The sequence below is a fragment of the Curtobacterium citri genome, assembly GCF_030362955.1.
GTDB classification, from domain to species: domain Bacteria; phylum Actinomycetota; class Actinomycetes; order Actinomycetales; family Microbacteriaceae; genus Curtobacterium; species Curtobacterium citri.
The window spans coordinates 1-115,343 of record NZ_JAUCML010000007.1; the positions used below are offsets into that span (position 1 = coordinate 1).

Genomic DNA, 115,343 nt, shown 5'->3' on the forward strand with positions numbered 1-115,343 from the left:
GGCGCGCTGTGGCTGGACCTGCAGCTCTTCGTCCCGCGTCTGCTCGACTTCTGACGCGACCACACCGGACGGACCGCCGGACGGGAGGCGCGGTGCCAGCGGGCACCGCGCCTCCCGTCCGTCGTGTGGTGGCGTTCCGCGGTCAGCCGCGGAAGAAGTCCTGGTACGAGGGATCGCCGACGATCGGCGAGTGGCCCGGCTGGGCGAGGCGTTCCTCGACCATGGCCTGGAGGGTCCGGCGGGGTGAGCCCTCGGCGTCGCCACTCCATCGGGTTGGCCCGGAGCTGCATCAGGGTGCTCTGCGTTCGCATGTCGCAATGCTCGCACCCACTGCCTAGTTTGCCTAACTACATGTCCCCTTGACGCACACCGCTCGACGGTCCGCGCACCGGACACGACGAGAGCGGGCGGCCCGCGAAGGACCACCCGCTCCCGTGGTGGTGCTACTTGGTGATCGTCCCCGTCTGCGCGGAGGTGATCGAGGTGCTCTCGTACCCCGACTTCTTCGCGGTCACGACGACGGACAGCTTGTGGCCGATGTCCGACTTGGACGTCTTGTAGGTCGCGGCCGTGGAGCCGACCTTCTTCCCGTCACGGAGCCACTGGTACGAGAACGTGATGCCGTCCGTGTTCCAGGTGCCCACGTGCGACCGCAGGTTCGTGCCGACCTTCGTCGAGCCCGTGACCGTGACGTTGCCCGACACCAGCGCGAGCTTCGGGGTCACCGAGGTCGTGCTGAGCACGTCCGCCTGGTCGCCCGGGGCGTTGTGCAGGTGCAGGAGGAGGACCTTCGCGGCCGTCGAGGTCGCCGAGGAGCGGATGACCTTGATCGCCGTGTCCGGGTAGGTCAGGGCCGAGGCCCCGTTCTGCGTGAAGGACACCGCGGGCTGGAAGGCGTTGAACGTCGCCGTCTTCGTGTCGTCCACCACCGAGGAGGCGGCGGTCGGCAGCGTCGGCGAGTAGGCCGACTCGGTCACGACCGCGTAGTCGAAGACGCCCGAGGTCGACTTCGCCGTGTACCCGAGGGCACCGAGCGAGACCGGGAGCACCTTGACGGTGGAGTCGAAGGTGTTCGTGTCGACACCGGCGGCGGCGCCACCGAGGAGCTGCGTGTCGACGAGCTGCTTCTTCGGGTCCGTCTGGTTCAGGTCGATCGTGCGGACGAGGGTCACGTCGGCCGTCGTCGACTTGACGTCGTACGTCAGGAAGTCGGGCTCGCCGTCACGGTTCGTGTCGATGAGCACCTCGACGTTGTTCGAGACGCCGGGGTTCGCGTCCGGGCCGTCCGTCTGGACACCGAAGGACACGAGGCCCTTCGACTTGTCCTTGAGGCCGAGCGCCGTGGAGTTCGCCCCGAAGGCACGGATGTCCGCGGCCGCCAGGGTCTGCTTCGCGGTGCCGTCCGGGAACGACTCCTTCGGGTCGGTGCCGCCGAGCTGGAACGGTGCGACGAGCGCCTGGTACGCGGTCGAGCCGGTCCCCTGCGAGACGCCGGTGCCCTCGGGCGTGATCGTTGCGGTGCGGGCGCTGCCACCGAAGACGACGTCGTCGGCGTGCAGCGTGCTGACCGGCTCCGGTGCGGCGTAGACGCCGAGTCGGAGCGGCGAGACACCCTCGGTGGCCGGGGTGAACGTGACCAGACCGGTGGCGGCCGGCACGAACTCACGCTGCGTGCCGCCCTCGACCGCGGCCTGCGTCGGGTCGATGACCTTCCGGAGGAGCGTCGGGTCGGCGATCGTCATGGTGACGGTGACCGTGGCGGTCCCGCCGGCCGTGACGGTCACGGTGTCCGAGCTGAGGCCGAACACGACACCCGGCTGCGCGATCCGCGACTCGTACGCCACCTTGTAGGTCTGCGTCTGCGCCGTGGTGTTGCGCACCAGGAGCGTGCGCTTCTCGGTCGTCGGGGCGCTGACCTCCACGACACCGAACGAGGCGGTGACGAGCTGGTCGTTCTCCTGGCTGCGGACGGTGGTGCCGTCCTGCACGGCCTGCAGGGCGTCGACACGGCCGGTGCCCTGTCGGAGCTGCGTCGCCAGCTGGTCGCTGCCGGCCTGCTGCTTCACGTCGTGCGTGGCCGTGTTCATGAGCAGGGCCTTGATCTCCGGCGCGCTCCAACCCGGGTGGGTCTCGAACGCCAGGGCGGCGATGCCCGCGGTGTGCGGGGTGGCCATCGACGTTCCGCTGAGCGAGAGGCGACCGTTGCCGGTGCCGTTGTAGGCGGAGATGACGTTGACGCCCGGTGCGGCGATGTCCGGCTTGACGACGTCGCCGTACGCACCGTGGTCACCGCGGCTGGTGAACGGCGCCAGGGTGTTCGTGGTCTCGGCGTCCGTCGCGAGCTCGACGCCCTTCAGCTCGTTCGCGAAGCGCACGTGCAGGGTCCCGGCGGTGGCAGCGGCCTGGAGGCCCGTCACGCTGTCCCGGGTCAGCTCGGCACCCGGGATGGCCGCGTTCCCGGCGATGCCCGAGTCGAAGGTGTTGACCGTGCCCGCGAGGAGCACGCCGATGCCGCCGGCTGCCTGGACGTTGTTGAACCGGACACCGGAGCCGCACTCGAGCGCGCCGTCCGTCCACTTCAGCCAGGCCACCTTGCCCTTGAGCGCGGCGGCCTCGTCGCCGGTGAACGGCGTGCAGCCGTCCACGTCGACCGTCGGCACGAACACGTCGCCCTCGACCGGGAGCGTGCCCTGGAAGTTCTGCGAGTACTGCGCGCGCCAGTTCTTCGCGACGTCCGCCGGGGCGGTCGCCTCGACGGCGTCGAACAGGCTCTGACCGGTCGACGCGGCGGCGACGGTGAGGGCGCCCTCCGCGTTGCCCGGCGAGCCACCGACGTCGGTGAAGTCGTCGGCGTTGCCCGCTGCGATCACCGGGAGCACCCCGCGTGCCGTGAGCGCGTCGATCTTGGCGTTGTCGGGGTCGTCGGCCGCGCCGTAGTCGGAGCCGAGCGACAGGTTGATGACGTTGATGCTCCTGCCCTCGGTCAGGGACTGCCCGACCCAGTCGAGCGCGGCGCCGGTCAGGTCGGTCGAGCCGCCGCCGTCACCGAACACCTTGAGGGCGTAGAGCCCGGCCTGCGGGGCGCTGCCCGGGCCGACCCACATGTCCTGGACCTGCTGCGGGGTGAGCTTCGTGTAGTCGCCGCGGAAGGTGCTCTTGTCGGCGTTCAGGCCGAACCCGGCGGCGGTGCCGGCCACGTGCGTGCCGTGGTCACCGCCCTTGCCGTCGATCGGGTTCGCGTCCGGCTCGGGGACGGGCTGGTAGGCGTCCGGGTCGCTCGGGTCCGCGTTGTACGTGGGACCGGCGAAGTCGTAGCCGCCGAGGAACTTCGACGGGTCGTACGAGCCCGCGGTGGGCGTCCCGGTGCTGGCGAGGGCGTCCTGGTAGGCGGACGTGGTGCCCGGGCCGCCGAAGTCGGCCTGCGTGTAGTCGAGGCCGGTGTCGATGACGGCGACGTTGATGCCCTTGCCGGTGTGCCCGGTCTGGGTCCAGGCGTCGTAGGCCTTGGTGTAGAGGTCGCTCGCGGCGTTCTTCGGCGCGACGCCGTCGGCACCCGCCTTCGCCAGGCTGGGGTCGACGCCGGAGGGGGCCGCATCGGCCGAGGCGTTCCGCTGCGGCTCGACGACCTTCTTCGGTCGGAGCGGCACGATGCTCTCGACGTCCGAGCGCTTCGCGATCTCGGCGAACGCCGCGGCGTCGGCGACGACCGCGACGCCGGGGACGGTGTACTCGGTCGCGTAGAGCTCGGCGGCCTTGCCGTCGACGCCCTTGACGGCGTTCAGGACCTTCGCGTTGGTCGAGCGGATCGTCGCGATCCGGCTCTTCGCGGCGGACGAGGGCGCCTTGGAGCGGTTGAGGTTCCCGCCCTTCGCCTGCGCGTCCACCTCGAGCGCACCGGCACCGGTCGTCCGGACGAAGGCGCTGACCTTCTTGTCCGGCGAGGCCTTCCGCAACGATGCGGAGAGCTTCGAGTCGGCCGAGGCCGAGGTGCTGGCGGGTGCTGCGGAGGCGGTGCCGCCGACGGCGAGTCCGCCGCAGGCGAGGGCCGCGACGGCGACGATCGAGGTCAGCACGCGCTGGGCGCGGTACCGACGTGGTGGGTTGTTGGGCGGTGTTGCACGGGTCACGCAGCACACTCCTGGCTCGGTCAGTCTTCCGGTGAAGTTCTGATGAAGCTATGTGGTCCTTCTCAGGGCACGTAGTCGGCACTTCTGCGGACAGACAGCCTCGCCGTCCGATCTTGCACAGCGGTGTGCAAGTTATTACGATGGTGGCGTGAGCAACTCTGCACCCCCCGTTCGAGCGCCACGACGGGACGCCACCGCCAACCGCGCCGCGCTCGTCGAGGCCGCGAAGACCCTCCTGCAGCGCGACCAGGACGCCTCGCTCGAGGCGATCGCCGCCGCCGCGGGGCTGTCGCGGCGTGCGGTCTACGGACATTTCCCCTCCCGCGACGACCTCGTGCGCGAGGTCGTGACCGCCGGAGCGCAGCGGATCCTCGGCGCGATGCCGAGCACCGCGGACCTCGTCGACCTGCCGCCGGCCTCGCGGCTCGCCGTCATCGCGGTGACGCTGTGGTCGGAGGTCACCCACGTCCGCTCCATGGCGCGCATCGCGGTGCACGAGCCGTTCGTCGCCACCGTCGCCGCCGTGTTCGAACCCCTGCGCGCCCAGGTGCGCGAGGCGTGCGCGCTCGGGATCGCCGACGGGTCGATGCGCGACGACGTCGACGCAGCGACGCTCGGGCGACTCGTCGAGGGGGCCTGCCTGGCCGTGCTCGACGAGGCGACCCGCTCCGGCACGCCCGACGACGCCGGCCACCGCATGGTCGTCGTGTCCGCACTCGGCATGGCCGGCGTGGACTGGCGGACGGCACTGCTCGCCGAGCCCACCGTCACCACCACCGACACTGCTCCCGCGGCGCACCGCACCGGACCGGAGGACCGCGCATGACCCTCGAACTCGACCACGTCGGCATCGGCGAGGAGCCCGGCGCCGCGCTGCCCGTCGTCTCCGCCGTCGCCGCACCGGGACACCCTGGTGTCCTCGCCGTGGAGACCGAACAGGCACCGGTGCTCGCGTCGCTCATCGCCGGCGGCCGGATGCGGCCCGACACCGGACGGGTGCTGCTCGACGGGCACGAGGACGCCGCGGCGGTCCGCGCGTCCGTCGCGCTCGTGGACACCCCGGGCGTCGCCGAGCCGTTCCCGGTGACGACCGTGCGACGGATCGTGCGCGAGGAGCTCGCGTTCGCCTCGCGCCGGCCCTCCCGTGCCCACGTCGACACCGTGCTCGACGAGCTCGGTCTCCGACAGTGGGCCGACACGGCCGTGCAGCGGGTCCCGACCGACGTGCGGGTCCGACTGCTCGTGGAGCTCGCGCTGCTGCGGGACGGGGTCACGGGCGTCGTGCTCACCTCGCCCGAGCGGCACGGGGGCGCCGTGGGCGACTGGTTCGCGGTGGTGCGCGAGGTCGCCCGCCGCGGGGTCACCGTCGTCCTCGTGACATCGAAGGCCGCCGCCGAGACCGTCGAGCAGCTGCTCGACACCATCCAGACCGCGGGTCCCGAGGACGTGACCTTCCCCACTGGCTCGGCCGCCACACCGCTCCGCAAGCTCCGCGGTGCGTCGGAACCGGCCAGCGTGGGCCCAACCGACGGCGGCGACCCGCGCCTCCCGTCCGCCCCCGCATCATCCGCAACCGTCCCGACGGAGGCACCCGCATGACCGTCCCCTCGCTCGTCCGCGCCGAACTGGCGCGCCTCACCGCGACGCCGCTCGCCCGGCTGGCGTTCATCGCCCTCATGATCGTGCCGCTGCTCTACGGCGGCGCGTACCTCTGGGCGAACCGCGACCCGTACGCCAAGCTCGACCAGGTGCCCGCGGCGATCGTCGACCAGGACGCCGGCGCGACGCTCGACGGCGACCGGGTCGACTACGGCAAGGACGTCGCGAAGGAGGCGATCGACGGCGGCGACTTCGCGTGGAAGGAGACGACCGCGGCCGACGCGCGCTCCGGCGTCCGGAACGGCACCTACGACTTCGTCGTGACCATCCCGCACGACTTCTCCGAGTCGCTCGTCTCGGCGCAGTCGGACGACCCGAAGCGCGCCGAACTCGTCATGACGACCGCGGACACCAACTCGTACCTGGCGTCGACGATCGCCGAGCAGGCGGGCAAGACCATGCGGACCGCGGTCGCCGAGCGGGTCGGCAAGCAGGCCGCGTCGACGCTGCTCCTCGGGCTCGCCGACGTGCGGGACAGCCTCGGCGACGCCGTCGACGGGGCCGGACAGCTGGCGTCGGGGGCGACCTCGGCAGCGGACGGTGCGGCATCGCTCGCCGACGGCACCGCGAAGCTGTCCGCCGGGGCGTCGGAGCTCGCATCGGGTACGGCGTCGCTGCCGTCGCAGACCGCGCAGCTCGACAGCGGCGCGCAGCAGGTGGCGTCCGGGGCGTCGACCCTGGCATCCGGGCTGCAGACGGCACAGCAGCAGACGGCGGCGCTGCCGGAGCAGACGGCGCAGCTGGCCGACGGTGCATCGCGAGTGGCTGCGGGCAACGCCACGATCGCGGGCATCGTCGACTCGGCGAACCAGCAGGCATCGGCCGTGCAGCCGATCGACGCCGCCGCCCTGCTCGCGCAGATCAAGGCGAACCTGCCCGAGGGCGTCACCCTGACGCAGGAACAGCAGGACGCCATCACGGCCGAGGTCGGCAAGGCCAACGCGCTCGGTGCGCAGACGAAGGCCACGCTGGGCGACGCGCAGACGAAGGTCGACGAACTCGCCACCGGGTCGAAGCAGGTCTCCGACGGTGCAGCGCAGCTCGCGGCAGCAGCGCCGACGCTGTCGAACGGCATCGCGTCGGCGTCCACCGGGGCGTCGAAGCTGGCCTCGGGCTCGTCGCAGGTCGCGGCCGGCACGTCGAAGCTCGCCGCGGCAGCGCCCACGCTGTCCTCGGGCGCCGCGTCCCTCGCGGACGGGTCGGCATCGGCGGCGTCGGGGGCGGCCCGGCTGTCGACCGGGCTCGACGAGGTCGAGGACGGGTCGAAGCAGCTCGCGACGAAGCTCGACCAGGGCCGCACGAAGATCCCGGCGTCCACCGCGTCGCAGCGGAACGACCAGGCGTCCGTCATCTCCGATCCGGTGAAGGTCGGCGACGACAACATCGCCGCGGCCTCGAACTACGGAGCGGGCCTCGCGCCGTTCTTCATCTCGCTGGCGGCCTGGATCGGCATGTACGCGCTGTTCCTCATCCTCAAGCCGATCTCGAAGCGCGCGATCACCGCGGTGCGGAAGCCGCTCCGCGTGGTGCTCGGCGGGTGGCTGACGCCCGCGCTGCTCGGGGTCGTGCAGATGGCGGCGCTGTTCCTGATCGTGCGGTTCGCGCTCGACCTCGACGTCGTGCACGCCGGCTCGACGGTGGCGGTGATGGTGCTCGCGTCGGCGACCTTCGCGGCGATCATCATGGCGCTCAACGTGCTGCTCGGGTCGGTCGGGCAGTTCCTCGGCCTGGTGCTCATGCTCGTGCAGCTCGTCACCGCCGGCGGGACGTTCCCGTGGCAGACGCTGCCGGGACCGTTGGCGGCACTGCACTTCGCGCTCCCGATGACGTACTCGGTCGACGCCCTGCGGCAGACGATGTACGGCGGGTCGTTCGCGGCGGTGTGGTCGGACGCCGGGGTGCTCGCGTGCTGGCTGCTCGGCGCGCTGCTCGTGTCGTACGTCGTCACGTCGCGGCAGACCCGCTCGCGGACGCTGCGCGACCTGCGGCCGAGCCTGATCGGGTAGGGCTTGGCGGCCGGGCCGGCTGCGACGCACAACGGAAGGCACGTCGCGCCACGAGAACACGTGGCGCGACGTGCCTTCGGTTGTTCGCGAGCACGCTGCACCGTCGAACCGCCGCCGGACCGAACCGCCGCCGCGCGCCTCGCACGCGCCACCGCCGACGCGACCGCCAGGCGCGCCGACTACGATCGACGTACGCCACGACAGGTCGAGGGAGATCATGGGGAACGGCACGCCCGCCACCGCCGACGGCAAGCCCGCGACCATCTACGACGTCGCCGCCCGCGCCGGGGTGTCGAAGTCCCTCGTCTCCCTCGTGCTCCAGCGGTCGCCCAAGGTCAGCGAGCAGCGCCGCGAGGCCGTCCTCCGCGCCATCCAGGAGCTCGACTACCGCCCCTCGACCGCGGCCGTCTCCCTGGCGGGCACCCGCAGCCGCACGATCGGCGTCGTGCTCGACGACTTCCGCAACCAGTGGTTCGTCGACCTGCTGACCGGCCTCCGCGAGGCGCTGCAGGACCAGGGCCACCGCCTCGTCGTCGCCGACCGGTTCCTCAACACCGGCCTCGACGCCTCCCCCGTCGAGGGCTTCCTGTCCATGCGCGTCGAGGGCATCGTCATCGCCGGCGAGCCCGACACCGACCTCGCGATCCCGGCGAGCATGCCCGTCGTCGTCGCGGGCGGGCGCGCCGTGCTCCCCCGCGCCGACACCGTCGCCAACGACGACCGTGCCGGTGGTCGGATGGCGGCCGAGCACCTGCTCGCGCTCGGGCACACCCGCATCGGCTTCGTGGGCGGACGATCGGCGGCGTCCGCGGAACGGCTCGCCGGCCTGGAGGCACGGGTCGCCTCCGCCCCGTCGCCCGCCTCGCTCGTCACCCACGTCATGCCCGTGGAGCCCACCGAGGAGGCCGGTGCCGAGGCCGTCGGGCACCTGCTCGACGCCCACCCCGACGTGACGGCGGTGTTCGCCGCGAACGACGTCATGGCGCTCGGCGCGATGTCCGGCCTCGCCGCACGGGGGCTGCGCATCCCCGAGGACGTCTCGGTGATGGGCTACGACGACACCCCGCTCGCCGCGTCGTCGTACGTGGGGCTGACGAGCATCGACGACCGCAGTGTCGACATCGGCCGCGGCGCCGGCGAGCGGCTGCTCGCCCGCATCGCCGATCCCTCGGCCCCGGCCCACGAGACCCTGGTCGAACCGCGGCTCGTGACCCGACGGACGACCGCCCCGCGCTGACCCGCGCCCGCGCCCCGTGGCGCACGCGAGGCTCGCGCTGGCGGACACTTTCGCGGCTGCGGCCCCGCGAATGTGTCCGCGGAGCCGAGGCTCGCGCCCGCACCACCGCCCCGGCGGGCTCAGTCGGCGGGCAGCTCCGCGTGCTGCACGACCCACGCGTGCATGACGATCGCCGCGGCGGCCGACGCGTTGATGCTCCGCGTCGACCCGAACTGCGTGATCTCGAGGTGCGCGTCCGCGCCGGCGACGGCCTCTTCGGTGAGCCCGGGGCCCTCCTGTCCGAACAGGAACACGCACCGCTCCGGGATCGCCGCGGTCTCGATCCGCTCGGCACCCGGGGTGTTGTCGATCGCGACGACCGGCCGGTCGTCCTCCCGCATGGCCGCGAGGAACGCGGCGACGTCGGGGTGGTACCGGACGTGCTGGTAGCGGTCGGTGACCATCGCCCCGCGCTTGTTCCACCGCCGCCGACCGATCACGTGCACCGTCCCGGCGAGGAAGGCGTTGGCGCTCCGCACGATCGACCCGATGTTGAGGTCGTGCTGCCAGTTCTCGATCGCGACGTCGAACGCGTGCCGGCGGGTGTCGAGCTCGGCGACGATCGCGTCCATCGACCAGTACCGGAACCGGTCGACGACGTTCCGGGTGTCCCCGGCCGCGAGGAGCTCGGGGTCCAGCCGCGGGTCGTCCGGCCACGGCTCGGGGTGCGGTCCGACGCCGTTCGTGGTGGCCTCGTGCGTCGGCGGCAGTGTCGGGACCGCGCCCGGTCCCGACGGCTCGGCCACGGGGTCGGACGGGAGGCGCTCGGTCACGTGACCAGCGTAGGGCGCGTGCCCCGCGCCTCCCGTCCGGAGCACGTGGCACTCAGCCGAAGGGCAGCGGCCTGGTCGGGTCGGTGTGCGCGAGCACGACGACGGCGGCGGTGACCGCGACGGCGAGCAGCACGGCGACGACCCACCGCCGTCGGAGCAGCACGGGCACGATCGCGAGCACGCCGAGGAACACGACGGCGCCGAGGCCCGCGGCGACCGTGACCTGCGCGGCCTCGTGCGCCCGGCCGCCGGCGAACGCCTCGACCATCGTCACGAGGACGCCGACCGCGAGCCCGACCCCAGCGAGGCACCCGACCAGCGCGAGCGCGGGGTCGAACGCCGACGCGATGCGCTCGGCGCGACGACGGCTCCGCTCCCGTGCCGAGGGCAGGAGCGCGACGAGCTCGGCGGGGACGGTGCGCAGCGCGAGGTGACTACGCAGTGCGCCTTCGCCGTCACTCCGTCGGGCGATGCGGGCGAGGAGCACGCGTTCGCGGTCGGTCAGGACCTCCGGGACCGACGCGCCCCACCGCGCAGCCTGGTCCGGGTGGCCCGCCGCGCGGTAGGTCTCGACGAGCGCGAGCCGGTACGCGGGCTCGTCCGGGTCGCGGACGGCGTGCGTGCGGAGCGAGTCCCACGCAGCGCGACGGTCGCCGCGGGCGGAGGCCGCACGGGCGTCCGCGACGACCTGCTCCGGACTGCGACCCACGGGACGATCATGGCAGCAGTCCGTCGGGGCGCGAGGCCGTCAACCAGTCGCGGTGCCCGCCCCGGCCACCCGGGCCGCGAGTCCGTCGACGATGATGTCGAGGCCGATCGCGAACCGCTCGTCGTAGGAGTGCTCGCCGAGGACATCGGCGACGACCCGGTGCCGCTCCGGTCGCGCCGCGTCGGAGTCCCCGCGGCCGACCTGCACGCCGGCGTGCCCGACGACGAAGTCGTAGACGACGAAGAACGCGTACATGGCCTCGCGTTCGGGCAGGCCCGCCCGGTGCAGCGCGCCGACGACCTTCGCCACGACGGCGTCCGACTCGGTGGACGTCAGCGGACCCCGCCGGCTGTGCGACTCGAGCACCAGGGGGTGGGTGCGCATGAGGTCACGGAAGGTGCAGGCGAAGACCCGGACGACCGAGCGCCAGTCGTCCGGCCAGACGAAGGTGGCGGTGAACTCGTCGACGGTGCGCCGCACGAGTTCGGCGTGCAGGTCGTCGAGACCACCGATGGTCCGGTGCACGGTCATCGGGGCGACGCCGAGCCGCGCACCCAGGGCACGGAAGGACAGGCGGTCGAGGCCGTCCTCGTTCGCGATGGTCGTCGCCGCGTCGATGACCTGCTGGCGGTCGAGCACCCGCGGCCGTCCGCGACGGCGGGGTGCGGCGGACGGGGTGCCAGGGTCGACGAGCACGGGGGGCCTCCTTGATCCGGTACGTGTCCCGAAAACCGTAGCCGAAACCCGAGCGCCGTTCGGTGTCCGGTCGGCCAGGCCGCCTTGGTCACCCGGCCAGCGGCGTCCCGAGACCCCCCGGTACGCTGTGGCCATGGCGACCCGCGACGACGTCGAGTGCTGGCTGACCGACATGGACGGCGTGCTCGTCCACGAGAACCAGGCGCTGCCGGGCGCCCCCGAGCTCATCCAGCAGTGGCTCGACGAGGGCACCGAGTTCCTCGTCCTGACGAACAACTCGATCTTCACGCCGCGTGACCTCAGCGCCCGGCTCCGCGGCTCGGGGCTGCACGTGCCCGAGGAGCGGATCTGGACGTCGGCGCTTGCGACGGCGGACTTCTGCCGCTCGCAGATGCCCGGCGGCTCGGCGTTCGTGATCGGCGAGGCGGGCATGACGACGGCGCTGCACGAGGCCGGGTTCATCATGACCGAGACCGCACCCGACTACGTCGTCGTCGGCGAGACGCGGAACTACTCGTTCGAGGCGATCACGAAGGCCGTCCGGCTGATCCGCGACGGTGCCCGGTTCATCGTGACGAACCCCGACGCGACGGGCCCGAGCGCCGAGGGCGTGCTGCCCGCGACCGGTGCGATCGCCGCGATGATCGAGAAGGCCACGGGCAAGCAGCCGTACGTCGTCGGCAAGCCGAACCCGATGATGTTCCGGTCGGCGATGAACCGCATCGGTGCGCACTCCGAGAACACGGGCATGATCGGCGACCGCATGGACACCGACGTGCAGGCCGGGATCGAGGCGGGGCTCCACACCGTGCTCGTGCTGACCGGCATCAGCGACCAGGCCGAGATCGACCGCTACCCGTTCCGCCCGAGCGAGGTCATCCAGGGCGTGCACGAGCTCGTCCGCCCCGAGCCGATCGAGGTCGAGCTCTAGCGGACCCCCCGCGGAGACGCCGGACGGGAGGCGCGTGGCGGCCTGGCCACGCGCCTCCCGTCCGGCGGGGTGTCCCGTCAGGACGTCGCGACGATCAGCCGCTGACGACGGGCAGGTGCACGCCGGCCGGCACGGTGCCGGTGCTGCCGGCCCCGGTGCTGGTGCCGGACCCGCCGGTCCCGGTGCTGCCGGTCCCGGTGCCTCCCGTGGCGGGCGCGGCCGTCACGGTGATCGCGAGCGGCGACACGAGCACCGAGGCGCCCGACGCGTCGACCAGGTCGAGCGTGTGCGCGCCCGCGGTGGTGCCCGCGGGCACCGTGACCGAGCCGGTCGCGGTGCCGTCGGCCCCGACGGTCAGCGTGCCGACCACGACCGGGTCGGAGCGCAGCACGACCTGCAGGGTCGAACCGGCGGGCAGACCGGTGCCGGCGAGGGCGATCGGCTTCCCCGCCTCGACGGAGGTGCCCTCGGGGGCGGTCAGCACACCCGAGACGACGCGGGCGTCACCACCGGTGGACACCACGGTGGCGGTGCCGTCCGCGGCGACCGCGACGGTCGCGCTCGTGGCGGCGGCCAGGTCGAGACGCTCCCACGAGCCGTTCGCGGTACCGGACTGGTCGAGGGGGTACCCCGACGCGATCTCGGTCTGCGCGAGCACCGCGGTGCGCTGCGCGTCGGTCAGGGTCGGGAAGGTCGAGAGCAGCAGGTTCGACGCGCCGGTCGGGACCGACGGCGCCAGGCCGGCGGTGCCGGTCTTCGCGAAGCCGTAGGTCATGCGCTCGCGGTAGACCTTCGCGGCCGAGGCGCGGTCGGTGACGACCTGGGTCGTGCCGCCGGGCATCGCCTGGCCGCCGTACGGGTCGTCCGTGTAGGGCTTCTCCGCCGCGATGCAGTCGGCGAGGGTGCCACCGCACTTCGCCTCGAGGTACCCCGTCAGCTCGGCGCGGGCCGGCTCGAGGACCTCGGTGCGGTACTGGGTGTCGGACCACCGGGCAGCCAGGGCCGCCTCGCCGTCGATGCGGCCGCCCATGATGTCGAGCGGGTAGTGCACGCCGAGGACGATCCGGTCGTTGCCGGCCTCGGAGGCACGCGCGAGGATCTCCGGCGCGAGCTCCGGCACGAGCGTGGCGAGGGTGATGCCCGCCTGGTACGCCGTCGTCGTGTGGCCCGAGGGGTACGAGCCGCCGGTGCAGATGCCCTTCTGGCCGTAGCCGGCGTCGAGCACGACGTCGTTCGGCGAGAACTGGTGCGTGGTGTCGGTCACCGCGGGCACGCGCGTGATCGTGAGGTTGCCCTTCGCGTCCGCCCAGGCCTTGCCGGTGCGGTTCGCGGCGAGCGACGACGCGTTCACGGTCGCCGGGTTGCAGCTGGCCGTGTCGTCACCGGCGGGCAGCGTCGCCGCGGTGTCGGTCGGCAGGTACGGCCGCGGGTAGCTGTAGTGGGCCTTCGCGTCGCCGGTGCCGACGTAGGCGCCGCTCGTGCCGTTCGACGAGTTGATGAGCGCGTTGACGAGCGGCAGGTCGCCGTCGTTGCGTCCCTGCACGAACAGCTTGCTGAGCGCATCACCGAGGCCCTCGGAGACCGTGAAGGACTGGTCGTAGGCGGTGTTCGTCGCGTTGTCGTACTCGGCGTCCTGCAGGGCCGTGAACTGCTGCGCCTTCGTCGCGTGCTGGTTGATCCACGACGTGAGCCGGTCGTTCGTCGCCAGGGTCGCCGGGTCGTTCACGGTGCCGTGCAGGTCGTTCTTCCCGGTCGACGTCCAGTACTGGTCGTAGCCGTTCAGCAGCGACACGAGGTCGGGCTTGGTGGAGTCGCTCGGGTACGTCGCGGCCTGTGCGGCGAGCGGCGACCCGACGACGAGTGCGGTCGCGACGGCGGCGACGGTCACTCCGCGGAGGGCGGATCTGCGCATGTGTGGTGGTCGCCCGGCGGGCGACGCCCCTTCCTGTAGTTCCGGTCTGGAAACAGGCTGAACCTAGGGAGGGGTGGTTGCCGGACGGCGAACAGTCCCCCACGCGGGGGTGAACCGGGGCGCAGGCTGTGGGCATTCGCAGCGCCGCCGTCGCCTGAGCGATCAGACGGCGGACGGGAGGCGCGGCTCGCCCGCCGACACCGCGACCGCCCCCATGGGCGGTACCGTCCGCCACCGGCGTCGCAGGCGACGGGGCCGGTCGTCCCGCCAGGCGACCACGCCGCCGGCGACGACCCCGAGCGCCAGCACCGCGAAGGCGAACAGCCCGATGACACCGGCGGGCACCAGGCGCGCCAGGTCCTGCGTCTGCACGGTGCCCGAGACCGCGATGGACCCGAAGTCCCAGAACGCGTGGAGCAGCACCGGCGCGAGCAGGTTCCCGGTGAGGCGTCGGGCGAGGTACAGCGTCGAGCCGAACGAGGCCGCGAAGACCACCTGCACGACCGTGACGCCGACACCCGCCCCGGCCAGGACGTTGAGGAAGTGCAGGAGCCCGAACAGCACGCACGAGGCGATCCACACCCCGAACTCGGGCAGCCGGCGACGGAGCCCGACGACGAGGACCCCGCGGGTCAGCAGCTCCTCGAACACCCCGACGAACAGCACCCCGACGGTGAGCAGCAGGAAGTAGCGGACCGGCTGCGCGCCCCAGTCGACGAGCGGCAACCGCGCGACGCAGACGACGGCGATCAGGACCGGCGCGGTCAGCGTCCACCGCAGCGCCGTGCGGCCGCGGTCGACGGTCGCGATCGGCCACCAGCCCAGCGCGGTCACGTAGGCGCAGAGCACGAGGACCGCGATCCCCTCCGGCAGCACGAGCGCCCGGACGACGCTGTCGACGGTCTGCCCGAGCGCGCCGTAGTCGTCGCTCGGCCGGGAGCGCCAGGCGCTGACGGCGGCGAAGGCGACGAGCGGGGCGAGGCCGAGCAGGAGCGACGGCGGCACCGGCCAGCGGCGACGCCGGACGGGGGCTGTCGTGGTCACGTGCCGTTTGTACCATTGACGCATGCGCCTGCCCTCCCTGTCCGTCATGGCGGAGGACTACGTGAAGCTCGTCTGGAAGTCGACCGAGCGCGGCGGGCAGGGGCTCGCGACGCGGGACATCGCCGCAGCCCTCGGCGTCTCGGCGTCCACGGTGTCGGGCAACCTCCGGAAGCTCGACCGCGACGGCCTCATCGAGCACACCCCGTACTACGGCGTGGTGCTCACCCCGCTCGGGCAGCAGGTCGCCGTGGCGATGGTCCGGCGGCACCGGCTCATCGAGACGTTCCTGGTGCAGCGCCTCGGGTACTCGTGGGACGAGGTGCACACCGAGGCCGAGGCACTCGAGCACACCGTGTCGGAGACGTTCCTCGACCGGGTCGACGCCGACCTCGGCCACCCGACGCACGACCCCCACGGCGATCCGATCCCGGCCGCCGACGGCACCGTGCCCGCGTCACCGGGGACCCTGCTCGCGGCGATCGAGCCCGGCGCCTGCGGGGTCGTCGACCGGGTGTCCGACGACGACCCGGCGCTCCTGCGCTACTTCGACGAGCTCGGGGTCGGGCTGGGGACGCACCTGCGCGTCGAGCGGGTCCGCGACTACGCCGGGGTGGTCGCCGTCGCCCGGCGGGACCCGGCCGGCGAGGAGTCCCTCGTCGACCTGCCCGCCGCCGCGGCCGCCGCAATCTGGCTCGCCCCCGACGACGACTGACCCGGGTCCGGAGACGCTCCACGCCGCGCGCCCGCCGGCAGCACCGCACCCGCCGCTGCGCTCGTCCTCACCCACTCGCCGAGGTCCCACGACTTGCCGCGCGCGTTGCGTCCGGGTTCCACATCGTGCCCGTGGTGACGCCGAGGATGCAGAATTGTGCGACCTCGGCGCAGTCCAACCGCGCGCGCCGAGTCCCGCCGACGACCGCCGTCAGACGGCCTGCCGGCGGAACGGCGCCCGGAGCGTCGGCACGATGTCCCGGCGGTGGACCCAGGCCACGACGACGGCGACGACGAGGTGCACGATGCTGAGCACCCACCGCCCGCTCGTGTCGGTCACGACGAACTGCACGGCGAACAGCGCCACGAGCGCGATCGCCGACCACCGGTGGAACCGCAGCGCGATGATGATCGCCACGCCGAGCACGGTCTGCGACGCGGTGAGCACGAACTCCTCGACCTGCCGCCCGTCGAGCGGCAGGCCGCCCGTGGTCCCGCCGCCGAGCACGTGCGCGATCGGCAGCGAGCCGACGAGCAGCGACCACTGGTTGACCTTCGACGCGATGAGCGTCCCGATCGCGGCCCCACCCATCCCCCGCAGCGCGAACAGCGCGGCGACGATGAACTCGGGGGCCTCGGTCGCGAGCGGCGCGAGCCACTGCACGAGGAAGTAGCTGTCGATGCCGAGCGCGCTGCCGGACTCGACGAGCGCGTCGGCGAACGGCTCCGCCGACGACAGGATGACCGCGGCCGCCACGACGAAGAGCGCGACGATCGTCCAGCGGCGCGCACGCTGCGGCATCGAGGCGATGTTCCCCGCCATGCCGACCATCTCCTCGTCGTCACCGTCGTCGTCCGACACCTTGGACGCACGCCACAGGTACGCCACGAAGGCGGCGAGCAGCACGAACCCGAACCAGAGCGGGATCGAGCCCATCAGCGGGATGAGGAACGCGACGACCGCGAGCAGGGCGAGGAAGCCGATGTCCAGCCGCGAGGACTGCTCGAGCTGCAGCACCTTCGTCGCCGACGCCGGCAGGGAACCGGCTCGGACGTACCGACGGGCGACGAGCAGCGAGATGATCACGACGAGCGGCCAGCCGAACCCGAGCAGCAACCGGTTCGAGCCGGTCATGTTGGCGGCGGCGAACTGCTCGTACGCCGGGTCGGAGCCGGACCGGAACGCGTAGTACAGGTCGACCGCGTACTCGGGCAGCACCGCGATGAGCGCGAGGATCGCGATGGCGAGCGCACCGGAGATGTCCTTCTGCGCGGCCTCGGCCGCCCAGGCGAGCAGGAACGAGGCGGCGACGACCGCGCCGCCGAACACGAGCAGGTCGACGAGCGGGTCCGGCGCGAAGCCGCCGATGCGGAAGACCACGGCGGGCAGCGCGAGCACGATGCAGATGGCGATGCGGCCCCAGGCGCTGCGGCCCATGCGGGGCGGCGGCGCCGTCACGGCGGTGGGGGTGGATGCGGTGTCGATCACGGGATGGTCCCTTGGTCGGGCCGCACCGATCGCGCAGGGGTGGGGAGCGCTTCGGCACGGCAGGACGGCCGAAGGTCTCGCTCGCCCGGCGGGTGGGACCGCACGGGTGGTGCACCGGGCCGATCGTCGTGATGGCCAGTGTGTCGATGCACGCGCTGGGAGCTACTCCCCTTCGGCACCCACCCTGCCGTGCCGCGATCCGCGCACGCAAGCCGATCCGGCCTGTTCGGCGGCCCGAATCCGGGTCTTCCGCGGCCCGCCCCGGAACCGTCCGCGCGTGGTCGGCGTGACCCACCGACGGACGGGAGGCCCGTGGCGGCGTCGCCACGGGCCTCCCGTCCGTCGGGTGGTCACCCGGAGGCGCGCTTCCCGCGTCCCAGCGCCATCTCGCGTCGTGCGCGTTCCAGCGCGAGCGCCGATCCGGCGTCCGGGTCGGCGAGGAGCCGCTCGGTCTCGGCGACGTGCTCGCGGACGGCCTCGCCGCGACGGTCCGACGCGTCGGTCAGGACCGGGGCGACCACGTCCTCGCCGAGGGTGACGAGTGCGCGGCTCAGCGCCAGCCGGGTCTCGCGGTCCCCCTGCCCGAGCTCGCGGGCCAACCGTCGGGCGAGGGCGGGACGCTCCTCGTCGGGTGCGAGCAGCACCGCGGCGCGCCAGGCGGTCCGGCGGACGCCCGGGTCGTCGTCACCGAGCCGGTCCGCGACCTCCGGGTACACGGAGCCGTCGCGGATCTTCGACAGCGTGTGGAGGGCCTGCGACCGCGCCTGCGCCTCCGGTCGCCCGAGCTCGCCGACCAGGCGCGGGACGACGACCTCGGCGGGCAGGCGGACGAGGGACCACGTCAGTGCCTCGCGCACCTGCAGGTCCGGCTCGACCGCGCACCGTTCGACGAGCACGTCGAGGTCGGACGGGTCCGCCTCGGTGCCGGCGGCCATCACGGCACGGAGTCGGGCGGACGAGCGGGGGTCGGTGAGGGCGTCGGCGAGGGCGGTCATCCGTCCATCGAAACCCCTCAGCCTGCACGGCACCCGCAGGCATAGCGTGGACGGGATCCGTACCGCAGTGAAAGGAATCGCCATGCCCCGCATCGGAACCAGCGACCTGCACGTGTTCCCCCTCGCCCTCGGCGGCAACGTCTTCGGCTGGACCGCCGACGAGCAGACCTCGCACCGGGTGCTCGACGCGTACGCCGGTGCCGGCGGCGACTTCGTCGACACCGCCGACGTGTACTCCGCCTGGGCCCCCGGCAACGAGGGCGGCGAGTCCGAGCGCGTCATCGGCTCGTGGCTCCGGGCGTCGGGCAAGCGCGACGACGTCGTGGTCGCGACGAAGGTCTCGCAGCACCCGCAGTACAGCGGCCTGTCCGCCGCGAACGTCGCCGCGGCGGCCCGCGCGAGCCTGGAGCGTCTCGGCACCGACCGGATCGACCTGTACTACGCGCACTTCGACGACCAGGACACCCCGCTCGAGGAGACCGTGCGCGCGTTCGACCAGCTCGTGCAGGAGGGCCTCGTCCGCTACACGGCGATCTCGAACTACTCCCGCGCCCGGGCCGAGGAGTGGATCCGCATCGCGAAGGAGGCCGGCCTGGCGCTGCCCGTCGCGATCCAGCCGCACTACAACCTCGTCACCCGCGAGCCGTACGAGTCGGACATCGCCCCGCTCGCCGCTTCCGAGGGGCTCGGGGTCGTGCCGTACTTCGCCCTGGCCGCCGGGTTCCTCACCGGCAAGTACCGCACGAAGGAGGACTTCGCCGGCAAGGACCGCGAGGGACAGGTGTCGGGGTACTTCTCGGACGAGGGGCTCGCGGTCGTCGACGCCCTCTCCCGCATCGCCGAGGCGCACGAGGCCGAGATCGCCTCGGTCGCCCTCGCCTGGCTGCAGGCGCAGCCGGACGTCGTGGCACCGATCGCCAGCGCCCGGAACACCGAGCAGCTCCCGGCGCTCCTGGCGTCGGCCGACCTCGAGCTCAGCGCCGAGGAGCTCCGGACGCTCGACGAGGCATCCGCCGCGGTCCCCGCCGCGTCCTGACCCGCGCGGGCCTCGCGCGGGTCAGGCTCGCGCGGGGCTCGGAGGGAGGGAGCCCGGTCAGGTGCCGGTCAGGTGCCGGTCGGGGCGAGGGAGCCGGTCAGGGGCTGCCCCGACGAGCGGGTGGCGAAGCACGAGATGAAGGTGTTGCCGCGGTCCCACGTGCTCTGGTCCGGCGCGTACGAGCCCTGCACCTGCACGTCGCCGAACCCGGCAGCGGCGGCGGTGTCGATCGCCTGCGAGCTCTGGCACAGCTGGGAGGCCTGGGCGGCGAGCGCCTCCGGGCCGGGCCACTGCCCCGCCTCCACCTGCACCCGGGCCGTCAGCTGGGCGGCGTGCGCGGCCGAGCAGTCGACGACCGTGAAGGTCTGCGCCCACGCGTCCGTGAAGGGCGACAGGCACTCCCCGCCGGCCAGCTCGGTCCACGCGTGCTCGCCGGGCGTCGCCGGGGTCGTCGCGAACTGCAGTGTCTGCGACGGCGCCGACGGTGCCGCGGCCTCCTGCGTCGGAGACGGGGTCGTCGACTCGGCGGGAGCGGACGCGGCCGAGGTCGCGGTCGCGGTCGGTGCGGCAGCGCGCTCCTCGCTGATCGAGCTGCCGAGGATCCACTTCGTCAGGCCGAAGACGGCGACGAGCAGCACGACGATGAGCACGACCGCCGCGACGACGAGCAGCTGCTTGCCGCGCCTGCCCTCGTTCCGCAGACGGCCGAAGCCCTCGTTGATGAAGTTGTCGCGGTCCGGGCCGGGAGTCGAGCCGCTGGAGGCGCCGTCCGGGTCCGCAACGCGGGCGACGGCCGGGTCACGGTGCTGGTCGGCACCGACGGCGGGCATCATGCGCGTCCCGGAGTCGTGCGGGTCGTAGCCGGTCTCGCCGAGCTGCCCGACGGCCTCGGTGCCGAACAGGTCCTTGATCGCGCTCGTGTCGCTCGTCTCGCGCCCGTCCCACTCGGACTGGTCGAGGTCCTCCGGCGCCGCGGCCGGCAGTCGCTCGGCGGCCGGTCCCTCGGCGGTGGCGCCCGCGGCAGCAGTGGGCTCGACGGACGGCGGTGCGGCGGTCGGCGGCACGGCGGCGGTGGCAGGCTCGGCCCACCACGGGGTCGCCGCTGCCGAGACGGGGGCGGGGGTCGCCTGGTCGGTCACCGAGGACGACGGCGACTCGGACGTCCGGGTCGCAGCGACAGCTGTGTCAGCAGCGTCGGCGGTCTCCCCGGGAACGACGTCGTCCTCCGGATCCGCCTCCGCGGACAGCGACCACGACCCGGCCCCGCCGGCCGCAGCCCCGGCGGCCGCAGCCCCGAGGGCCGTCGTGTCGAAGCGATCGGTGGTGAGCGCCGTGGGGACCTCGCCGGCCTCGTCGTCCCGGACCGCCCAGTCGAACGGCCGATCCGTCCCGCCCGCCGCGGCGGGGTCGTCCTCGCCCTGCAGTCGCAGCAGCTCGGTGAAGCTCGGCGGCTCGTTCGTCGGCGCGGCGGGCGTCGGCGGCAGCACGTTCCCGACGCCGATCGGCTGCGCCACCGGTCCGGTCGGGGTGGGGGTCGGCGCCGCCGGCCCCGGTCCGGTTGCCCGGCCGAGCCAGTCGACGTCCGTGCGTCCCTGCCCGAACGGGTCGAGGCGGCGGCGTTCCTCGTCGACCGCGCGGTTCTCCGCGGCGCGCTGGTCGCGGCTGTGCATCGCGGTCGGCAGCGAGATCGACGACGGGTGCGACGCCGTGGTCGACGGCGGCACGGGGGCGGCGGGCGGGATGCGCTCGCCGAGGGTCTCGCGCTCGTGCTCGGCCGCGGCCTGCGGGTTGAGCGAGGCCTCGCGGAGCTCGTCGCTCATCGGGATAGCCTGGGTGGCACCGGCGTCCTCGGGGTCGGACGCACCCGGGGCGGCCGGCGCAACCCCGACCCCGACCGCAGCCTCGTCGCCAGCCGCAGGCGCAGCGGCGGCCTCGTCGGCCACCGGCTCGAACGGCTCCGGCAGCGGTGCACCCGTCTCGCGGGCGGCCCGCTCCGCCTCGCGCCGCTCGCGGCGCGAGGGCCACTCGTCGGCACCGCGCGGCGCACCGAAGATGTCGGCTGCGCTGCGCAGTCCGCGGAACGGAGCGTCCGGGGCGGACGTGCCACGGGCCTCCCGGCCGTCGTCGGACCCGTCTGCCGGTCCGGCGCCGTCCTCGGGCCCGCGCGCGTCCTCCGGACGCTCCCCGGTCACGCGCTCAGCCCCAGGTCGGCCAGTCCGATCGCTGCGAAGTAGGGGTAGCCGGCCGCCTCGATGCGCTCCTTCGCGCCCGTGTCGCGGTCAACGACGACGGCGACGGCCGCGATGACCGCCCCCTCGCGCTCGAGCGCCTCGGCGGCCTTGAGCGGCGAGCCGCCGGTGGTGGAGGTGTCCTCGAGCACGACGACGCGCTTGCCGCGGACGTCCGGGCCCTCGACCTGCCGACCGCGACCGTGGTCCTTCGGCTCCTTGCGCACGACGAAGGCGTCGTAGGACAGCCCGCGCGCGGCGGCCTGGTGCAGCACGGCGCTCGCGATCGGGTCCGCGCCCATGGTGAGCCCGCCGACGGCGTCGACGTCGGGCACCTGCTGGAGCAGGTCCGTCATGACCTGGCCGATGAGCGGTGCGACGCGGTGGTCGAGGCTCACCTTGCGGAGGTCGATGTAGTACGACGCCTGCTTGCCACTGGTCAGCGTGAAGTCGCCGTGGAACACCGCATCGTCGGAGATGTGCTGGATCAGCTGGTCGCGCGTGTCGGTCACAGCGCACAAGGGTAGTCGGTCGGCCTCGGATCGCACCCGAGGGCCCCGCAGCGCCACCCGCAGGCAGCGCTCCGGCACGCTCGGTACGCTCCGGGCATGCCACCAGTCGTGCCCGGAGCGACCGGCCACGACACCGCCGTGGTCCCGTCGGACGGCCGGCCCGCGCACCGTGCGTGGCCCGCGATCGGACGGGAGGCACTGGGCGCCGCCGTCGCGCTGGCCCTGTCCGTCATCGCCCTCGGACACGTCATGGCCACCGACCGGGTCGCCCTGCTCTGGTACGACGGCGACTCGGTGCTGCTGCCGCTCGTCGAACGCTCGATCCGGCTCGGGCAGCCGTTCGAGTGGGCGATGTCCCCGGCACTGTTCTTCTTCCCGGAACTGCCGGTCTACCTGCTCTGCTCCCTGGTGACGGGGACGCCCCAGCAGGCCCTGGCACTCAACGGCGTCCTCGTGCTGCTCGCCGTCTACGCCCTGGTCCGCGCCGCCGCGAACGAGCTCATGCCGGCCGCCCGACGGTCCGCCCGGATCACGGTGTCCGCCCTCGCGCTCGGGTTCGTGACGGCGCTCGTGCTCACGGAGTACACCGCGACCGCGACCTCGCTCGAGCTCGGGTCGCTGCTGCTCACCACGACCTACTACTACGGCGCCCTGCTCGCGATGCTCGGCACGGCCGTGCTCGTGCTGCGGACGGTGCGGACCGGTCGCGCGACGGTGACCGTCCTCGTCGTCCTCGGACTCGTCGCGGCCTGCACGACGGCGTCGAACCCGCTGTACGTCCCGTGGTCGGCGGCCCCGGTGGTCGTGACCCTCGCGCTGCTCTCCCTCGCCCGTCGGGTGCCGTGGCGGCCGGCGGCGTGGACCTCCGGCGTGCTCGTCGCCGGCGCCGTCGTCGGCTACCTGCTCCGGATCCCGCTCGCCCCGTTCGTCTCGCTGGACCCGTCGACGTACGTGCACCCGGACCAGGCGGGACGGACGCTGGCGTTCTTCGCGGCGCTCACCGACGACCGGGCGGGGTCGGCCCGGGGCGACGCCGAACTGCTGCTGCTCTTCGCGGGCCTGGTGCTCGCGGTGGGCGGGACGGTCTGGGCCTGGCGGGTCCGGACCGCGCGGACCGTCCTCGTGGCGACCGTGCTGCCGCTCGTGACGGTCGTGGCGGTGTCGGTCGGCGTGGTCGTCGCCGGGTCGCAGACGCCGCGCTACCTCGAGCCGATCGTGACCGCGCCGCTGCTCGCGCTCGTCGCGGTCGCCGAGCTCGTCCGCTCGGCCGTGCGCCGGACCCGGGTGCACCGACCCCGACGGGGCGTGCGGCTCGTCGTGGCGGTCGCGGCCGCCGTCGTCCTGGTCGCCGGGGTCGCGGTCGCCCCGGGCACCGTCGCGGCCGTCGCGAGCGCCCGGTACGCGCCCGCCGCGTGCCTGGACCGCTGGGCCGACGGACGGCACGTCACCGGGGTCGGGCAGTTCTGGACCGTCCGCCCCCTCGCCGCCTACGCCGAGAGCGACGTCGACCTGCTGCAGGTGCGGGACACCTTCGAGACGTACCCGTGGCTCGTCGACCTCGGTGCCTACCGGGACGCGACGCCGACCTTCGTCGTGATCGGCGCGAACGACCTCTGGACCACCGCGGTGGAGGACTCCCTCGGCGCCCCGGCGTCGATCACCCACTGCACGGGCTTCGACGTCTACGACTACGCCGGGACCGCCGGCGCCGCCGTCCTGCAGCGCGACGTGGTGGGCAGCGCCGACCGGATCCGGCGCGAGCGCGGCTTCTGAACCGGACGGGAGTTCTCCACAGTCGGCGCGGCGGCGTGTCGGACCGCCTGTACGGATGTATAGGCTCGTGCCCGTGACTCGTCCCACAAGCCACAGCGCCCCGCGTCCGACCGTCCGTCTCCGTCTGCTCGCCACCGGGCTCGCCCTGACCGGTCTGCTCGCGACGGTGCTCGTCGACGCCCCGAGCGCGAGCGCCGCGAAGTACCCCTCGTGGGACGACGTCATGGCCGCTCGCGGTCAGGAGTCGGCGAAGCAGGAGCAGATCACCGAGATCCGGGGCATCATCTCCGGACTCGAGGACGAGGTCGCAGCGGCCGAGGCCGAGGCGAAGCGCCTCGGCGACGAGTTCTTCGCCGCCCAGGGCAAGGCACAGGACGCCGCCGCGAAGGAGCAGCGCCTCCGCTCCGACGCCGACGAGCACGCCGAGGTCGCCGAGCGCAGTGCCGCCCAGGCCGGGCAGTTCGCCGCGCAGATGGCACGGCACGGCGGCGCGGACGTCACCGCGTCCGTGCTGGCCGAGGGCGAGGACGCCCGTGACCTGCTGTACGACCTCGGCGCCCTCAGCAAGCTCTCCGAGCAGGCCGAGCGCGTGGAGACGGCGGCGACGGCCGACGCGGCGGTGGCCCGCTCCCTGACGGCGCAGGCGGACCGGGCGAGCGTGGCGCTCAAGGACCTCGCCGCCGAGGCCCAGGAGAAGATGCAGGCGTCCCAGGCGGCTGCCGACCAGGTGCAGGACGCCTACGCCGAGCAGCAGGCCAACAAGGCGCGGCTCGACGCCCAGCTCGCGACGCTGACCTCGGGTCGGGTCCGGACCGAGGCCGAGTTCGCCAAGGGCGAGGCCGAGCGCAAGGCGGCGGAGGAGAAGCAGCGGCGCGAGGCCGAGGCGGCCCGCCAGCGTGAGCTCGAGCGGCAGCGCCAGGCGGCTGCCGCGGCCAACTCCGGTGGTGGCGGTGGCGGCGGCGGTGGCGGCGGCACGAGCGCCCCGGTCGGTGGCACAGGCGGTGGTGGCGGCGGTGGCGTCGGATCCGGTTCGGGTACCGGCTGGGTCCGTCCCGGCGGCGGCTACGTCATCAGCCCGTACGGCTACCGCATCCACCCCATCACCGGCGTCGGGACGATGCACGACGGCCTCGACCTCACGAGCGGCTGCTCGACGGCGATCGTCGCCGCCTCGGCCGGCACGGTCGAGTACGCGGGCTGGTACGGCGGCTACGGCAACTACGTGCGGATCAACCACGGCGGCGGTGTCGCGACGGCGTACGGGCACATCGTCAACGGCGGCTTCCGGGTGACGCCGGGGCAGCGCGTGTCGGCGGGGCAGCTGATCGCACTGGTCGGCTCGACCGGCAACTCGACCGGCTGCCACCTGCACTACGAGGTGCACATCAACGGCGCGACCACCGACCCGGCGCCATTCATGGCGGTGCGCGGCGTCCGCTTCTAGCCCGGCGGCGCGCGGGACGACGGCGGCTCGGGGTCGCTCCGCGATCACGACACTCCGCGCGTCGATCGACACGTGCGGTGTCGCACGACGCCACGGGCCACGGCGCCGACCCCCGTGCCAGCCGCCACCGGTAGGTTCGATCCCATGCGCGTGGCGACCTGGAACGTGAACTCCGTCCGCACCCGAGTGGGCCGGATCGTCGACTGGCTGGTGCGCGAGGACGTCGACGTCCTCGGCATGCAGGAGATCAAGTGCAAGCCGGAGCAGTTCCCGGTGGACGCCTTCGAGGCCGCCGGCTACCAGGTCGAGGCCCACGGGCTGAACCAGTGGAACGGCGTCGCGTTCGCCAGCCGGCTGCCGATGGAGGACGTCACCCGCGACTTCCCCGGCCAGCCGGGCTTCCTCAAGGGCCACGAGGGCCGGGACCTGCCGGTCGAGGCCCGCGCGATGGGCGTCACCGTCGACGGCGTCCGGCTGTGGAGCCTCTACGTGCCGAACGGCCGCGAGCTCGGCGACCCGCACTACACGTACAAGCTCGACTGGCTGGCCGAGCTGGCCGACCGTACGACGGAGTGGCTCGACGCGGAGCCGGAGACGCCGCTCGCGCTCATGGGCGACTGGAACGTCGCGCCGCTCGACCGCGACGTGTGGGACGTCCGGGCGTTCGAGGGTTCGACGCACGTCAGCGAGCCCGAGCGTGCGGCCTTCCGCGAGTTCGAGGCCCGCGGGCTGCAGGACGTCGTCCGTCCGATCGTCCCCGAGGGCTACACGTACTGGGACTACAAGCAGCTCCGCTTCCCCCGCAACGAGGGCATGCGGATCGACTTCGTCCTCGGGTCCCAGGCCTTCGCCGACGTCACCGTGGCGGCGACGATCCACCGCGACGAGCGGAAGGGCGACGCGCCGAGCGACCACGTGCCGGTGTCGGTCGACCTCGACCTCGAGACCTCGCTCGACGACGACCGCCCCATGATCTTCTGACCCGGCGGCCGGTCACACGGCCGCCGGTCGCACGACCGCCGCGAACGGGCACGACATGCCGTGCGTCGATCGCCGAGCGGGCTCGATCCGTCGCGCGGGGTTGTCGAACGTTGCAGATCTGGCCCGCTCGGTCAGCCCACCAGCCAGCCCGCCCGGCCCCGGCCAGCCCTGGGCCACGCGCCGCTACGGGTGCAGCAGCGCCGCGACGAGCACCAGCACGGGCACCGACCCCACGGTCGTGATGAGGACCACGTCCCGCGCCACCGGCACCGCCGCCCGGTACCGCTGCGCGTAGTTGAAGACGTTCTGTGCCGCCGGCAGCGCCCCGAGCGTCGTGAGCACGAGGACGTCCTCGTCGTCGAGCCCGAAGACGAACCGGGCGAACACGTACGCCACCGCGGGCATCAGGATCAGCTTGAGCCCCGAGGCGACGAGCACATCCGGCCGGGTCGAACGGTCCCGCAGCGGTGCGGCGCCGTGCAGGCTCATGCCGAAGGACAGCAGCACGAGGGGCACCGCCGCTGCGCCGACGAGCGCGAACGGCTCGAGCACCGGGGTCGGGATCTCGAGGCGGAGCGCCGAGCAGACGAGCCCCACGAGCGAGGCGATGATGATCGGGTTGCGGAACGGTCCGACCACACGCGCCCGCCACCCACCACCGTTCGCCGTCGCCGCATCGAGCACGGTGAGCGCGAGCGGTGCCAGCACGACGAGCTGCAGCAGGATCACCGGCACGACGGCCGTCGCCTGGCCGAGCACGTAGACGGCGACCGGCAGACCGATGTTGTTCGCGTTCACGTAGCCGGACGCCAGGGCACCGACCGTCGTCGTGGCCAGGGACCGGCGCAGCACCAGGCGGAAGACCAGCACCGCGACGACCGCCACGGTCACGGCGCTGACGAGCGAGACCCAGAGCATCGGTGACAGCAGCGTCTCGATGTGCGCCGTCGCGATGGTGTGGAACAGCAGGCACGGCATGAGGACGAAGAACGCCAGGCGGCTCATCACGAACTGCGCGTGCGGGCCGAGCAGGCCGGTGCGCCCGACGACGTACCCGGCGGCGATGATCGCGCCGATGATCGCGAACCCGGTCAACACGCCACCCATCGGGTCCATCCTCGCACCCCGGCCGCGGACCCGAGGCCGTTTCATGTGAACGCACTCAGCCCCGAAATGCGTTCGCATCGAACACCGTTGCACGCACCATGACCTCGATGCCTGCCACGCTCAGCCGTTCGACCGATTCCAGCCAGCCGCTCGTGCCGCTGCTCGAGGAGCGCTGGAGCCCGCGTTCCTACGACGAGTCCGCGACGATCTCGGACGCGCAGTTCGACGCCGTCCTCGAGGCCGCACGCTGGGCCGCGTCCGCCATGAACCACCAGCCGCGCCGATTCATCGCCGGCCGCCGTGGCACCGAGACCTTCGCCAAGATCAACGAACACCTGCTCGGCTTCAACGCCGCGTGGGCATTCCGCGCCAGCGCGCTGGTCGTCGGGATCCTCGAGACCGCGACCGAAAACGGCGACGAGCGCCCCTTCGCGCAGTACGACCTCGGTCAGTCGCTGACGGCGCTCACCGTGCAGGCGCACGCCGAGGGCCTCCACGTGCACCAGATGGCCGGCATCGACGCCCAGGGCCTCCGCGCCGCGTTCGACCTGCCCGAGCGGTTCGTGCCCTACACCGTGACCGCGATCGGCACCGTGGCGGACCCGTCGCAGCTCGACGAGAAGGCCGCCGAGCGCGAGGTCGCCCCGCGCACCCGCCTCCCCCTCGACGAGGTCGTGCTCGTCAAGGAGTAGTCCCCCGCAGCGAGGAGTCTCCCGCAGCAGCACGACGGCCGGGTCCCGACGGGGCCCGGCCGCCTCTGCACGGGCGTCTGGCAGGATCGACCCATGACCACGCCCCGCCTCGTCGCCTTCGACCTCGACGACACGCTCGCGCCGTCGAAGTCCCCGCTCGACCCGCGCATGCTCGAGACCTTCGCCGCCCTGCTCGCCACCGTGCCGGTCGCGGTGATCTCGGGCGGCAACTTCCAGCAGTTCGAGCAGCAGCTCGTCCACCCGCTGCGCGACCGCGACGGACTCCCGCTCGACGACCTGCACCTGCTGCCGACCTGCGGCACCGCGTACTACCGCTGGTCCGGGTCGGACTGGGCGCTGCAGTACGCCGAGGACCTCACCGACGACGAGAAGACCCGCGCGCTCGCCGCCGTGGAGACGCAGGCGAAGGCCGCCGGCTACTGGGAGTCCGAGACCTGGGGCCCGATCCTCGAGGACCGTGGCTCGCAGGTGACCTTCTCCGCGCTCGGGCAGTCCGCCCCCGTCGACGTCAAGAAGCGCTGGGACCCGACCGGCGAGAAGAAGGACCACCTGCGCCGGCTCGTGCAGGCGGAGCTCCCCGACCTCGAGGTGCGCTCGGGCGGCTCGACCAGCGTCGACATCACCCGGAAGGGCATCGACAAGGCGTACGGCATGCGCCGCCTCGCCGAGCTCACGGGCATCGACCTCGACGACATGCTGTTCGTCGGCGACCGCCTCGATCCCGAGGGCAACGACTACCCGGTGAAGGCCCTCGGCGTGCCCTGCCACGCGGTGGAGGGCTGGGAGGACACCGACGCGTTCCTGACGGAGCTCATCCCCACCCTGCGCTGACGCACACCTGACGGACGGGAGGCGCGTGGCGGGCTCGACACGCGCCTCCCGTCCGTCGCGTGGTGCATCGCGTCGTCCGTCAGGGGATGCTGCGGACCGCCTCGACGAACGACCGGATGCGTGCGACGTCCTTGACCCCGCGCTCGGACTCCACCCCGCTCGACACGTCGACCCCGTCGGGGTCGAGCGCCTGCACCGCGGCGACGACGTTGGCGGGCGTCAGCCCACCCGCGAGGATCCATGCCTCGTCGATCCTGCCCGCGATCGTCGCCGGGTCGACGAGCTGTCCGCTCCCCGGCACGGCGGCGTCGAGCAGGAGCAGGTCGTGGTCGAAGGCCGCCCGCTGCTCCGGGGTCTCGCGGAGGTAGTCGTCGGTCGAGACGGCACGGATGGTGAAGAACCCGGCGTCCCGCGCGCGGGCGAAGTCGCTCGCGGACTCTCGGCCGTGCAGCTGGAGGGTGGTGAGCCCGACCTCGGACGCGATGCCGACCACCTCGTCGATCTGCTGGTCCCGGAACACCCCGACGGCGTCGATCCCCTCGGGGATGCGCTCGACGAGCTCCTTCGCGAGGTCCGCGGTCACGGTGCGGGGGCTGCCGGCGGCGAAGACGAAGCCGACCGCGTCCGCGCCGGCGTCCACGGCGGCGTCCACGGTCTCGGGCGTCGACAGGCCGCAGATCTTGATCCAGCGCTGATCGCTCATGCGTCCATCCTGCCAGGGCCGGCGGCCGCTCGGACCCGGTCCGCGCACGGCGGGACCGACGTCAGTGCAGGGTGCCCGCGACGTACGCGGCGGCGCAGGCAGCCAGCACACCGAAGGTCGCGAAGGACCCCACCAGGACGTTCCGTCGACGCCAGCGGCGGACCGCGCTGAACGTGCCCCGCTTGGCGTGCCGGTGCGCGGCGCGGTGCATCTTCGTGTCCCGCTTGTGCTTGATGCGCTCGGGACCGAGCGGCACCGGACCGGTGACCTGCGTCGACCCGCCGCGGAGCGCGCTCGCGACCGCCACCGCCGTCGGCCGCTTGGCCGGGTCGCGGTGCGTCATCTTGGCGAGCAGGTCCTTCCAGTCCGGACCGACCTCCTCGGGGACGTGCGGGTCGTTGCGGAGCCGCGCGAGCGCCGCCTCGATCAGGGTGCCGGAGTACTCCTGCTTGCCGGTCAGCGACTCGAGCAGCACCAGGCCGAGCGAGTACACGTCGGTGGCGAAGCCGATCGGTTCGCCGGCGACCTGCTCGGGGCTGAGGTAGGCGGCGGTGCCGATGATCGTGCCGTCGTTGGTCAGGCGCGAGCCGTCGACGAAGTGGGCGACGCCGAAGTCCGTCAGCTTGACCGACCGGGCGAACCCGGAGGCACCCTCGTCGTTGATGAGGATGTTCGCCGGCTTGACGTCCCGGTGGACGATGCCACGGGAGTGCACGTAGGCCAGGGCGTCGGCTAGCTGGGCGCCGAGGTCGGCCACCTCGTAGTTGTGCAGGGCTCCACCGGCGAGACGACGCAGCAGCGTGGTGTCGGCGATGAGCTCCATCACGATGAAGCGGTGCGGGCCGTCCTCGAACTCGTGGGTGCCCGCGTCGTAGAGCGGCACGAGGCCGGGGTGCGAGAGCATGCTCAGCAACCGGATCTCGCGCTCCTGGCGGACGCGGTCGGCCGTCGTCATCGAGTCCGGCGTCGCGAAGAGCTTCACGGCGACGGCGCGGTAGGTGTGCTCGTCCCGGGCCTCGTACACGGACCCCATCCCACCGGTTCCGATGAGCTTGACGAGGCGGTACCGGGCCGCGAGGACCGTGTCCGCTCGTGCGCCGTCGACCAGGGTCATGGGGTACATCGTTCCGTCCGGAGCCATCGGGACCGCGGCAGGCGCCTGCGTGGTGACTCACGGGCAACGGTACGCGTCCCACCTCGATCCCGCAGGGGCGTTACGACATCGTGATGGGGGACAGATCGCCGGAGATCCGCGGATGCGTGCGGGTAGCGTCCGGTCTCCGCGATCTCGAGGACTACGCAAGGAGGACATCATGGCGCTGTCGAAGGGCGACGAGGTGCACTGGAACACCTCGCAGGGCAAGACGACCGGGACCGTCGTCGAGAAGAAGACGAAGGACTTCACGTTCGACGGGCAGCACTTCAAGCCCACCGACGACGACCCGTACTGGATCGTCGAGTCGGAGAAGTCCGGCAACAAGGCCGCCCACAAGGAGTCGGCCCTCACGAAGAAGTGACCGTCAGTCGTTCGCGGGTGTCGCACGTCGGCGCCCGCGAGCGGCCTCGGTCGGTGCCTCGCTCCGCCGCTGCGCACGGTCGGCTCGTGCGCGGCGGACCCGGCGGACGACGAACGTCACGACGACCACGGCGATCGCGACGTACAGCACCCGGTCGATCCACTCCGTGTACTGCTCGACCTTGTCGTACTGCGTGCCGAACGCCGCTCCCAGCAGGATGAGCGCGCTGTTCCAGATGCCGCTCGCGATGATCGTGAAGAGCGAGAACGTCGCCAGGTGCATCCGGTCCGCGCCGGCCGGCAGCGAGATGAGGCTCCGGACGATCGGCACGAACCGGCCGAAGAACACCGCGCTCTTCCCGTGCCGGTGGAACCAGTCCGCGGCCTTCCGGAAGTCGTCCTCGTCGACGAGCGGCAGCCGGCCGAGCCAGCGCACGGTCCGCTCGAAGCCGATCGCCGCCCCGAGCCAGTAGAGCACGAGCGCCCCGAGGTACGACCCGAGCGTGGCGAGCAGCAGCACGAGGACGAGGTTCATCCGCCCGGCGCCGGCGAGGAAGCCCGCGAGCGGCAGGATCACCTCGGACGGGATCGGCGGGAACACGGTCTCGACGAAGAGCATGAGTGCGACGCCCCACTCCCCCAGGGCGTCGATGAGCTGGAGCACCAGGCCGGACAGCCCGCCGAGGTCCTCCGTCCCCTCCGTCCGGGACCCCGCCGTGATCGTGGCGGGCAGGGTCGGCGGCAGCGTCAGGGCGGTCGTCATGCCGCCAGTGTCCCTGAGTGTCCTGACAGACCGCGGTGCGTGCGCCCGACCGTCTCCAGGTGCCGACGTCGCCTCGAGACGCCGGTGTCGACCCGAGACGCCTCCGACGTGCCCGGCCGTGGGTCGCCGAGGTTCCGAGACTCGCCGTTCCAGGGCCGTCGAGGTTGCACGGGTGGGTGTGCAGGCGCTCGAGGTTCCGACATTGCGGAACCTCGACGACCAGTCACGGGCGCTGCGCGCGCACACGACGGACGGGAGGCCCGTGGCGGATCCGCCACGGGCCTCCCGTCCGTCAGGTGGTGACGACCGCTACACGGCGGCCGGTGCGCGCTGGCCGACCGTCTCGCCGGCCACGGCGGCCTGCTCGGCCGACGCCGCCTCGGCGGCGGGCGCCCGACGCACCCACTTCTTCAGCCCGACCAGGACGAGCGCGGAGACGACCGTGCCGGCCAGGATCGCGACGATGAACATCGCGATGTCCCCGATCGCGAAGAACACGAAGATGCCACCGTGCGGAGCGCGCGACGTGACGCCGGCACCCATCGAGATCGCACCCGTGACCGCGGCACCGATCATCGAGGCGGGGATGACGCGCAGCGGGTCGGCCGCCGCGAACGGGATCGCCCCCTCGGAGATGAAGGACGCGCCGAGCAGCCAGGCGGCCTTGCCGTTCTCGCGCTCCGGCTTCGTGAAGCCGTTGCGGTACAGCACGGTCGAGGCGAGCGCCAGGGCCAGCGGCGGGACCATGCCCGCGGCCATCACGGCCGCCATGATCTCGAACGGCACCACGTTCGTGGCGGTGCCCGCACCGAGGCCGGCGACGGCGAACGCGTAGGCGACCTTGTTGACCGGGCCACCGAGGTCGAAGGCCATCATCAGGCCGAGGATGATGCCGAGCAGGATCGCCGAGGCACCGGAGAGCGAGTTGAGGAACCCGGTCAGCTGGGTCATCAGCCACGCGATCGGGCCGCCGAGCACGAGGAGCATGAGGCCCGAGGCGATGATCGACGCGAACAGCGGGATGATCACGACCGGCATGAGGCCACGGAGCCAGCGCCAGGTGGGGATGCGTCCGATCCAGTAGGCGGCGGCACCGGCGATGAGACCGCCGACGAGCCCGCCGAGGAAGCCGGCGTTCATGAAGACGGCGATCGACCCGGCGACGAAGCCCGGCGCGATGCCCGGCCGGTCGGCGATCGCGTAGGCGATGTACCCGGCGAGGGCGGCGACGAGGAACCCGAGGGACACCCCACCGATCTGGAACGCGGCGGCGCCGAGGTAGTAGCCGAGGCCCTCCGGCGGCAGGTTGAGCAACGTGTAGTTCGTCAGCGTGTAGACGGCGTTGTTCTGCCCGGAGTCGCCGTGCGGCAGCGCGATCGCGTAGCCGGAGAGCAGGAAGCCGAGCGCGATGAGCAGCCCGCCGCCCGCGACGAACGGGATCATGTAGCTCACACCGGTGAGCAGCCAGCGCTTGAGCGCCTGGCCGAAGTGCTCGTCGGTCTTGGTGGACTCCGACGTGCTCGCGGCGCCGCCCTGCACGCGTGCGGCGTGCGGGTCGTCGGCCGCGCGGATGGCCTCGGCGATCATCGCGTCGGGCTCGTCGACACCGCGCTTGACCGGTCCGGAGACGAGCGGCTTGCCGGCGAAGCGCCCGCGGTCGCGGACGTCCACGTCGACCGCGAAGACGACGGCGTCGGCACGGGCGATGATCGCCGGGTCGAGGGGCTCGACCTGCGAGGACCCCTGCGTCTCGACGTGCATCTCGGCACCGGCGCGCTCGGCCGCGGCGACGAGGGCGTCGGCGGCCATGTAGGTGTGCGCGATGCCGGTCGGGCACGCGGTGACGCCGACGATGACCTTGCGCGCGCCGGTGGCGCCGCCGGTCGCACCGCCGGCTGCGGCTGCCTGCGCGGGCTGCGTCGTGGTCGGACGGGCGGCACTGCTCGCGTTCCCGACGCCGGCTGCGGCGACCTCGCCACCCACCTCGCGCTGGACGAGGTCGACGACCTCCTGCGGGGTGGACGCGGCACGCAGCGCGGCGGTGAAGTCCTCGCGGATGAGCGCTCGGGCCAGGGTCGACAGGACCGTGAGGTGGTCCTTGTCGGCCCCCTCGGGCACGGCGATCATGAAGACGACGTCGGCGTCGCCGTCCGGGGCGCCGAACGGCACCTTCCGGGCGAGGCGCGAGAACGCCAGCGTCGGGCTCGACACCGAGGCCGACCGGGCGTGCGGGATCGCGATGCCGCCGGGCACGCCGGTGCCCACGCTCGCCTCGCGCTTGAGGGCGTCCTCGGCCAGGGTGGCGCCGTCGGCCGCGCGGCCGGTCGCGGCGACGCGGTCGGCGAGCACGCGGATGACGTCGGACGACGTCCCGCCGAGGTCCTCGTCGAGGCCGACGAGCTCGGCGCTGATGAGGCGCTGCGTCGTGTCTGCGGACATGGGGTTGCTCCTTTGCAAGGGCGCCGTGGCGCGGGCAGTACGGGTGGTGGGGTGGCGCAGGGGTGGGTGTCCGGTCAGGCGATCGGTGCCGGGACCTGCGTCGTGTGCAGGGTCCGGACGGTCACGCCGCCGGGGTCGGTGTGGTCGAGTGCGGGGACGTCGCTGCCGGGGAGGGCCGCGGCGGCAGCTCCCGTGGCGACGGCCTGGGCGAGGCGGTCGGCGGCGGACGCCCCGGCGACCTCGGCCAGCAGGTAGCCGGCGAGGGAGGAGTCCCCCGCGCCGACCGTCGAACGGGCGACGATCCGGGGTGCGGCGGCGGCGAAGGCGCCCTCGTCCGACACCAGGACGGCGCCGGCGCTGCCGAGCGTCAGCAGCACCGTGTCGACGTGCTTGTCGCGAAGCCGGTGCGCCGCGGCGACGGCGGCCTCGAGGTCCCGCTCGTAGACCTCCGGGTCACCACCGACGACCTCGGCGAGCTCCTCGGCGTTCGGCTTCACCAGGTCGATCCGCTCGCCGGACTGCAGCAGCGCGGTGAACGGGACGCCCGACGAGTCGACCGCGATCCGGACGTCGTCGCCGTGCCGCCGGCGGACCGCGCGGACGAGCACGGCGAGGGCGTCGTCGGGCAGACCGGGCGGGAGCGAACCGGCGAGGACGACCCAGCGGGCGGCCGGTCCGGTCGGCGTCGGGCCCGCGGCGTCGGCCACGAGCGCGGCGAGGTCGTCGAGCCGTCCGGCCAGCGAGGGGCCGGGCTCGTTGAGCTTCGTCGTCGTGCCGGTCGGCTCGGTGACGGTCACGTTCGACCGCAGCGGCGCACCGATCGGCAGCGCGAGGGTGGGGATGCCCCGGGTCGCCAGGCCGAGCAGGACGGGGTCGAGCTCGTCGCCCGGCAGGACGGCGAGGGTGTCGCCCCCGCTCGCGACGACCACGCGGGACACGTTGACGCCCTTGCCGCCGGGCTCGGCCGTCGTGCGCACGGCACGCTGGACGGCGCCGCGCTGCAGCTCGCCGCCGAGCTCGATCGTGCGGTCGAGGGACGGGTTGGGCGTCACGGTGACGATGCGGGTGCTGTGCTGGACGGTGCCGTTCTCGGGCCTCATGCGACCACGACCTCCACATCGGCGTCGGCGAGCGCGACGGCGAGGTCCGCCGGGGGCTCCTGGTCGGTGACGAGCGTGTCGATCTCGTCGAGGCGTGCGAAGCGCATGAGCGCCTCCACCCCGTGCTTCGCGGCGTCGGCGAGCACGACGCTCCGGCGCGCGGCGAGGACGTACGCGCCCTTCACGCCGGCCTCGTACTCGTCGGGCGTGCTCAGCCCGAAGCCCGCGGACAGGCCGTTCGTGCCGACGAAGGCGACGTCGGGACGCAGACCGGCGATCTGCTCGACGGTCGCGGTGCCGACGGCGGCGCTCGTCACCCCGCGGACCCGGCCGCCGAGCAGGTGGAGTTCGACGTGGGCGCTGTGCTGCAGGACCGCGGCGATCGGCACCGAGTTGGTGACGACGGTCAGGGTCGCCCCGGGCGTCGCGGGCTCCCACCGTGCGAGCTCGGCGGCGACGGCGGCGCAGGTCGTGCCCGCGTCGAGGGCGATCGAGCCGGTGAAGGTCGACGGCACGAGCCGCATCGCGGCGCGCGCGATCGCGGTCTTCGCGGTGCCGTGCTGTCCCTCGCGCTCGGCGACGCTGAGCTCGACGACGCTCGACCGACCGACGGGGACCGCCCCGCCGTGCACCCGGCGCAGGACACCGGCGGTCTCGAGGGCGTCGAGGTCGCGCCGGACGGTCTCGGTGGTCACGTCGAAGTGCTCGGCGAGGTCGGCGACCGACACCCGCCCGGCCGACTGCAGCGCGGCGGCGATGGCGTCCTGCCGCTCCGTTGCGTACATGCCCGAACTCCTTCGTTCCCGTTGGTTTCAGGAACTGTACGCCCAGAAGCAACACGAACGCAACTGTTCCGCAGGTGAACCAACACGAACGCAACGAACGCCCGATCCGCAGCAGCGGATCGGGCGTCCGGGGTCCGGCGGGTCAGGCGTACGGCGGGTCAGGCGTCGAACGGCACGCGGTCGCTCGACCCGACACCGGCGCGCTGGCGGTACGACAGGTGGCCGCCGAGGTAGCCGCCGACGCCGACGACGGTCAGCCCGACGAAGCCGAGCGCCTTGCCCGCGGCGGTGTTGCCCTTCCGGCGCTGCCACCACGACAGCCCGAAGAACGTGATGCCGACCCAGTTCACGGCCTGGTGCACCCACCCGGTCCGACGCTGCTCGAGGGAGAGTTCCGCCCAGTCGACGTAGCCGGCGATCGAGGCGCTGCCGGCCGAGGCGATCCCGACCCCGGTCAGCGTCTGCGCGGCCCGCGCGTTGCCCTTCCCGCCGATCGTGTCGAGGACGGCCGCCGAGATCCAGGCGCCCAGCGGCACCTGCACCATCAGCGGGTGCAGGGGGTGACCGAACGGCACGCCGTGCAGCAGCTGCCGCAGGGCCTTCGGCTTCGCGACGGCACGGACGACGCGCGTGTCGAGGTCGACGGCCTTGTCGAGCACGCTCGCGTGCTCGATGGAGTCGGTCAGGCGGCGGATGATCGGCAGCTCAGGCATGCCCTGGACGCTAGGCCGGGAGGCCCGGTGCCGGTTCCAGGAACCGGCACCGGGCCTCCAGACCGGTGCGCTGCGCGGATCACGCGTCGCCGCTCAGACGGCCGCCAGTGCCGACGTGGGTGGGATGCGCGCAGCGCGCGCAGCGGGGTAGAGCCCGGAGACGCCGCCGATCACCACGGTCGCCGCGAGGCCACCACCGACCGCCCAGAGCGGGATCGCCACCGGCCAGCCCTGACCGACCGCGAAGGTGATGGTCACCGCGAGCCCGATGACGACGCCGGCCACGCCCCCGAGGAACGACAGCAAGAGCGACTCCACCAGGAACTGGTCGCGGATGTTCCGTCGACGGGCACCGAGCGCGCGACGGACGCCGACCTCGGCCCGGCGTTCGAGGACGGTGATCACCATCGTGTTCGCCACGCCGATGCCCCCGACCAGCAGGGCGACCCCGCCGATGCCGACGAGGAGGCCCGTGAAGGAGTCGTCCGTCGCGTTCTTCGCCGCGAGGGCGTCGGACGGACGGGTCACGCCGACCTCCTGCGGCCGATCGGGCCGGACCGCGTTCGCGAGGACGTCGCGCGCCGCCGCCACGCGCTCCGGGTCCACGCGGGTGTAGACCGCCGTCGGGTGCCCGTCGAAGCCGAGGGACGCCGCGAACCCCCGCGGGACGAAGACCTGGTTGTCCAGGTCCTCCGCGAGCTGCATCGGCGCGAGGATCCCGACGACCTGCACCCGCTGCCCGCCGATCCACACCGCGGTGTCCGGGCGGAGCCGGTCGATCCCGAGGTTCTCGGCCGCCGCCGCACCGAGCACGGCCTGCGCGGGAGCGTCCGGTGACGGGTCGACCCAGCGGCCGGCCGCGAGCGACCCGCCGAGCACCGCGGGGACGTCGCCCCACGTCGTCATCACGCCGACGCCCTTCGTCTCCGCGGCCGGCACGAAGGGGCTGCGGTAGACCCGGCCGTCCTTCGCCTCGCCGACGCCCGCGGCGGCCTGCACGTCGGGCTGGCGGAGGACGGACTCGACGGCGGTCGTGGGCAGGGGCGCGACCTCCCCGAACCCCTGCGCCTTCGTCACGGTCAGGACGTTCGTCCCGAGCGCGTCGAGCACCCGGTCGAGCGCCGCCTTGCTCGACGACGAGATCCCGACGACGGCGATCATCGCGGCGATGCCGATCGCGATGCCGAGCGCCGACAGCACGACCCGGCCCGGCCGCGTCCGGAGGCCGAAGACCCCGAGCCGGAGGAGGTCACCCGGACCGACCGTCCGTGTCCGCGGCCCCGCTGGGCGCACCGTGTGCGCGCTCGTCGTGCGCGGGCTCGTCGAGTGCGCGCTCACCGGGCGACCCCGGCGATCGCGTCGGCGAGCGCCCCGGCGTCCGACGTGCTGGAGTCCTCCTCGACGGCGCCGTCCCGCATGCGCACCTGCCGCGGCAGCGAGGCCGCCAGGGCGAGGTCGTGCGTGATGACGAGCACCGTCGTCCCGCCGTCGTTCAGCTCGCGGAGCAGTGCCAGGATCCGCTGCCCGCTCGCGCTGTCCAGCGCTCCGGTGGGTTCGTCGGCCAGCAGGATCGTGGGGTCGCCGACGATGGCGCGGGCGATCGCGACGCGCTGTTTCTCGCCGCCGGACAGCTCGGTCGGGCGGTGACCGACACGGTGGCCGAGACCGACCCGTCCGAGGGCGTCCTCCGCGCGCTCCAGGCGGGTGCGCCGCGGGACCCCGGCGTAGAGGAGCCCGTCGGCGACGTTCTCCGCCGCCGTCGCGCCCGCCTGCAGGTGGAAGTGCTGGAAGACGAACCCGATGTGCTCGGCGCGGAGCCGCGAGAGGTCGTCGTCGCGCATCGACCCGACGTCGTGCCCGGCGATCCGCACGGTGCCGGACGTCGGTCGGTCGAGCGTGCCCACCGTGTTGAGCATCGTGGACTTGCCCGACCCGGAGGGGCCGACGACCGCCACGAGCTCCCCCGCGGTGACGTCCAGCGAGACGCCGCGGAGTGCCTGGACGTCGCCGTAGGTCTTCACGACGTCACGGAGGTGGACCACCGTCGCCGCCGCGGTCGGCCCGGCGGTGGGCCCGGCGGCTGTTCCCTCGGCGAGGGACGCGACGCTCACGAGGGCACCACGACCTCGTCGCCCTCGTGCACGGCACCGGTGACCGCCGCGCGTCCGTCGGCGACGAGTCCGACCTCGACGCGGACGCGCTTCGTGGTGCCGTCACGTCGGACGACCTCGACGCTGTACTCGCCGCCGCGGCCGCCGGCGGCGAGCGCCTGCACCGGCACGGACAGCACGTCCGTCGCGGTCTGACCGGGCGCCTCGACCTGCACGGACGCCGCAGCCGGCAGCTGTCGGTCGCCGGCGTCGAACGCGATCGTGGTGACCACGGTCTTCCCATCGCCGTCCGCCTCGCTCGTCTCGGCGTCGACCACCTCGCCGTCGACCGGGGCACCGCCACCGTTGATCCGGACGCGCACCTTCGCCCCGACGGGCAGGCGCTCCGCGTCGGTCTGCGACACCGAGGCGTTCACGACCCGCTTGGTGCTGGTCACCTCGAGGACGTCGCCGGCGGCCGGCTGCCCGAGCTTCGCGACCACCGAGTCGACCCGCACGGCCCCGTCGACGAACACGACGTCGTTCGCCGTGATCGTCCCCGTGCGCTCCAGGCCCCGGTCCCGCTGCCACCGCTTCACGGCGGCGAGCGTGCGCTTCCCGAAGACCTCGTCGACGGAGACGTCGTACCCGAGCGCAGCGAGGTCCTCGTTGAGCTGCCGGACGTCGGCACCCTTGTCGCCGTACTCGAGCGTCCGCCAGAGCGGCGTCGTGCCGTACATCGCGCGGACGGGCCGCTCGTCGACCGCGTAGAGCGGCTGGTCCTGCTCGACGACCTGCCCGGGTTCCGGCAACCAGGTCACGGTGCCGGATGCTGCGCCGGGCACACCGGTCGGGGCGCCGTACCCGAGGGTGCCGGCGAACACCTTCGAGTCGGTGAGGTCGCCCTTCGTGACGGGGGCCGTGGCGTGGTGCGTCCGGCCCTGGGCGGCGGTCGACTCCTGCGGCGCACCGCCGACGACCGCCCACGTGCCGAGGCCAGCGGCCAGCACGGCGACCAGGCATGCCGAGAGGACGGCCGTGCGCTTCGTCGTGGTGCTGTTCACTGCGTCACCACGCTCGCGCCGGCCCCTTCGTAGCACTTCCGGAGCACCTCCCCGAACTCCGGGTCACCCGCGGGCGGGGAGTACGCGTCGGCGTCGCGGGAATCGTCCGGGTAGTCGGCGTACCCCGCCTTCCGCATGCACTTCCCGACCTTCGTCTGGATCGCCAGGAACTCCGGATCGTTCTGGGCCTCCTCGGCCTGACGCGCGGTCTCGGGATCGTGCTCCTTCGTGCACTTCTCCAACACCTCCTGCCGATCGGAGATGTCCCCGTCGGTCGGGAAGCGCTGGTAGTCGTCGTCGGTCACGTCGTAGCCCGCGTCGCGCATGCAGGACGCGACGGCGTGAGCGACGCTCGACCGGGCAGGTCCGGACGACGAGGATGCAGGGCCCGGTCCGGCTGCGGAACAGCCGGCGAGGACGCCGGCGAGGACGAGGATCGCGGCGGCGATCCCGGTGCGGGTGGCGATGGTGGTCATGGTGGTGTCTCCGATGCTCGTCGTGCTGGTGGTCAGGTGCCGGTGGTCAGGTGCCGACGATCACCGGCCCAGCTGCTGGGTGTCCGGGGCGTGCTTGCTCAGGCAGGACGAGAGGGTGTCCTGGAACTCCGGCTCCTGTGCGCGCGGGTAGTCGCTGTAGTTGATGAGGCCCGGTTCCTGCTCCGGCGCATCCGGGTACTGCTCACGGACGCAGGAGTCGACCGCGGCGTACTGGCGCTTCCACTTGTCCTTCTGCGCCGAGTCGGCACCCGTGACGCCGAGGTCCGATGCGCACTTGCCGGACGCCTCGGTGAAGCGCTGCGCGTCCACGCCGGCCGGCGAGGTCACCGCCCCGCTCCGGACCTGGTCGTCCGACGGGTCCTCGACCTGGAAGCCGGCGGTACGCATGCAGTCGCCCCACTTCGCGCCGACCGATGCCGCAGCGTTTCCGGTGGACGGCGAGGTCGGCGTCGAGGAGCAGGCGGCGAGGGCGGTCGGCCCGACGAGCGCGAGGGCGAGGACGGCGGCGGCGCGGACCAGTCGGGGGGTTCGTGTGGTGTCGTTCATGTGCTCCAGCACATCGCACACGGTGTTTCGCCAGCGTGTGGCGGAGGGTTACACCGACGAAACAGCGGGCGGGCGGACGAGCACGGCGACACGCAGCCCGCCACCGGGACGCGGTTCGATGCGGACGTCCCAGCCGTGCGCATCGGCGATCGCGACGACGATCGACAGCCCCAGACCGCTGTGCCGCTTCGATCCGGCGTGCCCACCGCGGTGGAACGGCTCGGTCAGCGTCGCGACGTCTGCCGGCGGGACGAGCGGCCCGGTGTTCTCCACGGTGACACCGCACGGCCCGGTCCGGACCAGCACCGCGCCGCCGTCGTGGTTGTACTCGACGGCGTTGTCGACGAGGTTGGCGACGAGCTGCCGCGCCAGGAGCGCCTCGCCGGTCAGCCCGACCGGAGCGGAGGCGCTCTCGGTGTGGATCGTCACCCCGACTCCCTCGGCCTGGGGTCGGGCCTGGGCGACGACGTCGCGGACGATCGTGTCGAGGTCCATCGGCGCGCCGCGGTCCTCGAGCCCGCGCTCGGCCTCGGCGAGCACGAGCAGCGACTCGACGAGGTGCTCGGTCCTCCGGTTCTGCTCCAGCAGCTCGCTCCGGACCGACGCGACCTCCCCCGGCGAGGCGTCGTCGGGCAGGCCGATCTGCAGGGAGGCCCGCTGGACCGCGAGCGGGGTCCGGAGCTCGTGCGCCGCCTGCGCCACGAACCGCCGCTGGCTCGCGAACGCCGCCTCGAGCCGGTCGAGCAGGGCGTCGATCGTCGCCGAGAGCCGTCGGAGCTCGTCGTCGGGTCCGTCCAGGGCGACCCGCTCGTGCAGCGTCGACGCCGAGATGCGGTTCGTGGTGGCCGTGATGCGGTCGATCGGGCGCAGCACCCTGCGGCTGAGGACCCAGCCGAGCACGCCGGCGAGCACGCCGGCCGCGACGATGCCGACGGCGGACCACTGCCACTGCTGGGCGGCGACCACGCGGACGAACGCGGCACTGCCGCTCACGCCGGTGGACACGCGGGCGGTCGCGTCCGGGTCGGGCGCGATGGACGCGACGTGCGACCACGTCGAGGTCGGACCGGACGCGTCGGCGGTGACGCTCAGCGACCGCTGCGACGCGAGGTTCACGAACACCAGGACACCCGCGGTGAGCACCATCGACGACACCGCGAACCCGACGGCCGTCCGGGTGCCGATGCTCCAGAGCCGCGTCACAACGCGTACCCGCACCCGGGCACGGTCCGGATCGGGTCCGGTGTCCCGAGCTTCTTGCGGAGCTTCGACACCGTCACCCGGACGGCCGCGGTGAACGGGTCGATGTTCATGTCCCAGACCTTCTCGAGCAGTTCCTCGGACGACACGATCCGGCCGTCCGCGCGGAGCAGCACCTCGAGCACCCCGAGCTCCTTGGAGGTCAGGTCGAGCGGGCGGCCGTCCCGCGTCGCCACCCGCCGGTTCGAGTCGAGGACGAGACCGTCCCGCTCCAGCACCGGCGCCACCGGCGGCACGCTCCGCCGCCCCAGGGCACGCACCCGGGCGACGAGCTCCGGGTACTCGAACGGCTTCGCGAGGTAGTCGTCCGCGCCGAGCTCGAGCCCGTGCACGCGGTCCGCGAGCGCGGTCGCGGCGGTGAGCATGAGGATGCGGGTGAGCGAGCCGCGGGCGGCGAGCCGACGGGCGACCTCGTCCCCGTGCAGCCCCGGCAGGTCGCGGTCGAGCACCACCACGTCGTAGTCGTTCACCGCGAGGAGTTCGTCCGCCTCGTCGCCCCGGTAGGCGACGTCGACGGCCATGTCCTGGCGGCAGAGCCCCTTCGCGACGAGGTCGGCCAGGGAGGTCTCATCGTCCACCACGAGTACACGCACGCGTGACATTTCACATGCATTGCTTAGGAGTCGGCTGAGTCGAGGTGCACCGTCCCCCGCCGTTCGTCGACCCGCACGACGTACTCGGTCGCACCCGCGGACCGGGCGATGAACAGGGGGACGGTGTCGACGGTCTGTGGTTCCATGCGCCCACCGTCCCGCCTGCGCTGTTTCGCCGCCGTAACGCTCCCGGCGTCGACCTACTCCTCGACGATCTCCGCCAGCTCGAACGGCTCCACCGTCAGTGCGTCGCCACCCGCGGCGACTTCGACCCGGACGGTGTCGCCGTCGCGCACGTCGCCCGACAGGATCGCCCGCGCCAGCCGGTCGTCGATCTGCCGCTGCATCAGGCGGCGGAGCGGGCGGGCCCCGTACACCGGGTCGTACCCGCGCTCCGCCAGCCACCCGCGGGCGGAGGGCGTGACGGCGAGCTCGAGTCGTCGGTCGGTGAGGCGTCGCGCCAGCCGGTCGACGTCCAGCGAGACGATCTGACCGAGGTCCTCGGTGGTGAGCGCCTGGAACACGACGATGTCGTCGAGCCGGTTCACGAACTCGGGTCGGAACGCCTGCTGCACGAGCTCCCGCACGGCCTCCTCGCGCTGGACCTCGGTCAGCGTCAGGTCGGTCATGAACTGCGAGCCGAGGTTCGACGTCAGGATCACGATCGTGTTCCGGAAGTCGACCGTCCGACCCTGCCCGTCCGTGAGCCGGCCGTCGTCGAGCACCTGGAGCAGGACGTCGAAGACCTCGGGGTGCGCCTTCTCGACCTCGTCGAGCAGCACCACGGAGTACGGGCGCCGACGGACGGTCTCGGTGAGCTGCCCGCCGGCCTCGTACCCGACGTACCCGGGCGGGGCACCGATGAGCCGCGCGACCGAGTGCTTCTCGCCGTACTCGCTCATGTCGATGCGGACGAGGGCCTTCTCGTCGTCGAACAGGAACTCGGCCAGCGCCTTGGCCAGCTCGGTCTTGCCGACGCCGGTCGGGCCGAGGAACAGGAACGAGCCCGTCGGACGGTCCGGGTCCGAGATCCCGGCGCGGGTGCGACGGACCGCCTCGGACACGGTCGACACCGCAGCGCGCTGCCCGATGATCCGGCGGCCGAGCTCGGTCTCCAGGTGCAGGAGCTTCTCGGTCTCGCCCTGCAGCAGGCGGCCCATCGGGATGCCCGTCCACTGGGCGATCACGGCGGCGATGTCCTCGTCCGCGACGCTGTCGTTCACCATGCGGTCCGCACTCTCGGCCTGCTCGGCGGCGGCCAGCTCGGCCTCGATGCGGGGCTTCTCGCCGTACTCGAGCCGCGAGACGGTCTCGTAGTCGGCCTCGCGCTGGGCACGCTGGCTGCGCATGTTGAGCTCGTCGAGCTGCTGCTTGAGCTCACCGATGCGGTTGAGGCTCGCGCGCTCGGCCTGCCAGCGCTGCTCGAGCTCGTCGAGCCGCGCCTGCCGGCTGTCGAGCTCGGCGCGCAGGGTCGCGAGCCGCGCCTTCGACGCGTCGTCTCGCTCCTGCTTCAGCGCGAACTCCTCGACCCGCAGGCGGTCGACGCTGCGCTTGAGCTCGTCGATCTCGACCGGGCTCGAGTCGATCTCCATGCGGAGCCGGCTCGCCGCCTCGTCGATGAGGTCGATCGCCTTGTCCGGCAGCTGTCGACCGGAGATGTACCGGTTCGAGAGGCTCGCGGCCGCCACCAGCGCGGAGTCGTTGATCGTCACCTTGTGGTGCGCCTCGTACCGCTCCTTGAGTCCGCGGAGGATCGCCACGGTGTCCTCGACGCTCGGCTCCCCCACGAACACCTGCTGGAAGCGCCGCTCGAGGGCGGCGTCCTTCTCGATGTACTCGCGGTACTCGTCGAGGGTCGTCGCGCCGATCAGCCGCAGCTCGCCGCGTGCGAGCATCGGCTTGAGCATGTTCGATGCCGCGACGGAGCCCTCGCCGCCGCCGGCACCCATGAGTGTGTGCAGCTCGTCGATGAAGGTGATGACCTGGCCGTCGGAGTCGTCGATCTCCTTGAGGACGGCCTTGAGCCGCTCCTCGAACTCGCCGCGGTACTTCGCCCCGGCGATGAGCGCGGACATGTCGAGCGACACGAGTCGCTTGTCCTTCAACGAGTCGGCGACGTCGCCGGCGACGATGCGCTGCGCCAGGCCCTCGACCACGGCGGTCTTGCCGACACCCGGCTCGCCGATGAGGACCGGGTTGTTCTTGGTCCGGCGCGTCAGCACCTGGGAGACGCGGCGGATCTCTGCGTCACGGCCGATCACCGGGTCGAGCTTGCCGCTCCGCGCGATCGCGGTCAGGTCGACGCCGTACTGCTCGAGGGCGGTCTTCTGCCGTTCCTGCGAGTCGGGGGCGCCCTGGAGGTTCGCCATGCGGTCCGTCCTTTCCGTGCGGTGGTGGTGTACTTGAGTCTACTGCACTCAACTTACGAGCGCAGCGGTGCATTCCGGATCCCGACCGCGCTGACGACGGCCCCGGCTGCCAGCAGCAGCGCCATCACGACCATCGCGCGGTGCAGTCCGTCGACGCTCACCCCGCCGCCCAGGACGACGCCTGCCAGGGCCACCGTCACCAGCCCGGCGATGCGGGCGACCGCGTTGTTCACGGCGGATCCGGCACCGGCCTCCGCCTGCGGCACCGATCCGAGCACGGCACTCGTCAGCGGCGTCACCATGGTCGCGATCCCCGCGCCGATCAGCACCAGCCCGGGCAGCACCGACCACCAGTAGCCCGCCGGGTCGTCGCCGGCGAGCAGCATGAGCAGCGCGCCGACCGCGGCCACGGCCGGCCCGGCAGCCATGAACCACCGCGGACCGTACCGGCCGGAGAACGAACCGACCGTGGTGGACAGCGCCAGGAGCATCAGCGTGGGCGGCAACGTCGCGAGTCCGGCCACCCAGGCGGGGAAGCCCCACACCTCCTGCAGGAACAGGGTCACGACGAAGAACACCATCCCGAGCGCCCCGTAGATCGAGAGCGTCGCCAGGTTGCCGACCGTGAAGTTGCGTGCCCGGAAGAGCTCGAGCGGCACCAGGGGCGAACCGGCGGTGCGGGTCACGCGGAGCTCCCACGGCACGAACGCCACGAGGGACGCGGCGCCGAGCACGAGCGCGGCGACCACCACCGGGGCGCCCCACCCGAGGCGCTCCTGCTCGATCAGGCCGAGGACGACACCGCCGACCCCGACCACAGCGAGCACCGCGCCGACGACGTCCACCCGCGGACGGTCACCGGTGACCACGTCGCCGGAGATCCGCCGGACCAGGGGGATCGTCACCGCGATCGGCACGGCCGTCACGACGAAGATCCAGCGCCAGCCGATGCCGTCGACGATCAGCCCGCCGACGACCGGCCCGAGGATGGACGCCGCACTCGACCAGGCCGTCCACGACCCGATCGCCTTCGCCTGCGCCGCACCCCGGAACGCCGCGACGATGAGCGCCAGGGCACTCGGGGTCACCAGCGCTCCACCGACGCCCTGGAACGCCCGGGCGACGACCAGGACCTCGCCGGTCGGTGCGATCGCGCACACCACCGAGGCGACGCCGAAGACGACCAGGCCCCACCGGATGATCCGGACGCGGCCGAACAGGTCGGAGAGGGAGCCGGCGACCAGGATCAACGAGCCGAGCGTGACCAGGTAGGCGTCCACGGTCCACTGCTGCACGACGAGACCACCGCCGAGCTCCCGGCGGATCGCCGGCAGGGCGACGTTGACGACGCTCGAGTCGAGCCCGACGACGAACGACGCCAGGATCGCGACCACGAGGACCACTCGGCGGTCGTCGCGGAGCGGAGCCGTTGCGGCCGGAGCGGTCATGCGCCCATCATCCTCGCCGGCGACACCCGGCGACCGGTTGCACCGACGAAACAGCGCGCTCGCGAGCATCGTCGACATGCAACATGTCCTCGCCCCCACCCGTCCACGTCTCGCCGGCCTCGACGCCGCTCGCGGGCTCGCCGTCCTCGGCATGTTCGCCGCCCACGTCGGGGCAGCGGACCGGCTCTTCGACTGGACGGATCCGTCGAGCTGGCCCGACCTCGTGAACGGCCGGTCCTCGGTCCTGTTCGCCCTGTGCGCCGGCGTCTCGCTCGTCCTGCTCACCACCGGACCGCGTGCCGATCCCGAGACCACCGGACGCGCGACGACCGGCCGTCCCGGAGGCGGTCTCCTGCGCGACCGTCGGCACGTGCTGGCTCGCGCCGCGGTGCTCCTGGCGATCGGCGCGCTCCTCACGCTCGTCCCAGGGGGCGTCCTCGTCATCCTGCCGACCTACGCGGTCCTGTTCGTGGCCGCGCTGCCCTTCCTCCGACTCCGGCTCCGCTGGGTCGTCCTCGCGACCGCGCTCTCCCTGGGCGTGGGACCCGTGCTCGCACTCGTCGGTCAGGCCGTCGTCGAGATGAGCGGGAGCGGCATCGCCGACCTGCTGTTCGTCGGCTACCCGGCGGTGTCCTGGTTCGGCGTCGTGCTCGCCGGGGTGCTCGTCGCACGACTCGGCCTCGACCGCGCACCGCTGCTCCGCCGGATGCTGGTCGTCGGCACCGCGATGGCCGTCGTGGGGTACGGCGGCGGTGCCCTCCTCGGATCTGCGCTCGGCGTCGTCGGCCCGGTCGGGATGCTGGTCCCTGCGACGTCGGGCGGCGGGGCGGGCCCCGTGTCGAAGATCGTGCCGAGCGGCGGCCCCGACGTGGTGCAGCTCCGACCGGAGTTCCCGCCGTTCCCGCAGATCCAGTGGGAGCGGCTCCTGGACGTCACGCCGCACTCGGGGTCGTCGTTCGAGCTCGTCGGAGCGCTCGGGATCGCGCTGGCCGTCCTCGCCGCTCTCTGCCTCGTCGCCGTCCGGCTCGCGTCGGTCCTCCTGCCGCTGCGCGCGGTCGGTCGCCTCGCCCTGACGCTCTACTGCGGGCACGTCCTGGCGATCGGTGCCTGGTTCGCCGCGGGCAACCCGGACCCGGTGCCCGCGCTGCACGGGTGGTTCCCGTTCACCGTGCTCGCCGTCGTGGCGGTCGTCACCGCGCTGCTCGTGGACCGGTCGGGTCGACGGGGGCCGCTCGAGGCCCTGACCCGCCGCGCGTCCCGAGCGCTCGACGATCCCCGGCCGGCGACCGCCTGACCGCGCAGCACCGACCCTGCGGGGACGGATCCCCGGCGAACGCCGAAGCCCCCGCGACCGAGATGGTCGCGGGGGCTGCCGACAGGACGGGGCTGGGTGTCCTAGTTCTTGGGCTCGGCGCTCGAGTGCGCGTTGGGCTGCACCGAGGGACCGGGGTTGACGACGGGCTGCGCGGTCGGCTGCGCCGTGGGCTGGGCAGCCGGGTCCGTCACGACGGTGTTCACCGTGCCGTCGTCGTTCTTCTTGTCGTCGCCCATCTCCTTCTTGAAGATGTTGATCGACTGGCCGAGGCCCTTGGCGAGCGCCGGGAGCTTGGTCGCACCGAAGAGCAGGATGACGATCCCGAGGATGATCAGCAGGTGGAGCCCTGTGAGGCCTGCGAACATGATGACTCCTTGTCCTGGTTCTGGCGTCACTCGCCCGATCGTCGTCGATCAGGCCAGCGGAAGAGCGTGTCCCGACATGGTAACTCCCCCATCGCACCGAAGCCCAGGCCGCCGCAGGAACGGACACCGTTCACACAGGCAGCACCCCCGGAGGCCGTTGCTCTCCGGGGGTGCGCCGTTCCGGCCGCGGGTCAAGGCACGGCCGGGGGCGGTGGGGCGGCTAGTAGGCGCCGCGGGACCGCAGGACGGACGGGACCGTCCTGGCGAGGATGACGAGGTCGTGGAGGAACGACCAGTTCTCGACGTAGTGCAGGTCGAGCCGGACCCCTTCGGCCCAGTCGAGGTCCGAGCGGCCGCTGACCTGCCACAACCCGGTCATGCCGGGGGTCACGAGCAACCGCCGATCGGCGAAGTCCTCGTAGACGGCGACCTCGCTCGGCAGCGCGGGACGGGGACCGACGAGGCTCATCGACCCGGTGAGGACGTTCCACAGCTGCGGGAGCTCGTCGAGCGACGTCCGACGGAGGAACGCGCCCACCCGGGTCACCCTGGGGTCGCGCTGCAGCTTGAAGAGGGGCCCCGAGCCCTCGTTCTCGGCGGCGAGCTCGGCGACCCGCGCCTCGGCGTCGACGCACATCGTCCGGAACTTGAGGATCGAGAACTCGTGCGCGCCACGACCGACCCGGCACTGCCGGAAGAAGACCGGTCCGCCGTCGTCGAGTCGGATGACCAGGGCGATGACCGCCAGCAGCGGGGCGAGCACGACCAGACCGGCGGCGGCGCCGACCACGTCGAGCAGCCGCTTGCCCCGGCGGCAGCGGTAGTCGGGGGTCTCGACGTGCATGAGCGGCAACCCGTCGACCGGTCGCTCGTGCACCCGCCCCGCAGCGATGTCGGCGAGCGGCGAGGAGACGACGAGCTCGACGCCCCGCTCCTCGAGCTGCCACCCGAGTCGGCGCAGCCGTTCGTGGCCGCCGCGCACGGCACCGGCCACCACCACGGCCGCCACGCCCGTGTCCGACGCAACGTCGAGCACGTCGTCGATGCCGCCGATGACCTCGGCCTCGGCCGTGCCGAGGTCGACCCCGGTGCCCACCTCGGCGCAGTCGGACACGACCGCAGCGACGCGGTACCCGGCAGCCGGCGTGGCAGCGATGCGCCGCCCGACGTACCGGACGTCGTCGAGGTCGCCGACGAGCAGGACGTCGAGCAGCTGCTGCCCCAGGGCGCGGCGGTGGGCGAGGACCGTCCTGACGCCCTTCCGCCCGAGGGCGAGCAGGACGAGACCGAGTGGGAGCGCGATGGCGACGTAGCCCCGGGCGATGTCGAGTCGTGCGGCGTACGCGACCACGGCGACCGTCGCGCCGGCGACGAGACTCGCGGTGACGAGCCGGCGGTACTCCTCGCTGCCGATCCCGGCGATGCGCGGGTCGCGCGTCCGGAAGCCCGAGAGCAGGAGCATCCAGAGCAGCATGATCGCCGGAGCCGTCACGACCTCGGTCCAGCCGGGACCGGCGGCGAGGCCGGAGACCTCCCACGGGAACCGGAGGGCGTGAGCGACCCCGAACGCGACGACGAGCATCCCGAGGTCGAGCATGCCGACGGAGAAGGAGAACCCGGACGTGGCCCCGGCGGGAGCGGCCCGTCGCGGCGTGGTCGACGACGGCTGACGCACTGCGAGCGACATCGAGCACCTCCGGACGGTGACCGGCAGGCGGGTTCCGTGCCGGGCCCGGAAGCACCGGACCCGGCCAGTATATCAGTACGGTGTGCGATCTTCCAGCGTGTGGAGGACGTCCGCGAGCGACCACAGCACCGGCCCCTCGACCAGGCGCGCGGTCTCGGCGTCGGACAGCCCACGGACCCGGAAGCCCACACGCTCCCCCGGCAGCAGCGTCATGAACCCGCGGTCGACCGTGCCGGTCGGCGCCACGCGGTCGGGCTGCACGAGCAGGTCCCGCACGAGCGACTCCGCCTCGACGACCAGGTCGTGCCCGTCGCCGTCGGCAGCGGGTGTCACCGTCGTGCGGTACCGCGCCGGCTCCCAGTGCACGTCCTGGTCCGGCGCCGCGGTCCAGACCGCACGGCGCCAGTCCATGTCCGCCACCACGAGCTCGCGGGTCGGGTCGTCGACGACGCCGACGGACTCCGGCAGCGGGACGACGGCGACGCCGGCCTCGGACAGCCGGACGGGCAGCGTCGCCTCGGCGAGGATCGTGCCCGAGACGTGCATGCGACGGACCCGGACCACGCTGTCGCGCCCGGCACGCGCGGAGCGGACGGCGACCTCGACGGGCGAACCGCCGAAGGACCCCGGCGAGACCCCGAGCGACAGGGTGTCCACCAGACCGCCGGGCTCGCCGGTCCCGTCCGCGGCACCGGCGGGGGTGGTCCCGGCCGCCCCGTCGGCGGGAGCCGACCTACCGTCGCGGTCCGTGCCTCCCGACCGGTCGTCGGACGGAGTCGGTGCCGCACCGTCGTCGGTGGCCGCACCGTCGGCAGTGGACGGACGCGCGACGGGACGGATCGCCAGCAGGACGTCGTCGTACAGCCGACGCAGCTCGTGCGCGAGCGGCTTGAGCCGCCCCGCGGAGTCGACCGCAGACCACGAGGCCACCGGCCACAGGTCGTTGAGCTGCCAGACGACCACGCCGGTGTTGCGCGGCCAGTGCGTCCGCCAGTGCTCGACGGCCGTCGCGATCGCGCGCGTCTGCTGGAGCTGCGTCAGGTAGTGCCAGCGGTCGAACTCCCCCGGGTCGACGGTACCGAACCTCGGCGCGATGCCGCGCGCGAGCTTGCCCATCCCGTCGTCGGCCTTCTGGTGGTGCACGACGCCGGGTGAGTCGACGCGCAGCGGCTCGTCCGTCACGGCCTCGCGCAGGGTGCGCCACGCGGGCGGCGCCTGCCAGCCGAACTCCGAGACGAAGCGCGGCACCGAGTCGCGGTAGTGGTCGTCGGAGAGGCGGTTCCAGACGTCCCACGAGTGGTGCGTCTCGTGGTCGACGTCGTTCGCGGGCAGGCTCTCGGAACCCGACCAGGGCGACGCGACCGTGTAGAAGCGCGACGGGTCGACGGCGTCGACGATCGTCGGGAGCAGGTCGAGGTAGTAGTCGAGTCCCCAGCCGCGGTCGCCGAGCTCGTCGGCCCAGCCGTCGGCGTCGTGCAGCCAGATGTTCTCGTTGTTGCCGTTCCAGACGACGAGCGAGGGGTGGCCGGCCAGGCGTGCGACGTTGTCGCGGGCCTCGGCGACGACCTCGCTGCGGATCGGCTCGATCTCGGGGTAGGCCGCGCACGCGAAGGCGAAGTCCTGCCAGACGAGCAGGCCGGCCTCGTCGCACACGTCGTAGAAGTCGTCGGACTCGTAGACGCCACCGCCCCAGACGCGGACGAGGTTCGCGCCGATGTCCGCGGCGACCCGGAGCCGGTCGGCCACGCGCTGCCGGTCGACGCGGGACACGATGACGTCGTCCGGGATCCAGTTCACCCCGCGCACGTCGATCACGGTGCCGTTCACCACGACGGTGAAGGGCTTGCCGACGGCGTCGTCGGCGGTGTCGATGCGGGCCGAGCGGAAGCCCGTCCTCGCCGTCCGACGGTCGAGGACCTCGCCGTCGACGGTCTGCAGCTCGACGGTCACGTCGTAGCGGGGCTGCTCCCCGTAGCCGCGGGGCCACCAGCGCCGCACCTCGGGCACGCGCACCGTGACGACCGTCTCGTCGTCCTTCGGCGTCAGCTGTGCCCGCGAACGCTGCCGGGTCGTCCCGCCGTCGGCCGTGGGGCCGGCGACCGTGACGACGAGCACGAGGTCGTCGTCCTCGCCGTCCTGGTCGAGGTCGTTCATCCCGGAGCGCTCGACTCGGACGTGGGCGTCGAGGACGCCCTCGCCGGCCTCGACGTCGACCAGCGGCTTCACCTCGGCGAGGCGGGCCGTCGACCAGCGCTCGATCGCGACGGGACGCCACGGTCCGCTCGTCACCGCGGTGAGTCCCCAGTCCCAGCCGAAGTTCGACGCCTGCTTGCGGACGTAGGGGAACGGCTCGTCGTACGGCCCGGGCATCGACCCGGCACGGGCGGCGACCCGGCCGGCCTCGCGGTACGGCGACTCGAAGAGCAGCTCGAGCTCGCGGTCGCCCGCGGCACCCGGCACGTCGTTGAGGTCGAACCGGTACCGCCGGTGCATGTTCCGGGTGGTGCCGACGACCACGCCGTCGAGGCTCAGCTCCGCGACGGTGTCCAGCCCCTCGCAGACGAGGTCGACGCGCTCGTGGCCCCGCGGTGCGACGTCCACGCTCCGCCGGTAGACCCAGTCGGCCCGTCCGACCCACTTCGCGCCGTCCTCGTTGCGGTCGAAGGTCGGGTCCGCGACGAGACCCTCGCGTTCGAGGTCGGTGTGCACCTGCCCCGGCACCGTGGCGGGGATCGTGCGACCCGCGATCCCGGCCGGCGCTCCGGCCGGCACCTGGTCGCCGGCGATCGCCACGGTCCAGTCGTCGCGGAGTTCCTCGCGCTCGAGGGTCATGCGGGTCCTTTGCTGGGCGGACGGGGTGGGGCGGACGTGACCCGGACCGGCTGGTCGCCGACCCGGACCGGGACGCTGGCCGGCGGTCGTGCCCGTGGTCGCGGCAGCGGCCGGGAGGCGCGGCACCGGTCGCCCAGGCGTCGTCGCGTCCGCGCGCGCGGACGACTGCTCGCCGCGCGCGGGGGTGCTCGGCGATGCTAGTACGGCGACCTTGCCGACACCTACGCCGCCGCCCGGGCCCGCGCGACGCGCACCGTCGGTGCGTGGCAGGGTGGTGCCGTGATCACCGTCGAACTCGCCCGGTCGCTCCGCGACGCCGGACTCCGCTGGCACCCGGCAACCGGCGACCGCTTCGTCATCGACAAGCCCGGGGTCGACGACGACGTCTACACCGTCTCCGAGATGACGGTGGAGCGGCACGACTACCCGAGCGGCACCGTGCTCGGCTTCAACGGGACGACCGAGTGGGCGCTCGACTCGGTCGAGGCGTCCGAGTCGCTGTGGCTGCCGCGCGAGGACCAGCTGCGCGACCTGCTCGGCCCGGCGTTCGTGTCGCTGACCGCCGGGTTCGCGGTGACGGCGACGATCGGCGGGACGGCGCGGGAGTTCCGGAGCGGCGACGCGGCCGAGGCCTACGCCGCCGCGCTGCTGGAGTACGTCACCGACGCCCTGGCTTGACGGGTGCGCCCCGCCCGGCCGGGTGGCCGGACGGGGCGGAACCCGTCGTGTCCGTCAGTCGTCGGCCGGCCCGTCCCGGTCGACGTCCGGACGGCGGCGCTGTGCCCGGGCGAGGAGCAGGACACCGCCGAGCAGGAGGGCGGCGCCCGCGGGGAGCGCGGCGCGGAGGACCTCGGTCCCCGTGAACGCGAGCGCACCGGGCCGGGCCTCGACCGGCACCTCGTTCGGGACGACCTGGGACACGACCCGGACCGGCCGCGCCTCGACCGAGGCCGGGCTGTCGTCGTCCGGCTCGGCTCCGGCAGCCGCCGCGGCGAGCGGTGTCGCCCCGTGTCCCTCGGTCTGCCCGGTCGTCGCCGGCCCCCGGACCTGTTCGGTCGCGCCGTCGGCACGGGTGACCCGACCCTCGGCCTGCGATCGGAACAGCACGTGACCGGCGCGCACGTCGGCATCGGTCACCGTGTGGAAGCGCCCCTCGCAGGTCGTCTCCGCACCCGGGACCAGGGTCGCCGCCGCACAGGACACCGGTTGTCCGTCGCCGGTGCGGATGCCGTGGACCTCGAGGTTGCCGGTGTTCTGCAGCGTGCCGCGGACCGCGACGACGTCTCCGACGTGGAACGCCTCGTGCGCGCCGGCCGCACGGACCGTGCCCGATCCGGTGCGGACCACCGGGGACATCCGCAGGTCGAGCCGGTTCGCCGCGAGCAGCCCCACGCGCACCTCGTCGCGGTCGGTGGCCTCGTGGTCGTCGGGCCCGGTACCGGTGCCGACGAGGACGAAGGGGACGACACCCTCCTCGATCTCGCTCTGCGTCAGGACGTGGTCCGTGACCGTGCACACGATCGACTCCCCCGGCGCGAGCGGGTCCGCGGGGCAGTCCACCGCGCCGTCGGCGAGCTCGACCATCTCGGCGTGCGGGTCACGCAGCGTGACGTTCCCGGTGTTCCGGAGCGTCGCGGCGAGTTCCACGAGGTCACCCGGTCGCGGGACCTCGTGCTCCGAGGCCGCGAGGTGCGCGGACAACCCAGCGTCGAGCAGGGCGCGCCGCTCGACGTCCACCCCGGCGGTGGGCGAGGCGGTGGCCTGCCGGTCGTCCGCCCCGGTCGCGGTGACGGTGAAGGCGAAGTCGACCCGTCCGGCGTCGACGTCGTCCTGGGTCAACGGGTACCCGTCGACCTCGCAGGCGACCTCCGCTCCGGGTGCGACCGGTCCCGCGGGGCAGCGCACCGTGGTGCCGGGTCGGTCGACGACGAGCGCCGAGGTGTCCCGGACCGTGGTGTTGCCCGTGTTCCGGACGACCAGGGTCAGCGCCGTGCCGTCGCCGGCGCGCGGCAGCGCGTGCTCGACGGGGGTGAGGACCGCCGATGCCGACGCCGAGATCGCCGTCGCCCGCGGCAGGGGCAGGTCCGTCGGCGCGGTGGCGGTCACCTCGGCGTCCGACGGCGCGGAGCCGCGGCCGTCGACGTCGAAGTGGACGGTGCCCGCGTCGATCTCGGCCTGCGTCAGCGCGACGCGGTCCACGGTGCAGGTCGTCCGGTCGCCGGGCGCCAGGTCCTCGTCCGGGCAGTGCACGCGCGTGTCCCCACGGCCACGGACGACCGCGGTGACGTCGTGCAGGGTGACGTTGCCGGTGTTCTCCACCGTCGTCGTGAGCTGTGCGTCGTCCCCGGCGAACGGCACCTCGTGCTCGCTCGGTGCCAGGGCGCTCGTCGCGCCCACCGCGATCGACGGCGCCGCAGCGAGCGGGACGGCCGTACGGTCGTCCGCCTCGACGGATCCGCCGTCCGGAGCGGTCGCGACGACGTGCAGCGCGAAGCCCACCGACCCCTCGTCGATCTCGCGCTGGGTGAGGACGTGGTCCTCGACCGCGCACGCGAGCTCGGCGCCCGGCGCCAGCGCCCCCTGCGGGCAGGTCGCCTCGACACCGGTCGGCCGCGGGTCGTGCACGGTGACGTTGCCGACGTTGGTCACGACCGCCGTGAGCCGGACGTGGTCGCCGGCCCGGGGCGCCCGGTCCTGGTCCGCCCGAGCGGCGGTCAGGGTGGTGGTGATGCGCGCCTCCTGGGCGACCGCGAGCGTCGTCGCGTCCGTCGCCGAGACCGTGGCGCCGTCCGGTGCGACGCCCGTGGACCGCACGTCGAACCGGACCGCGCCGGCGTCGACGTCCTGCTGGGTGAGGGGGTACCCCGACGTCGCACAGTCGACGGAGGCGCCCGGTGCCAGCGGGCCGGGCGGACACGTCGCGGTGATGCCCTCGGGACGGGTGAAGGTGCTCGCCGGGTCCGTCAGGGTGACGTTCCCGGTGTTCGTGACGCGCACGGACACGTGGGCGACGGTGCCCGGCGCGGACGCCGCACCGTCGGGCAGGGCGGCCGTCACCCGCGTCCCGACCGCCGGAGCCGGTGCGATCGTCGGCTGGTCGGCCCGTGCGACCCCGCGGACGTCGCCGTCCCGCGGGTCCTTCGCCACGACGGTCGCCGCGAACGGGACGCTGCCCCGATCGACGTCCTCCTGGGTGACGGTGTACCGCCCGTCGACGGCACAGTCGACCGCGTCACCCGGCGCGAGCGGCCCGTCCGGGCAGTCGACCCGGAACCCGGGGCGGTCGTCGATCGTGGCCGTGGGGTCGTGGAGCGTCACCGTGCCGCTGTTGCGCACGCGCAGGCGGAGTCCGACGGTACCGCCGACGCCCGGGGGTCCGTCGTCGACGACGCTCCGCAGGGTGGCCTCGACGGCCGGGGCGGACGCGGTCGTGTCGACGGACGCCGAGGCCGATCCGGTCACCGTCGCTCCCCCACGCGAGACCGCGGTCGCGTCGACCGTGTCGTCGATCCGCCCCGCGTCGAGGTCCGACTGGGTCACCGCCCTCGCCGGTGACGTGCAGGACGTCGAGGCACCCGGAGCGAGCTCGTCGGCGCCGCACGTCACCGTGCCGTTCCGCCCGGTGACCGCGAGGTCGTGGACCGGGACGTCGCCGTCGTTGCGGACGGTGCTCGCGAAGGCGACCTGCTCGCCGAGGTCGGCCACGTCGTCGTCGTTCCCGTCGGTGAGGACCGCCCGGTCGGTGACCACGAGGGCGTTCCGCTCGGCGCGGAAGGTGACGCTCGCGGGCTCCGGCAGGTCGACGCCCACGTGCTCGGTGACGTCGTCCGCGGTGATCGTGTACGTCCCTGCACGGTCCGCCACGACGTCGAAGGAGACCGTGCAGTCCGCGGCGAGGCGGGCGAGGCTGCCGTTCCGCACGGCGAGCGCGTCGCCACCCGCCGGGGCGGAGACGGTCGCGCCCTGGCAGGTCGTCTGCATCTTCGGGTCGGGGGCGATGTGCAACCCCTCCGGCAGGTCCTCGGCGAACGACCACCCCGGCTTCGATCCCCGCTCCGCGGTGTTGACGACACGGGCGGTCATGCGCGCGGTCTCCCCGACGAAGGGCTCACCGGCGTAGGCGTTGGCGAGCACCGGGCTGGAGTCGAGCACGGTGACACCGTCGATCGCACCGTCGTTCCCGCTGTACGAACCCTGCTGGTTCCGGAGCCGCCACTGCACGGTGTCGCCGCTGAAGAGCAGCCCGCCGCTCGACGTGAACCTGCCCGCCCGGTAGCTCTGCCCGCCGAACGAGTACGTCGCACTGCCCTGCTCCGTGCAGGGGTCGATCGCGTGGTCGGACACGTTCCGCTCCGTCGCGCCGTCGACCAGGCTGAACGCGAGCTTCGGGTGCGCCCACTCGGGGCCGCACGACCCGGCCGCGGCGACGACGCCGAACGAGATGAAGCGCCCCGACGCGCCGACGCGCGTCGGGGTCGTCGGCTCGACCTGCACCGCGTTCACCGGGACGTTCCGGTCCTCGGTCCAGGCACTCACCGCGTGGTTGGTGCCCGGGTCCGTCCCGCCGGCCTGTCCGAGCACCGAGGCGAGTCCGCGGATCTCGGCGTTCCGCCCGCAGGCGCTCACCGCCGTGCTGCGCGCGCTGGTGACGATGCCGTTGCACTGCTGGGCGTCGATCCACTGCGGCGCCGCGGTGTAGTGCTCGCCGTTCCGCCCGACGTACTGGTTCAGCATCACTGGTCGGGTGCTCATGCCGTTCTCGAAGTCCTCCGAGAACAACACCCGCGGCTGCGCTCCCGGGACGACGTGGACGTCACCCCGGGACGCGGCCGGTGGGAGGGGAGCCGCGGGAGCGCCCTGGGGGGACAGGAGCGCTCCCGAGACGACCGCCGTGACCGCACCGACGGCCGCGATGGTCCTGGTCACCGTTCGACGACAGGCGCCTCGTCGTGATCTTTGGTATGTGAAATGCACAACTCCTTCGTACCGGGTGGGCGTCGACCTGTCCGCCTGAACGTTCCCGGGAAGCACCCTGGGGGCGCTTTGGTTGCATGGGGACATGACCGTTCCGAACATCACCCTGAACGACGGCAAGACCATCCCGCAGCTCGGCTTCGGTGTCTTCCAGATCGACCCTTCGGACACGAAGGAGGCCACCCTCACCGCGCTCGAGGTCGGCTACCGCCACATCGACACCGCCGAGATGTACGGCAACGAGAAGGAGGTCGGCGAGGCCATCGAGGCGTCCGGCATCCCGCGCGAGGAGATCTTCGTCACGTCGAAGCTCAACAACGGCTTCCACGACCCGGCCCTCGCCGCCGAGAACGGCAAGAAGTCGGCCGACCTGCTCGGCGGGTACACCGACCTCTTCCTCATCCACTGGCCGCTGCCGACCGTGTCGGACTTCGTCCCCACCTGGAAGGCGATGGAGGAGCTCTACCACGCCGGCACCGCCCGTTCGATCGGCGTGAGCAACTTCCAGGCGCACCACCTCAACCGCCTCGCGGCCGAGACGACGATCACCCCGGCCGTCAACCAGATCGAGGTCCACCCGTACCTCGTACAGGACGAGCTTCGCGCCTACGGCACCGAGCACGGCATCGCGACCGAGGCGTGGTCGCCGATCGCCCAGGGCCTCGTGCTCGACGACGAGACCATCACCCGCATCGCCGGCGCCACGGGCAAGACCCCGGCGCAGGTCGTCCTCCGCTGGCACATCCAGCGCGGCGACATCGTCTTCCCGAAGTCGGTCACGCGCTCGCGCGTCGAGGAGAACTTCGCCATCTTCGACTTCGAGCTCTCGGACGACGACATGACGGCGATCACCTCGCTCGACAAGGGCCACCGCACCGGCCCGGACCCGGACACGTTCGACTACGTCCCGGCCTGAGTGCCGACGGTCGCGGAACGCGACCGCACGACGAACGGGAGGCCCGTGGCTGCGCAGCCACGGGCCTCCCGTCCGTCGTGTGCGGACGTACCGGCCCTGCCCGCGTAGTGCACGCGCTCGAGATAGTTTCGGTATTCAACATACAACATGGGTCCTCGACCGCGACGTCTCCGATCGCGGACAGGAAGGAATCCATGCGCAAGATCACCCGCGCCGCAGCCGGCACGGCACTCGGCCTCGTCCTCACGTCCTCCGGTTTCGTGGCGGCGACCGCCGCCCACGCCGACACGGACCTACCGGCCATCCCCGGCGCGTCCGCCGAGCGCCCGATCCCGGACAGCTTCACCGGCTTCTCCGAGATCCAGGGCGCACCGAGCACCAGCGAGCGCGAAGGGCTCAGCGTCTTCGGGGCGGACCGCTCGAACCCGTCGATCGCCGTCACGAGCTCAGTGACGAAGGGTCGCCTCGAGGTCGTCGACCAGCGCGGTCGTCTGCTCTGCAGCGGTAGCAGCGCTCCCGCCAACGCACACCTGTACTCGTGCGACCTCGCGGCGATCCCGTCCGGGCCGCAGGTGATCACCGCTGCGGTCGTGAAGCCGAACGGGCACTACAGCGAGCCCGACCAGGCGCTGCTCGACGCGTACGCCGCTGCTCCGGTCGTCACCGCGACCGAGCGCAAGGGCGACGACCTCGTCCTGCGCGGGAACGCCAACCGGGGCATCCGCGTCGAGGCCTCCCTCGACCGCAAGGAGATCATCGCATCCGGTGACGCGGGCACCGACGGCCGTTTCGAGGTCCGGGTCCCCGGCGGCGCCTCCGCGAAGCAGGTCGCACTGCGTGCGGTGAACGACGACGTGCCGGCGAGCACCCCCGACCACGACCACTTCGCCGTCAGCGGCTGGACGGACGTCACGCCGGCGACCGGCGGCGAGCAGCCCGGCGAGGGCCAGTCACCCGTCGAAGCCGTCACGAACCTGCACGACGGGGACACGGTCGACACCGCGGAGCCGGTCTTCGAGGGCACCGCTCGCCCCAACGGCCGCGTCCGGATCGACACCGGTTCACTGAGCGGCCTGGCGATCGGCATCGCGACGGCCGACGAGCACGGGAACTGGTCGACGAAGGCCAGCTTCCTGCGTCCCGGTGACAACGCGCTCTCCGTCTCCTACGAGCGTCCGGACGGCACGTGGCGCACGGCGCAGAGCCTCCTCGTCCACTACGTCCCGAAGGTCGACCGGTTCACCGTGCAGACGCCGGCGAACGGCAGCACCGTGACCGAAGCCCGTCCGAAGATCACCGGCGCCGGCGCGCACGCCTACTCCCCGGTCGACCTGCAGACCGCTGACAGCTACCGCCCGATGGGGCACGCCCGGACCGACGCGAGCGGCGAGTTCGTGCTCGACGTCTCCGAGGACCTGAAGCCCGGCGTGAACGAGCTGACCGCGTCCTACCAGGACCTGAACGGCAAGTGGAAGACCGAGTCCTACACGCTGACCTACGACGACGGCAAGGGCGGCGAGCAGCCCGGCGACGGCCAGTCGCCCGTCGCGGCCGTGACGAACCTGCACGACGGCGACACCGTCGACACGGCGGAACCGATCCTCGAGGGCACCGCTCGTGCGAAGAGCCACGTGCGGGTCTCCATCGACGGGCTCACGGGCCCGATCATCGTCGACACCACCGCCGACGACCACGGGAAGTGGTCCGCGAAGGCCAGCTACTTCCGCCCCGGCGACAACTCGGTGGTCGTCGCCGCCGAACGCGCCGACGGCACCTGGCAGCGGACGCAGGACCTCCTCGTCCACTACGTCCCGAAGGTCGACCGGTTCACCGTGCAGACGCCGGCGAACGGCAGCACCGTGACCGAAGCCCGTCCGAAGATCACCGGCGCCGGCGCGCACGCCTACTCCCCGGTCGACCTGCAGACCGCTGACAGCTACCGCCCGATGGGGCACGCCCGGACCGACGCGAGCGGCGAGTTCGTGCTCGACGTCTCCGAGGACCTGAAGCCCGGCGTGAACGAGCTGACCGCGTCCTACCAGGACCTGAACGGCAAGTGGAAGACCGAGTCCTACACGCTGACCTACGACGACGGCAAGGGCGGCGAGCAGCCCGGCGACGGCAACGAGGGCGGCCAGCCCGGCGACGGCGGCACCGAGGAGCCCGGCGACGGCGCGTCCGACACCGCCTTCAGCGCCGACGCGCTCCGCGTCAGCGACCGCCAGGTCGACGTCGGCGTCCACGGCCCGAAGGGCACCGAGGTCACCGTCTCCGCCAACGGCGAGAGCAAGAAGGTGACGCTCGGCGACACCGACTACGGCAACACCCTGATCACCGCCCCGAAGAAGCTCACGACGACCGTGACGGTCACCGCCACCATCGCCGGCGAGCAGGTCGAGCGCACGCTGACGATCGGCAACGGCGACCACGCCGCCGACGCGCTCGAGGCCGAGGTCACGAGCACCAGCGCGCTGCTCGGCTCGGCGAAGATCACCGTCTGGGGCCTGCCCTCGGGCATCGGCGGCCTGCAGGCACGTGAGGGCGACCGCACGCTGGCCACCGGCGTGATCAAGGACGACGGTGAGGGCAGCATCTCCGTCTCCGGCCTGACGAAGGGCGACCACGTGATCACCCTCGTCTCCGGCGGCAAGCAGACGCAGGTGTCCGTGCACATCTGACGCTGACCGCACAGCGAGGCCCCCGTCACCACGGTGACGGGGGCCTCGTGCGGTCCCTCAGTCCGAGCGTCGCGACGCGGTCACCGTGAACTTGTCGGTCCGGACCACCTGTCGCGTCGGCCCGACCAGACGCTCCAGCACCGGCCGGTAGCGCAGGTGCGAGTTCCAGACGCACCACAGTTCGCCGCCGGTCTGGAGGACCGTGGCCGCGTTGCGGAACATCGCCTCCGCCGCGTCGGTGCTCACCGTCGTGCCCTCGTGGAAGGGCGGGTTGCAGAGCACGAGCCCGGCCGAGCCGGAATCGAGCTCGTCCCCCGCGTCCGACCGGACGACCCGGACCCGGTCGGCCACGCCGTTCGCCACAGCCGTCGCCCGCGTCGACGCGACCGCGATCGCCGACACGTCGGTCGCCACGACCCGCACGGACGGGCGCCGCCGGGCCAACGCGGTCGCGATGACCCCGTTCCCGCACCCGAGGTCGACGGCGACCCGCGCCGACGGCACGGCGTCGTCGACGACACCGAGCAGCACGCGCGTGCCCTGGTCGAGCGACGTCCCCGCGAACACCCCGCCGTGCGCGACGAGCGTCATCCCGAGCTCGTCGACGTGCACCGAGCGCGGCCAGGGGTTGGTGGCGTCCGCGCGCACCGCCGTCGCGCGGAGGGGGTCCTGCGCCACGAGCAGCCGCGACTTCCCCCGCCCCCGCGAGGCGGTGACCTCCCCGAAGTACCGGCGGAGCACGTCGTTCTGCGACAGGTTCATGTGCTTCGAGACCCCGCCGCAGAGCAGCACGACGTCGGGCGCCGCCCACCGGGCGACCGCCCGGGCGAGCTCGTCGAGCCGGTCGTTCGACTTCGACAGGCGCAGCAGCACCAGGCGGACGTCGCGGAACGCCTGCTCGAGCGTCTCGGTGAGCACGAAACCGCTCCGCCCGAAGGTGCCGGCGTTGGCCTGGAGTGCGCGCACGCCCACCAGCGAGTCCTGGACGACCCGGACGCCCGAGGCCCCGTGCACCGTCATCGCCCCGAGGGTGAGCACCCCGTACCGGTCGTCGACGACGGCGACCTCGCCGGGCTGCCGGAGCGCGTCCCCGTGCACGTGCGGCGCCTCGTCGAGCAGGAAGCGGTCGGTGCCGTCGATGGCCACGAGGTCGGGCTCCTCGCTGGCCGGGGAGCGCCGGAAGTGGTCGGCGAAGTCGAATGGCACCGCCCCAGGGTACCCAGCCCCACCCGCACGCCCGCGCGCCGGCGGGAACCAGCGGTATATCACCGGGGTCACTGGTATCCCAGCGTCGTACGCTCGGAGGAGACCGCCGGACGGACGACCAGCGGCACGACGAGCGAGAGGGGCCGATGTTCGCTTCGCCAGACGCCGTCCTCCGTCCCCGCCTGCGGGACCAGGCACGGGAACGACTGCGTACCGAGATCATGAGCGGCGTCCTCGCCCCGGGCACCCTGCTCGACGACGAGCAGCTCGCCCTGCGGCTCCGCTGCTCCCGGACGCCCGTCCGCGAAGCCCTGTCGGACCTCGGGCACCTCGGACTCGTCGAGTTCCGGCCGAACCGCTACACCCGCGTCACGGTGCCCCGTCGCGACGAGCTCGTGCCGACCCTGCAGGCGCTGGGTCTGCTCTTCGGCGGCGTCGTGCGGACCACCATCGGCGACATGGAGGACCGTGACCGTGCAGCGCTCTTCCGCCGCGTCGGCCTCGTGCTCGACTGCATGGCGATGCCCACGTGGCAGTGGGGCGCCGACGCGATCACCCCGGTCTACCGGACGTTCATCACCGCGTGCGACAACCCGCTGCTGGCGTCGACCCTGAGCGGCGCCCTCGACGGCCTGACGTACCGCCTCCGGCACGACGACATCCGTGCCGCGCTGCCGTGGGAGCACATCCGCAACGGGCTCGTGGCACTCCGTGTCGCGATCGACTGCCGCGACGGGCGACTAGCGGAACGGGCGACCTGGACGGTGCACCTGCTGCAGGACCCCGACCGCGGACGGGCCTGACGTGTGCAGCACCTGCCTCCGAGCCGTGATCGCCGACGTGCGGTCCCGCCGGACGGCGCGTTGCCTGCCCGAGGACGAACGACCGGCACCGCGCCGGTGCCCGGTGGTCGACGCCACCCTGGACGACGTCCGTTCGGACCCGGAGCCCTGACGCTCGCCCTCCCCTGGCCCGCGGTGGGCGCCGGACGAGGACGGGCCCGGGAACGCACCGCTCGGTGCGCTCCCGGGCCCGTGCCGACGGTCGGGTCCTCGATCAGGACGCCGGCACGACGAGCACCCGGTCGGTCGTCGTGTTCGCGCCCTTCGAGAGCGCGGTGGCGACGAGCCGGTGCTCCTCGATGGTGAGCGGTGTCGTCGTGATCGCCCACCTGCCGTCCGCGTCGGCGGTCACCGTCCCGTACCGGTCTGCGTCGCCGCCCTCACCGAGGCTGACCCGCGCACCGGGCTCCGCCGTGCCGCTGACCCGGACCGTGTCCCAGACCGGGGTGATCTGGAACCCGTCGGCGGGCGAGTAGATGCGCACGCCGTTGCCGTAGTCCACCGGGACCTCCACCGAACCGGTCGGCTGTCCCGAGGTCGTCTGCGTGACCGTCAGGGTCTTCGCTCCCGAGGCGTCCGGCGCCGGGATCGTCACCGACCACGTGCCGTCGGACGCCACCGTCACCGGCTGGGGTACGAACCACGCTCCGCCGATCGAGACGGTGGATCCCGCCTGCCCCGTCCCCGAGAGCGTCGCACGCTGGGTGACGTCCTCCGAGAAGCGCACGGCGGCGGTGAACGGCCTGCCGACGACGGTCGTCGTGGTGCGCGCCGTCGTGTCGAAGGTCGCGTTCGTGAAGCCCCCGGCGAGCGTGCCGGTCATCGCACCCGAGGTGGTGGCGACGTCCGCCGGCGTCTCGACACGGAAGGTGAAGCGGAACTGCTGACCCGCGGCCACGTCCCAGTTGCGGTTCCCCAGCTGGTACTCGTACCGGGTCCCGTCGGTGGAGCGCTCGCCGCCGACGATCGAGTTGCCGCCGAAGGTCCGCCAGGTGTCGCCGTCGAGGTACTCACCGCGCTGCTGGTCCTGTCCGGGAGCGAACGTCGCCCCCGCCGGCGCCTGGAGCGTCAACCGACCGTTCGGCGTCGTGAACGCGGACTTCGCGGTGTAGGTCACGGACACGTCGGAGGTCCCACCCCGCGTGAGCTCGGCCGTACCCGGCTCCCCGACGATCTGGTCCGTCTTGACCGGGTCGACGATCGTCACCGACGCGCTCTGCTCGTCCACGAACTGGCCACCGACGTACTGCTGGATCGTCCGCGTGTTCGACCCGAGCGAGAGCCCCCCGATCGTCGCCGACCAGAGCCCCTTCGCGTCCGCCGTGGCCAGCTCGCCGCCGCCCTGCAGCCGGATCGAGGCGTGCTTCGTCGCCTGACCGGCGACGGTCATGGTGCGGGCCGCGTCGTCCTTGCCCGTGGAGTTGATTCGCAGTGGAGCGGTCTCGTACGGCCTGGTCACGTTGCCGAGCCGGACACCCTTGTTCGAGTTCCAGTACCACCACAAGCCGTCGTACACCGAGCTGTACACGGTCCCGGCATCCCGGGTCTGGCCCTCCGCCCACGACGCCGGCCACGGGACGAAGTAGCCGCCCGTCGTGTCGACCCGGTCCGCGATGCGCTCGCCGTCACGGTCGATCAGGCTCTTGACGTTCCAGCACGCCCCGGTGCACTGCGGCTTGGCGAAGACGTAGTAGCCCGAGGCCGCTGACCGGACGCTCACGCCGGACGGTGTCTGTGCGAAGGCGAACTCGCGCGGCTGCACGTGGTGGTCCGGAGACGTCCGTGCGCCGGTCGCGGCGTCGAACAGCTGCTCGGACGACGCCTCGGGCACCGCAGAAGCGCCCGTGGCAGGGCTGACGAGTACGAGGGCGAGCGCGGCGCAGGTGATCGCGGCCAGACGCCGCAGGGACGGTGTTCGCAAGGGTCCTCCTGGTGGTCGGTGGGGTCCGGAACGGACGCCTCCACTGAACCAGAAGGTGGAATACGGTGTTTCAGTGCTGCGGTCGGTAGAGCACCACCGCGGTGTTCCGCTGGGGGCGCATACCCGCCCGCAACGGCACGGCGCCGCCGGTCGTCGTCGCCGCGAAGACGCGAGCGCCCGGGCGCGCGATGAGCTGGTCGGCCAACGCCCGCTCGAGTTCGCGCACACGATCACGCAGCAGCTGGTTCTCGTTCTCGAGGTCGAGCACCCGCCGGATCCCCTCCAACGACACGCCCTCGGAACCGAGCCGCGCGATCTCGCGCAGCTGCGCGACGTCGCGCATCGAGTACCGGCGGGAGCCGCCGCGCGTGCGGCCCGGAACGACCAGGCCGAGCCGGTCGTACTGCCGCAGCGTCTGCGGGTGCATCTCCGCGAGCTCCGCCGCAACCGCGATCGCGAAGACGGGCGAGTTCTCGTCCATGTCGGTCATGGTTCGTTCCTTTCCGTCGTCCGCGTGGTGCAGGACCAGCCTGGAGGCTCGGCGAGCGCCCGTCAGGAAGCCGCGCCGAGCCTCCAGGCTGGCTCATGCGAGCAGCGCTAGCTGCGCGCCTTCGCGAGGAGGTCCTCGCGGGGGTCCTCGTCGGGCAGTACGGCGCGGAGGGCCTCGACGGCCTCGCGCTGCTTGTCCGACAGGTGCGACGGCACCGCGACCTGCACGGTCGCGAGGAGGTCGCCGGTGCCGCTCTTCGTCGTGACCCCGCGTCCCTTGACGCGCAGGACGCGACCGGACGGTGTGCCGGGGGCGACCTTCAGCTTGACGGGCTCGCCGCCGAGCGTCGGCACCTGGATCGTCGCGCCGAGGGCGGCCTCGGCGAACGTCACGGGGACGTCCACCCGCAGGTGCTGCCCGTCGCGCTCGAACACCGGGTGCCTCCGGACGGCGACACTGACGACCAGGTCGCCGGCCTCTCCCCCGTCCGGGCTCGGCTCGCCGCGCCCGCGCAGGCGGATCTTCTGCCCGTCGGCGACGCCCGCGGGGATGCGGACGTTCACCGGCCGGCCGTTGCCCTGCGAGAGCTTCACGGTGTCACCGGTGATCGCGGTGGTGAAGTCGAGCGTCGTCGACGCCGTGACGTCGCGGCCCTTGGTCGGACCACCGAAGCCGCGGAAGCCGCCGGAGTTCTGCCCGAAGCCGCCGCCACCGAACATGCCGCCGAGGATGTCCTCGAAGCCGCCGGCACCGCCGCCGCCCTGGCCGAAGCGGACGCGCTGCCCGCCACCGCCCTGCTGCCCGAACATGCCACCGAAGACGTCCTCGAAGCCGCCCTGGGCGCCCGGGCCGCCCGCGGTGAAGCGGGCGCCCGAGCCCATGGCGCGGACCTGGTCGTACTCGGTGCGCTGCTCCTTGTCGGAGAGCACCGAGTAGGCCTCGCTGATCTCCTTGAAGCGGGACTCGGCCGCAGCGTCACCCGGGTTGGAGTCCGGGTGGTACTGCCGGGCGAGCTTCCGGTAGGTCTTCTTCAGCTCAGCGTCGCTCGCCGTCTTGTCGACGCCGAGGACCTTGTAGAAGTCCTTGTCGAACCAGTCCTGACTGGCCATGAATCCCTACCTCCTCCCGGGCGTCAGGCCGGGACCGCGACGGCGACCTTGGCCGCACGGAGCACGCGGTCGCCGAGCTTGTAGCCCGGCTCCACGACGTCCGCGACGGTCTGGTCGGTCGCACCCGGCGTGGGCAGCTGCACGATCGCCTCGTGCACGTTCGGGTCGAAGGGCTCGCCCTTCTCGCCGATCTGCACCAGCTTGAACTTCTCGAAGCCGCCGCGGATCTTCTGCCCGATGACCTGCATGGGGCCCTCCGTCAGGTCCCCGTGCGCCTCGGCGCGGGTGAGGTCGTCGAGGGCCGGCAGCAGGGCGCGGACGACCTCGGCGATGACGGCGTCGCGGTTCGCCTCGCGGTCGCGCTCGACGCGCTTCCGGAAGTTCACGAGCTCCGCCTGCGCCCGGAGCATGTCCGTGCGCATGTCGGCGACGAGGTCGCGGTCGGACTGCGAGAGCTTGTCCTCTTCCATGCCACGTGCTGCGTCGTCGAGCAGGGCCTGGTCCTCCGGCGACAGGTCGTTGTCCGGCCCCCCGGCGGCGGGGGCGTCCGTCGGCACTTCGACGTCCGGCCCCTCCGCCTCGACGAGGTCCTCGGGCTCCTGCGCGTTGGTGGCGTCGCCCTCGACGTGTGGCTCGCCGTCCTCGGGCACGTTGTCCTTGGGATCCGTCATCGTTACTTCTTGTCCTTGTCGTCCTCGTCGTCCACGACCTCGGCGTCGACGATGTCCTCGTCGTCCGCCTGCTGCTGGCCCTGGTCGCCGGCCGGCTGCTCGCCACCGGCCGCGGCACCCGCGTCCTGCTGGCTGTAGATGGCCTGGCCGAGCTTGCCCTGCGACTCGTTGAGCTTGTCGAAGGCGCTCTTCACGGCCTCGTCGTCGTCACCCGCGAGCGCGGACTTGAGGGCGTCGACGTCGCCCTGCACCTCGGACTTGACGTCCGCGGGGAGCTTGTCGTCGTTCTCCTTGATGAGCTTCTCGATCGAGTAGACGAGCTGCTCGGCCTGGTTGCGACGCTCGTTCGCCTCGCGACGGGCCTTGTCCTCGGCCGCGTGCTCCTCGGCCTCGCGGACCATGCGCTCGATGTCCTCCTTCGGCAGCGAGGAGCCGCCGGAGATGACCATCGACTGCTCCTTGCCGGTGCCCTTGTCCTTCGCGGACACGTGCACGATGCCGTTCGCGTCGATGTCGAAGGTGACCTCGACCTGCGGGACGCCACGGGGAGCCGGCGCGATGCCGGTGAGCTCGAAGGTGCCGAGCGGCTTGTTGTCACGGGTGAACTCGCGCTCGCCCTGGAAGACCTGGATCGCGACCGACGGCTGGTTGTCGTCGGCGGTCGTGAAGGTCTCGCTGCGCTTGGTCGGGATCGCGGTGTTGCGGTCGATGAGCTTCGTCATCAACCCGCCCTTGGTCTCGATGCCGAGCGACAGCGGTGTGACGTCGATGAGCAGGACGTCCTTGCGCTCGCCCTTCAGCACACCGGCCTGCAGCGCGGCGCCGACGGCGACGACCTCGTCCGGGTTGACGCCCTGGTTCGGCTGCTTGCCGCCGGTCAGGCTCTTGACGACCTCGGCCACGGCGGGCATGCGGGTCGAACCACCGACGAGCACCACGTGCGCGATGTCGTTGACTGAGACACCCGCCTCCTTGATGACGTCGTTGAAGGGCTTCTTCGTGCGGTCGAGCAGGTCGGAGGTCATCTGCTCGAACTGCGCGCGCGAGATGGTCTCGTCGAGGTTGAGGGGGCCGTCGGCGGTCAGCGTCAGGTACGGGAGCTGGATGTTCGCCGACATCTGCGACGAGAGCTCCTTCTTGGCCTGCTCCGCCGCTTCCTTCAGGCGCTGCTTGGCGATCTTGTCGGTCGACAGGTCGACACCGTGCTCGCTCTTGAACTTCTTGACCAGGTGGTCGACGATGCGCTGGTCCCAGTCGTCGCCGCCGAGGCGGTTGTCGCCCGAGGTCGCGCGGACCTGGATCGTGGAGAAGTCGTCGTCCTTGCCCACCTCGAGCAGGGAGACGTCGAACGTGCCGCCACCGAGGTCGAAGACGAGGATGAGCTCGTCCTCCTTGCCCTTGTCGAGGCCGTAGGCGAGCGCCGCAGCGGTCGGCTCGTTGATGATGCGGAGGACGTTGAGGCCGGCGATCTCACCGGCGTCCTTCGTGGCCTGGCGCTCGGCGTCGTTGAAGTACGCCGGGACGGTGATGACCGCGTCCGTGACGTCCTCGCCGAGGTACTGCTCGGCGTCGCGCTTGAGCTTGCCGAGGGTACGGGCCGAGATCTCCTGCGGCGTGTAGCTCTTGCCGTCGATGTCGACCTTCCAGTCGGTACCGATGTGGCGCTTGACGCTCGCGATGGTGCGGTCGACGTTCGTGACGGCCTGGCGCTTCGCGGTCTCGCCGACCAGGACCTCGCCGTCCTTCGTGAAGGCGACGATCGACGGCGTGGTGCGGAGGCCCTCGGCGTTCGCGATGACGGTGGGCTCGCCGCCCTCGAGCACGCTGACGACCGAGTTGGTGGTTCCGAGGTCGATGCCTACTGCACGTCCCATGTTGTGGTGCTCCTTCTGTTGGTTCGTGGTCTTGCTGAAGCCTACGCGGAGTTGCGTCCGCTGCACTCAAGTTTACTCGGGATGGGCGGCACGTCAAGCGCCGGACGCGAAAGCTGCGTCGAGGCGGCTCAAGGCGGCTCAAGGTGGTCGTGCGTATCCATCACACTCGGCATTGCTTCAATGAGATCATGCAATATTTCACATGTTCACATTGGAGCCGTGTGTCCGCACGGCCGATCCCGAAAGACATCTCCTCTTACATGAAGAAGACACTCCGAGCAGTCGGGGCCGCTGGCCTGGCTGCCACCACCATCGTCACAGGACTGAGCTTCGGGCCCGCCGCTGCGACCGCGGCAGAGGAAGCCGGCAGCGAGACACGCCAGCTCGTGCTGCACGCCGGCGGCAAGTACTGGTCCACCGGCCCGGCGGATTCGGCTTCGCTCGTCCCGATCACGGCGCATGCCACCCGCGAAGCGGCGGAAGCCGCTGCGCAGTGGTGGGACATTCCGGTGCGCAGCGGCGGCAAGCTGCGCCTGACCGGTACGGATTCGTGCCTCACCGACATGCTCAACTACGAACTCAAGCTTCGCCCGTGCAGCACAGCCCAGTCGTGGAAGATCACCACCGACGGCGAGCTCGCAAGAGTGGACAACAACCAGAGGGTCAGGGTCGACGCGTCCACATCACGCCTCCGGATCGGGAGTTCTCTGCCGCAGTCACCGGTGACGCTCGACGTCGGGAGCGACCTGGTGCGCGAGGGCGGCCGCCTCGTGCGGGGCCGTACTTCGGACTGGATCCTGCTCGCGCCCTCGTCCGGGGACTACCAGGGGAACGGCTACCTCACCGTTCCTGCCGGCATGCGGATCATCGATGCCGAGGGGCGGACCTACAACGGGCAATTCGGCGGCGTCAGAGTCCCCTACAACCACACGATCTCCGAAGACGGGCGCACTGTTCGTCAGTGGCGGGACGGCAACAGCTCTGGCGACAACCTGCACTGGGGGCCGGGCAGCAGCCCCTGGGCGGCGATCGCGGTGAAGGTCGCCGTGGACGAGGACTTCGCGGGTTCGACCGCAGACTTCGGGCTCACGGTGCAGCGCGTGCTCGCGGACCAGCGGATCACCTACTCGCGGTCGACCGCTGTCCCGATCGAGGGCATGACGGCGTCGGGCCGTTACGACCAGGCAACCGATGCAGTGACGCTCTCGATCAAGGGATCGGCGAACGAGTCTGTCATCATCGCCGATCAGGACGGTAAGCACGGCAAGACGTACCAGATCGGGAGCTCCGGAACCCTGGACCAGGTCCTGCCCGACGACGTCGGCTGGGGCGAGCGAGTGCAGGTCTCGTTCGGAGGATCCCAGCCGATCGACGTTGCGACATCTCGCACTGCAGCGATCACGGACATCGAGATCGACTGGAACGAGACCGCTGACCTGGTGTTCAGTGGGACCGCCGTCCGCTCCGGTGCCAACGTCTACGTGAGCCCGAGCCGCTACGCCGACGACGCAGTGCAGGTCATCAAGGCAGGTTCAGACGGCAAGTTCTCCGCGGAACTGAACGCCGATGCATCCAAGCTCCGCGACGCTTTCGTGTTCCAGTACGTGCAGGGGGTGCGTACCCCGGTGACGGTCGACAACCGTCCGGAGCGCCTCAACGACGTGAGGATCGTCAAGGTCGATTCGAAGGGGGTGACCCTCGAGGCCGACCTTCCTGACGACGGAGATCGCAAGCACGCCGCGTTCGCCTACGAGGACTACACGAGGACGCCCTTGCAGCGGCCGGAGTCAGAAAGGAACAGCGACAGTGTCGGTTGGTCGACCGACGCTGTCGGGGCGACGACCGTCCAGGTGCCTATCGAGTGGGCTGCACTCGCCCTGGTGCCGGGCGCGTCCCGGACCGTGGCCGTTCAGACCGGCGCCTTCGACGGACGTTCCTGGGTGAACTCCGCAAGTTCGCTCAACATCGTCGTCACGCGACCGTACGATCTCGCGGCGTCGGCGCACTACGACAGCGGAAGCGACTCGTTCACGCTCTCAGGAACGACGTTCGGCGACAAGGCGATCGTCCAGGTCAGCGCAGACAACGGCGCCACCTGGAAGAACGTGGCACAGGCCACGGGCAACAAGTACGAGGTCCGGTTGGACCGGCGCCTCACGGCCGGCACGAGTCTGCGCGTCCGAGAGCTCTACTCCGAGCGCTCCGTCACGGTTCCGCTGCACGAGGCAGCGCTCTCCGACGTGGCCGTGGGCAAGACCGGCAGCAAGCGGACACTGACGGCGAAAGCAGGCAGCCCCAACGCAGTCGTGCACGTCTCCAGCGGTGACACCAAGGACGGCGACTACCAGACGCTGACGGCTGGTGCTGACGGATGGATCCGCGGCGTCGTGCTGGACGAGGTCCCCGCGGACGTCACGTCGGCGACGATCTGGGGCGGCGACCGCGGTCAGCGGACCACGGTGAACCTGCCCCTGACGTTCGGAGCGAACGTCGGCGACGTCAACGTCGAGAAGGGGACGGCGTTCCTCTACGGCTTCGTGCCGTCGGATGCGGATCGCGTCGAGGTGCAGTGGGGCAGCGAGACCCGGAACGTCACGCCGCAGGGCGAGGCCTTCTCGGTCGCTCTGGACAAGCTCGCCCTCGGCAAGAACACCGTCACGGTCCGCGCGTTCGCCGGCAAGTCCCCCCTGGGCACGACAACCGTCGACGTCGATCTGCGGGTGCAGGACGTCACCGCGTCTGCGAAGTTCGACGAGGACCCGCAGACGGTCGTGCAGCTGGGCGGTAAGGCCACCCCGCACGTGAAGGTCGAGATCCGTCGCGGGCGAGAGACCGTCAAGACGGTCTCCGTGAGCGCGGACGGTACGTGGACCGCCGGCGTGAACGCACCGAACATGACCGGCGTCGACACCCTCGAGATCGCCCAGGTGATCCGGGGCGCAGACAACGGCGTGGTGGAACTGCCGGTCGACTACGGCGTGGGTACCGAGATCACCTCGCCGGAGGACGGCGCCGCGCTCGAGCCCGGCAGCACGCTCGACCTCGAGGGCAAGTCACAGCAGGGCGCCCTCGTCAAGGTGTTCGAGAAGGGCAAGCCGGGCTCGATCCTCGGCTCCGCCGAGGCGAGCAAGCAGGACGGCACCTGGGACATCGCGGTCAAGGACCTCGAAGACCGTGAGTACCAGCTCGTCGCGTCGACGGTGAGCAAGGGCTACAACACCACCACCACCGAGATCACGATCAACCCGGGCAAGTCCGCCGTCGCGAAGCCGACCGCTGAAGCCAGCTTCCTCAGCGACATCACGAAGAAGGCAGTAGTGAGCGGCACCGGTGTGAACGGTGGCGAGATCACGGTGAAGAACAAGGCCACCGGCGAGACGATCGCCGGACCGGTGAAGGTGGTCGACGGCAAGTGGTCGACGGAGATCGACCCGATCGGAGCCGGCTCCCACGAGCTGGTCATCGAGCAGACCGGGGTCGACGACGGGACCCAGACCGCCGAGACCACGATCGACTACGGTGCCAGTGTCGGGATCACCGGCCCGTCCGGCACGGTCCCGCCCGGAATGGTGACGGTCTCCGGAACGGGCCAGGACGGTGCCGAGGTCACCGTCCAGGCCGGTGACGAGCAGGTCGAGACGACCGTGTCCGGCACGACCTGGTCCGCCGACATCGAGATCCCGGGCGGCACTTCCTCTGTCAAGATCACGGCGACCCAGCAGTCCAAGGGCGCGCTGAGCACGTCCTCGTCCACCGAGGTCGTGCCGAACGGTTCCCAGGAGGCGACCGCGGTCGCCATCACCGAGCCCACCGATGGCTACTACACGCCGGGCGAGGTCACGCGGATCGCCGGTACGGCGACGCCGTACGCACAGGTCACCGTGCGCTCCGACTGGGACACGCTCGCCCCCGTCATGGCGGACCGCAACGGCAAGTGGGAGGTCTGGGGCTGGTTCGGCCCGTCGTCGTCCTACAACCTCGTCGCCTCGCAGGAGCGTGTCGACGGCAGCACGTCCGAGTCGGCCGTGTTCAAGCTCGCGCCGAAGGGTTCGTCCGAGCACAAGGAGGTCGCGATCACGACGCCGAGCGGCTTCTACTCGCCCGGGGAGACGACGCTCGTCCGCGGAACCGCGACGCCGTTCGCCCGCGTGGACATCTCCGCGTCGTTCGGGTACCTCGACACCGTGTACGCCGACCAGAACGGCGACTGGGCATGGTGGGCGCACATCGGACCGAGCGCGATCTACGAGCTGACGGCGACGCAGACCCGCGGCGACGGCTCCACGAGCAAGTCGAACACGATCGTGCTCAAGCCCGAGGCCGACCAGTCATCGCCCGTCGTGATCGACACGCCGAGCGGCACGTACAACCCGGACGGCCAGACGAAGATCTCCGGCACCTCCAGCCCGAACGCCGTCATCACCCTGAACGCGAGCTGGGGCCCGCTGGAGCCGACGGTGACCGCGGACGACAACGGTTCCTGGACCTTCTGGGGTGACCTCGGCCCTTCTGCCGAGTACATCCTGACGGCACGTCAGGAGCGGACGGACGGGACCTCGAGCACGTCGAACACGATCACGCTGAAGCCCGTGGTGCCTGCTGATGCTCCGGTGGTGATCGACACCCCGAGCGGCACCTACGTGCCCGGCGCCTGGACCACGATCTCCGGCACCTCCGCGCCCGGGGCAGAGATCACGATCAGCGCCGACTGGGGACCGTTCGGGACGACGCAGGCTGACAGCCGCGGGAAGTGGTCCTACAGCGACAACATCGGACCGAGCGCCGTGTACAACCTCACCGCGACCCAGAAGCGCGCGGACGGGACGTTCAGTGACTCCAACACGATCACGCTGAGCCCCGCGAACTGAGTCCATCGGCGGACGGCCCTCCCACGGGCCGTCCGCCGATCACTCGTTTGCATAACACACGTGATATACTGGTACGGTCGTCATCCACGATCGGAGTCCCCCTTGACCTTCACCGACATCGCCCGCGCGCTCCGTCGCTCCCGAGCCCTGGTCGCCATCGCGACGCTCCTCGGAGCACTCCTCGGAGGGGGTTGGACGTGGTTATCGACCCCGCAGTACGACGCGATCACAGAACTCTTCGTGGCCGTGGAGCCATCAGGCACAGACGTGACGCAACTCGCGCAGGGGAACAACGCCGCACAGCAGAAGGTCACCTCCTACCTCGCGGTGATCACCAGTGCGAGCGTGCTCGAACCGGTCATCGAGGACCTCGGTCTCGAGCAGGACGTCGAGGAACTCGCAGAGCAGATCACCGCGATCTCGCCCGCGAACAGCGTGCTCGTCGACATCACGGTGCGAGACCCCGAACCGAAGACGGCGCAGCACATCGCCGACGCGGTGGCCCGCTCGTTCATCGACGTGGTGACGGAGCGCCTCGAGAAACCAACCGACGGCGGCACCTCGCTGGTGCGCCCCGAGGTCATCCAGCCTGCGGAGACGCCCAGCGCTGCCGCAACGCCGGGCCTCGTCGTCAACGTCCTCCTCGGACTGGTCGCCGGCCTCACGACAGGCATCGGGGGCGCCCTCCTCCTCCAGGCCCTGGACACCAGGCTGCGAACGATCAGCGACCTCGAGCAGGTGTCAGATGCGCCGCTGCTCGGGACGATCAGCGTCGAAAATTCGCTCGAACGTCGACCGCTCATCGTGCACACCGATCCGCGCAACCCCGTCGCCGAGGCCTTCCGGGCCCTCCGGACCAACGTCCAGTTCATCGATCTGCAGAGTCCGACACGGACACTGACCATCACCTCGGCTCTGGCCGGCGAAGGCAAGAGCACCATCGCGGCGAACCTCGCGATCGCGATGAGCGAGAACGGTGGACGTGTCGCACTGGTCGACGCCGACCTCCGTCGCCCCCGCGTCGCGGCGTTGATGGGCTTGGAGGGGTCGGCAGGCCTGACCGACGTCCTCCTCGGACGAACGGAACTCGATGACGTCATGCTCCCGTGGGGTGTCGGCGGACTCAGGATCCTCCCCGCCGGGCAGGTCCCGCCGAACCCCAGCGAGCTGCTCGGGAGCTTCGCGATGTCGAAGTTGGTCGAGCAACTCGCGGCCGACTTCGACACGGTGATCTTCGATGCACCACCGCTGCTCCCCGTGACGGATGCCGCGGTGCTCAGCCGCATCACCGACGGCGCCGTGCTGGTCATCGCCGCAGCACGAGCCACCCGCCATCAGGTCGCCACCGCACTCCAGGCCCTGTCCAACGCTCGCGCGGCGACGCTCGGGCTGGTCATGAGCAAGGCCTCCCGCAAGGGGTCCGACTCCTACGGGGCCTACAGCACGTACCACGAGGACCCGTCCCGATCCGGTCGGACGCCCTGACCCCCACCAACAAACCGAAGCACCACGACACAAGGAGAGCCAATGTCCACCAAGAACACACTCGTCGCCCTGTCCCTCGGTCTCGCACTCGCGGCGACGCTCACCGCCTGCTCGGGTGCCGCGACGAACGACAAGGCGTCGAAGTCCACGTCCCCCGCACCGACCCGTTCGCCGTCGACGGAGTACAACGTCTGCAAGGACGGAGTCGCTCGGATCCTCGCTTCCGATCTCACTGCTGACGACGAGTTCTCCCTCGACTGCGACCGCGTCTCCATCGTGGGCGCAGCGACGCCAGGTTCGACGATCGAGCTCGGCGCGGTGTCGAAGCTCGTGGTCGAGGGCGACGGCGTCATCGTCCATGCAGCGTCGGCGAAGGAGATCATCGTCCCCGGCAGTCGGAACACGATCACCCACGGGGGCGAGAGCACCGTCCAGGACATCGGGCAGGACAACACCGTCGAGCAGCAGGAGCGCTGACCGTTCCCCCGCCACGCGTCGCTGCTCCTGTCACCCAGGTCCCTCGGGAGCAGCGACGCCCGGTAGCCTCGAACAGTGCGATGGAGTCGAGTGGGTTGGCCCGCGGCCGGGTACGTCTCACTCGAGGACGTCGAGGGGTACCCGCAGTACCTCGCCCGTCTGATCGTCGACGCACCGCCCTCGGTCGCGGCTCTCGCATCGATCACCTGGAACGAGGCTCGGTTCGCCGAGTGGCAGGTCAGCGGTGTCCCCGATGACGCCGCCGGCGCGGGCTCGGCGCCGGGGCAGACCCTGCACGCGACCGTGGTGGTCCGGACGGACGAGGTGCTCGACACCCCGGACGGACTGTGGCGCCGGTGGAACCACGCCAGGGTCACGCTGCGGTTCTCCCGCGCAGTGCTGGAGCCGGAGGACATCGAGTCACTCGCTCTGCTCTCGGGCGACGTGCAGGTCTCACGAGGCGAGATCGCACACGTGGACGCGGACGTCTGGGAGCTCCGTCTGCTGGTCTCGCCGACGGGTGAACTAGCGGTGCACTTCCGCGATGTGGCGATCGAGGTCTGTCCCGTCGACGGAGCGGCCTGGTCCGAGCTGGAGGGACGGCCACCACACGGCTGGCACGGGCCGGTGCCGGACGGCTGGGTGGAGTGGGCCTCCCCCGCGGTGCGCGCGGCGGCGCACGGTGACATCGGCGGACTCTCACTCGAACTGGACGGGTTCACTTCCGCGTCGTCCGGCATCGACGATCTCGACCCGCGCTGGGGGCTGGCGCCGCTGCACGCTGCCACCTGGTTCGACCGACGGAGTGCAGCCGAGGCGCTCCTCGAACGCGGAGCCGATGTCGACCTGCGGGACGCGGCCGGCCGCACGGCGCTCGACATCGCACGCGAGCGCGGCGCTCGCGGCACGGAACTGCTCCTGCGCGCCGTGATCACGAGTGACTCTCCGCAGCGGGAGGATGAATCCACAGGCATGTGAAATGTCTTGCGCTGGAACTCTCGGGCGGCAAACTGGGTGGGTGCTCATCCCCCCGCCACTGAAGCGCCGTCCACGACCTACCGAGGTGTGCAAGCGCTCCGTTTTCTGAGCGCACTCCTCGTCGTCGCCCTTCATGCGTGCTACTGGGTCAACCGCGACGCCGGCTCCGGCGCACAAGCGCCGTCGAGCGCACTCCTGGGCGATGTCTGCGTCTCTGTCTTCTTCTTGATCAGCGGCTTCGTCGTCGTCCTCGTCATCGACTCCGGCCGTGAGCCGGATTGGCAGACCTTCGCCCTCCGACGCGCGATCCGGATCCTGCCGCTCGCCTGGCTGATGACGACCACCAAGATCATCGCGGCCGTCGTCGTGCCCGGTGCCATGTTCGACGGCGCGCTCACTCCGGTCCGCGTCCTCACGTCGTTCTTGCTCGTGCCGTCCCGCGGTCAGCACGGCATCGCCCCGATGCTGTGGGGCGTCGAGTGGACCCTGGTCTTCGAAGCAGCGTTCTACTTCCTGGTCACGGCAGCCATGGCGGTCCGGATCGATCCGGTGCGCTCCGTCTCAGCGGTGTTGGTGCTCTTCGCGATCCTCGCCGCATGGCGACCGGACGAGGGCAGTGCGATCTGGTTCTACGCGAATCCCCTCGTCCTCTTCCTGGTCGCGGGCATGTCGATCGCGCGGGCTGTCCGATCCGGCCAGGTCCTCGCCCCGATCGCGACCTGCTCGGCGCTGACAGCACTGATCATCGCGATCGGAGTTGTCCGATCCGGCCCTGCCGCCGTCTCGGCCGTCGTCTTCGCGCTCCTGACGATCACCTTCGCACTCGTGGTGTCCGTCGAGCGGCGGTACGGCTCGAGGCTTCCCGACTGGGTGGTGATGTGCGGGGACAGCGCCTTCGCCTTGTACCTCACCCACCCGCTCGTCGCCCAGGTGCTCCCGCGCGCCCTCGGGTGGTTCGGCGTACGTCAGGTCCCGTGGCTCCCCGTCGTCGTGGTGTCGGTCGTCGCATCCGTCGGCCTGGGCATCGCAGTACACCGCTGCATCGACCGCCCGGTGGGTCGATTCCTCCGTCGTCGCCTGATCCGCGCCGATGCGGCCCGCGATCATCGATCCGCGGATGCATGACACGCATCCGGTCGTATCCGGGCAGCGGAGCACACCGAGGGCACGGCGGTACGACAGCATGCGCCGGAACTTCGGCGGCCACGCGGACGCGGCTCCGACGACGCTCACCGATGTCTCCGGAGTCCGCGACGGACGGGAGGCCCGTGGCGGACCCGCCACGGGCCTCCCGTCCGTCACAGGGTCGCGTCGGGGGTCGCGTCAGTCGCGCCGCGTCTCGAGCGCGTTCGCCTGCGCGACCTTCCCGTACCAGCGCGCCGAGTCCTTCGGCGTCCGCGCGAAGGTCTCGCGGTCCCACGCCACGAGCCCGAAGGTCGGCCGGTACCCGGAGGCCCACTCGTAGTTGTCGAGGAGCGACCAGTGCTGGTAGCCCAGCACCTCGATGCCGTCCTCGATGCAGCGGTGGATGCCCTCGAGGGCGCCCTGCGTGTAGGCGATCCGGCGGGAGTCGTCGGCGGTGGCGATGCCGTTCTCGGTGATCATCAGCGGGACGTGGCCGGACAGCTCCCACGCGCTGCGGAGTCCGTCGGCCGAGGCCTCCGGGTAGAACTCCCACCCGGTCAGGGTCGTTTCGACGTCCTCCGCGACCGGCACCGGACCGGTGGCGCCGATGAACGTGCGCGTGTAGGCCTGCACCCCGAGGAAGTCGTCACCGGCGGCCTGCTCGAGGTACCAGTCGTCGCGCGGGTAGCCGTACTCGCGGAGCATCTCCTCGGACCCGGGCTCACCGTTCGCGCGGAACGCCTGCGTCGCGATGGTCCAGCCGGACTGCAGGCCGGGGACCTGCGACAGGACCTCGCGGGAGCGCCGGTGCGACGCGAGCAGCTGGTCCGCCACGTGCAGGTCGGGGTTCGGCAGGCCGTACGCCACGAGGTTCGCCGCGTCCTCTCCCCCGGCGAGCATCGCCGCGATGTTCGGCTCGTTGATCGTGCAGACGTAGCGGACGCCGTCCTGCACGACGGGGAGCGCGGCCTCGGTGTAGCGGGCGAACAGGTCGGCGGCGTCGGGCGCGCGCCAGAAGCCGTCGCGCTCGAACCAGCGCGGCACGGTGAAGTGCATGAGCGTGACGATCGGTTCGATGCCGGCCTCGTGGCAGGCCTCGACCATGCGGCGGTAGTGGTCGACCTCGGCGCGGGAGACGAAGCCGCGCTCGGGCTCGATGCGCGCCCACTCGATGCTGAACCGGTAGGAGTTCAGGCCGAGGTCGGCGGCGATGCGGATGTCCTCGCGGTACCGGTGGTAGCTGTCCGCGGCGTCGCCGGAGGGTTCGACGATGGTGGTGTCGGGCTCGTGCTCGTGCGCCCACCAGTTCGCGTTGACGTTGTTGCCCTCGATCTGGTGGGCGGCGGTGGCGGCACCCCAGAGGAAGCCGTCGGGGAACTGCAGCGTGGTGATGATGGGTCCTTTCCGTGCGCCGACGTCAGTGCGCCGACAAGAAGTCGTCGAAGAGCGCGATGGTCGCGGCCGGGTTCTCGACGTGGGGGCCGTGGTAGCTCGTGGGGACGACCTCGTAGCGGGCGCCGGTGTCCTCGGCCATCTGCCGCTGCCACGGGATCGGCCAGGCGCCGTCCCACTCACCGTGCGCCACGAGGACGGGGAGCCCGGTCGCGCGGAGCTCGGCGGACGAGTCGGTGTGGTCCTCGAGGATGTGCCCGCCGGCGACGACGCTCATCGGGCTCGTCGCGTCGAAGCGGTCGCGGACCATCCGGACGTCGTCGGGGAGCTCCTCGTCGGGCCGGTACGCCCACAGGGGGTTCGTCGAGTCGAACAGCTGCCGGTTGTTCCCGCCGGTGTCGTGCAGGATCGTCAGCTCGGTGACCTTGCGGTAGGGCCAGCCGTACGGGCCGGAGCAGAACTGCACGACCGACCGGAAGGACTGCGGGGACGCGATCGCGGCCTCGCGGGCGATGACCCCGCCGAGCGAGTGCCCGATCAGGTGCACGGGCGCGCCGTCGTCGAGCAGCGCCGCGACCCGGACGACGTCGGCCGCCTCCTCGTCGAGGGAGTAGTCGGACGGCGAGGTCGGCGCCACCGAGTCGGCCTGGCCGCGGCGGCTGTTCGCGACCGCGGTCCAACCGGCCTCCCGGAGGAGCGGCATGAACGTGCGCCAGTCCTCCTTCGACCCGGTGTACCCGGGGACGATCAGGACGGTGCCCTTCGAGGGTCCGTTCGGGACGACCCGGTAGGCGGTGAGCCGACCGACGGGCAGGTCGATGCCGACGACGTCGACACCCGCGGGTGTGGGGAGGTGGCCGAAGGGAGCAACAGCGGGGAACGTCATGCGAGCAGTGTCCGCCGCGGGTTCGGCACCGCGTCCAGCAGCGCGACCGTGTAGTCGTCCTGTGGGTGCTGCAGCACCTCGGCCGTGCGGCCCCGCTCGACCACGGCGCCGTCGTGCAGCACCATGATGTCGTCGGTGATGAGCCGGGCGCTCAGCAGGTCGTGCGTGATGTAGAGGAGCGAGACGCCCCACTGCTCCCGCAGGTCCTCGAGCAGCGCGAGCACGCCGGCGCGCAGCGTGACGTCGAGCATCGACACCGGCTCGTCCGCGATGATCACCTGCGGGTCGCTCGCGAGCGCCCGGGCGATGACCACGCGCTGCCGCTGCCCGCCGGAGAGCTGGTGCGGGAGCTTCTGCGCGAACTGCTCGACGGGCGTCAGGCCCACGGTCTCGAGGATCTCGAGCATCCGGCGTCGGGCATCGCGCCCGCGGAGTCCGGTGTAGTTCGCGATCGGTCGGGACAGGATGTACTCCACCGTGTGCAGCGGGTTGAGCGCCGCGTACGGGTCCTGGAACACCATCTGCACCTCGGAGCGCAGGTCCTGCAGGCCGCGCCTCCCGAGCTTCGCCACGTCGGTGTCGCCGAACCGGACGGTCCCGCTCGTCGGCTGCTCGACGCCGGTGAGCATCTTCGCGATGGTCGACTTGCCCGAGCCGGACTGGCCGACCAGGGCGAGCGACTGCCCGGGTTCGAGGGTGAACGACACGTCGCGGACGGCCTGCACGGGCTGCTCACCGCGGCGGGGCGCCGGGTACGTCTTGACGAGGTGGTCGACGACGATCGGGTTCTTCGCGGCGCTGCGCTCACGCGACCCGACGGTGGCGAACGACGACGTCGTCTCCTGCCGGGTCTGGTCCGTGCCGCGCAGTGACCGATCCGGGAACCCCGGCAGGCTCACGACCGAAGCACGCGGGTCGGCGTAGTGCGACAACAGCATCTTCGTGTAGTCGTCCTGCGGGTCACGGAGGACCTCGAGCGAGCGGCCGTCCTCGACGATCCGCCCCTCGTGCATGACGAGCACGCGCTCGGTGGCCTCGAGGACGATGCCGAGGTCGTGGCTGATCAGGATCGCCGTGAAGCCCTCGGAGCGCTGCAGCTCGATGATCGTGTCCATCACGGCGTGCTGCACGAGGACGTCGAGCGCCGTGGTCGGCTCGTCGAACACCATGAGCTGCGGCTCGAGCGACAGCGCGATCGCGATCGAGACGCGCTGCCGCATGCCGCCGGAGAGCTCCCCGGGGTAGCGCGCCAGCATCGTCTCCGGCAGCTTCACCTTGCCGATCAGCTCCCGCATCCGGGCGTCCCACCGCTCGCGCGGCACGTGCCCGTGCGCCCGGAAGACGTCGATGAAGTGGTTGCGGATCGTGCGCACCGGGTTGAGCGCGTTCATGCCGGACTGCAGGACCATCGCGAAGCCGCCCTGGCGCTGCTGGCGGAGCGCTTCGTCGTCGAGGTCACGGATGTCCGCCCCGCCGAAGACGATGCTGCCGCCGTTGGTGCGCGCCGGCGGCTTCTGCAGCCGGGTCAGCGCGTAGCCGAGGGTCGACTTGCCCGAGCCGGACTCGCCGACCAGGCCGACGAACTCGCCCTTGCGCAGCTGGAAGGAGACGTGGTCGACGGCCTGGACGGCCGTCTGGCCGGCCGACTCGTAGACGACCGACAGGTCGCGGACGTCGAGCAGGACGTCCTGCTGGGTCGTGTCGGACGGGAGGCGCGTGGCGGCGCCGTCCCGCGCCTCCAGGCCGTCGGTGGTTGCACCGCTCATGCGGTGACCTCCTTGCGCTTGCGGCGCGCGCCCTCGCGCAACCGCGGGTTGGACACGGCGTCGACGCCGAAGTTGATGAGGGTCAGGCTCATCGCCAGGAGGGCGATGCAGAGACCGGGGGCGAACAGCAGGATCCACTGGCCGGTGAGCAGCGCGTTCGAGTTCTGCGCCCAGTAGAGGATGGTGCCCCAGCTGACGATCGACGAGTCCCCGAGGCCGAGGAACTCGAGCCCCGCCTCGGCCAGGATCGCGCTCGTGGCCGCACCGAAGAAGCTGCCGACGATCAGGGACGTCATGTTCGGCAGGATCTCGCGGAAGACGATGCGCGTCGCGCCGTCGCCGGAGAACTGTGCCGCGGTGACGAAGTCGCGGCTCCGGAGGGACTGCGTCTGGCTGCGGAGGACGCGCGCACCCCAGGCCCAGCCGGTGACGACGATCACGGCGATGATCACCGTGATGCCGCCGTTCTGCAGGTAGGCGGCGATGACGATCATCAGGGGCAGACCGGGGATGACGAGGAACAGGTTCACGATGAAGCCGATGACCTCGGCGACCCAGCCGCGGATGTAGCCCCAGCTCAGGCCGATCGCGACGGCGACGAGGGTCGACAGGAAGCCCGCGACCGCACCGACGAGCACGGACACCCGGGCGCCGTAGATCAGTTGGGAGAGGACGTCCTCGCCGGCGGCGGTGGTGCCCATCCAGTGCGCCCAGGTGGCGTCGGCGTTCCGTGCGAAGCCGTTCTGGCTCGCGCCGTAGGGGGCGAGGAGCGGGGCGGCGATCGCCACGAGGACGAAGAAGGCGAGGATGCAGAGGCCGATGCGGGCCTTGGTGTTGCTCCAGACGACGCCGAACTGCCGGGCGGCGGCGCGCCACTTGGACGGGGCAACTTGTTCTTGTGTTCTCACTGCGACAGTGCTCATCGTCGAGTCCTCGGGTGGTGGTTGTGGGCAGAGCACGCCGCCCATCGCGAGTTGGTCGTCATCGGCGCGTCCTCGGGTGGTGGTTGTGGGCAGAGCACGCCGCCCATCGCGAGTTGGTCGTCATCGGCGCGTCCTCGGGTCCAGGACGCCGTAGAGGACGTCCACGATGAAGTTGGCGATGAGCACCGACACGGTGATCATCAGGAAGAGGGCCTGCATGAGCGGGTAGTCCTGCCCGATCACGGCGTTGAACAGCAGGTAGCCGATGCCCGGGTAGCCGAACACCTGCTCGACCAGCACCGAGCCGCCGACCACGCCGCCGAGTGCCAGGCCGAAGCCGGTCAGGTTCGGCAGGATCGCGTTCCGCGCGGCGTACCGGACGGCGACCGTGCGACCGCGGAGGCCGTTCGCCTCGGCGAAGGTGACGTAGTCGTCACCGAGGGTGTTGATCATCGCGTTGCGCATGCCGATGATCCAGCCGCCCAGGCTCGTCACGAGGATCGTCACGGCCGGCAGGACCGCGTGCCGCAGGACGTCGCCGATGTATGTGCCGTTCCAGCCCGGGACGCTCGTCGCGGACGACGCCCCGGTCGTCGGGAACCAGTGCAGGACGTAGCCGAGGAAGAACAGCAGCAGGAGTGCCGTCCAGAAGTACGGGAACGTCGACATGAACGAACCCGACAGGGTCGGGAGCGAGTCGAGCCAGGTTCCGCGCTTCCACGCAGCGGCGACGCCGATCAGCGTGCCGATGACGAACGCGAGGACCGTGACCGTCCCGACGAGCACGAGCGTGTAGGGCAGGGCCCGGCCGACCAGGTCGCCGACCGGCTGCGGGTAGAACGTGTAGCTCGTGCCGAAGTCGAGGGTGACGACCTGGTGCAGGTAGCTGACGTACTGGTCCCAGAGGTTGCCGGAGGGGACGCCGAGCTGAGCCTCGATGGCCTTCTTCGTGGCGTCGGTGACCGGGCCGTTCTGGCTGAGCTTGGCGAGCGCCGCGTCGGACGGGCTGCCCGGCATGAGGCGCGGGAGCAAGAAGTTCAGCGTGACCGCGGCCCAGAGGGTCAGGACGAAGAGGACGAGTTTCTGGAGGACGTACTTCACTTGGCCTGCTCCTCCACGATCTTCTTGCCTGCGGCGCTGTCACGGAGTCGGAGCTTCGTGAAGATGAGCAGCGGAGCCGAGTCGTAGTTCTGCGGCGCCATGTACGGGTCCTCCGCGCTCGGCCACCCGACGAACTTGCCGGTGTTGAACAGGCCCCAGAGGCCGCCGTAGTACATGCCGATCACGGGCAGGTCGTCGTACACGATCGCCTGCAGCTGGTCGAGGATGCGCTGCTGCTCGGCACGGTCGGTCGTCCCGCGGTACTCGTCGAGGAGCTTCTGGGTGTCCGCGTTCCGGTAGCGCTCGAAGTTGTTCACCGTCGACTTACCGACCGGCTGGTAGAAGTCGCTCGACAGCAGGGAGTTGTAGGCCTGGAAGACGTCGCCGTTCCCCATGCCGCCCATCGCCATGTCGAACTTCCCGTTGTTGATGTTCTGCTGGTAGCCGGCGGGCTGCGGTGCCTGGATCTGCACCTTCACACCGATCTTCCCGAGGTCGCGCTGCACCTGCTGTGCGGCACGGAGCCAGTCCGAGTAGCCGTTCGCGGTCATCAGGTTGATCTCGAGCTGCTCACCGTCCTTGACGAGCTTGCCGTCCTGCTGCTCGTAGCCGGACTTGGCGAACTCCGCGAGGGCACGGTCGGTGTCCTGCGTGATCATCCCCTCGTCCGGGATCGACGGGTCGAGGTACTGCTCCTGGTTCGGCAGGATCAGGCCGGTCTGACCCGCGGCGCTGAGGTTTCCCTCGGAGGCGGTCTCGGCGATGCCGTCGCGGTCGAGTGCGTAGGAGATGCCCTTGCGGACGTTGACGTCGTCGTACGGCGCCTTCGTCAGGTTCGGGATGAGCCCGATCACGCCGCCGGCCGGGAACCACCACTGGTTCGTGTCGGACGCGGCACCCCAGGTGCCCTTGACGTCCGAGATGAACGAGTACGCCCAGTCGTAGCCACGGGTGACGGTGTCGAGCTGCGTGTTCGTCGCAGGCAGGACCAGGTGCTCGATCGCGATCTCGTCGGCCTTCCAGTACGTCGGGTTCTTGTCCATCGAGTACTGCTGGTCGGAGTAGTTGCCGAGCACGAACGGGCCGGTGCCGACCGGGTTCGGGTCGCGCCAGGTGACCGGGTCCTTCACCACGCCGTAGTGGTGCTCGGGGAGGATGTACGTCGCGCCGATGATGTTGAGGCTCGGCACGTCCTCACCCTTGAGGTGGAAGACCAGGTGGTCGCCGTCCCGCTCGATCCGGTCGATGTGCTGCCAGGCGCCCTTGACGTCCATGGCGGGGAACTTCTTGAGCAGGTCGAACGTGAAGAGGACGTCCTCGGGCGTGAACGGCGTGCCGTCGGACCACTCGACGCCCTTCCGGATCGTCATGTCGATCGTCCGGGCGTCCGGCAGGTCCCACGAGCTCGCGAGCCACGGGGTGCCCTTGCCGTCGAGCGGGTTGATCTCGATGAGGGGCTCGTACATCCACTTGCTCGCGGTACGGGCATTCGGGATGTACGGGTTGAAGTTGCGGTCGAACAGCGGGTTGCCGCGGTCCGCGTTGATGAGCATCGTGTCCTTGCCGATGCTCGGGTCCGGCTCCGAACGGACCTGGATGCTGCAGCCGGTGGCGGCGAGGGCCACGACGGCGATGCCGGCGAGCGCGGTCAGCAGCCGGCCGCGGCGGCGCGGGCCGTGCTGCGTGCGCTGTGGGGGAAGCGTCATTGCTCGGTCGACCTCCGTGTCGAGTGTGTGCTGCGCCCCAATGTATGCGCTTACATCGCGTCGCGCAACACGAGGTTCCCGTTCCGAGACGGCGGGTGGCCGGCCTGGCAGCGACCGGCGGACGAGCCGTGCACCGCCGCTAGAGCACCGGCGGGCAGCTCTCCCGCAGCAGCACCTCGACCGGCAGCCGCACCGCACGCGGCGCTCCGTCCGGGCGCTCGAAGCGGTCGACGATCGCCCGGACCGCCGCGCGCCCGAGCTCCCCCATCGGCTGGTGCACGGTGGTCAGCGGCGGCGCCGAGAACCGCCCCGCGTCGATGCCGTCGAAGCCGGTGACGACGACGTCCTCCGGCACGCGGAGCCCGCGGGCACCGGCGGCGTCGAGCACACCGAGCGCGGACTGGTCGTTCGAGCAGATCACGGCGCGCGGGAGTTCGGGTCCCTCGAAGAGCACCGCGGCGAGCTCCCGTGCGCGGACCCGACCGAAGTCTCCGTGCACGGTCCGGACCGCGGACGGCGGCACCTCGTGGTCCGCCAGCGCCTGACGGAACCCCGCCGAGCGCTCGATGTCGTCCGGGGAGTCGATCGGGCCCGCGACGTACGCCAGCGACCGGATGCCGAGCCGCCCGATCACGTGCGACGCGAGGGTCCGCATGCCCGCGGCGTTGTCCACGCTCACGGAGTCGAACCCGTGCGAGCGCCGGTCGTCGGCGAGGACCACGACCGGGATGCGTCGGGCCACGTGCTCGAGCAGGTCGTCGGGCACGGTCTGCGCGAGCACCGCGAGGCCGTCCACCCGGCCGGCGACGTCGTTCACGATGACGTCCCGCGAGGACCCCCGTCCGGCGGCGACCATGAGCGCGAGGCCGCGCTGCCACGCCTCGGTCTCCGCGCCGCGGAGGACCTCGTCGAAGTACAGGTTCGACGAGAACGGCTGGGTGACGTGCCGGCGGTCGTCGACCACGCGGACGCCGCCGTCGGTCACGAGGTCGGGCCGCTCGTCCGGCACGACGTCGAACCCGGGCAGCAGGAGTCCGACCACGCCGGTGCGCTTGCCGGCGAGTGCCCTGGCGTTGCCGGACGGCACGTAGCCGAGGGTCCGGATCGCCGCCTGGACGCGGTCGCGGGTGCCCTCGCGGACGGCGTCCGGCGTGCGGAGCACGCGGGAGACGGTGGCGATCGAGACGCCGGCCTCGGAGGCGACGTCGTAGACCGTGGGCGGTGCGGTGCGCTGCCCGCTCATGCCGCGCCTCCCCTCCGACGTCCGTCCGGCCGCCGCACCCGTGCGCGGCCGGACCATCCTAGGCACGGCCCCGGGACCGATCCCTCCACAGGTCGGCGGTGGTGCTTGCGCGCCCCGGGCGGGCGGGCGCACACTGGGGCGACCTCAGAACGTCCCGTGAGGAAGCGCATCACCACCCGATGCCCACGCACACAGGAGGAACACGATGTCCCAGTCGACGCGGTCCGGCAGCAAGCACGCCATCCGACTCACCACCGACGAGGCCGAGGTGCGCGACGCACTCCTCGACCACACCCGGCACGGAGCGGCCGACGCCGCCCAGGACATCGACGGGTCCGAGGAACCTTCGACGAGGGGCTGATCCCGCGGGAGCGGGCGCCGGCCGCGTGCAGCCTGCTGCGGTCAGCGCCCGGCTGGGCGGAGCGGTCAGTGGCCGACGGGTTCGGCCTGCTCCGCCTCGGCGAGCAGTCCGGTGCTCCCGACGATCGACATGCCCGCGCCACGGAGGCGTCGGCGCTCCTGCCCGATCCACGCGAGCAGGCGGTCGTTCGTGCCCGCGACGTGCGCCGCGAGCAGCTCGGCAGCCCGGTCGGCGTTCCCGGCACGGACGGCGTCGAGGACGGCGCTGTGCTCCTCCCACGCGGCCTCGCGGGCCGCAGCGGTGCGCACCTCGATCCACCGGGTGCGCTCGAGGCGGGTCAGGGCGTCGGCGATGGCATCGGTGACGAACCGGTTCCCGCCGAGCGCGGCCAGGTCGAGGTGGAACGTCGACCCCATCCGGATGCCCGTCTCGCGGTCGGGGCTCCCCCGCAGGCCGTCGAGGTGTGCGCGGACCTCGTCGAGCTGCTCGGCGGACGCGCGCTGGACGGCGAGTCGTGCCGCTGCGGGCTCGAGCACACCGCGGAGCTCCGCCAGCGACGCGATCTCGTCGAGGTCGATCGGCGTGACCGTCCACGAGCGCCCCTCGTGCAGGATGAGCCCCTCGCGCTCGAGGCGCGACAGCGCGGCCCGGACGGGCGTGCGCGACGCGTGGAAGCGACCCTCGAGGCCGCGCTCGGAGATCCGCTCGCCGGGCGCGATGTCGAGGGTCAGGATCGCCTCGCGCAGGTTGTCGTAGAGCTGGCTCGTCTGCGACACGGGCACGGCGTTCTCGGTCGTCTCGGTCACGGCGGACCAGCATAGTGCGGCTGGGTGACGGTTGGTATACCGTCGTGGTACACCAACCGCACCCAGGACGGGACCCGTGCCGCCGACCACCGCTGCTGCCGCGACGACCGTCCCGCGGCGCGCCTGGACGATGCTCGGGCTCGGGGTGGCCGCGCAGGCCGCTGGCACCCTGGTCGTCTCCGCTCCGGCGCTGCTCATCCCGCACCTGCTCGCCGGGGGCATGCCCTTCGCGTCGGCCGGACTGTTCGCCGCCGCCCCGACGATCGGCCTCGTCCTGACGCTCATCGCCTGGGGCGCGGTGACCGACCGGGTCGGTGAACGCGTCGTCATCGCGGGCGGCCTGGCGCTCACCACCCTCGCGGTCGTGGCGGCCTGGGTGAGCGCCGGCGACCCGCTGCTGCTCGGGATCGCCTTCCTCGCGGCGGGGATGACGAGCGCCTCGACGAACGCCGCGAGCGGACGGGTCGTGGTCGGCTGGTTCCCGAAGGAGCGCCGCGGACTGGCGATGGGCATCCGGCAGATGTCGCAGCCGCTCGGGGTGACGCTCGCGGCGGTCACGGTCCCGGTGCTCACCGAGACGCACGGCATCCGCACCGCGCTCGTCCTGCCCTTCGTGCTGTGCGCCGTGCTCACCGTGCTGTGCGCCGTCGGCATCACCGATCCCCCGCGAGCACCGCGACCCGAGGGCACGACCACCGTCCGGGCCGCGAACCCGTACCGGACGTCCGGCTTCCTCTGGCGGGTCCACGCGGTGTCCGTGCTGCTCGTGGTCCCGCAGTTCACGCTCTCGACCTACGGACTCGTCTGGCTCGTCGGCCTCGGCTGGTCGACACCCACGGCGGGCCTCCTGGTCGGGGCGTCGCAGTTCGTCGGTGCCGTGGGGCGGATCCTGGTCGGTGCGTGGAGCGACCGTGCCGGGTCCCGCGTCGGACCGCTCCGGCTGGTGGCGGTCGCCGCGGCGGTGGTGATGGGCGTGCTCGCACTCGTCGACGTGTCGCACTGGGGAGCGGCGGCGGTGTTCCTCGTCGTCGCGACGAGCGTCACGGTGGCGGACAACGGGTTGGCGTACACCTCAGTGGCCGAGGCCGCTGGGCCAGCGTGGTCGGGTCGGGCGCTCGGGACCCAGAACACCGGGCAGTTCCTCGCGGCGAGCGCCGTCGGACCGGGCGTCGGTGCACTCGTCGGGGTGCTCGGTTTCGGGGCGTCGTTCGCGATCGTGGCGGCGCTGCCCCTCCTCGCGCTGCCGATCGTCCCGCACGCCGACCGCTCCCACGACTGACTCCCGCCCGTTCGTTCCCAGAACGGCCGCGGTGGAAGGCGGGAACGGGCGTACCTGGTCGTTCGGGACGACCAGGTACGCCCGAACCGGCCAGGTACGCCCGGAGATACCGGGTACGCCGGCGGGCGGAAGGTCCCGGCGGCAGGTCAGGCGGGCACGGCGGGGCCGACCGGCCAGCGCAGGAGCGCGGACGCCGGGGCACCGCTCGGCAGCGACGCCGCGTTCACCAGGACGAGCTCGGCGTCGGTGAGCACCACCGCGCGCACGAGGGCGCACACGGCGGGCACCGGTCCGAGGACCGTCGCCCCCGCGGCCTGCTCGGGCGCGGTCGCCACCCACGGCGCGGCGTCGAGCGCCAGGAGCGTGCGATCGCCGAGCGCGCCGGCGTCGAGCGCGACCACGGCCGCCTGCGCCTGCTGCAGCGCCGACACCACCGCGCCGAGCCCGCTGACGCTCTCGTTGTCGCCGCGGCCCTCGTGCGTCCGGAGCAGGTCCTGCACGTCGTGCCGGTGCGACGCCAGGATCCGCGCGAGCGCCAGGTCGACGTGCTGCACGAGCGCCTTCTCGGACGCGTCGTCGGCGCGGGGGTCGACCGCGACCTCGGTGACGAGCGCGCGGGTCGACGTCGAGAGCTCGCCGCGCAGCAGTTCCCGGGCCCGGATGTCCCCCGCGACGACGACGAGTCGCGGCGACGTCGCGCGGACTGCCTCCTCGATCGACGCGGCGACCTCGCCCGCGGTCTGCTTCCAGATCTCCTCGGCGTGCTGGTGCCAGTGCGGCTGCTTCCACCCGGCGCCGGACTTCGCCTTGTGCAGGGTGTCGGTCCGGCCCTGGATGCGCTGCTCGTCCTCGGCCGCGCCGGTCGGGGCGTGCCCGAGGCGGTAGCTGCGGAAGCCGCCGCCCTCGCGGCCGACGGTGACGACCAGGAAGGGCAGGTCGAACGGCCGGTGGGCGAGCAGGGGCAGCAGGTCGGGTACCGCTCCGGTCCCGACCGACTCCTGGCCGTGCAGGTGGCCCGGCAGCACCTCGCTGAGCACGAGCTCGTCGTCGCGGACGAGCACGTAGCGCGCGACCGGTGCGGGGACGCCGGGCTGCTCGGCGAGCTCGTCCTCGACGACCCGGACCGCCCGGTCGGACGTCCCCTGCTCGCGGAGCGCGTCCGAGACGGTCCGGCGCTGGAGTGCGGCGAGACGGCGGGGGTCCTCGCGGTTGCCGGAGGCGTCGACGTACGCCCACGTCCAGGTGCCCGGCGCCTGCAGCGCCTGGACGACCTCGGGCTGCAGGGCGCTGGCCTCGCGGGTCGTCTGGGCCATCAGCGGCCTCCGTCCGCGTCGGTCCCGCTCGGCGGGACGTCGTCCGCGTCGGTCTCGCTCGTGAAGACGGCGTCGGACCCGCCGTCGAGGACGGACCCGTCGTCCTGCAACGAGCCCTCGACCTCGCCGTCGTACCCGGACGCGGCGAGCGTCTCGGCGTCGTCGGTGTCGTCGGGCACCGCCTCGGCCTGCCGGAACTCCTCGACGTGGGCGTTGCTGCCGTGCCCCTGGACGATGCTCTGCGCCTCGTGCGCGAGCTCGTCGTCGATGCGGGGTCCGTTCGTGCTGCTGCCGCGATCGGTCATGGTCGGTCCTCCCGTTCGTGCCGCCGACGGCGCTGTCGGGCCGCTCGCGGCTTCGGTGTTCTGCGTTGGACCCACGCTGCGCGCCCGGCGCTGGTGGCGCTCGGAGGTCGGAGCGAACACGCAGGCACGGGCGTCGACACGCGTCGCCGTGAAACCTTCGTGAATGCACAGCGTCGCTCGGTTTCGTGCTCTACTGGCAGGGAACCCGATCCGACGACGAACCGGAGCGCAGGCAATGACGCCGACACCATCCCGACGTGTGATGACGAGAAGGAACCTGCTGGGCCTCGGGCTCGGCACGGCCGCGGCGGGGTTGCTCGCCGGGTGCGCCGTCCCGGGTTCCACCAACGTGAACAAGGCCCCCCTGGTGCCGGCCGCCGCCGGCAGCGGGACCGTCCAGATCACCTACTGGGCGTGGCTCAAGGACCTGCAGAAGGTCTGCGACGTGTGGAACGCGAAGAACCCCCGCGTCCAGGTCACCGCGAACTGGATCCCCGGTGGCAACGCCGGCGGGTACCAGAAGATGTACTCGGCGCTGGCGGCCGGGGGTGGCCCGGACATCGGCCAGGTCGAGTTCCGGCAGATCCCGGAGTTCATGCTCGCGAACGGGCTCGTCGACCTCGCGCGCTACGGGGCGAAGGACGTGCAGTCGAAGTACGACGAGGCCGCGTGGTCGCAGGTGCAGTTCGTCGACGGCGTGTACGGCATCCCGCAGGACACCGGCCCGATGGGCTTCTACTACCAGACCGCGATCCTCGAGCAGGCCGGCGGCGAACCCCCGACGACCTGGGACGAGTGGCGCGACCTGGCGGACAAGGTCCGGAGCACCGGCAACGGCAACTACCTCGAGGTCTTCCCGGTCGCCGACGCCTCGCCGTTCGCCGCCTACGTGCAGCAGGCAGGCGCCCGGTGGTTCCGCACCGACGGCGACGAGTGGGTCGTGGACATGACCGACGACAAGACGATGATGGTCGCCGAGTTCTTCGACGGCGTCATCGACGCGAAGCTCGTCGACACCAGCGCCGGGGCGTACACCCCGGGCTGGTACGCCGCCGCCGCGAGCGGGAAGATCGCCGCCGTCACGAGCGCGAGCTGGGGTGACGCCCTCATCCAGTCGGTGCAGGGCGGCGAGGGCAAGTGGAAGGTCGCGCCCATGCAGACCTGGGGCGACACGGGCTACGGCTCGAGCTCGATCGGCGGCTCGACGGCCGCGGTCCTGGCCAACGCGAAGCACCCACGTGAGGCGCTCGAGTTCATCACGTGGATGACCACCTCGAAGGAGGGCGTCGACGCGATGATCAAGTACTGCGGCATCGGGTGGTCACCCGCCGCCGACTACATCGGCGCGGCCCGCCAGGAGCCGTCGGCGTGGTTCTCCGGGCAGAACTACAACGAGGACGTCTTCGTGCCGTCGGCGCAGGAGCAGAACCTCGACTGGTCGTGGTCGCCCGTGACGCAGTCGGCCTTCACGAGCCTGCAGAACCAGTTCCGCCGCAAGCTCACCGGCGGGCTGAAGCTCACCGACGCCGTCGAGCTCGCGCAGCGGGAGATCGTCCAGTCCTTCAAGGACAAGGGCCTGAACGTGAGGACGGCACGATGAGCACCACCACCCGCGACCGCACGACCGGCTTCCGCACGTCGACCAAGGCCACGAGCGCCCAGAAGCGCGCGCCGTGGATCCTGCTCGCCCCGTTCCTCGCCCTGTTCGTGCTGACCTTCGTCATCCCGATCATCAGCGCGCTGTTCCAGAGCTTCACCACGGTCGACCGCGAGGGCCTGTTCGGCGAGGACGGCGTCACCGGGCGGTTCGCCGGCTTCGACAACTACGCGATCGCCCTGCAGGACTCCGGCTTCGTCGCGTCGATCGGCCGGATGCTGCTGTTCGGCATCGTGCAGGTGCCGGTCATGATCATCGCGTGCACGATCCTCGCGCTGCTCCTCGAGTCCGCCAGCGCCCGGTGGCCCGCCTTCTTCCGAGCGGTCTACTTCATGCCGTACGGCGTCCCGGGCGTCATCGCGACGATCCTCTGGTCGTTCCTCTACGTGCCCGGGCTGTCGCCGATCGTGGCACTGCTGCAGTCGATGGGGTTGCAGCCGGACTTCCTCGGCGCGAACAGCGTGCTGTGGTCGATCGCGAACATCGTCACGTGGACCTACACGGGCTACAACATGCTCATCATCGTGGCGCAGCTGAAGTCGATCCCCGGCGAGGTCTACGAGGCCGCGAAGATGGACGGCGCCGGCCCCTTCCAGGTCGCGTGGCGCATCCAGATCCCGCTCATCGCGCCGGCCCTGGTGCTCACGACGGTCTTCTCGATCATCGGCACGCTGCAGCTCTTCGCCGAGCCGCAGATCCTGTCGACGGTCGCGCCCGCGATCGACACCGAGTACACGCCGAACTACGCCGCGTACACGAACGCCTTCGCGTTCAACGAGTACGGGGTCGCGAGCGCGCAGGCCGTGATCATCGCGCTGGCCGCGTTCGTCCTGTCGTTCGTGTTCCTCGCGCTGACGAACCGTCCGCCGAAGGACGAGCGAGACCGCCGCAAGCGGGCGAAGCGCGACGGCCTGGAGGCGCGGCGCGCGCTCCAGGGGCGCGCGTCCACCCGACCGGTGGTCACCACCCAGGCCGACCACGGCCTCCAGTCCGGTCACGTCGCGACGACGGAAGGAACGGACCGATGACCAGTGAAGCCATCGAGGCGCCGGTGACCAAGCGGGCCGCCGAGCCCGTCGACACCACGTCCATCACGGCGCACCAGCGTCGAAAGCTCGACCGCTCACCCCGCTCGCAGATCGTCGTGACGGCGATCCTCGTCGTCGTCGCGGTCTACTTCCTCGTGCCGCTCTACTGGGTCGTCATCGCGGCGACGAAGACCACCGGCGCACTGTTCAGCACGAACGGGTTCTGGTTCGGCGGCGAGTTCGCCCTGTTCAGCAACATCCAGCAGGTCTTCTCGTACGACGGCGGCATCTTCGTCCGGTGGATCGCCAACAGCGTCCTGTACTCGGGCGTCGGTGCGGTCCTCGCGACCTACTTCGCGGCGGCCGGCGGCTACGCGCTCGCGAAGTACGAGTTCCGGGGGCGCCAGCTCGTGTTCGGGACGATCCTCGGCGGCGTGCTCGTGCCGGGGACCGCGACGGCGCTGCCGCTGTTCCTGCTGTTCTCGACGATGGGCCTGACCGACACGTACTGGAGCGTGCTCATCCCGAGCCTCGTCTCCCCGTTCGGGCTGTTCCTCTGCCGGGTGTACGCCGCCGCCTCGGTCGACACGGCGCTCCTCGAGCAGGCCCGCATCGACGGCGCCGGCGAGCTGCGGATCTTCCACACCATCGTGCTCCGGCAGCTGACCCCGGCCCTGGTGACGGTGTTCCTGTTCCAGGTCGTCGGCATCTGGAACAACTTCTTCCTGCCGCTCATCATGCTGGCCGACCAGAAGCTGTACCCGATCACGCTCGGCCTCAACAACTGGCGAGCACAGGTCGATCGTCTGCCAGAGTTCTACCAGCTCACCACCGGCGGGGTGCTCGTCTCGGTCATCCCGCTGGTGATCGCGATCATCGTCCTGCAGCGCTTCTGGCGCGGGGGCCTCACGGAAGGATCGGTCAAGGGTTGACCATCGCTGCACTCGCCTCCACCACCCCCGGCTCCGGTTCGCGGCTCGCCCCGCGGGCCTCGCTGCACACGGACGCCCCGAGCGCGTCGCTGAACGGCGACTGGGACTTCCGGTGGTCGCCGGTCGCCGACGTGCCGCTGCCCGGGGCCGACGACACGTGGGGCAGCATCCCGGTGCCGTCGCACTGGGTCCTGCACGGGCACGGCGCGCCGAGCTACACGAACCTGCAGTACCCGTTCCCGATCGACCCGCCGCACCCGCCGGAGGAGAACCCGACCGGTGACCACCGGCGCACGTTCTCGCTGCCCGCGTCGTTCGACGGTGCCGCCCGGGTGCTGCTGCGCTTCGACGGCGTGGAGTCGCACTTCCGCGTGTGGCTGAACGGCACCGAGGTGGGGTGGTCGACCGGGTCCCGGCTCGCCACCGAGTTCGACGTCACCCCGCTGCTCGTGCCCGGCACGAACGAGCTGCTCGTCCGCGTGCACCAGTGGAGCGCCGCCTCGTACCTCGAGGACCAGGACCAGTGGTGGCTGCCCGGCATCTTCCGCGACGTCACCCTGCTCGCCCGCCCGACGGCACCGATCGACGACGTCTTCGTGCGCGCCGGCTGGACCGCGACCCTCGGTGACGCCGCGACCGCCGGCACCGCCGCCTCGGGACGACCGGGCACCGGCACGGGGACCATCACGTTCCCGACGCTCGACGCCGCGTTCCCGGTGCGGTTCGCCGTGCCGGACCTGGGCGTCGACGTGACCTGGCGGTCGGCCGACGACGTCGCGCCGATCACCGTCGAGGGCGTCGAACCGTGGAGTGCCGAGGTCCCGAGGCTGTACGACGCCACCGTCGCCACCGGCACGGACGCCGGCGGTCGCGACGGCGGCGAGACCGTGTCGCTGCGGCTCGGCTTCCGCACCGTGGCGATCGAGGGCGACCGGTTCCTCGTGAACGGCGAGCGCGTGGTCTTCCACGGCGTCAACCGGCACGAGACCCACCCCGTGCGCGGCCGGGTCTTCGACGAGGAGCACGCCCGCGCGGACATGGTGCTCATGAAGCGGAACAACGTCAACGCGATCCGCACCTCGCACTACCCGCCGCACCCGCGCGTGCTCGACCTGGCCGACGAGCTGGGGTTCTGGGTGGTGCTGGAGTGCGACCTCGAGACCCACGGGTTCCTCTTCACCGACTGGGTCGGGAACCCCTCTGACGACCCGGCCTGGCGGGACGCGTACCTCGACCGGATCGCCCGCACCGTCGAGCGCGACAAGAACCACGCGTCGATCGTCATGTGGTCGCTCGGCAACGAGTCCGGCACCGGGCGGAACCTCGCGGCGATGTCGCAGTGGGTGCACGACCGCGACGACGAGCGCCCCGTGCACTACGAGGGCGACTACACCGGCGCCTACACGGACGTCTACTCGCGGATGTACCCGACGCTGCAGGAGACCGAGTCGATCGGCGGCGGTCCCGAGACCCCGCTGCTCGGGTGCGGTCCGGCAGAGGCCGCACGGCAGCGCTCGAAGCCGTTCCTGCACTGTGAGTACGTGCACGCGATGGGCAACGGCCCCGGGCAGATCGCCGAGTACGAGGCCCTGGTCGACCGGTACCCGCGGCTGCACGGCGGCTTCGTGTGGGAGTGGCGGGACCACGGTCTGCTCGCACGGACCGCCGACGGCCAGGACTACTTCGCGTACGGCGGTGACTTCGGCGAGGTCGTGCACGACGGCAACTTCGTGATGGACGGCCTCGTGCTGCCCGACGACACCCCGACCCCGGGCCTGGCGGAGTTCGCGGCCGTCGTCGCCCCGGTCCGGGTCGCGCTCGGCGACCGCACCGTGCTCGTGGAGAACCGGTACCACTCCGCCTCCACCGCGGGGCTGCGGTTCTGCTGGACCCTCTCGCGGAACGGCGTCGTCGAGTCGTCCGGCCGCTTCGCCCCCGGCGTGGTCGCCGCCCGGCAGTCGGCCACGGTGCCGGTGCCGGACGAGGTGCTCGCCGCCGCGACGGCCGAGCTCGCACCCGCGGACGAGCTGTGGTTCGAGGTCACGGTGGAACTGGCGGGGCCGACCGCGTGGGCGGACACCGACCACGTCGTGGCACGCAGCCAGCGGCTCGTGGCGTCGCGGGCTGCGGACGTGCCCCGCGCCTCCCGGGAGGGCTGGGACGGTGACGTGCTCGGCGACGGGACCTTCAGCGCCCGGGGTGACCTGGTGTCCTGGAAGGGGCACGAGGTGGGCGGGCCGCGCCTGGAGCTGTGGCGTGCACCGACGGACAACGACAGCCTCGCCTCGCAGGGCGGCTACGAGACCGCCGACCCCGTGCTCACCGGCGGCGTCGGTGATCCGGACGCACCGGCGTCGGCCGTGCGGTGGCGGGAGCGGGGGCTCGACCGGCTGACGCACCGGCTCGTGTCGGTGGACCGGAGCTCGTCCGGACTGGTCCAGCGGGTCCGGGTCGCTGCGGCCAACAGCGGGTGGGGCGTCGACGTGACGCACCGCTGGACGCTCACGGACGACGGACTGCTCCTGCAGACCGACGCGGTGCCCTTCGGCGCCTGGGACGTCACGTGGCCGCGGGTCGGCGTGCGGTTCGACCTGCCGGCGTCGTTGCTCGACGGCGAGGCCTCGTGGTTCGGCACCGGGCCGGCGGAGTCGTACGCGGACTCGTCGCGGGCTGCACGCGTCGGGCGCTTCTCGGCGCCGGTGCGTGCGCTGACCGTCGACTACTCGATGCCGCAGGAGACCGGGCACCGGCCCGGGCTGCGTGCGCTGTCGGTGGGTCCGTTCACGGTGTCGACCGTCGGGGCGCACCGGGCGGGGTTCACGCTCACGCCCTGGACCGCGCAGCAGGTCGGGCGGGCGATGCACCCGTACGAGCTGCCGACGCCGGACCACACGTACCTGTACCTCGACGCGGCGCAGCACGGGCTCGGGTCGCGGGCGTGCGGGCTCGACGTGCTGCCGGAGCACCAGCTGTGGCCGCAGGCGTTCTCGTGGAGCGTGGTGCTCGGGTAGGGCGGGGCGGGCGCGCGGCGGGGTGCTCGTGGCGCGGCTCGCTCGCGCACGACCGAAGGCACCTCGCGCCACGGACTTCCGTGGCGCGAGGTGCCTCCGGTTGTTCGGGGTGCGTGGGGCACGGTGCAGCGGGCGCCCCGCCCCGCGCTACTCCCCCGCGGTGAGGGCGCGGAGCGCCTCGGGGTCCGACGCGTCGAGGAAGTCCGTCAGCCGCTCGGGCTCGCCCGGCTCGTCGATCGCCTCGGCCGCGCGGCGCAGGGCGAACAGCGCCCGGAGCACCCCCCGGTTCGGCTCGTGCGACCACGGCACCGGCCCGGCACCGCGCCAGCCGGCCTTCCGCAGGGCGTCGAGACCGCGGTGGTACCCGACGCGGGCGTAGGCGTACGACTCGAGGGTGGCGCCGCGTTCCCAGGCCTCGTCGGCGAGCAGTGCCCACGCCAGGCTCGAGGACGGGTGCGACACGACGACGCTCGCCACGGGGGCGTCGGCGGCGAGCGCGGCGGTCACCTCCGGCTCCTCGGGCAGCAGGGTCGCGGGGTTCGCGGTCGGGTTCGGCAGCAGGTTCTCCGGCATGCGTCCAGCCTGTCACCTCTTGCCCCCGGCCGGGTCCGGTCGTACCGTTGACGACACCTCGTCGTCACCGCGGGGCCGCCGGGGCGGGAGACCGACCGGCAGCACGGGTGGCGGTCACGGGGGTCCCCGACGGAAGAGCCGCATTGCTGTCGATCACCGGTACCGCGCAGTCCTCGCGCTGACACCGTGATCGTCGCGCCCCGTCGGGCGCTCCGCGCGTCGACCCCTCCGGTCGCCGCGGGTCCGGTGTCGTGCGCCCAGCTCACGATCCGGGAGGCACACCCATGCCCGCAACACCGTCCGTCGTCCTCGACGACCTCACCTTCACCTGGCCAGACGGCTCCGTCGCGCTCGACCACCTCACCACCGCCTTCGGCCGTGGCCGCACCGGCCTGGTCGGGAGGAACGGGGCCGGCAAGTCCACGCTGGTCCGGCTCGCCACGGGCCGGCTCCACCCCACGTCCGGTTCGATCCGCACCTCCGGTCCGGTGGACCACCTGCCCCAGCGGCTGCACGCCCGCCCCGGGGACACCGTGGCGGACCTGCTCGGCGTCCGAGCGACCCTGACCGCGCTCCGGGCGGTCCTCGGCGGCGATGCCTCGCCGGAGCACTTCGACGCGATCGGCGACGACTGGCACGTCGAGGAGCGGGCCGCCGCCGCGCTCGCGCACGTGCCCGGGCTCGGCGGCGCCGACCTCGACCGGCCCGTCGGGACGCTGTCCGGCGGGCAGGCGGTCCTGACGGCCGTCGCCGGCATCCGGTTGCGCGGCCGGCCGATCGCGCTGCTCGACGAGCCCACGAACAACCTCGACCGACGGGCCCGCGCCGCGCTGCTCGACCTGGTCGACGGGTGGAACGGCACGCTCGTCGTCGTCAGCCACGACCGCGAGCTGCTCGAGCACGTCGACGAGACCGTCGAGCTGCGTTCGGGATCGGCCACGGTGTTCGGCGGGACGTTCAGCGCCTACGAGGAGCACCTCGCCGTGCAGCAGGCCGCCGTCGAGCGCGAGGTCCGGGTCGCCGAGCAACGGCACCGTGCCGAGCAGCGGCAGCGCATCGAGGCGGAGACGAAGATCGCCCGCCGTGCCCGGGCCGGCCGCGAGGCCGCACGCTCGATGCCGAAGATCCTGGCGAACGAGCAGCGCAAGCAGGCCGAGCAGACCGCCGGTCGGTTGCGTGCGGCACACGGCTCGGCAGAGGCGCAGGCACGGTCTGCGGTGCAGGAGGCCGAGCTGCGACTCCGCGACGACGAGTCGCTGCACGTCACGCTGCCCGACCCGCGGGTCCCCGCATCACGGCGCATCGCGACCGTCACCGTGCGTGGCCGGTCGGTCGTCGTCCAGGGGCCCGAGCGCGTCGCGGTCACCGGGGCGAACGGTGTCGGGAAGACGACGTTGCTCGAGCAGCTCGTGGGGCTGCCGGGCGCGCGCGAGCACCCGCTCCCGGACACCGCCGCGGCCCCGCACGTCGACCCGATCGGGTACCTGCCGCAGCGGCGGGACGCCCTCGACGACGGCGCGACCGTGCTCGAGAACGTCCGTCGGGCGGCGAGCCACGTCCCCGATGCCGAGCTCCGCAACCAGCTGGCGCGACTCCTGGTGCGCGGGGACACCGTGGACCGCCCGGTGGCGACCGTGTCGGGCGGCGAGCGCTTCCGGGTGGCGTTGGCGACCCTGGTGCTCGCGGACCCGCCCCCGCAGCTCCTGGTGCTCGACGAGCCGACGAACGACCTCGACCTGACGAGCGTCGACCAGCTCGTCGACGCGCTCCGGGCGTACCGAGGAGCCCTCGTCGTGGTCAGCCACGACGAGGTGTTCCTCGACCGCCTGTCGCTGACGGCGCGGCTCGAGCTCGTGTAGCCCGGGTCAGCGCTTCCGGGTCGGGCGGATCGCCAGGGACTCGATCGTGCCGCGCTCGGGCAGGTCGACCACGGTGCGGACGGCTGCCGCCACGTCCTCCGGCCCCAGGTAGTAGGCGGTGTCGTAGTCCTCGCCGAGCTTCTCGGTCAGCGCCCGCTGCATGTCGGAGTCCGTCCGGCCCGGGTGCACGCTCGACACCCGGACGCCGGACGCCCGCTCCTCCTCGCGCAGGGCATCGGCGAACGCGCGGAGGGCGAACTTCGACGCCGCGTACACGCCCCCACCGGGACCGGCGACGAAGCCCGACCCGCTGTTCACCGGCACGACGATGCCGCGCGCCGCCCGGAGCGCGGGGAGCGCCAGCCGGGTGAGCTCGGCGACCGCGAAGACGTTCGTCGCGAAGACCTGCTCCCACACGTCGCGCGGGGTGTCCGCGATCCGGGTGCCCTGCTCGACGCCGGCACTGTGCACGAGGACGTCGAGCCGATCCGGCAGCGCGGGGACGTCACCGGCACCGAGGTCGCCGACGAACGGTGCCGCGCTCGGCAGCTCGGCCACCAGAGCATCGACCGCGGATGCCGTCCGGCCACCGACCAACACGTGGTGCGTACGCCCGAGCTCGATCGCGATCGCGCGGCCGATCCCCCGGGTCGCCCCGGTGACGAGTGCGGTCGGACGGGTGACGGGAGGCGCGGTGTCGGTCATGCGTCCCACCCTACGAAAGGAGGCGGGGCGGACCCGCACCGCGCCTCCAGGCCGTGGCGGTGGTGCGTCAGTCCTTCGAGCGTCCCGCGCTCTCGCGGATGCGGATGCCCTCGAGGACGTCCTGGGCGTGCTTCTCGTCCTGCTTCTCGATCTGGCGGGTGTCGCGCTCGGGGAGCTGGATGTCCTCCTCGGCGCGGATGCCGGCCTGCAGCTGGCGGCCACGCTCGAGCTCGGCGTCGAACTCGGCGCCGAAGAGCAGTGCGTTGTTCGTGATCCAGATCCACAGCAGGAACACGATCACGCCACCGAGCGACCCGTACGTGGCGTTGTAGTTCGAGAAGTTCCCGACGTAGAAGCCGAAGCCGACGCTGGCGATGATCCAGATGCCGATACCGACCAGGGCACCGCCGCTGACCCACTTGAACTTCGACTGGCGGACGTTGGGCGCCCAGTAGTACAGGACCGCGACGACGACGATCATCACGGCGAGCAGGATCGGCCACTGCACGATCGACACCACGAGCGCGGCGGCGTCACCGAGGCCGATGACGTCACCGAACGTCCGGGCGAGCGGTCCGGAGACGAGCACGAGCAGGCCGATGACGAGGAGCACGACGGTGAAGACCGTGACGCCGAGCATGGTCGGGCGGAGCTTCCAGATCGGCCGGCCCTCGCGCACGTTGTAGATGCGGTTCATCGCGCGGCCGAAGGCGCCGACGTAGCCGGAGGCCGACCAGAGGGCACCGAGCACACCGACGATGAACGTGATCGGGGCGGCGGGCGAGCGGACGAGACCCTCGACCGGGCTGCGGAGCAGGTCGGCGACCTGCCCGCCACCGACGTTGGTGATGATCTCGAGCAGGCTGTCGATCGTGTCCTTCGGGTTCGACACGAGCCCGAGGATCGACACCACCGCGAGCAGCCCGGGGAAGAGCGCGAGCACCGTGTAGTACGTCAGGCTCGCGGCGAGGTCGGTGCACTGGTCGCTCGAGAACTCGCGGAGCGTCTTCTTGAGCGTGTACGTGAACGACGGCTTGGTGAGGTCCGTCGGGCTGTCCGGCTTCCGGGGGTCGTCCGGCGCGGGCTTGTGCTGCATGTCCTGCTGCAGGTCGTGGTCCTTGCGCGCCATGGTCTAGCCCTTCACCTTCGCCGCGGCCTTCGCCGCCGCCTTGGACCGCTTCGCGGCCTGCTTGCGGTTCTTGGTGGCGCGGCGCTGCACCGCGGCGATGCCCGCGCGCTGCTTGACCCGGTTCTTGTGCACCGGGTCGCGCTCGAGGGACTCCTCGGCGGCCTTCCGGCGGGCCTTGCGACCCTTGCGGCCGTCCTTCGTCTGGTCGGTGTCGAGCTCGCCGCGCGGGCCGAACGGCAGCAGCGCGGTGAACGCCGTCGATGCCGCGGGACGGTCGAGGTGTCCGGCGTCGGTGCGGCCGATGCGCGTGCCGAGGACGATCGCGGCGATGCCGGCCGCTGCGGTGACCCCCATGGCCACGAGCGGGGTGGGGTCGCGGTGCCAGCGCTGCCGTGCCTTCGCGACCGCGAGCCGGGTGCGCGCGGGCACGTCCGAGCGCCGCCGGATCTCGGTGACGCTGTCGGTGAGGCGCTCACGCGTGCGCACGTTCGCGAGTTCCAGCTCGGGGATGCTGTCCTTGGCCATGCATCGTGCCTACCAGGCGTGGGCCGGACCCGCCTCCAGCGGCCGCGGTCTACGGTGCAGGCCATGCTGTTCCGGGACGTCGCCGAGGGGATCCACCGCCTCGAGATCGCACACACCAACACCTACCTCGTCGAGACCGGCGACCGGTTGCTCGTCGTCGACGCGGGGCTCCCCGCCGCGTGGCCGCACCTGCTCCTCGCCGTGCACGACCTCGGCTACACGCCCGCGCGGGTCGAGGCACTGCTGCTCACGCACGGGCACTTCGACCACGTCGGGACCGCCGCCCGCATGCACCGGGAGTGGGGCACGCCGGTGTACGTGCACCCGGGCGACCGGGACCTCGCGGCGCACCCGTACTCGTACCGTCCGCAGACGAACCGGTTCGGCTTCGTCGCGGTGCACCCCGGCGGGCTCGCGCCCCTCGGCCGGATGCTGCTCGCCGGGGCGGCCACCGTCGACGGGATCGACGACACCGAGCCGATGGTGTCCCGCGCGGACGTCCCCGGCAACCCGTGGATCATCGAGACGCCCGGCCACACCGACGGCCACGTCGCGCTGCACTTCGCCGACCGCGACGCGGTGATCGCGGGCGACGCCCTCGTCACGCTCGACCCGTACACGGGCGGGATCGGTCCGCGGATCGTCGCGCCGGCCGCGACGGCCGACGTGGACACCGCGGTCGCGTCGCTGTCCCGCCTCGAAGACACCGAGGCGCGGCACGTGCTGCCCGGCCACGGTCCCGCGTTCTCGCGCGGAGTGCGTGCGGCGGTGGCACAGGCGCGTCGCGCCGCCGGCGCCGCGTAGCGCGCGCAACGGCACGAGTCTCGGGCCTGGCGACGGTCTGCACGCTCGTACGCACGAGGACCGTCGCACACCGCGAGTCTCGTGCCCCCCCCGCCGGACGGGAGGCGCGGTGCGGGCCCGCCACGCGCCTCCCGTCCGGCGGGTGGGACGTCCGTGCCGCCGGTGCGCGCGCAGGTCGGCGCGCCCTACTCGGGCAGGACGACGTCCTCGGGGACGCCGGACACGGCCGAGCGCCCCGCTGCCTCCATCACCGCGAGGCTCCGCAGGTTGTCGCGCCCGCTCGTCTCCGGCGCCGGGCCGCCCTCGACCGAGCGCGCGAAGGCCTGCAGCCCGCCCTGCCGGTCCGTGTGCTCGAGCGTCGGCAGTTCGACGGCCTCCGCCTCGGCGTCCTGGTCGGCCCGCAGCGTCACCCGGTCGCCCGCGATCTCGCTCGGCGACCCGTCACGGCTCGTGAACCAGAGCTCGCCGTCCTCGCCCTGGATGCTCCACTCCCCCGCCCACGCGGTCCGGGGTGCGCGCGAGAGCCAGCTGCCGCGGTAGCTCACGACGAGGCCGTCCTCGAGCTCGATGATCATCGACGTGACGGCCTCGTCCTGGTACTTGCTGTGCTCCGGGTACGAGGCGCGGGCGTACACACGGACGGCCTCGAGCCCGGTCACCATCCGGATCAGGTCGAAGTGGTGGATCGCCATGTCGTTGATCATCGGGTGCGGGAACCGGTAGTGCGGGTAGGTCTCCACCGGGGCGTCGTTGTCCCACTGCCGGAAGTCGATGCTGATGGCGGAGAGCTCGCCGAGCGTCCGTGCCGCGAGCAGGTCCTTGACCGCCCGGGGCGCCGGGTACCAGCGGTAGTTCTGGCTGACCTGCAGCACGAGGCCGAGCTCCTCGGCACGGCGGACGGCCTGCAGGGCTTCGTCGGTGGAGTTCGCGAAGGGCTTCTCGACGAGCACGTGCTTGCCCGCGTCGAGGGCCTCGAGCGCGAGCGGCACGTGCGTGACCGCCGGCGCGGTGATGACGACGGCGTCGGCCTCGACCCCGGCGAGGGCCTCGGTGAGCGAGGCGAAGGCGGCGGTCGCGGGCAGCCCGAGGTCCGTGCGGACGGCCTCGAGCGTCGCGGGGACCGGGTCGACGAGCCCGACCACCTCCACTTCGGTGACCTGCGGGATGGCGGTGCGGGCCCAGTTGCCGCCCCACCCTCCGAGACCGACGTGGATGATGCGGACCGTCATGCGTGCACTCCTTCGTGACCGGCGCACCACGGCTCCCGTGGCGCGTCCCTCCAGTCTGTCAGGGGCCTCGGACGCTGCCCGCAGGCGCGGCGCGGACGGCCGTCAGTGCGTGAAGGCGTACCCGATGAGCGCCATCGTGACGACGGCGCCCGCGACGTAGTTGATCCACAGGAAGCGCTTCCAGCCCGCGTTCGCCGACTCCGCCCCCTCGTCGGTGACGTTCCACCACGGCAGCACGTTCAGCGCGTAGGGCACGACGACGACCGCCGCGATCGGCCCCGGGAACGCCGAGAACAGCAGCGCGACCCCCGCGACGAGGTACGCCACGAACGCCAGGCGGACGGTCGCCCGCGCCCCGATGACGGTCGCGACGGAGCCGATGCCGCCCGCGCGGTCGGCGAGCACGTCCTGCACGGCACCGAACGCGTGCGAGGCCACCCCCCACAGGAAGAACGCCACGCACACCGCGACGAGCTGCCCGGTCCAGTGCGGACCGGCGAGCGTGAGACCGAACACCGCGGGCGACACGAAGTGCGTCGACGAGGTGAGGGAGTCGAGGAACGGCCGCTCCTTGAACCGCAGGCCCGGCGCCGAGTACGCGACGACCGCGAAGACGCTGATCGCCAGGACGGCCCACGACCACGGACCGTTGCCGCTCAGCGCGCCGAGCACGACGAGCGCGACGAGGAACGGCACGTTCGTGACGACGACCGCCCACAGCGTGGCGCGGTGCACGCTCTTGTCGAGCAGGGCCCCCTCGACGCCGCCCTTCCGCGGGTTCCGCAGGTCCGACTCGTAGTCGAAGACGTCGTTGATGCCGTACATCGCGAGGTTGTACGGCACGAGGAAGTACACGACACCGACGATGAACGCGACGAGCGAGAACCCGCCACCACCGTCGAGGCCGACCCCGCTGCCGAGCAGGTACGCGGCACCGAAGGGGTAGGCGGTGTTCACCCAGCTGATCGGCCGCGACGACACGAAGAGTGCGCGCAGGGTCGACGGTCGGGAGGCACGGCTCACGGTCACGGGGTCTCCTCCGGTCGGTGGGTGGGCTGGCCCGGGCGCTCCGACCGTACCGGGCGCTCGAGCAGCACCCAGCAGCTCGGCAGCAGCAGGGCGGCCCCGATCGAGTACGCGAGGTCCTCGACGGGGAACAGCCCGATCCGCGCCCCCGAGACGAGCGCGGGGTCGTACGCGACGATCCCGAGCCCGACGATCACGTTGTTGAACACGCCCGTCATGACGAGCAGGACGGCCCCGGCGACCACGGCGCTGACGATCCCGACCCGGCGGCCGCCGGCACCGCGACGACGGGCGGCGACCGCGCCGGCGGCCACCGCGACGAGTGCGGCGGTGGCCAGGAACGGCACCGCGAGCAGCGCGTACGTCGCCGTCCCGGTCACGAGCGGGACCCCCCGTCGGTCCGCTCCAGCCCGTCGGTCCGCTCCAGCCGCCGCGCGACGACGGGACGCAGGGCGCCGAAGAGGTCCATCGTCGTCCAGCAGAGGAGCACGAGGAAGAAGACCTCCTCGAGCGGTACCTCGGGGGCGAGCAGCACCCCGGTGAGCAGGTCGTTCCGGCCGATGAAGAAGACGCCGAGGTGCACGCCGGCGACGTCCCACACGAGGAAGAAGACGAGCCCGACGACCATCACGGCCGCCGCCCGCAGGGGGCTCCGCCAGAAGAACAGTCGGTACCGGGCGTCGAGCACCGCGATGCCGGCGATCGACACCACGAGTCCGATCAGGTAGACGCCCGGCATCGGCTACGCGACCGGGGCGGCCGCCGTCGCCGGCAGCGGCGTCGGGAGCGGCTCGGTCGAGGTGTCGCCGTGGATGCGCTTGAGCAGCACCTCGGCGCTGATCAGGCACATCGGCAGACCGATGCCCGGCGTGGTCGAGGCGCCGGCGTAGTAGAGCCCCTCCACCTTGCGGGACACGTTCGCCTCGCGGAAGAACGCGCTCTGCGCCAGGGTGTGCGCCGGCCCGAGCATCGAGCCGCTCCACGCGTTGTAGTCGTCCGCGAAGTCCTGCGGGCCGATGGTGCGCCGGACGCGGATGCGGTCGCGCAGGTCGGTCACGCCCGAGCGCTCCGCGATGACCGCGATCGCCCGGTCGGCGATCCGCTCGACCTCGGCGTCGCCGGCACCGTCGATGCCGCCCTTCCCGATGGACAGGTCGGCGGGCAGCGGCACGAGGACGAACAGGTTGCTCGACCCCTCGGGCGCGACGGAGTCGTCGGTGAGCGAGGGCGAGCAGACGTAGATCGACGCGGGGTCCGGCACGTGCCGGTCCTTCCCGAAGATCGCGCCGAAGTTGGCCCGCCAGTCGGCGGTGAACACGAGCGTGTGGTGGAGCAGCCCCGGCACCTCGCCCTCGACGCCGAGGTAGACGAGCACGGCGCTCGGCCCGGGGTCGCGCTTCCGCCAGTGCGGCTCGGGGAAGGTCCGGTGCTCGGCGTCGAGCAGCTGCAGCTCGGTGTGGTGCAGGTCGGCGGCGCTCACGACGAGGTCGGCGGAGACGGTGTGCGACGAACCCGCGGCGTCGCGGTGGACGACCCCCGTGACGTGCCCGTCCTCGACGACGATCCGCTCGACCGGCGCGCCGGTGGTGATCGTGACGCCCTCGCGGCGGGCGACGCGCTCGACGGCGGCGATCACCTCGGTGATGCCGCCCTTCGGGTAGAGCACCCCGTCGGCCAGGTCGAGGTGGCTCATCAGGTGGTACATGCTCGGCGCCGCGTACGGGCTCGTGCCGAGGAACACCGCCGGGTAGCCGAGGACCTGCCAGAGCCGACGGTCCCGCACGGCCTTCGACGCGAAGGTCGACAGCGGCTGGAGCAGCAGGCGCGCGAGCTTCGGCAGCCGCCGGAGCACGTCCGGGGCGGCGAGCTTCGTCAGGTCCTGGAAGGTCGTGTAGAGGAAGCGGCGCACCGCCATGGCGTAGGTGTCCTCGGCGGAGTCGAGGTACTTCCGCAGCCGGTCGCCGGCACCGGGCTCGATCGACTCGAACAGCGCGATGTTCGCCTCGCGGTCGGCGAGCAGGTCGATCGGCTCGTCGTGGCCCTCGCTGTAGACGCGGTAGCCCGGGTCGAGCTTCACCAGGTCCATCTCGGCGTCGGCGGTGGTGCCGAGCAGCCGGAAGAAGTGGTCGAAGACCTCGGGCATGAGGTACCAGCTCGGCCCCGTGTCGAACCGGAATCCGTCCTGCTCCCACGACCCGGCGCGGCCACCGAGCTGGTCGCGCTGCTCGAGCACCGTGACGGCGTAGCCGTCGCGGGCGAGCAGCGCGGCGGACGCCAGTCCGCTGATGCCTCCGCCGACGATCACCGCACGACGGGCCGGCACCGTGCGCTTCGGGGCGGGTGCGGTCGGACGGGAGGCGCGTTGCGGGGTCATGCGGAGCCTCCCGGCCGGTGGGCGGTCGCCCGGGACCGCAGCGGCGCGCGTCCGGCGAGCACCTGCGCGGCGAGCCGCGCCTTCACCGGGTTCGGCACCCGGACCCGGGTGGTGACGAGCCGCTCCGCCGGGCAGGCGGCGATGCGGTCGTTGAGCTCCTGGAACAGCGCGTGCGCGAGCCCGACGGCCTTGCGGGCGTCGGCGGGCAGCAGCGGCACCGTCAGCGCGGCGCGGTCGAGGTCGGCCTGCACGTCGGCGACCAGGCGGCGCTTCGTCGCCTTGTCGAACGTGCTGACGTCGACGCCCGGGAAGTACGAGCGACCGAGCACCTCGAAGTCGGCGTGCAGGTCGCGCAGGAAGTTGACCTTCTGGAACGCCGCACCGAGGGCCCGCGCGCCGTCGACGAGGACGGCGTCGTCGAACGTCGGTCGACCGGCGCGGTGCACGAACGCGCGCAGGCACATCAGGCCGACCACCTCGGCGGAGCCGTAGACGTAGCGGTCGAACGACTCCTGGTCGTGCTCGGTGCGTTCGAGGTCCATCCGCATCGACGCGAAGAACGGCTTCGTCAGCTCGGGGCCGAACCCGGTGACGCGGGCGGTGCGGGCGAACGCGTGCACGACCGGGTTCACCGAGAAGCCGAGCGCGATCGCACGTTCGGTGTCCGCCTCGAGCTCGTCGAGCACGGTGCGGGCGAGGTCGTGGTCGAGCCCCGCCTCGGTCGCCGGGCCGTCCACGACCTCGTCGGCGACGCGGACCAGGGCGTAGACGTTCCGGATGTGCTCGCGGGTGTCCTTGGTGAGCAGCCGGCTCGCGAGCCCGAAGGACGTCGAGTAGCGCTCGATGACGACGCCGGACGCAGCCTCGGCCGTCGCGTCGTACAGGGGCAGACGCGGTGGTGCGGTCTGGGTCACCGCACGCGCTCCAGCAGTTCGGACACCAGGTGCTCCAGTCGATCGGCGAGCTCGTACGGCAGCGCCGACAGCTCGGCACGGGCCAGTGCGGCGTGCTCGGCGATCCGGGACTCGGCCGCCGACCGGGCGCCGCAGGTCTCCAGGGTCGCACGGAGTTCGGTCGCGCGCTCCTCGGTCAGGTCCGGGTCGCCGAGGTACGGCGCGATGTCGTCCCAGCAGTCGGTCGTCGCCGCGTAGGCGATGAGCATCGTGCGCTTGCCCTCGCGGAGGTCGCCGAGCACCGACTTGCCGGTGACCGTCTCGTCGCCGTACACGCCGAGCAGGTCGTCGACGATCTGGTACGCGATGCCGATCTCGCGGCCGAACGCGCCGAGCGCCTCGACCACCTGGTCCGACGCGCCTGCCAGGACCGCCCCGGACTGCAGTGGCGCCTCGAACGAGTACACGCTCGTCTTCGCCCGCTCCATCGCGAGCACCTCGTCGACCGACGGCATCACGCCGAGCGCCAGGTCGACGTCGGTCATCTCGCCCGCGGCACTGGCGAAGACCGCGTCGTCCAGGATCTCGAGCAGCCGCGTCCGACGGTCCCCGGTGACGCCCGAGGCCTCGACGAAGCGCGTGGTGGCGGCGAGCGCGAGGTCGCCGGCGATGACGGCGGCGCTCATCCCGCGGTGCTCGGCGGTCGGCAGGGCGAGGCCGCCGGTGGTGCCGGTGTCGCGGAACGACCCGGCCACGTTCGGCTCGCCGCGCCGGGACCAGTCACGGTCGATCACGTCGTCGTGCACGACGAGCGCGGTGTGGAGCAGCTCGTAGGCGGCGGCGACGTTGGCCGCTGCGTGGGCGTCGGTCCCGCCGAGGCCGCTGTACGCGGTGAGGACCATGCGCGGCCGGAAGCGCTTGCCGCCCATGCTCGCGCGACGGAGCACGCGCCACAGTTCCTCGGACGGTCGGCCGAACCGACGGGCACGGGCCGACGACACCACGAAGAAGCGTTCGATGCACTCGTCGACCAGTGCGAGGTCGATGTGCGTCACGGTGGCCGCTTCCTCGCTCATTGGCCTAACCTATCGGGGCAGATGAACACTTTCCCGGAAACCGTCGTCCTGCTGGCCGAGGACCGCACCCCGGTCGGCACCGCGGACAAGTTCGCGGTGCACACCGACCACACGCCCCTCCACCTCGCGTTCTCGTGCCACGTGCGGAACACCGACGGCCAGGTCCTCGTGACCCGCCGCGCGCTGTCCAAGAAGACGTGGCCTGGGGTGTGGACGAACACGTTCTGCGGGCACCCCGGCCCCGACGAGGCGTTCGAGGACGCCGTCGCGCGACGCGCCTCCCGCGAGCTCGGCATCACCGTCCGCGACGTCGAGCTCGTGCTCCCCGACTTCCGCTACCGCGCGGTCGACGCCTCGGGCATCGTCGAGAACGAGGTCTGCCCGGTGTTCCGCGCCGTGACGGACGACGTGCCGACCCCCGCAGACGACGAGGTCGCCGAGTACGCGTGGGTCTCCGAGGACGACCTGCGCGCCTCGGTCGCAGGCGCGCCCTTCGCGTGGAGCCCGTGGCTGGGCTGGCAGCTCGCCGAGCTCGAGCAGCAGGGCCTGCGCGTCACGCGCTGACCCCTCGGCACCACTCCCGCCCCGTCCGCCGCGGGCACCGCCGGACCACGGCTGGTGCGCAGGCCGCGGACGTGCATAATGATCTGGCTCGGAATGTGAACGTGCACATCGAGGTGCCACGGCCCCGGGCGGGAGAGAGCAACGATGGCGTCACCGCGGACAGAACAACCGCGCTCGCCCAGCATCCGCGACGTCGCGCGGGTCGCCGGCGTCTCGCACCAGACCGTGTCGCGGGTGCTCAACAACTCCGGCGCGATCCGCGACGAGACCCGCGAGCGCGTGCGCACGGCGATGGAGCAGCTGCAGTACCGGCCGAACCGGGCCGCGCGTGCCCTCGTCACGAGCCGGACGCACACGATCGGCGTGCTCACGGCGCAGCGGTCGCACTACGGGCCGGCGGCGACCATGCAGGCGATCGAGGACGCGGCGGTCACCCGCGGGTACTCCGTCACCACCGCGAACATCGCCGACGCCACCGACGTCGCGGTGCGGGACGGCCTCGGCCACCTGCTCGACCAGGACGTCGAGGGCATCATCGTCATCGCCCCGCAGCAGCGCGTGTTCGACCTCATCGAGGAGCTCGGCATGCGGACGCCCTACGTGGCACTGCGGACGAGCATCGGTGACGGCCCCACCACGCTCTTCGTCGACCAGATGGAGGGCGCCCGACTCGCGACGGCCCACCTGCTCGACCTCGGGCACGAGTACGTCCGGCACATCGCCGGGCCACGGGACTGGATCGAGGCCGAGGCCCGCATGCAGGGCTTCCTGCGCGAGATGAGCGACCGGGACATGCCGGTCGTCCCGCCGATCCTCGGTGACTGGACGGCAGACTTCGGCTACCACGCGGGCCGAGAGCTGCTGCGGTACCGGGACTGCACCGCGATCTTCTGCTCGAACGACGCGATGGCGCTCGGCGTGATGCACGCCGCCCGCTCGTACGGGCTCGACGTCCCCGGCGACCTGTCGGTCGTGGGCTACGACGACATCCCCGAGGCCAAGCACCTCTGGCCGCCCCTCACCACCGTGCAGGTCGACTTCCCCGAGCTCGGTCGACGCTGCGTCGAACTGCTCCTGCCCGCCGCGGAGCAGGCGCTCCGCCCGGTCGACCTGGTGCCGCAACTCGTCGTGCGCGGGTCGACGGGCGCACCCCGCCGCCGCTGACGCGACCCACCGTCGGCCGGGAGGCGCGGGACGGGCCCGCCACGCGCCTCCCGTCCGCTCCGGGCGACGCTCGACCACCCCACCTCGGGGGCCGTCGGCACGCGGATCAGGCCGGATCACGCGGGCCGTTACGAAAACGCGACCGAACCGAATTGACAGCCGCGACGGGGCTGTGCGTAAATTACCTCCGTTCCGCCGATGTGAACGGTCACATGACCGTCACACGATCGGGACACCGGACGCGACAACGGGGTCCGCACAGGACTCCTGTGCCCCCGATGCCGCAGCTCACCACCCGAAGGACTGCCGCACCGCAGCGGCAGAAGGAGATGCACCGTGGCGTCAACCCCACAGGGACCGGACCTGGCCACCAGGTCCGTCACCAGCGCCGAGACCCTGCTCGAGATGCGTTCGATCACCAAGGAGTTCCCTGGTGTCAAGGCGCTCTCGGACGTGTCGCTGAGCGTCCGCGCCGGCGAGATCCACGCGATCTGCGGCGAGAACGGGGCCGGCAAGTCGACCCTCATGAAGGTGCTGTCGGGCGTCTACCCGTACGGCACCTACAGCGGCGAGATCGTCTACGAGGGCGAAGAGGTCCGCTTCAAGGACATCAAGCAGTCCGAGCAGGCCGGCATCGTCATCATCCACCAGGAGCTCGCGCTCATCCCCGAGCTGTCGATCACCGAGAACCTGTTCCTCGGCAACGAGCCCGGCCGCTTCGGCGTCATCGACTGGACCGCCGCCCAGCTGCGCGCCCAGGACCTGCTCGCCCGCGTCGGCCTGAACGACGACCCGGACACGCAGATCAAGAACCTCGGTGTCGGCAAGCAGCAGCTCGTCGAGATCGCGAAGGCCCTGCACAAGGACGTCAAGCTCCTCATCCTCGACGAGCCGACCGCCGCGCTCAACGAGAACGACTCGCAGCACCTGCTCGACCTGATCGTCGGACTGAAGTCCCGCGGCATCGCGAGCATCATCATCAGCCACAAGCTCAACGAGATCGAGCAGATCGCCGACGAGATCACGATCATCCGTGACGGCAAGGCGATCGAGACGCTCAACGTGAAGGGCGACGGCGTCAACGAGGACCGCATCATCCGCGGGATGGTCGGCCGTTCGCTCGAGAGCCGGTTCCCGGACCGCACGCCGAAGATCGGCGAGGTCTTCTTCGAGGTCAAGAACTGGACCGTCCAGCACCCGCAGGACTCGTCCCGCCTGGTCGCCAAGGGCTCGAACTTCCACGTCCGTCGTGGTGAGATCGTCGGCTTCGCGGGCCTCATGGGCGCCGGCCGCACCGAGCTCGCCATGAGCATCTTCGGGCGCTCGTACGGCACCTTCATCGACGGCCAGATCATCAAGGACGGCCGCGAGATCAAGGTGGCGAACGTCCAGCAGGCCATCGCGAACGGCCTCGGCTACGTCTCCGAGGACCGCAAGGCCCTCGGTCTGAACCTGCTCGACACGGTCAAGCGCTCGACGGTCGCCGCCGACCTGCCGAAGATCTCGAAGGCCGGCGTCGTCGACTCCCTCGAGGAGTACGACGTCGCCGAGCGCTACCGGAAGATGCTCCGCACGAAGGTGCCGACCGTCGAGGAGAACGTCGGCAAGCTGTCCGGCGGGAACCAGCAGAAGGTCGTCCTGTCCAAGTGGATGTTCACCGACCCGGACCTGCTGATCCTCGACGAGCCGACCCGCGGCATCGACGTGGGCGCGAAGTTCGAGATCTACGGCATCATCCAGCAGCTCGCGGCACAGGGGAAGGGCATCATCCTCATCTCCTCCGAGCTCCCCGAACTCCTCGGCCTCTCCGACCGGATCTACACGATCTTCGAGGGCCAGATCACGGCCGACGTCCCCGCGGACCAGGCCGATCCCGAAACCCTCATGCGCAGCATGACCTCCGCGCGGAAGGGCGCACTGATCTCATGAAGAACCTGAAACTGCTCTTCGGCAAGGGCAACAGCATCGGCCAGTACGGCATGATCATCGCGCTCATCGCGATCCTGATCCTGTTCTCGATCCTGACGAACGGGCTCATCCTCGAGCCGACGAACATCATCAACGTGTTCCTGCAGTACTCCTACATCCTCATCCTGGCGCTGGGGATGGTCATGGTGATCATCGCCGGGCACATCGACCTGTCGGTCGGTTCGGTGGCGGCCTTCACCGGCATCATCGTCGCCCAGTCGATGGCGCAGTGGAACTTCCCGGCATGGGCCGCGATCATCCTCGGCCTCGCCGTCGGTGCCGCGGTCGGCGCCTGGCAGGGCTTCTGGGTCGCGTTCGTGAAGGTCCCGGCCTTCATCGTGACCCTGGCCGGCCAGCTGATCTTCCGCGGTGCGAACCAGATCATCGGCAACTCGACCTCGCAGCCGGTGCCGGACGACTACGCGCAGATCGGTTCGGGCTTCCTGCCGGACTTCGGCCCGGACTTCGGGTTCTCGAACGGCACGCTGATCCTCGGCATCGTCACCTGCCTCGTGCTGATCTTCCTCGAGATGCGCGGCCGCCAGCGTCGCAAGAAGATGCAGGCCGAGCTCGTCCCGCTCTGGGTCTCGATCGTCCGCACGGGCATCCTGGTCGCCGTCACCCTCGTCGCGACGTACCTGTTCGCCGCCGGTCCTGCCGGCACGTCGATCCCGATCGTCGCGATCATCCTCGGCGTCCTGACCATCGTCTACGGCTTCCTCACGAAGAACACGATCTTCGGCCGCCAGGTCTACGCCGTCGGTGGCAACGCGAACGCCGCCGTCCTGTCCGGCGTCAGCGCCCGCAAGGTCAACTTCTTCGTCATGATGAACATGTCGGTCCTCGCCGCGATCGCCGGCATGGTGTTCGTCGGCTACTCGGGCGCCTCGGGCCCCGCCGACGGCACCGGCTGGGAGCTCGACGCGATCGCCGCCGTGTTCGTCGGTGGCGCCGCGGTCGCCGGTGGCATCGGCACGATCTCCGGGTCGATCATCGGTGGTCTCGTCATGGCCCTGCTGTCCAACGGTCTGTCGCTGGTGGGCCTCGAGTCCAACCGCGTCCAGATCATCCGCGGTCTCGTCCTGCTCGTCGC

At 72.0% G+C, this 115,343-nt stretch carries 93 protein-coding genes and 1 pseudogene (1 of these 94 running past the window's edge); 35 read left to right on the forward strand and 59 right to left on the reverse strand.

What is annotated here, in order from left to right; all coding sequences use genetic code 11:
• Positions 1-443: 443 nt before the first annotated feature.
• A complete protein-coding gene (locus QUG92_RS11345) occupies positions 444-4,127 on the reverse strand; it encodes a S8 family serine peptidase (protein WP_289459141.1) in 3,684 nt (1,227 codons plus the stop codon).
• 148 nt (positions 4,128-4,275) lie between these two features.
• Here QUG92_RS11345 and QUG92_RS11350 point away from each other — a divergent pair, with 148 nt between their 5' ends.
• From QUG92_RS11350 to QUG92_RS11365, 4 genes are all read left to right on the forward strand, one after another.
• On the forward strand, positions 4,276-4,953 hold the full coding sequence (locus tag QUG92_RS11350) for a TetR/AcrR family transcriptional regulator (protein ID WP_182046074.1): 678 nt from the start codon (positions 4,276-4,278) through the stop codon (positions 4,951-4,953).
• A complete protein-coding gene (locus QUG92_RS11355) occupies positions 4,950-5,726 on the forward strand; it encodes a P-loop NTPase family protein (protein WP_289459142.1) in 777 nt (258 codons plus the stop codon). The genes QUG92_RS11350 and QUG92_RS11355 overlap by 4 nt, the downstream gene beginning before the upstream one ends.
• The gene (locus QUG92_RS11360; RefSeq protein ID WP_289459143.1) at positions 5,723-7,792 is read left to right on the forward strand and encodes a YhgE/Pip domain-containing protein; all 2,070 of its coding nucleotides are present in this window, start codon (positions 5,723-5,725) and stop codon (positions 7,790-7,792) included. The genes QUG92_RS11355 and QUG92_RS11360 overlap by 4 nt, the downstream gene beginning before the upstream one ends.
• Positions 7,793-8,009: 217 nt before the next feature.
• Entirely contained in the window at positions 8,010-9,029 is a 1,020-nt protein-coding gene (locus QUG92_RS11365; RefSeq protein ID WP_182046077.1) for a LacI family DNA-binding transcriptional regulator, read from the forward strand.
• Positions 9,030-9,148: 119 nt separating this feature from the next.
• Here QUG92_RS11365 and QUG92_RS11370 read toward each other — a convergent pair whose 3' ends face one another.
• The 3 genes from QUG92_RS11370 to QUG92_RS11380 all read right to left on the reverse strand — a co-directional run bounded on the left by QUG92_RS11370 (position 9,149) and on the right by QUG92_RS11380 (position 11,246).
• Positions 9,149-9,814, reverse strand: coding sequence for a TrmH family RNA methyltransferase (locus QUG92_RS11370; RefSeq protein ID WP_434533050.1), 666 nt, complete (start codon positions 9,812-9,814; stop codon positions 9,149-9,151).
• A 79-nt stretch (positions 9,815-9,893) separates the two neighbouring features.
• A complete protein-coding gene (locus QUG92_RS11375) occupies positions 9,894-10,550 on the reverse strand; it encodes a hypothetical protein (RefSeq protein ID WP_289459144.1) in 657 nt (218 codons plus the stop codon).
• A gap of 39 nt (positions 10,551-10,589) precedes the next feature.
• A complete protein-coding gene (locus tag QUG92_RS11380; protein WP_289459145.1) occupies positions 10,590-11,246 on the reverse strand; it encodes a TetR/AcrR family transcriptional regulator in 657 nt (218 codons plus the stop codon).
• Between the two features lie 133 nt (positions 11,247-11,379).
• Here QUG92_RS11380 and QUG92_RS11385 point away from each other — a divergent pair, with 133 nt between their 5' ends.
• Positions 11,380-12,177: an HAD-IIA family hydrolase gene (locus tag QUG92_RS11385; protein WP_069712381.1), complete on the forward strand. Its 798-nt coding sequence runs from the start codon at positions 11,380-11,382 to the stop codon at positions 12,175-12,177.
• Between the two features lie 94 nt (positions 12,178-12,271).
• Here QUG92_RS11385 and QUG92_RS11390 read toward each other — a convergent pair whose 3' ends face one another.
• Complete coding sequence (locus QUG92_RS11390; protein ID WP_289459146.1) at positions 12,272-14,089, reverse strand: phosphatase PAP2 family protein; 1,818 nt, start codon at positions 14,087-14,089, stop codon at positions 12,272-12,274.
• Between the two features lie 162 nt (positions 14,090-14,251).
• Entirely contained in the window at positions 14,252-15,133 is an 882-nt protein-coding gene (locus QUG92_RS11395) for a CPBP family intramembrane glutamic endopeptidase (RefSeq protein WP_289459147.1), read from the reverse strand.
• Positions 15,134-15,155: 22 nt separating this feature from the next.
• Here QUG92_RS11395 and QUG92_RS11400 point away from each other — a divergent pair, with 22 nt between their 5' ends.
• Positions 15,156-15,845: a metal-dependent transcriptional regulator gene (locus QUG92_RS11400; RefSeq protein WP_182046082.1), complete on the forward strand. Its 690-nt coding sequence runs from the start codon at positions 15,156-15,158 to the stop codon at positions 15,843-15,845.
• Positions 15,846-16,055: 210 nt separating this feature from the next.
• Here QUG92_RS11400 and QUG92_RS11405 read toward each other — a convergent pair whose 3' ends face one another.
• Both QUG92_RS11405 and QUG92_RS11410 read right to left on the reverse strand, forming a co-directional pair.
• Positions 16,056-17,333: a calcium:cation antiporter family protein gene (locus tag QUG92_RS11405; protein ID WP_289459148.1), complete on the reverse strand. Its 1,278-nt coding sequence runs from the start codon at positions 17,331-17,333 to the stop codon at positions 16,056-16,058.
• Positions 17,334-17,683: 350 nt separating this feature from the next.
• Positions 17,684-18,328 (reverse strand): HEAT repeat domain-containing protein, encoded by a 645-nt coding sequence (locus QUG92_RS11410; RefSeq protein WP_182046083.1) that lies wholly within the window; start codon positions 18,326-18,328, stop codon positions 17,684-17,686.
• Between the two features lie 82 nt (positions 18,329-18,410).
• On the opposite strand from QUG92_RS11410, the gene QUG92_RS11415 reads away from it, so the two are divergent.
• Positions 18,411-19,364: an aldo/keto reductase gene (locus QUG92_RS11415; protein ID WP_289459149.1), complete on the forward strand. Its 954-nt coding sequence runs from the start codon at positions 18,411-18,413 to the stop codon at positions 19,362-19,364.
• 68 nt (positions 19,365-19,432) lie between these two features.
• On the opposite strand, the gene QUG92_RS11420 is transcribed toward QUG92_RS11415, so the two are convergent.
• On the reverse strand, positions 19,433-21,556 hold the full coding sequence (locus QUG92_RS11420; protein WP_289459150.1) for a hypothetical protein: 2,124 nt from the start codon (positions 21,554-21,556) through the stop codon (positions 19,433-19,435).
• Positions 21,553-22,104, reverse strand: coding sequence for an orotate phosphoribosyltransferase (pyrE, locus tag QUG92_RS11425; RefSeq protein WP_069712374.1), 552 nt, complete (start codon positions 22,102-22,104; stop codon positions 21,553-21,555). The genes QUG92_RS11420 and pyrE overlap by 4 nt, the downstream gene beginning before the upstream one ends.
• 96 nt (positions 22,105-22,200) lie before the next feature.
• Between pyrE and QUG92_RS11430 the strand changes: the two genes are divergently transcribed.
• The 3 genes from QUG92_RS11430 (at position 22,201) to QUG92_RS11440 (ending at position 26,302) form a co-directional block, all read left to right on the forward strand.
• Positions 22,201-23,877: a hypothetical protein gene (locus tag QUG92_RS11430; RefSeq protein WP_182046086.1), complete on the forward strand. Its 1,677-nt coding sequence runs from the start codon at positions 22,201-22,203 to the stop codon at positions 23,875-23,877.
• A 73-nt stretch (positions 23,878-23,950) separates the two neighbouring features.
• Positions 23,951-25,321, forward strand: coding sequence for a peptidoglycan DD-metalloendopeptidase family protein (locus tag QUG92_RS11435; protein ID WP_289459151.1), 1,371 nt, complete (start codon positions 23,951-23,953; stop codon positions 25,319-25,321).
• Positions 25,322-25,465: 144 nt separating this feature from the next.
• Entirely contained in the window at positions 25,466-26,302 is an 837-nt protein-coding gene (locus QUG92_RS11440; protein ID WP_289459152.1) for an exodeoxyribonuclease III, read from the forward strand.
• A 183-nt stretch (positions 26,303-26,485) separates the two neighbouring features.
• Here the strand turns inward: QUG92_RS11440 and QUG92_RS11445 are convergent, their stop codons facing one another.
• On the reverse strand, positions 26,486-27,409 hold the full coding sequence (locus tag QUG92_RS11445; protein ID WP_069712371.1) for an AEC family transporter: 924 nt from the start codon (positions 27,407-27,409) through the stop codon (positions 26,486-26,488).
• A gap of 107 nt (positions 27,410-27,516) precedes the next feature.
• Here QUG92_RS11445 and QUG92_RS11450 point away from each other — a divergent pair, with 107 nt between their 5' ends.
• Together QUG92_RS11450 and QUG92_RS11455 are read left to right on the forward strand one after the other, a co-directional pair.
• Positions 27,517-28,101, forward strand: coding sequence for a nitroreductase family protein (locus QUG92_RS11450; protein ID WP_289459153.1), 585 nt, complete (start codon positions 27,517-27,519; stop codon positions 28,099-28,101).
• Positions 28,102-28,194: 93 nt separating this feature from the next.
• Positions 28,195-28,953 (forward strand): HAD-IIB family hydrolase, encoded by a 759-nt coding sequence (locus QUG92_RS11455; RefSeq protein WP_182046089.1) that lies wholly within the window; start codon positions 28,195-28,197, stop codon positions 28,951-28,953.
• Positions 28,954-29,032: 79 nt separating this feature from the next.
• Here the strand turns inward: QUG92_RS11455 and QUG92_RS11460 are convergent, their stop codons facing one another.
• Complete coding sequence (locus QUG92_RS11460) at positions 29,033-29,656, reverse strand: phosphoribosylanthranilate isomerase (protein ID WP_182046090.1); 624 nt, start codon at positions 29,654-29,656, stop codon at positions 29,033-29,035.
• A 61-nt stretch (positions 29,657-29,717) separates the two neighbouring features.
• Entirely contained in the window at positions 29,718-30,770 is a 1,053-nt protein-coding gene (locus QUG92_RS11465; RefSeq protein ID WP_289459154.1) for a serine/threonine-protein kinase, read from the reverse strand.
• Positions 30,771-30,969: 199 nt separating this feature from the next.
• Here QUG92_RS11465 and QUG92_RS11470 point away from each other — a divergent pair, with 199 nt between their 5' ends.
• Complete coding sequence (locus QUG92_RS11470) at positions 30,970-31,173, forward strand: hypervirulence associated TUDOR domain-containing protein (RefSeq protein ID WP_069712366.1); 204 nt, start codon at positions 30,970-30,972, stop codon at positions 31,171-31,173.
• A 3-nt stretch (positions 31,174-31,176) separates the two neighbouring features.
• On the opposite strand, the gene QUG92_RS11475 is transcribed toward QUG92_RS11470, so the two are convergent.
• The 15 genes from QUG92_RS11475 to QUG92_RS11545 all read right to left on the reverse strand — a co-directional run bounded on the left by QUG92_RS11475 (position 31,177) and on the right by QUG92_RS11545 (position 46,839).
• On the reverse strand, positions 31,177-31,935 hold the full coding sequence (locus tag QUG92_RS11475; protein ID WP_289459155.1) for a DedA family protein: 759 nt from the start codon (positions 31,933-31,935) through the stop codon (positions 31,177-31,179).
• Between the two features lie 309 nt (positions 31,936-32,244).
• Positions 32,245-34,374 (reverse strand): PTS fructose transporter subunit IIABC, encoded by a 2,130-nt coding sequence (locus QUG92_RS11480; protein ID WP_289459156.1) that lies wholly within the window; start codon positions 34,372-34,374, stop codon positions 32,245-32,247.
• Between the two features lie 74 nt (positions 34,375-34,448).
• On the reverse strand, positions 34,449-35,474 hold the full coding sequence (locus tag QUG92_RS11485) for a 1-phosphofructokinase family hexose kinase (RefSeq protein ID WP_289459157.1): 1,026 nt from the start codon (positions 35,472-35,474) through the stop codon (positions 34,449-34,451).
• Positions 35,471-36,259 carry a DeoR/GlpR family DNA-binding transcription regulator gene (locus QUG92_RS11490; RefSeq protein ID WP_182046095.1) on the reverse strand — a complete coding sequence of 263 codons (789 nt, stop codon included), beginning with the start codon at positions 36,257-36,259 and terminating at the stop codon, positions 35,471-35,473. Before QUG92_RS11490 ends, QUG92_RS11485 begins: the two co-directional genes overlap by 4 nt.
• Positions 36,260-36,417: 158 nt before the next feature.
• A complete protein-coding gene (locus QUG92_RS11495; protein WP_069712039.1) occupies positions 36,418-36,972 on the reverse strand; it encodes a DUF2231 domain-containing protein in 555 nt (184 codons plus the stop codon).
• A 93-nt stretch (positions 36,973-37,065) separates the two neighbouring features.
• The gene (locus tag QUG92_RS11500; RefSeq protein ID WP_289459158.1) at positions 37,066-38,310 is read right to left on the reverse strand and encodes an ABC transporter permease; all 1,245 of its coding nucleotides are present in this window, start codon (positions 38,308-38,310) and stop codon (positions 37,066-37,068) included.
• Positions 38,307-39,083 (reverse strand): ABC transporter ATP-binding protein, encoded by a 777-nt coding sequence (locus tag QUG92_RS11505; protein ID WP_434533048.1) that lies wholly within the window; start codon positions 39,081-39,083, stop codon positions 38,307-38,309. Before QUG92_RS11505 ends, QUG92_RS11500 begins: the two co-directional genes overlap by 4 nt.
• A complete protein-coding gene (locus tag QUG92_RS11510) occupies positions 39,080-40,126 on the reverse strand; it encodes an efflux RND transporter periplasmic adaptor subunit (RefSeq protein ID WP_289459159.1) in 1,047 nt (348 codons plus the stop codon). Before QUG92_RS11510 ends, QUG92_RS11505 begins: the two co-directional genes overlap by 4 nt.
• Positions 40,123-40,602 carry a hypothetical protein gene (locus QUG92_RS11515; protein WP_289459160.1) on the reverse strand — a complete coding sequence of 160 codons (480 nt, stop codon included), beginning with the start codon at positions 40,600-40,602 and terminating at the stop codon, positions 40,123-40,125. Before QUG92_RS11515 ends, QUG92_RS11510 begins: the two co-directional genes overlap by 4 nt.
• A gap of 60 nt (positions 40,603-40,662) precedes the next feature.
• On the reverse strand, positions 40,663-41,169 hold the full coding sequence (locus QUG92_RS11520; protein ID WP_289459161.1) for a hypothetical protein: 507 nt from the start codon (positions 41,167-41,169) through the stop codon (positions 40,663-40,665).
• 48 nt (positions 41,170-41,217) lie between these two features.
• Positions 41,218-42,387: a sensor histidine kinase gene (locus tag QUG92_RS11525; RefSeq protein ID WP_289459162.1), complete on the reverse strand. Its 1,170-nt coding sequence runs from the start codon at positions 42,385-42,387 to the stop codon at positions 41,218-41,220.
• Positions 42,369-43,022, reverse strand: coding sequence for a response regulator transcription factor (locus QUG92_RS11530; RefSeq protein ID WP_069712034.1), 654 nt, complete (start codon positions 43,020-43,022; stop codon positions 42,369-42,371). The genes QUG92_RS11525 and QUG92_RS11530 overlap by 19 nt, the downstream gene beginning before the upstream one ends.
• 23 nt (positions 43,023-43,045) lie before the next feature.
• On the reverse strand, positions 43,046-43,168 hold the full coding sequence (locus tag QUG92_RS11535) for a hypothetical protein (protein ID WP_284445386.1): 123 nt from the start codon (positions 43,166-43,168) through the stop codon (positions 43,046-43,048).
• Positions 43,169-43,222: 54 nt separating this feature from the next.
• On the reverse strand, positions 43,223-45,391 hold the full coding sequence (locus tag QUG92_RS11540) for an ATP-dependent Clp protease ATP-binding subunit (RefSeq protein ID WP_289459164.1): 2,169 nt from the start codon (positions 45,389-45,391) through the stop codon (positions 43,223-43,225).
• A gap of 53 nt (positions 45,392-45,444) precedes the next feature.
• Positions 45,445-46,839 carry an MFS transporter gene (locus QUG92_RS11545; protein WP_289459165.1) on the reverse strand — a complete coding sequence of 465 codons (1,395 nt, stop codon included), beginning with the start codon at positions 46,837-46,839 and terminating at the stop codon, positions 45,445-45,447.
• Between the two features lie 76 nt (positions 46,840-46,915).
• On the opposite strand from QUG92_RS11545, the gene QUG92_RS11550 reads away from it, so the two are divergent.
• The gene (locus QUG92_RS11550; RefSeq protein WP_289459166.1) at positions 46,916-48,133 is read left to right on the forward strand and encodes a heparan-alpha-glucosaminide N-acetyltransferase domain-containing protein; all 1,218 of its coding nucleotides are present in this window, start codon (positions 46,916-46,918) and stop codon (positions 48,131-48,133) included.
• 101 nt (positions 48,134-48,234) lie between these two features.
• Here the strand turns inward: QUG92_RS11550 and tatA are convergent, their stop codons facing one another.
• The 3 genes from tatA to QUG92_RS11565 all read right to left on the reverse strand — a co-directional run bounded on the left by tatA (position 48,235) and on the right by QUG92_RS11565 (position 53,038).
• Complete coding sequence (gene tatA / locus QUG92_RS11555) at positions 48,235-48,519, reverse strand: twin-arginine translocase TatA/TatE family subunit (RefSeq protein WP_289459167.1); 285 nt, start codon at positions 48,517-48,519, stop codon at positions 48,235-48,237.
• Between the two features lie 220 nt (positions 48,520-48,739).
• On the reverse strand, positions 48,740-50,206 hold the full coding sequence (locus QUG92_RS11560; protein WP_289459168.1) for a sugar transferase: 1,467 nt from the start codon (positions 50,204-50,206) through the stop codon (positions 48,740-48,742).
• Positions 50,207-50,278: 72 nt separating this feature from the next.
• Positions 50,279-53,038, reverse strand: a complete 2,760-nt coding sequence (locus QUG92_RS11565) for a glycoside hydrolase family 2 protein (protein WP_289459169.1) — start codon at positions 53,036-53,038, stop codon at positions 50,279-50,281.
• Between the two features lie 279 nt (positions 53,039-53,317).
• Between QUG92_RS11565 and QUG92_RS11570 the strand changes: the two genes are divergently transcribed.
• Entirely contained in the window at positions 53,318-53,716 is a 399-nt protein-coding gene (locus tag QUG92_RS11570; protein WP_289459170.1) for a pilus assembly protein CpaE, read from the forward strand.
• 54 nt (positions 53,717-53,770) lie between these two features.
• Here QUG92_RS11570 and QUG92_RS11575 read toward each other — a convergent pair whose 3' ends face one another.
• Complete coding sequence (locus QUG92_RS11575) at positions 53,771-57,964, reverse strand: DUF7507 domain-containing protein (RefSeq protein WP_289459171.1); 4,194 nt, start codon at positions 57,962-57,964, stop codon at positions 53,771-53,773.
• A gap of 133 nt (positions 57,965-58,097) precedes the next feature.
• On the opposite strand from QUG92_RS11575, the gene QUG92_RS11580 reads away from it, so the two are divergent.
• Positions 58,098-58,928: an aldo/keto reductase gene (locus QUG92_RS11580; RefSeq protein WP_289459172.1), complete on the forward strand. Its 831-nt coding sequence runs from the start codon at positions 58,098-58,100 to the stop codon at positions 58,926-58,928.
• A 194-nt stretch (positions 58,929-59,122) separates the two neighbouring features.
• Positions 59,123-61,606, forward strand: a complete 2,484-nt coding sequence (locus tag QUG92_RS11585; protein WP_289459173.1) for a hypothetical protein — start codon at positions 59,123-59,125, stop codon at positions 61,604-61,606.
• Between the two features lie 57 nt (positions 61,607-61,663).
• On the opposite strand, the gene QUG92_RS11590 is transcribed toward QUG92_RS11585, so the two are convergent.
• Complete coding sequence (locus tag QUG92_RS11590; RefSeq protein WP_182046391.1) at positions 61,664-62,812, reverse strand: class I SAM-dependent methyltransferase; 1,149 nt, start codon at positions 62,810-62,812, stop codon at positions 61,664-61,666.
• A gap of 146 nt (positions 62,813-62,958) precedes the next feature.
• Here QUG92_RS11590 and QUG92_RS11595 point away from each other — a divergent pair, with 146 nt between their 5' ends.
• The gene (locus tag QUG92_RS11595) at positions 62,959-63,615 is read left to right on the forward strand and encodes a GntR family transcriptional regulator (RefSeq protein WP_289459174.1); all 657 of its coding nucleotides are present in this window, start codon (positions 62,959-62,961) and stop codon (positions 63,613-63,615) included.
• Between the two features lie 253 nt (positions 63,616-63,868).
• Here the strand turns inward: QUG92_RS11595 and QUG92_RS11600 are convergent, their stop codons facing one another.
• The 5 genes from QUG92_RS11600 to dnaK form a co-directional block, all read right to left on the reverse strand.
• Positions 63,869-65,575 (reverse strand): Ig-like domain-containing protein, encoded by a 1,707-nt coding sequence (locus QUG92_RS11600; protein WP_289459175.1) that lies wholly within the window; start codon positions 65,573-65,575, stop codon positions 63,869-63,871.
• 70 nt (positions 65,576-65,645) lie between these two features.
• Positions 65,646-66,056 carry a heat shock protein transcriptional repressor HspR gene (locus QUG92_RS11605; protein WP_182046444.1) on the reverse strand — a complete coding sequence of 137 codons (411 nt, stop codon included), beginning with the start codon at positions 66,054-66,056 and terminating at the stop codon, positions 65,646-65,648.
• A gap of 116 nt (positions 66,057-66,172) precedes the next feature.
• Entirely contained in the window at positions 66,173-67,174 is a 1,002-nt protein-coding gene (locus tag QUG92_RS11610; protein ID WP_289459176.1) for a DnaJ C-terminal domain-containing protein, read from the reverse strand.
• A gap of 23 nt (positions 67,175-67,197) precedes the next feature.
• Entirely contained in the window at positions 67,198-67,845 is a 648-nt protein-coding gene (locus QUG92_RS11615; protein WP_289459177.1) for a nucleotide exchange factor GrpE, read from the reverse strand.
• Between the two features lie 2 nt (positions 67,846-67,847).
• Positions 67,848-69,719 carry a molecular chaperone DnaK gene (dnaK, locus tag QUG92_RS11620; RefSeq protein ID WP_289459178.1) on the reverse strand — a complete coding sequence of 624 codons (1,872 nt, stop codon included), beginning with the start codon at positions 69,717-69,719 and terminating at the stop codon, positions 67,848-67,850.
• A 260-nt stretch (positions 69,720-69,979) separates the two neighbouring features.
• Here dnaK and QUG92_RS11625 point away from each other — a divergent pair, with 260 nt between their 5' ends.
• The 5 genes from QUG92_RS11625 (at position 69,980) to QUG92_RS11645 (ending at position 78,652) form a co-directional block, all read left to right on the forward strand.
• Positions 69,980-74,587, forward strand: coding sequence for a hypothetical protein (locus tag QUG92_RS11625; RefSeq protein ID WP_289459179.1), 4,608 nt, complete (start codon positions 69,980-69,982; stop codon positions 74,585-74,587).
• Positions 74,588-74,689: 102 nt separating this feature from the next.
• A complete protein-coding gene (locus QUG92_RS11630) occupies positions 74,690-76,072 on the forward strand; it encodes a tyrosine-protein kinase domain-containing protein (protein WP_289459180.1) in 1,383 nt (460 codons plus the stop codon).
• Positions 76,073-76,114: 42 nt separating this feature from the next.
• On the forward strand, positions 76,115-76,549 hold the full coding sequence (locus QUG92_RS11635) for a hypothetical protein (RefSeq protein ID WP_289459181.1): 435 nt from the start codon (positions 76,115-76,117) through the stop codon (positions 76,547-76,549).
• Positions 76,550-76,624: 75 nt separating this feature from the next.
• The gene (locus QUG92_RS11640; RefSeq protein ID WP_182046400.1) at positions 76,625-77,527 is read left to right on the forward strand and encodes an ankyrin repeat domain-containing protein; all 903 of its coding nucleotides are present in this window, start codon (positions 76,625-76,627) and stop codon (positions 77,525-77,527) included.
• Positions 77,528-77,614: 87 nt separating this feature from the next.
• Positions 77,615-78,652 carry an acyltransferase family protein gene (locus tag QUG92_RS11645; RefSeq protein ID WP_289459182.1) on the forward strand — a complete coding sequence of 346 codons (1,038 nt, stop codon included), beginning with the start codon at positions 77,615-77,617 and terminating at the stop codon, positions 78,650-78,652.
• Between the two features lie 198 nt (positions 78,653-78,850).
• Here the strand turns inward: QUG92_RS11645 and QUG92_RS11650 are convergent, their stop codons facing one another.
• From QUG92_RS11650 to QUG92_RS11680, 7 genes are all read right to left on the reverse strand, one after another.
• Complete coding sequence (locus tag QUG92_RS11650) at positions 78,851-80,047, reverse strand: glycoside hydrolase family 1 protein (protein ID WP_411469354.1); 1,197 nt, start codon at positions 80,045-80,047, stop codon at positions 78,851-78,853.
• Between the two features lie 22 nt (positions 80,048-80,069).
• Positions 80,070-80,930, reverse strand: coding sequence for an alpha/beta fold hydrolase (locus tag QUG92_RS11655; protein ID WP_289459183.1), 861 nt, complete (start codon positions 80,928-80,930; stop codon positions 80,070-80,072).
• Positions 80,927-82,696: an ABC transporter ATP-binding protein gene (locus QUG92_RS11660; protein WP_289459184.1), complete on the reverse strand. Its 1,770-nt coding sequence runs from the start codon at positions 82,694-82,696 to the stop codon at positions 80,927-80,929. The genes QUG92_RS11655 and QUG92_RS11660 overlap by 4 nt, the downstream gene beginning before the upstream one ends.
• Positions 82,693-83,619: an ABC transporter permease gene (locus tag QUG92_RS11665; protein WP_289459185.1), complete on the reverse strand. Its 927-nt coding sequence runs from the start codon at positions 83,617-83,619 to the stop codon at positions 82,693-82,695. The genes QUG92_RS11660 and QUG92_RS11665 overlap by 4 nt, the downstream gene beginning before the upstream one ends.
• 120 nt (positions 83,620-83,739) lie before the next feature.
• Positions 83,740-84,720 (reverse strand): ABC transporter permease, encoded by a 981-nt coding sequence (locus tag QUG92_RS11670; RefSeq protein ID WP_289459186.1) that lies wholly within the window; start codon positions 84,718-84,720, stop codon positions 83,740-83,742.
• On the reverse strand, positions 84,717-86,426 hold the full coding sequence (locus tag QUG92_RS11675; protein ID WP_289459187.1) for an ABC transporter substrate-binding protein: 1,710 nt from the start codon (positions 86,424-86,426) through the stop codon (positions 84,717-84,719). Before QUG92_RS11675 ends, QUG92_RS11670 begins: the two co-directional genes overlap by 4 nt.
• A gap of 139 nt (positions 86,427-86,565) precedes the next feature.
• Positions 86,566-87,669 carry a LacI family DNA-binding transcriptional regulator gene (locus QUG92_RS11680; protein ID WP_289459188.1) on the reverse strand — a complete coding sequence of 368 codons (1,104 nt, stop codon included), beginning with the start codon at positions 87,667-87,669 and terminating at the stop codon, positions 86,566-86,568.
• 205 nt (positions 87,670-87,874) lie between these two features.
• On the opposite strand from QUG92_RS11680, the gene QUG92_RS11685 reads away from it, so the two are divergent.
• Positions 87,875-88,030 carry a hypothetical protein gene (locus QUG92_RS11685; RefSeq protein ID WP_182046406.1) on the forward strand — a complete coding sequence of 52 codons (156 nt, stop codon included), beginning with the start codon at positions 87,875-87,877 and terminating at the stop codon, positions 88,028-88,030.
• Positions 88,031-88,095: 65 nt separating this feature from the next.
• Here the strand turns inward: QUG92_RS11685 and QUG92_RS11690 are convergent, their stop codons facing one another.
• The gene (locus QUG92_RS11690; protein ID WP_289459189.1) at positions 88,096-88,836 is read right to left on the reverse strand and encodes a GntR family transcriptional regulator; all 741 of its coding nucleotides are present in this window, start codon (positions 88,834-88,836) and stop codon (positions 88,096-88,098) included.
• A gap of 76 nt (positions 88,837-88,912) precedes the next feature.
• Here QUG92_RS11690 and QUG92_RS11695 point away from each other — a divergent pair, with 76 nt between their 5' ends.
• Positions 88,913-90,115 (forward strand): MFS transporter, encoded by a 1,203-nt coding sequence (locus QUG92_RS11695; protein ID WP_434533049.1) that lies wholly within the window; start codon positions 88,913-88,915, stop codon positions 90,113-90,115.
• Between the two features lie 146 nt (positions 90,116-90,261).
• On the opposite strand, the gene QUG92_RS11700 is transcribed toward QUG92_RS11695, so the two are convergent.
• Positions 90,262-91,428: a baeRF2 domain-containing protein gene (locus tag QUG92_RS11700; protein ID WP_289459190.1), complete on the reverse strand. Its 1,167-nt coding sequence runs from the start codon at positions 91,426-91,428 to the stop codon at positions 90,262-90,264.
• Positions 91,428-91,733, reverse strand: coding sequence for a hypothetical protein (locus QUG92_RS11705; protein ID WP_182046408.1), 306 nt, complete (start codon positions 91,731-91,733; stop codon positions 91,428-91,430). The genes QUG92_RS11700 and QUG92_RS11705 overlap by 1 nt, the downstream gene beginning before the upstream one ends.
• Before the next feature lie 262 nt (positions 91,734-91,995).
• Here QUG92_RS11705 and QUG92_RS11710 point away from each other — a divergent pair, with 262 nt between their 5' ends.
• The 4 genes and pseudogenes from QUG92_RS11710 to QUG92_RS11725 all read left to right on the forward strand — a co-directional run bounded on the left by QUG92_RS11710 (position 91,996) and on the right by QUG92_RS11725 (position 98,361).
• Positions 91,996-93,333: an ABC transporter substrate-binding protein gene (locus tag QUG92_RS11710; RefSeq protein ID WP_289459191.1), complete on the forward strand. Its 1,338-nt coding sequence runs from the start codon at positions 91,996-91,998 to the stop codon at positions 93,331-93,333.
• Positions 93,330-94,253: pseudogene (locus tag QUG92_RS11715) on the forward strand (carbohydrate ABC transporter permease); the annotation flags it as partial. The gene QUG92_RS11710 and the pseudogene QUG92_RS11715, both read left to right, overlap by 4 nt.
• Positions 94,254-94,441: 188 nt before the next feature.
• On the forward strand, positions 94,442-95,350 hold the full coding sequence (locus QUG92_RS11720) for a carbohydrate ABC transporter permease (RefSeq protein ID WP_182046450.1): 909 nt from the start codon (positions 94,442-94,444) through the stop codon (positions 95,348-95,350).
• Positions 95,347-98,361 carry a glycoside hydrolase family 2 TIM barrel-domain containing protein gene (locus QUG92_RS11725; protein ID WP_289459193.1) on the forward strand — a complete coding sequence of 1,005 codons (3,015 nt, stop codon included), beginning with the start codon at positions 95,347-95,349 and terminating at the stop codon, positions 98,359-98,361. The genes QUG92_RS11720 and QUG92_RS11725 overlap by 4 nt, the downstream gene beginning before the upstream one ends.
• Before the next feature lie 147 nt (positions 98,362-98,508).
• Here the strand turns inward: QUG92_RS11725 and QUG92_RS11730 are convergent, their stop codons facing one another.
• Positions 98,509-98,934: a DUF3151 domain-containing protein gene (locus tag QUG92_RS11730; RefSeq protein WP_289459194.1), complete on the reverse strand. Its 426-nt coding sequence runs from the start codon at positions 98,932-98,934 to the stop codon at positions 98,509-98,511.
• 284 nt (positions 98,935-99,218) lie between these two features.
• Here QUG92_RS11730 and QUG92_RS11735 point away from each other — a divergent pair, with 284 nt between their 5' ends.
• Positions 99,219-100,793 carry an ABC-F family ATP-binding cassette domain-containing protein gene (locus tag QUG92_RS11735; RefSeq protein ID WP_289459195.1) on the forward strand — a complete coding sequence of 525 codons (1,575 nt, stop codon included), beginning with the start codon at positions 99,219-99,221 and terminating at the stop codon, positions 100,791-100,793.
• Between the two features lie 6 nt (positions 100,794-100,799).
• Here QUG92_RS11735 and QUG92_RS11740 read toward each other — a convergent pair whose 3' ends face one another.
• The 3 genes from QUG92_RS11740 to QUG92_RS11750 form a co-directional block, all read right to left on the reverse strand.
• On the reverse strand, positions 100,800-101,498 hold the full coding sequence (locus QUG92_RS11740) for an SDR family oxidoreductase (protein ID WP_289459196.1): 699 nt from the start codon (positions 101,496-101,498) through the stop codon (positions 100,800-100,802).
• A gap of 67 nt (positions 101,499-101,565) precedes the next feature.
• On the reverse strand, positions 101,566-102,627 hold the full coding sequence (locus tag QUG92_RS11745) for a YihY/virulence factor BrkB family protein (protein ID WP_289459197.1): 1,062 nt from the start codon (positions 102,625-102,627) through the stop codon (positions 101,566-101,568).
• Positions 102,628-102,630: 3 nt separating this feature from the next.
• The gene (locus QUG92_RS11750) at positions 102,631-103,152 is read right to left on the reverse strand and encodes a hypothetical protein (protein WP_182046415.1); all 522 of its coding nucleotides are present in this window, start codon (positions 103,150-103,152) and stop codon (positions 102,631-102,633) included.
• A gap of 63 nt (positions 103,153-103,215) precedes the next feature.
• Here QUG92_RS11750 and QUG92_RS11755 point away from each other — a divergent pair, with 63 nt between their 5' ends.
• Complete coding sequence (locus QUG92_RS11755; protein WP_289459198.1) at positions 103,216-103,956, forward strand: MBL fold metallo-hydrolase; 741 nt, start codon at positions 103,216-103,218, stop codon at positions 103,954-103,956.
• A gap of 185 nt (positions 103,957-104,141) precedes the next feature.
• Here the strand turns inward: QUG92_RS11755 and QUG92_RS11760 are convergent, their stop codons facing one another.
• The 7 genes from QUG92_RS11760 to QUG92_RS11790 all read right to left on the reverse strand — a co-directional run bounded on the left by QUG92_RS11760 (position 104,142) and on the right by QUG92_RS11790 (position 110,554).
• Positions 104,142-105,185 carry a Gfo/Idh/MocA family protein gene (locus QUG92_RS11760; RefSeq protein WP_182046417.1) on the reverse strand — a complete coding sequence of 348 codons (1,044 nt, stop codon included), beginning with the start codon at positions 105,183-105,185 and terminating at the stop codon, positions 104,142-104,144.
• Positions 105,186-105,287: 102 nt separating this feature from the next.
• The gene (locus QUG92_RS11765; RefSeq protein WP_182046418.1) at positions 105,288-106,214 is read right to left on the reverse strand and encodes a prenyltransferase; all 927 of its coding nucleotides are present in this window, start codon (positions 106,212-106,214) and stop codon (positions 105,288-105,290) included.
• On the reverse strand, positions 106,211-106,591 hold the full coding sequence (locus tag QUG92_RS11770) for a lycopene cyclase domain-containing protein (protein ID WP_182046419.1): 381 nt from the start codon (positions 106,589-106,591) through the stop codon (positions 106,211-106,213). The genes QUG92_RS11765 and QUG92_RS11770 overlap by 4 nt, the downstream gene beginning before the upstream one ends.
• Positions 106,588-106,950 (reverse strand): lycopene cyclase domain-containing protein, encoded by a 363-nt coding sequence (locus QUG92_RS11775; RefSeq protein ID WP_182046420.1) that lies wholly within the window; start codon positions 106,948-106,950, stop codon positions 106,588-106,590. Before QUG92_RS11775 ends, QUG92_RS11770 begins: the two co-directional genes overlap by 4 nt.
• 3 nt (positions 106,951-106,953) lie before the next feature.
• On the reverse strand, positions 106,954-108,585 hold the full coding sequence (gene crtI, locus QUG92_RS11780) for a phytoene desaturase family protein (RefSeq protein ID WP_289459199.1): 1,632 nt from the start codon (positions 108,583-108,585) through the stop codon (positions 106,954-106,956).
• Positions 108,582-109,499, reverse strand: coding sequence for a phytoene/squalene synthase family protein (locus QUG92_RS11785; RefSeq protein ID WP_289459200.1), 918 nt, complete (start codon positions 109,497-109,499; stop codon positions 108,582-108,584). Before QUG92_RS11785 ends, crtI begins: the two co-directional genes overlap by 4 nt.
• On the reverse strand, positions 109,496-110,554 hold the full coding sequence (locus QUG92_RS11790) for a polyprenyl synthetase family protein (protein ID WP_182046423.1): 1,059 nt from the start codon (positions 110,552-110,554) through the stop codon (positions 109,496-109,498). Before QUG92_RS11790 ends, QUG92_RS11785 begins: the two co-directional genes overlap by 4 nt.
• Positions 110,555-110,575: 21 nt before the next feature.
• Between QUG92_RS11790 and idi the strand changes: the two genes are divergently transcribed.
• The 4 genes from idi to mmsB all read left to right on the forward strand — a co-directional run.
• Entirely contained in the window at positions 110,576-111,118 is a 543-nt protein-coding gene (gene idi, locus QUG92_RS11795; protein WP_182046424.1) for an isopentenyl-diphosphate Delta-isomerase, read from the forward strand.
• 144 nt (positions 111,119-111,262) lie between these two features.
• Entirely contained in the window at positions 111,263-112,282 is a 1,020-nt protein-coding gene (locus tag QUG92_RS11800) for a LacI family DNA-binding transcriptional regulator (protein WP_289459201.1), read from the forward strand.
• A 405-nt stretch (positions 112,283-112,687) separates the two neighbouring features.
• Positions 112,688-114,211 (forward strand): multiple monosaccharide ABC transporter ATP-binding protein, encoded by a 1,524-nt coding sequence (gene mmsA / locus QUG92_RS11805; protein ID WP_069712061.1) that lies wholly within the window; start codon positions 112,688-112,690, stop codon positions 114,209-114,211.
• Positions 114,208-115,343, forward strand: partial view of a multiple monosaccharide ABC transporter permease gene (mmsB, locus tag QUG92_RS11810; RefSeq protein WP_289459202.1) — the 5' portion only. It continues 157 nt past the right edge of the window; the window shows 1,136 of its 1,293 coding nt (coding positions 1-1,136); it begins with the start codon at positions 114,208-114,210; its stop codon lies beyond the right edge, outside the window. Before mmsA ends, mmsB begins: the two co-directional genes overlap by 4 nt.

Bases quoted from the DNA above. Each gene is read 5' to 3' on its own strand.
- QUG92_RS11545 (WP_289459165.1), bottom strand. From the start codon at position 46,839: ATGACCGCTCCGGCCGCAACGGCTCCGCTCCGCGACGACCGCCGAGTG.
- QUG92_RS11685 (WP_182046406.1), top strand. From the start codon at position 87,875: ATGTCCCAGTCGACGCGGTCCGGCAGCAAGCACGCCATCCGACTCACC.
- QUG92_RS11385 (WP_069712381.1), top strand. From the start codon at position 11,380: ATGGCGACCCGCGACGACGTCGAGTGCTGGCTGACCGACATGGACGGC.
- crtI (WP_289459199.1), bottom strand. From the start codon at position 108,585: ATGACCCCGCAACGCGCCTCCCGTCCGACCGCACCCGCCCCGAAGCGC.
- QUG92_RS11750 (WP_182046415.1), bottom strand. From the start codon at position 103,152: ATGGCCAAGGACAGCATCCCCGAGCTGGAACTCGCGAACGTGCGCACG.
- QUG92_RS11485 (WP_289459157.1), bottom strand. From the start codon at position 35,474: ATGAGGCCCGAGAACGGCACCGTCCAGCACAGCACCCGCATCGTCACC.
- QUG92_RS11800 (WP_289459201.1), top strand. From the start codon at position 111,263: ATGGCGTCACCGCGGACAGAACAACCGCGCTCGCCCAGCATCCGCGAC.
- QUG92_RS11515 (WP_289459160.1), bottom strand. From the start codon at position 40,602: ATGACCACCATCGCCACCCGCACCGGGATCGCCGCCGCGATCCTCGTC.
- QUG92_RS11745 (WP_289459197.1), bottom strand. From the start codon at position 102,627: ATGGCGCGCAAGGACCACGACCTGCAGCAGGACATGCAGCACAAGCCC.
- QUG92_RS11565 (WP_289459169.1), bottom strand. From the start codon at position 53,038: ATGACCCTCGAGCGCGAGGAACTCCGCGACGACTGGACCGTGGCGATC.
- QUG92_RS11585 (WP_289459173.1), top strand. From the start codon at position 59,123: ATGCGCAAGATCACCCGCGCCGCAGCCGGCACGGCACTCGGCCTCGTC.
- QUG92_RS11760 (WP_182046417.1), bottom strand. From the start codon at position 105,185: ATGACGGTCCGCATCATCCACGTCGGTCTCGGAGGGTGGGGCGGCAAC.
- QUG92_RS11610 (WP_289459176.1), bottom strand. From the start codon at position 67,174: ATGGCCAGTCAGGACTGGTTCGACAAGGACTTCTACAAGGTCCTCGGC.
- QUG92_RS11580 (WP_289459172.1), top strand. From the start codon at position 58,098: ATGACCGTTCCGAACATCACCCTGAACGACGGCAAGACCATCCCGCAG.
- QUG92_RS11665 (WP_289459185.1), bottom strand. From the start codon at position 83,619: ATGAGCACTGTCGCAGTGAGAACACAAGAACAAGTTGCCCCGTCCAAG.
- QUG92_RS11775 (WP_182046420.1), bottom strand. From the start codon at position 106,950: ATGCCGGGCGTCTACCTGATCGGACTCGTGGTGTCGATCGCCGGCATC.
- QUG92_RS11625 (WP_289459179.1), top strand. From the start codon at position 69,980: ATGAAGAAGACACTCCGAGCAGTCGGGGCCGCTGGCCTGGCTGCCACC.
- QUG92_RS11400 (WP_182046082.1), top strand. From the start codon at position 15,156: ATGCGCCTGCCCTCCCTGTCCGTCATGGCGGAGGACTACGTGAAGCTC.
- QUG92_RS11415 (WP_289459149.1), top strand. From the start codon at position 18,411: ATGCCCCGCATCGGAACCAGCGACCTGCACGTGTTCCCCCTCGCCCTC.
- QUG92_RS11710 (WP_289459191.1), top strand. From the start codon at position 91,996: ATGACGAGAAGGAACCTGCTGGGCCTCGGGCTCGGCACGGCCGCGGCG.
- QUG92_RS11560 (WP_289459168.1), bottom strand. From the start codon at position 50,206: ATGTCGCTCGCAGTGCGTCAGCCGTCGTCGACCACGCCGCGACGGGCC.
- QUG92_RS11740 (WP_289459196.1), bottom strand. From the start codon at position 101,498: ATGACCGACACCGCGCCTCCCGTCACCCGTCCGACCGCACTCGTCACC.
- QUG92_RS11390 (WP_289459146.1), bottom strand. From the start codon at position 14,089: ATGCGCAGATCCGCCCTCCGCGGAGTGACCGTCGCCGCCGTCGCGACC.
- QUG92_RS11755 (WP_289459198.1), top strand. From the start codon at position 103,216: ATGCTGTTCCGGGACGTCGCCGAGGGGATCCACCGCCTCGAGATCGCA.
- QUG92_RS11495 (WP_069712039.1), bottom strand. From the start codon at position 36,972: ATGCCTGAGCTGCCGATCATCCGCCGCCTGACCGACTCCATCGAGCAC.
- QUG92_RS11480 (WP_289459156.1), bottom strand. From the start codon at position 34,374: ATGTCCGCAGACACGACGCAGCGCCTCATCAGCGCCGAGCTCGTCGGC.
- QUG92_RS11705 (WP_182046408.1), bottom strand. From the start codon at position 91,733: ATGACCGATCGCGGCAGCAGCACGAACGGACCCCGCATCGACGACGAG.
- QUG92_RS11595 (WP_289459174.1), top strand. From the start codon at position 62,959: ATGTTCGCTTCGCCAGACGCCGTCCTCCGTCCCCGCCTGCGGGACCAG.
- QUG92_RS11680 (WP_289459188.1), bottom strand. From the start codon at position 87,669: ATGAGCGGGCAGCGCACCGCACCGCCCACGGTCTACGACGTCGCCTCC.
- tatA (WP_289459167.1), bottom strand. From the start codon at position 48,519: ATGTTCGCAGGCCTCACAGGGCTCCACCTGCTGATCATCCTCGGGATC.
- QUG92_RS11470 (WP_069712366.1), top strand. From the start codon at position 30,970: ATGGCGCTGTCGAAGGGCGACGAGGTGCACTGGAACACCTCGCAGGGC.
- idi (WP_182046424.1), top strand. From the start codon at position 110,576: ATGAACACTTTCCCGGAAACCGTCGTCCTGCTGGCCGAGGACCGCACC.
- QUG92_RS11735 (WP_289459195.1), top strand. From the start codon at position 99,219: ATGCCCGCAACACCGTCCGTCGTCCTCGACGACCTCACCTTCACCTGG.
- QUG92_RS11655 (WP_289459183.1), bottom strand. From the start codon at position 80,930: ATGACGTTCCCCGCTGTTGCTCCCTTCGGCCACCTCCCCACACCCGCG.
- QUG92_RS11790 (WP_182046423.1), bottom strand. From the start codon at position 110,554: ATGAGCGAGGAAGCGGCCACCGTGACGCACATCGACCTCGCACTGGTC.
- QUG92_RS11355 (WP_289459142.1), top strand. From the start codon at position 4,950: ATGACCCTCGAACTCGACCACGTCGGCATCGGCGAGGAGCCCGGCGCC.
- QUG92_RS11465 (WP_289459154.1), bottom strand. From the start codon at position 30,770: ATGACCCTGGTCGACGGCGCACGAGCGGACACGGTCCTCGCGGCCCGG.
- QUG92_RS11445 (WP_069712371.1), bottom strand. From the start codon at position 27,409: ATGGGTGGCGTGTTGACCGGGTTCGCGATCATCGGCGCGATCATCGCC.
- QUG92_RS11675 (WP_289459187.1), bottom strand. From the start codon at position 86,426: ATGACGCTTCCCCCACAGCGCACGCAGCACGGCCCGCGCCGCCGCGGC.
- QUG92_RS11460 (WP_182046090.1), bottom strand. From the start codon at position 29,656: ATGAGCGATCAGCGCTGGATCAAGATCTGCGGCCTGTCGACGCCCGAG.
- QUG92_RS11635 (WP_289459181.1), top strand. From the start codon at position 76,115: ATGTCCACCAAGAACACACTCGTCGCCCTGTCCCTCGGTCTCGCACTC.
- QUG92_RS11615 (WP_289459177.1), bottom strand. From the start codon at position 67,845: ATGACGGATCCCAAGGACAACGTGCCCGAGGACGGCGAGCCACACGTC.
- dnaK (WP_289459178.1), bottom strand. From the start codon at position 69,719: ATGGGACGTGCAGTAGGCATCGACCTCGGAACCACCAACTCGGTCGTC.
- QUG92_RS11430 (WP_182046086.1), top strand. From the start codon at position 22,201: ATGCCACCAGTCGTGCCCGGAGCGACCGGCCACGACACCGCCGTGGTC.
- mmsA (WP_069712061.1), top strand. From the start codon at position 112,688: ATGCGTTCGATCACCAAGGAGTTCCCTGGTGTCAAGGCGCTCTCGGAC.
- QUG92_RS11550 (WP_289459166.1), top strand. From the start codon at position 46,916: ATGCAACATGTCCTCGCCCCCACCCGTCCACGTCTCGCCGGCCTCGAC.
- QUG92_RS11535 (WP_284445386.1), bottom strand. From the start codon at position 43,168: ATGGAACCACAGACCGTCGACACCGTCCCCCTGTTCATCGCCCGGTCC.
- QUG92_RS11475 (WP_289459155.1), bottom strand. From the start codon at position 31,935: ATGACGACCGCCCTGACGCTGCCGCCGACCCTGCCCGCCACGATCACG.
- QUG92_RS11440 (WP_289459152.1), top strand. From the start codon at position 25,466: ATGCGCGTGGCGACCTGGAACGTGAACTCCGTCCGCACCCGAGTGGGC.
- QUG92_RS11450 (WP_289459153.1), top strand. From the start codon at position 27,517: ATGCCTGCCACGCTCAGCCGTTCGACCGATTCCAGCCAGCCGCTCGTG.
- QUG92_RS11365 (WP_182046077.1), top strand. From the start codon at position 8,010: ATGGGGAACGGCACGCCCGCCACCGCCGACGGCAAGCCCGCGACCATC.
- QUG92_RS11520 (WP_289459161.1), bottom strand. From the start codon at position 41,169: ATGAACGACACCACACGAACCCCCCGACTGGTCCGCGCCGCCGCCGTC.
- QUG92_RS11660 (WP_289459184.1), bottom strand. From the start codon at position 82,696: ATGAGCGGTGCAACCACCGACGGCCTGGAGGCGCGGGACGGCGCCGCC.
- QUG92_RS11455 (WP_182046089.1), top strand. From the start codon at position 28,195: ATGACCACGCCCCGCCTCGTCGCCTTCGACCTCGACGACACGCTCGCG.
- QUG92_RS11490 (WP_182046095.1), bottom strand. From the start codon at position 36,259: ATGTACGCAACGGAGCGGCAGGACGCCATCGCCGCCGCGCTGCAGTCG.
- QUG92_RS11730 (WP_289459194.1), bottom strand. From the start codon at position 98,934: ATGCCGGAGAACCTGCTGCCGAACCCGACCGCGAACCCCGCGACCCTG.
- QUG92_RS11410 (WP_182046083.1), bottom strand. From the start codon at position 18,328: ATGACCGCCCTCGCCGACGCCCTCACCGACCCCCGCTCGTCCGCCCGA.
- QUG92_RS11700 (WP_289459190.1), bottom strand. From the start codon at position 91,428: ATGGCCCAGACGACCCGCGAGGCCAGCGCCCTGCAGCCCGAGGTCGTC.
- QUG92_RS11605 (WP_182046444.1), bottom strand. From the start codon at position 66,056: ATGGACGAGAACTCGCCCGTCTTCGCGATCGCGGTTGCGGCGGAGCTC.
- QUG92_RS11540 (WP_289459164.1), bottom strand. From the start codon at position 45,391: ATGGCGAACCTCCAGGGCGCCCCCGACTCGCAGGAACGGCAGAAGACC.
- QUG92_RS11360 (WP_289459143.1), top strand. From the start codon at position 5,723: ATGACCGTCCCCTCGCTCGTCCGCGCCGAACTGGCGCGCCTCACCGCG.